Origin of the sequence: Acetobacterium wieringae, assembly GCF_026646375.1 — a bacterium.
In the GTDB taxonomy this organism is placed as follows: domain Bacteria; phylum Bacillota; class Clostridia; order Eubacteriales; family Eubacteriaceae; genus Acetobacterium; species Acetobacterium wieringae_A.
Genome location: NZ_JAIPPU010000016.1, coordinates 1 through 115,343, shown reverse-complemented (window position 1 = coordinate 115,343; position 115,343 = coordinate 1). Strand labels below are relative to the sequence as shown.

The 115,343-nt window shown below is 42.7% G+C and carries 93 protein-coding genes, 1 other RNA gene and 2 pseudogenes (1 of these 96 running past the window's edge); 35 read left to right on the top strand and 61 right to left on the bottom strand.

Annotation, left to right across the window (positions count from 1 at the left end):
• Both Q7P33_RS14375 and Q7P33_RS14370 read right to left on the bottom strand, forming a co-directional pair.
• Nucleotides 1-159, bottom strand: partial view of a hypothetical protein gene (locus Q7P33_RS14375; RefSeq protein ID WP_303871364.1) — the 5' portion only. The gene continues 72 nt to the left of window position 1, outside the view; only the first 159 of its 231 coding nucleotides appear in the window; it begins with the start codon at nt 157-159; its stop codon lies off the left edge, out of view.
• A gap of 48 nt (nt 160-207) precedes the next feature.
• Entirely contained in the window at nt 208-396 is a 189-nt protein-coding gene (locus tag Q7P33_RS14370) for a helix-turn-helix domain-containing protein (RefSeq protein WP_303871362.1), read from the bottom strand.
• A gap of 163 nt (nt 397-559) precedes the next feature.
• Between Q7P33_RS14370 and Q7P33_RS14365 the strand changes: the two genes are divergently transcribed.
• The 3 genes and pseudogenes from Q7P33_RS14365 to Q7P33_RS14355 form a co-directional block, all read left to right on the top strand.
• Nucleotides 560-985, top strand: coding sequence for a helix-turn-helix transcriptional regulator (locus Q7P33_RS14365; protein ID WP_303871360.1), 426 nt, complete (start codon nt 560-562; stop codon nt 983-985).
• Between the two features lie 32 nt (nt 986-1,017).
• On the top strand, nt 1,018-4,113 hold the full coding sequence (locus Q7P33_RS14360; protein WP_303871358.1) for an AAA domain-containing protein: 3,096 nt from the start codon (nt 1,018-1,020) through the stop codon (nt 4,111-4,113).
• Nucleotides 4,114-4,874: 761 nt separating this feature from the next.
• Nucleotides 4,875-5,912 (top strand): annotated as a pseudogene (locus Q7P33_RS14355) (recombinase family protein); the annotation flags it as partial.
• 437 nt (nt 5,913-6,349) lie between these two features.
• On the opposite strand, the gene ssrA reads toward Q7P33_RS14355, so the two are convergent.
• The 12 genes from ssrA to Q7P33_RS14295 form a co-directional block, all read right to left on the bottom strand.
• Nucleotides 6,350-6,748, bottom strand: a transfer-messenger RNA (tmRNA) gene (gene ssrA / locus Q7P33_RS14350).
• An 11-nt stretch (nt 6,749-6,759) separates the two neighbouring features.
• A complete protein-coding gene (gene smpB / locus Q7P33_RS14345; RefSeq protein WP_303871356.1) occupies nt 6,760-7,218 on the bottom strand; it encodes an SsrA-binding protein SmpB in 459 nt (152 codons plus the stop codon).
• A 53-nt stretch (nt 7,219-7,271) separates the two neighbouring features.
• Nucleotides 7,272-9,404: a ribonuclease R gene (gene rnr, locus Q7P33_RS14340; protein WP_303871354.1), complete on the bottom strand. Its 2,133-nt coding sequence runs from the start codon at nt 9,402-9,404 to the stop codon at nt 7,272-7,274.
• 14 nt (nt 9,405-9,418) lie between these two features.
• On the bottom strand, nt 9,419-12,064 hold the full coding sequence (gene mutS / locus Q7P33_RS14335; protein WP_303871368.1) for a DNA mismatch repair protein MutS: 2,646 nt from the start codon (nt 12,062-12,064) through the stop codon (nt 9,419-9,421).
• A complete protein-coding gene (gene miaB / locus Q7P33_RS14330) occupies nt 12,018-13,436 on the bottom strand; it encodes a tRNA (N6-isopentenyl adenosine(37)-C2)-methylthiotransferase MiaB (protein WP_303871353.1) in 1,419 nt (472 codons plus the stop codon). Before miaB ends, mutS begins: the two co-directional genes overlap by 47 nt.
• A gap of 61 nt (nt 13,437-13,497) precedes the next feature.
• On the bottom strand, nt 13,498-14,691 hold the full coding sequence (locus tag Q7P33_RS14325) for a cation diffusion facilitator family transporter (protein WP_303871352.1): 1,194 nt from the start codon (nt 14,689-14,691) through the stop codon (nt 13,498-13,500).
• A 190-nt stretch (nt 14,692-14,881) separates the two neighbouring features.
• Nucleotides 14,882-16,375, bottom strand: coding sequence for an NAD(P)H-hydrate dehydratase (locus Q7P33_RS14320; RefSeq protein ID WP_303871351.1), 1,494 nt, complete (start codon nt 16,373-16,375; stop codon nt 14,882-14,884).
• 132 nt (nt 16,376-16,507) lie between these two features.
• Nucleotides 16,508-17,191, bottom strand: a complete 684-nt coding sequence (locus Q7P33_RS14315; protein ID WP_303871350.1) for a peptidoglycan-binding protein — start codon at nt 17,189-17,191, stop codon at nt 16,508-16,510.
• Complete coding sequence (locus tag Q7P33_RS14310; protein ID WP_303871349.1) at nt 17,184-17,921, bottom strand: YebC/PmpR family DNA-binding transcriptional regulator; 738 nt, start codon at nt 17,919-17,921, stop codon at nt 17,184-17,186. Before Q7P33_RS14310 ends, Q7P33_RS14315 begins: the two co-directional genes overlap by 8 nt.
• A gap of 82 nt (nt 17,922-18,003) precedes the next feature.
• Nucleotides 18,004-18,807: a GTP pyrophosphokinase family protein gene (locus tag Q7P33_RS14305; protein WP_303871348.1), complete on the bottom strand. Its 804-nt coding sequence runs from the start codon at nt 18,805-18,807 to the stop codon at nt 18,004-18,006.
• 5 nt (nt 18,808-18,812) lie between these two features.
• Nucleotides 18,813-19,748, bottom strand: a complete 936-nt coding sequence (locus tag Q7P33_RS14300; RefSeq protein ID WP_303871347.1) for a TIGR01212 family radical SAM protein — start codon at nt 19,746-19,748, stop codon at nt 18,813-18,815.
• Between the two features lie 72 nt (nt 19,749-19,820).
• The gene (locus Q7P33_RS14295; RefSeq protein ID WP_303871346.1) at nt 19,821-20,231 is read right to left on the bottom strand and encodes a hypothetical protein; all 411 of its coding nucleotides are present in this window, start codon (nt 20,229-20,231) and stop codon (nt 19,821-19,823) included.
• 139 nt (nt 20,232-20,370) lie between these two features.
• On the opposite strand from Q7P33_RS14295, the gene Q7P33_RS14290 reads away from it, so the two are divergent.
• The 3 genes from Q7P33_RS14290 to Q7P33_RS14280 all read left to right on the top strand — a co-directional run bounded on the left by Q7P33_RS14290 (nt 20,371) and on the right by Q7P33_RS14280 (nt 23,369).
• The gene (locus Q7P33_RS14290) at nt 20,371-21,153 is read left to right on the top strand and encodes a PP2C family protein-serine/threonine phosphatase (RefSeq protein WP_303871344.1); all 783 of its coding nucleotides are present in this window, start codon (nt 20,371-20,373) and stop codon (nt 21,151-21,153) included.
• A 93-nt stretch (nt 21,154-21,246) separates the two neighbouring features.
• Nucleotides 21,247-22,383 carry a glycosyltransferase gene (locus Q7P33_RS14285; protein ID WP_303871343.1) on the top strand — a complete coding sequence of 379 codons (1,137 nt, stop codon included), beginning with the start codon at nt 21,247-21,249 and terminating at the stop codon, nt 22,381-22,383.
• Nucleotides 22,384-22,523: 140 nt separating this feature from the next.
• Complete coding sequence (locus tag Q7P33_RS14280) at nt 22,524-23,369, top strand: DegV family protein (RefSeq protein WP_303871341.1); 846 nt, start codon at nt 22,524-22,526, stop codon at nt 23,367-23,369.
• 82 nt (nt 23,370-23,451) lie between these two features.
• Here the strand turns inward: Q7P33_RS14280 and Q7P33_RS14275 are convergent, their stop codons facing one another.
• Together Q7P33_RS14275 and leuS are read right to left on the bottom strand one after the other, a co-directional pair.
• Nucleotides 23,452-23,916: an RNase H family protein gene (locus tag Q7P33_RS14275; protein ID WP_303871339.1), complete on the bottom strand. Its 465-nt coding sequence runs from the start codon at nt 23,914-23,916 to the stop codon at nt 23,452-23,454.
• 5 nt (nt 23,917-23,921) lie between these two features.
• Nucleotides 23,922-26,333, bottom strand: a complete 2,412-nt coding sequence (gene leuS / locus Q7P33_RS14270; RefSeq protein WP_303871337.1) for a leucine--tRNA ligase — start codon at nt 26,331-26,333, stop codon at nt 23,922-23,924.
• 299 nt (nt 26,334-26,632) lie between these two features.
• On the opposite strand from leuS, the gene Q7P33_RS14265 reads away from it, so the two are divergent.
• Together Q7P33_RS14265 and Q7P33_RS14260 are read left to right on the top strand one after the other, a co-directional pair.
• Complete coding sequence (locus tag Q7P33_RS14265; protein ID WP_303871336.1) at nt 26,633-27,751, top strand: alanine/ornithine racemase family PLP-dependent enzyme; 1,119 nt, start codon at nt 26,633-26,635, stop codon at nt 27,749-27,751.
• A gap of 32 nt (nt 27,752-27,783) precedes the next feature.
• Nucleotides 27,784-28,902 (top strand): Ldh family oxidoreductase, encoded by a 1,119-nt coding sequence (locus tag Q7P33_RS14260; RefSeq protein ID WP_303871334.1) that lies wholly within the window; start codon nt 27,784-27,786, stop codon nt 28,900-28,902.
• A 71-nt stretch (nt 28,903-28,973) separates the two neighbouring features.
• Here the strand turns inward: Q7P33_RS14260 and rbr are convergent, their stop codons facing one another.
• The 3 genes from rbr to Q7P33_RS14245 form a co-directional block, all read right to left on the bottom strand.
• Nucleotides 28,974-29,570: a rubrerythrin gene (gene rbr, locus Q7P33_RS14255; RefSeq protein WP_303871332.1), complete on the bottom strand. Its 597-nt coding sequence runs from the start codon at nt 29,568-29,570 to the stop codon at nt 28,974-28,976.
• 73 nt (nt 29,571-29,643) lie between these two features.
• On the bottom strand, nt 29,644-31,425 hold the full coding sequence (locus Q7P33_RS14250; RefSeq protein WP_303871331.1) for a hypothetical protein: 1,782 nt from the start codon (nt 31,423-31,425) through the stop codon (nt 29,644-29,646).
• Nucleotides 31,426-31,434: 9 nt separating this feature from the next.
• The gene (locus Q7P33_RS14245; protein WP_303871330.1) at nt 31,435-32,088 is read right to left on the bottom strand and encodes an HAD hydrolase-like protein; all 654 of its coding nucleotides are present in this window, start codon (nt 32,086-32,088) and stop codon (nt 31,435-31,437) included.
• Between the two features lie 236 nt (nt 32,089-32,324).
• Between Q7P33_RS14245 and Q7P33_RS14240 the strand changes: the two genes are divergently transcribed.
• Both Q7P33_RS14240 and Q7P33_RS14235 read left to right on the top strand, forming a co-directional pair.
• Nucleotides 32,325-32,882, top strand: a complete 558-nt coding sequence (locus Q7P33_RS14240; RefSeq protein WP_250935702.1) for a LemA family protein — start codon at nt 32,325-32,327, stop codon at nt 32,880-32,882.
• Nucleotides 32,883-32,976: 94 nt separating this feature from the next.
• Nucleotides 32,977-34,902 carry a DUF2207 domain-containing protein gene (locus Q7P33_RS14235; protein ID WP_303871328.1) on the top strand — a complete coding sequence of 642 codons (1,926 nt, stop codon included), beginning with the start codon at nt 32,977-32,979 and terminating at the stop codon, nt 34,900-34,902.
• An 85-nt stretch (nt 34,903-34,987) separates the two neighbouring features.
• Here Q7P33_RS14235 and Q7P33_RS14230 read toward each other — a convergent pair whose 3' ends face one another.
• From Q7P33_RS14230 to Q7P33_RS14220, 3 genes are all read right to left on the bottom strand, one after another.
• Nucleotides 34,988-35,920 (bottom strand): sugar-binding transcriptional regulator, encoded by a 933-nt coding sequence (locus Q7P33_RS14230; protein WP_303871326.1) that lies wholly within the window; start codon nt 35,918-35,920, stop codon nt 34,988-34,990.
• A gap of 114 nt (nt 35,921-36,034) precedes the next feature.
• Nucleotides 36,035-36,895 carry a sensor histidine kinase gene (locus Q7P33_RS14225; RefSeq protein ID WP_303871324.1) on the bottom strand — a complete coding sequence of 287 codons (861 nt, stop codon included), beginning with the start codon at nt 36,893-36,895 and terminating at the stop codon, nt 36,035-36,037.
• A complete protein-coding gene (locus Q7P33_RS14220) occupies nt 36,892-37,605 on the bottom strand; it encodes a LytTR family DNA-binding domain-containing protein (RefSeq protein WP_303871322.1) in 714 nt (237 codons plus the stop codon). Before Q7P33_RS14220 ends, Q7P33_RS14225 begins: the two co-directional genes overlap by 4 nt.
• Before the next feature lie 275 nt (nt 37,606-37,880).
• Between Q7P33_RS14220 and Q7P33_RS14215 the strand changes: the two genes are divergently transcribed.
• Nucleotides 37,881-38,879 carry a dihydroxyacetone kinase subunit DhaK gene (locus Q7P33_RS14215; RefSeq protein WP_303871320.1) on the top strand — a complete coding sequence of 333 codons (999 nt, stop codon included), beginning with the start codon at nt 37,881-37,883 and terminating at the stop codon, nt 38,877-38,879.
• Nucleotides 38,880-39,135: 256 nt separating this feature from the next.
• On the opposite strand, the gene Q7P33_RS14210 is transcribed toward Q7P33_RS14215, so the two are convergent.
• Both Q7P33_RS14210 and Q7P33_RS14205 read right to left on the bottom strand, forming a co-directional pair.
• Complete coding sequence (locus Q7P33_RS14210; protein ID WP_303871319.1) at nt 39,136-39,300, bottom strand: hypothetical protein; 165 nt, start codon at nt 39,298-39,300, stop codon at nt 39,136-39,138.
• A 79-nt stretch (nt 39,301-39,379) separates the two neighbouring features.
• On the bottom strand, nt 39,380-39,715 hold the full coding sequence (locus Q7P33_RS14205; protein ID WP_303871318.1) for a hypothetical protein: 336 nt from the start codon (nt 39,713-39,715) through the stop codon (nt 39,380-39,382).
• Between the two features lie 401 nt (nt 39,716-40,116).
• On the opposite strand from Q7P33_RS14205, the pseudogene Q7P33_RS14200 reads away from it, so the two are divergent.
• Nucleotides 40,117-41,240, top strand: a pseudogene (locus Q7P33_RS14200) (IS256 family transposase).
• 169 nt (nt 41,241-41,409) lie between these two features.
• Here the strand turns inward: Q7P33_RS14200 and Q7P33_RS14195 are convergent.
• Together Q7P33_RS14195 and Q7P33_RS14190 are read right to left on the bottom strand one after the other, a co-directional pair.
• Entirely contained in the window at nt 41,410-42,177 is a 768-nt protein-coding gene (locus tag Q7P33_RS14195; RefSeq protein ID WP_303871316.1) for a DeoR/GlpR family DNA-binding transcription regulator, read from the bottom strand.
• 166 nt (nt 42,178-42,343) lie between these two features.
• The gene (locus Q7P33_RS14190; RefSeq protein WP_303871314.1) at nt 42,344-43,276 is read right to left on the bottom strand and encodes a sugar-binding transcriptional regulator; all 933 of its coding nucleotides are present in this window, start codon (nt 43,274-43,276) and stop codon (nt 42,344-42,346) included.
• A gap of 207 nt (nt 43,277-43,483) precedes the next feature.
• On the opposite strand from Q7P33_RS14190, the gene Q7P33_RS14185 reads away from it, so the two are divergent.
• Genes Q7P33_RS14185 through lsrF form a run of 4 tightly spaced genes read left to right on the top strand, consistent with a single transcriptional unit; the run spans nt 43,484 to nt 46,379 of the window.
• A complete protein-coding gene (locus tag Q7P33_RS14185; RefSeq protein WP_303871312.1) occupies nt 43,484-44,110 on the top strand; it encodes a dihydroxyacetone kinase subunit L in 627 nt (208 codons plus the stop codon).
• 26 nt (nt 44,111-44,136) lie between these two features.
• A complete protein-coding gene (locus tag Q7P33_RS14180) occupies nt 44,137-44,457 on the top strand; it encodes a VOC family protein (protein ID WP_303871310.1) in 321 nt (106 codons plus the stop codon).
• Nucleotides 44,458-44,499: 42 nt separating this feature from the next.
• A complete protein-coding gene (locus Q7P33_RS14175) occupies nt 44,500-45,498 on the top strand; it encodes a dihydroxyacetone kinase subunit DhaK (protein WP_303871308.1) in 999 nt (332 codons plus the stop codon).
• Nucleotides 45,499-45,500: 2 nt separating this feature from the next.
• The gene (gene lsrF, locus Q7P33_RS14170; protein WP_303871307.1) at nt 45,501-46,379 is read left to right on the top strand and encodes a 3-hydroxy-5-phosphonooxypentane-2,4-dione thiolase; all 879 of its coding nucleotides are present in this window, start codon (nt 45,501-45,503) and stop codon (nt 46,377-46,379) included.
• Nucleotides 46,380-46,439: 60 nt separating this feature from the next.
• Here lsrF and lepA read toward each other — a convergent pair whose 3' ends face one another.
• Entirely contained in the window at nt 46,440-48,245 is a 1,806-nt protein-coding gene (gene lepA, locus Q7P33_RS14165; protein ID WP_303871305.1) for a translation elongation factor 4, read from the bottom strand.
• A 177-nt stretch (nt 48,246-48,422) separates the two neighbouring features.
• On the opposite strand from lepA, the gene rpsT reads away from it, so the two are divergent.
• Both rpsT and Q7P33_RS18065 read left to right on the top strand, forming a co-directional pair.
• Nucleotides 48,423-48,689, top strand: a complete 267-nt coding sequence (gene rpsT / locus Q7P33_RS14160) for a 30S ribosomal protein S20 (protein WP_303871303.1) — start codon at nt 48,423-48,425, stop codon at nt 48,687-48,689.
• Between the two features lie 119 nt (nt 48,690-48,808).
• Nucleotides 48,809-49,027: a neprosin family prolyl endopeptidase gene (locus Q7P33_RS18065; RefSeq protein ID WP_369693316.1), complete on the top strand. Its 219-nt coding sequence runs from the start codon at nt 48,809-48,811 to the stop codon at nt 49,025-49,027.
• Here Q7P33_RS18065 and holA read toward each other — a convergent pair.
• The gene (holA, locus tag Q7P33_RS14155) at nt 48,933-49,949 is read right to left on the bottom strand and encodes a DNA polymerase III subunit delta (protein ID WP_303871301.1); all 1,017 of its coding nucleotides are present in this window, start codon (nt 49,947-49,949) and stop codon (nt 48,933-48,935) included. The genes Q7P33_RS18065 and holA overlap by 95 nt on opposite strands.
• 57 nt (nt 49,950-50,006) lie before the next feature.
• Nucleotides 50,007-52,427 carry a DNA internalization-related competence protein ComEC/Rec2 gene (locus Q7P33_RS14150; protein WP_303871300.1) on the bottom strand — a complete coding sequence of 807 codons (2,421 nt, stop codon included), beginning with the start codon at nt 52,425-52,427 and terminating at the stop codon, nt 50,007-50,009.
• A gap of 171 nt (nt 52,428-52,598) precedes the next feature.
• On the opposite strand from Q7P33_RS14150, the gene Q7P33_RS14145 reads away from it, so the two are divergent.
• The 4 genes from Q7P33_RS14145 to Q7P33_RS14130 all read left to right on the top strand — a co-directional run bounded on the left by Q7P33_RS14145 (nt 52,599) and on the right by Q7P33_RS14130 (nt 56,563).
• A complete protein-coding gene (locus Q7P33_RS14145) occupies nt 52,599-53,555 on the top strand; it encodes an alpha/beta fold hydrolase (RefSeq protein WP_303871299.1) in 957 nt (318 codons plus the stop codon).
• 16 nt (nt 53,556-53,571) lie between these two features.
• A complete protein-coding gene (locus Q7P33_RS14140; RefSeq protein ID WP_303871298.1) occupies nt 53,572-55,194 on the top strand; it encodes a putative manganese-dependent inorganic diphosphatase in 1,623 nt (540 codons plus the stop codon).
• Between the two features lie 70 nt (nt 55,195-55,264).
• Complete coding sequence (locus Q7P33_RS14135; protein WP_303871296.1) at nt 55,265-56,053, top strand: hypothetical protein; 789 nt, start codon at nt 55,265-55,267, stop codon at nt 56,051-56,053.
• A gap of 129 nt (nt 56,054-56,182) precedes the next feature.
• The gene (locus tag Q7P33_RS14130; protein ID WP_026394608.1) at nt 56,183-56,563 is read left to right on the top strand and encodes a helix-turn-helix domain-containing protein; all 381 of its coding nucleotides are present in this window, start codon (nt 56,183-56,185) and stop codon (nt 56,561-56,563) included.
• 171 nt (nt 56,564-56,734) lie between these two features.
• Here Q7P33_RS14130 and Q7P33_RS14125 read toward each other — a convergent pair whose 3' ends face one another.
• A complete protein-coding gene (locus tag Q7P33_RS14125; protein WP_303871294.1) occupies nt 56,735-57,364 on the bottom strand; it encodes a redox-sensing transcriptional repressor Rex in 630 nt (209 codons plus the stop codon).
• A 148-nt stretch (nt 57,365-57,512) separates the two neighbouring features.
• Here Q7P33_RS14125 and Q7P33_RS14120 point away from each other — a divergent pair, with 148 nt between their 5' ends.
• Together Q7P33_RS14120 and Q7P33_RS14115 are read left to right on the top strand one after the other, a co-directional pair.
• Nucleotides 57,513-59,441 carry an ABC-F family ATP-binding cassette domain-containing protein gene (locus Q7P33_RS14120; protein ID WP_303871292.1) on the top strand — a complete coding sequence of 643 codons (1,929 nt, stop codon included), beginning with the start codon at nt 57,513-57,515 and terminating at the stop codon, nt 59,439-59,441.
• Nucleotides 59,442-59,482: 41 nt separating this feature from the next.
• Complete coding sequence (locus Q7P33_RS14115; protein WP_303871291.1) at nt 59,483-59,716, top strand: hypothetical protein; 234 nt, start codon at nt 59,483-59,485, stop codon at nt 59,714-59,716.
• 103 nt (nt 59,717-59,819) lie between these two features.
• Here the strand turns inward: Q7P33_RS14115 and groL are convergent, their stop codons facing one another.
• From groL to Q7P33_RS14035, 16 genes are all read right to left on the bottom strand, one after another.
• Nucleotides 59,820-61,451, bottom strand: a complete 1,632-nt coding sequence (gene groL, locus Q7P33_RS14110; protein ID WP_303871290.1) for a chaperonin GroEL — start codon at nt 61,449-61,451, stop codon at nt 59,820-59,822.
• 30 nt (nt 61,452-61,481) lie between these two features.
• Nucleotides 61,482-61,766, bottom strand: coding sequence for a co-chaperone GroES (groES, locus tag Q7P33_RS14105; protein ID WP_070372072.1), 285 nt, complete (start codon nt 61,764-61,766; stop codon nt 61,482-61,484).
• Nucleotides 61,767-62,001: 235 nt separating this feature from the next.
• On the bottom strand, nt 62,002-63,015 hold the full coding sequence (gene tsaD / locus Q7P33_RS14100; protein ID WP_303871289.1) for a tRNA (adenosine(37)-N6)-threonylcarbamoyltransferase complex transferase subunit TsaD: 1,014 nt from the start codon (nt 63,013-63,015) through the stop codon (nt 62,002-62,004).
• A gap of 32 nt (nt 63,016-63,047) precedes the next feature.
• Nucleotides 63,048-63,740, bottom strand: a complete 693-nt coding sequence (locus Q7P33_RS14095) for a TIGR01906 family membrane protein (RefSeq protein ID WP_303871288.1) — start codon at nt 63,738-63,740, stop codon at nt 63,048-63,050.
• Complete coding sequence (gene rimI / locus Q7P33_RS14090) at nt 63,733-64,176, bottom strand: ribosomal protein S18-alanine N-acetyltransferase (protein ID WP_303871286.1); 444 nt, start codon at nt 64,174-64,176, stop codon at nt 63,733-63,735. Before rimI ends, Q7P33_RS14095 begins: the two co-directional genes overlap by 8 nt.
• Nucleotides 64,173-64,859 carry a tRNA (adenosine(37)-N6)-threonylcarbamoyltransferase complex dimerization subunit type 1 TsaB gene (tsaB, locus tag Q7P33_RS14085; RefSeq protein WP_303871285.1) on the bottom strand — a complete coding sequence of 229 codons (687 nt, stop codon included), beginning with the start codon at nt 64,857-64,859 and terminating at the stop codon, nt 64,173-64,175. Before tsaB ends, rimI begins: the two co-directional genes overlap by 4 nt.
• A 110-nt stretch (nt 64,860-64,969) precedes the next feature.
• A complete protein-coding gene (locus Q7P33_RS14080; RefSeq protein ID WP_303871283.1) occupies nt 64,970-67,573 on the bottom strand; it encodes a glycoside hydrolase family 3 C-terminal domain-containing protein in 2,604 nt (867 codons plus the stop codon).
• A gap of 271 nt (nt 67,574-67,844) precedes the next feature.
• Entirely contained in the window at nt 67,845-68,660 is an 816-nt protein-coding gene (proC, locus tag Q7P33_RS14075; RefSeq protein ID WP_303871280.1) for a pyrroline-5-carboxylate reductase, read from the bottom strand.
• A 274-nt stretch (nt 68,661-68,934) separates the two neighbouring features.
• Entirely contained in the window at nt 68,935-70,191 is a 1,257-nt protein-coding gene (purD, locus tag Q7P33_RS14070; protein WP_303871279.1) for a phosphoribosylamine--glycine ligase, read from the bottom strand.
• A gap of 221 nt (nt 70,192-70,412) precedes the next feature.
• A complete protein-coding gene (purH, locus tag Q7P33_RS14065; RefSeq protein ID WP_303871278.1) occupies nt 70,413-71,942 on the bottom strand; it encodes a bifunctional phosphoribosylaminoimidazolecarboxamide formyltransferase/IMP cyclohydrolase in 1,530 nt (509 codons plus the stop codon).
• A gap of 46 nt (nt 71,943-71,988) precedes the next feature.
• Entirely contained in the window at nt 71,989-72,627 is a 639-nt protein-coding gene (purN, locus tag Q7P33_RS14060; protein WP_303871276.1) for a phosphoribosylglycinamide formyltransferase, read from the bottom strand.
• A complete protein-coding gene (gene purM / locus Q7P33_RS14055; protein ID WP_303871274.1) occupies nt 72,618-73,664 on the bottom strand; it encodes a phosphoribosylformylglycinamidine cyclo-ligase in 1,047 nt (348 codons plus the stop codon). Before purM ends, purN begins: the two co-directional genes overlap by 10 nt.
• Before the next feature lie 206 nt (nt 73,665-73,870).
• On the bottom strand, nt 73,871-75,259 hold the full coding sequence (gene purF / locus Q7P33_RS14050) for an amidophosphoribosyltransferase (protein WP_303871272.1): 1,389 nt from the start codon (nt 75,257-75,259) through the stop codon (nt 73,871-73,873).
• A 69-nt stretch (nt 75,260-75,328) separates the two neighbouring features.
• Nucleotides 75,329-76,036 (bottom strand): phosphoribosylaminoimidazolesuccinocarboxamide synthase, encoded by a 708-nt coding sequence (gene purC, locus Q7P33_RS14045; protein WP_303871270.1) that lies wholly within the window; start codon nt 76,034-76,036, stop codon nt 75,329-75,331.
• Between the two features lie 50 nt (nt 76,037-76,086).
• Nucleotides 76,087-76,581, bottom strand: coding sequence for a 5-(carboxyamino)imidazole ribonucleotide mutase (purE, locus tag Q7P33_RS14040; protein WP_303871269.1), 495 nt, complete (start codon nt 76,579-76,581; stop codon nt 76,087-76,089).
• An 84-nt stretch (nt 76,582-76,665) separates the two neighbouring features.
• Entirely contained in the window at nt 76,666-80,403 is a 3,738-nt protein-coding gene (locus Q7P33_RS14035; protein WP_303871268.1) for a phosphoribosylformylglycinamidine synthase, read from the bottom strand.
• Nucleotides 80,404-80,638: 235 nt separating this feature from the next.
• On the opposite strand from Q7P33_RS14035, the gene Q7P33_RS14030 reads away from it, so the two are divergent.
• Both Q7P33_RS14030 and Q7P33_RS14025 read left to right on the top strand, forming a co-directional pair.
• Complete coding sequence (locus tag Q7P33_RS14030) at nt 80,639-81,337, top strand: MBL fold metallo-hydrolase (RefSeq protein WP_303871267.1); 699 nt, start codon at nt 80,639-80,641, stop codon at nt 81,335-81,337.
• 37 nt (nt 81,338-81,374) lie between these two features.
• Complete coding sequence (locus tag Q7P33_RS14025) at nt 81,375-83,510, top strand: diguanylate cyclase domain-containing protein (RefSeq protein WP_303871266.1); 2,136 nt, start codon at nt 81,375-81,377, stop codon at nt 83,508-83,510.
• Nucleotides 83,511-83,568: 58 nt separating this feature from the next.
• On the opposite strand, the gene Q7P33_RS14020 is transcribed toward Q7P33_RS14025, so the two are convergent.
• Nucleotides 83,569-84,162, bottom strand: coding sequence for a protein-L-isoaspartate(D-aspartate) O-methyltransferase (locus tag Q7P33_RS14020; protein WP_303871265.1), 594 nt, complete (start codon nt 84,160-84,162; stop codon nt 83,569-83,571).
• Between the two features lie 38 nt (nt 84,163-84,200).
• Nucleotides 84,201-85,085, bottom strand: a complete 885-nt coding sequence (locus Q7P33_RS14015; RefSeq protein ID WP_303871264.1) for an EFR1 family ferrodoxin — start codon at nt 85,083-85,085, stop codon at nt 84,201-84,203.
• A 255-nt stretch (nt 85,086-85,340) separates the two neighbouring features.
• Here Q7P33_RS14015 and Q7P33_RS14010 point away from each other — a divergent pair, with 255 nt between their 5' ends.
• The 3 genes from Q7P33_RS14010 (at nt 85,341) to Q7P33_RS14000 (ending at nt 92,614) form a co-directional block, all read left to right on the top strand.
• Nucleotides 85,341-85,952, top strand: a complete 612-nt coding sequence (locus Q7P33_RS14010; RefSeq protein ID WP_303871263.1) for a diguanylate cyclase domain-containing protein — start codon at nt 85,341-85,343, stop codon at nt 85,950-85,952.
• Nucleotides 85,953-86,231: 279 nt separating this feature from the next.
• Nucleotides 86,232-89,348 (top strand): methyl-accepting chemotaxis protein, encoded by a 3,117-nt coding sequence (locus Q7P33_RS14005; protein ID WP_303871262.1) that lies wholly within the window; start codon nt 86,232-86,234, stop codon nt 89,346-89,348.
• Between the two features lie 545 nt (nt 89,349-89,893).
• Complete coding sequence (locus tag Q7P33_RS14000) at nt 89,894-92,614, top strand: methyl-accepting chemotaxis protein (RefSeq protein WP_303871261.1); 2,721 nt, start codon at nt 89,894-89,896, stop codon at nt 92,612-92,614.
• A gap of 120 nt (nt 92,615-92,734) precedes the next feature.
• Here the strand turns inward: Q7P33_RS14000 and Q7P33_RS13995 are convergent, their stop codons facing one another.
• Both Q7P33_RS13995 and Q7P33_RS13990 read right to left on the bottom strand, forming a co-directional pair.
• Nucleotides 92,735-93,988 carry an HD domain-containing phosphohydrolase gene (locus tag Q7P33_RS13995; RefSeq protein ID WP_303871260.1) on the bottom strand — a complete coding sequence of 418 codons (1,254 nt, stop codon included), beginning with the start codon at nt 93,986-93,988 and terminating at the stop codon, nt 92,735-92,737.
• Between the two features lie 175 nt (nt 93,989-94,163).
• Nucleotides 94,164-95,897: an HD domain-containing phosphohydrolase gene (locus Q7P33_RS13990; protein WP_303871258.1), complete on the bottom strand. Its 1,734-nt coding sequence runs from the start codon at nt 95,895-95,897 to the stop codon at nt 94,164-94,166.
• A 305-nt stretch (nt 95,898-96,202) separates the two neighbouring features.
• Here Q7P33_RS13990 and ltaE point away from each other — a divergent pair, with 305 nt between their 5' ends.
• From ltaE to Q7P33_RS13970, 4 genes are all read left to right on the top strand, one after another.
• On the top strand, nt 96,203-97,234 hold the full coding sequence (ltaE, locus tag Q7P33_RS13985; protein WP_303871257.1) for a low-specificity L-threonine aldolase: 1,032 nt from the start codon (nt 96,203-96,205) through the stop codon (nt 97,232-97,234).
• Between the two features lie 97 nt (nt 97,235-97,331).
• Nucleotides 97,332-98,450, top strand: coding sequence for a hypothetical protein (locus tag Q7P33_RS13980; RefSeq protein WP_303871256.1), 1,119 nt, complete (start codon nt 97,332-97,334; stop codon nt 98,448-98,450).
• A gap of 244 nt (nt 98,451-98,694) precedes the next feature.
• Complete coding sequence (locus Q7P33_RS13975) at nt 98,695-101,436, top strand: methyl-accepting chemotaxis protein (RefSeq protein ID WP_303871255.1); 2,742 nt, start codon at nt 98,695-98,697, stop codon at nt 101,434-101,436.
• Between the two features lie 71 nt (nt 101,437-101,507).
• Nucleotides 101,508-102,881 (top strand): diguanylate cyclase domain-containing protein, encoded by a 1,374-nt coding sequence (locus Q7P33_RS13970; RefSeq protein WP_303871254.1) that lies wholly within the window; start codon nt 101,508-101,510, stop codon nt 102,879-102,881.
• A 120-nt stretch (nt 102,882-103,001) separates the two neighbouring features.
• On the opposite strand, the gene Q7P33_RS13965 is transcribed toward Q7P33_RS13970, so the two are convergent.
• The 8 genes from Q7P33_RS13965 to pyrB all read right to left on the bottom strand — a co-directional run bounded on the left by Q7P33_RS13965 (nt 103,002) and on the right by pyrB (nt 109,615).
• A complete protein-coding gene (locus Q7P33_RS13965; RefSeq protein ID WP_303871253.1) occupies nt 103,002-103,523 on the bottom strand; it encodes a type 1 glutamine amidotransferase domain-containing protein in 522 nt (173 codons plus the stop codon).
• Nucleotides 103,524-103,709: 186 nt separating this feature from the next.
• Nucleotides 103,710-104,285: an orotate phosphoribosyltransferase gene (gene pyrE / locus Q7P33_RS13960; protein WP_303871252.1), complete on the bottom strand. Its 576-nt coding sequence runs from the start codon at nt 104,283-104,285 to the stop codon at nt 103,710-103,712.
• 95 nt (nt 104,286-104,380) lie between these two features.
• Nucleotides 104,381-105,286, bottom strand: a complete 906-nt coding sequence (locus Q7P33_RS13955; RefSeq protein WP_303871251.1) for a dihydroorotate dehydrogenase — start codon at nt 105,284-105,286, stop codon at nt 104,381-104,383.
• Nucleotides 105,279-105,980 carry a dihydroorotate dehydrogenase electron transfer subunit gene (locus Q7P33_RS13950; protein ID WP_303871250.1) on the bottom strand — a complete coding sequence of 234 codons (702 nt, stop codon included), beginning with the start codon at nt 105,978-105,980 and terminating at the stop codon, nt 105,279-105,281. Before Q7P33_RS13950 ends, Q7P33_RS13955 begins: the two co-directional genes overlap by 8 nt.
• The gene (gene pyrF, locus Q7P33_RS13945) at nt 105,971-106,831 is read right to left on the bottom strand and encodes an orotidine-5'-phosphate decarboxylase (protein ID WP_303871248.1); all 861 of its coding nucleotides are present in this window, start codon (nt 106,829-106,831) and stop codon (nt 105,971-105,973) included. The genes Q7P33_RS13950 and pyrF overlap by 10 nt, the downstream gene beginning before the upstream one ends.
• On the bottom strand, nt 106,803-107,978 hold the full coding sequence (locus Q7P33_RS13940; protein WP_303871247.1) for a dihydroorotase: 1,176 nt from the start codon (nt 107,976-107,978) through the stop codon (nt 106,803-106,805). Before Q7P33_RS13940 ends, pyrF begins: the two co-directional genes overlap by 29 nt.
• Nucleotides 107,979-108,257: 279 nt before the next feature.
• Entirely contained in the window at nt 108,258-108,692 is a 435-nt protein-coding gene (locus Q7P33_RS13935) for an aspartate carbamoyltransferase regulatory subunit (RefSeq protein WP_070372102.1), read from the bottom strand.
• The gene (gene pyrB / locus Q7P33_RS13930) at nt 108,689-109,615 is read right to left on the bottom strand and encodes an aspartate carbamoyltransferase (protein ID WP_303871243.1); all 927 of its coding nucleotides are present in this window, start codon (nt 109,613-109,615) and stop codon (nt 108,689-108,691) included. Before pyrB ends, Q7P33_RS13935 begins: the two co-directional genes overlap by 4 nt.
• Nucleotides 109,616-109,997: 382 nt before the next feature.
• On the opposite strand from pyrB, the gene Q7P33_RS13925 reads away from it, so the two are divergent.
• The gene (locus Q7P33_RS13925; RefSeq protein WP_303871241.1) at nt 109,998-110,891 is read left to right on the top strand and encodes a fumarylacetoacetate hydrolase family protein; all 894 of its coding nucleotides are present in this window, start codon (nt 109,998-110,000) and stop codon (nt 110,889-110,891) included.
• A 117-nt stretch (nt 110,892-111,008) separates the two neighbouring features.
• Here Q7P33_RS13925 and Q7P33_RS13920 read toward each other — a convergent pair whose 3' ends face one another.
• From Q7P33_RS13920 to rsmA, 3 genes are read right to left on the bottom strand one after another with little or no spacing between them, the layout of a single operon-like run.
• On the bottom strand, nt 111,009-111,809 hold the full coding sequence (locus Q7P33_RS13920) for a hypothetical protein (RefSeq protein ID WP_303871239.1): 801 nt from the start codon (nt 111,807-111,809) through the stop codon (nt 111,009-111,011).
• Entirely contained in the window at nt 111,806-112,852 is a 1,047-nt protein-coding gene (locus Q7P33_RS13915; protein WP_303871237.1) for an ABC transporter ATP-binding protein, read from the bottom strand. Before Q7P33_RS13915 ends, Q7P33_RS13920 begins: the two co-directional genes overlap by 4 nt.
• A 44-nt stretch (nt 112,853-112,896) precedes the next feature.
• The gene (rsmA, locus tag Q7P33_RS13910) at nt 112,897-113,763 is read right to left on the bottom strand and encodes a 16S rRNA (adenine(1518)-N(6)/adenine(1519)-N(6))-dimethyltransferase RsmA (RefSeq protein ID WP_303871236.1); all 867 of its coding nucleotides are present in this window, start codon (nt 113,761-113,763) and stop codon (nt 112,897-112,899) included.
• A gap of 332 nt (nt 113,764-114,095) precedes the next feature.
• On the opposite strand from rsmA, the gene Q7P33_RS13905 reads away from it, so the two are divergent.
• The coding region (locus tag Q7P33_RS13905) for a cache domain-containing protein (protein WP_303871234.1) at nt 114,096-115,343 on the top strand (1,248 nt) is incomplete at its 3' end.

Sequence of the window (115,343 nt, the reverse complement as noted above, 5' to 3'; positions counted from 1 at the left end):
TAATAATGGTAGCGCAAGGTCTTCTAATGTCATGTCAACATCTCTGACGATTTTCTTTTCAATTACTTTGCCAGTATGTCGGTTTATAGTAGTTTTGCCGATCGCAGCAACCGTATTGAATTCTTTATTGCTTATCTCAAATGCATTATTAAGGCTCATAAGTTTCCTCCTTTTAATTAAAATTCGCAAATATTACATATAGTGATTTTATTCTTTAAAAAAAATATTAGTATCGCATTCCGGAAATTTCTTTTTGATGATATTTATGAAGTTATAGCTTGGTAGTTTTGAATTGTTTTCGATTTTTGCATAATATGAAACGGAAATACCTAAATAATCAGCCATTTCTTTCTGTGTATAATTTAGTTTCTTTCGCAGATTAATTAATTCTTTCAATTATTCAGCTCCCCTTAAGCACTATATGTGATTAAATATATTTTATCACTATTTGTACTATTGTCAAGTGTTTTTGTCATTTTTAGTGCAAATAGTGATATTGCTCATATTAATTTTTAACCTGTTATATAATGTGTTTAATTGATTATTGCGAGGTGAGAATTTGAGTTTTAAAAATCGTTTAAAAGAATTGCGTGAAGAAAAAGGCTTAACTCAAAAGGAACTATCCAAATTAATAAGCGCATCACAAAGCAAGATTGCTATGTGGGAAACTGGTAATAGGGACCCAAATAGTGAAGATATTATTTATTTATCTAAATTATTCGAAGTTACTACTGATTATATTTTAGGTTGCAATGATGAAAAGCGGTCATTGAATGACATAAAAAACTCATTTTTTCAAAGCGCCCCATCAAATAATGAAAAAAATCTATTAAAAATATTTAGTAGATTAAAAACGGAAACTTACCAGGAAAAAGCAATTAATCAATTTAAAGGTTATGTCGATTGTCTTGTAGAAGTTGAATCCAGCACTGAAGAATTGGGAAAGGTTGTCCAATCTACTCCCTCAAAGAAAAACGTTGGCTAGAGTAAAATTCAAACATAAACAAGGGGAATAATATGGATAAAATTCAAAACTTACTTAGTTATTGGCATTCAATTGAATTCTTTTCGCCTGCTGCATACCCCAATGATAGTAAATGTTTAATTACGCAATCCACTCAATTATTACCATGGCAGGAAAGTAATCCTAACTCCCAAAACCAGGCAAGTAAATTACCCAGTGGATATACTATCTATTTGGGTCGGATTGAAGTTCAAAGTTTAATAAACGCTATGAACATTGCAACAAAGAATAAAGATGAATCCATTGAAAACGATAAAACTCCAACATATGTATGTACTATTCGTGTTAATGATGAAGGGTTTTTTACCCCAAGTACTTTTTGTCTATTGCCGTTTGTTTGGTCAGTATCAAAAATAGTAAAATCATCAAATATACGTAGCCGCTTAAATGAAGAAGAACTTGAGGCTTTGAATAAGAAGATTAACGCTTATTTAGAAGGATCAAAGCGACCATTAGACTTTAAGGATCTAAATGATTTTTTCACTAAACTCATGAAAGATCTTGGTTTGAAAATTGAAAATGACACTTTTCAAATAATAGTCAAAGAAATAAATAATACCAAGAAAAATAACGGTGATGATGAAAACAAAGAAGTCGCCACAAGTTTTTATGCTTCCGATATCAGAATGATCTCAGCCCAAGTCAAAAAAAGCGATCCGCTCTTAAATTACATACTCGGACTCAAAGTAAATAAACCACGCGTAAGTATTGATAAAGATGTTCCCGAAATGAAAAAATGGCTCAACCCTGATAAGTATCCGTTAGGAAAATGGCCTTCTAAACACAGTCCTAGTTTAATGCAGCAGTTAGCAATTAATATAGCTGTTTCTGATCATGAGAGCCCAATGTTTTCTGTCAATGGACCTCCCGGCACCGGCAAAACAACACTACTTAAAGAAGTAATAGCTTCGAATATCGTTCAAAGAGCTTGTTTACTCAGTAAATACGAGCACCCTAATGATGCTTTTCATCGAGTGAATTTTGAATCCCCGGACAACCATTATTGCAAATGTTTTTTTCGGATGGACGACAAGATTAAACCCTATGGGATTGTTGTTGCCTCGAGTAATAATGCCGCAGTTGAAAACATATCTAAAGAACTACCACTCTTAGATAGCGTATGCGAATCTCACACAAATTTATTCAACCCAAGTGATGAATCTGACTTGTATTTTTCACAAATTGCAAATACCTTGTCAGGCCCATCGCAAAAGTCTTGGGGACTTGTTTCTGCTCGTTTAGGAAAGAAAACAAATATTAATGCCTTTAAAAATGCATTTTGGTTTCAAAAAAATAGACTATCAATTACAAGCATGTTTGAAACGAATGTTCCTGACTGGAAATCCGCAACAGCTCAGTTTAATAAAAAGCTAAACGAAGTTATTTCTTATCGTAAGTATTTAAATGAACTTCAGCAACATTTGGATAGATGTAATGAAATGACACAATTATGTCAGCAAAAGTTAGGATCTAATGCAACCTTAAAGGATTATCTTGTTCAATGTTCCGCTCAAATCGAAAAACGTGATTCCTATTTAAGAAACGTACTCGCACAATTAAACGAATCAGTTACTGAATGCAATAATCTGCAATCAAAAATTAAAGAAATGGAACTCATCTCTAAGAATCAAAATATAAGTTTTCTGAAAAGAATAATTTCTAAAAAGTATGCCAAAGCCAAAGCTGCTGAGCAGTTAATGTATACTGCTGAGATCACATCGATCCGGAAAGAATATGTTGAACTTACCAATCAGGTCGATTATTTAACTGCTGAATTCTCATCAAACTCGGACACCTTAAATAAGCTTGAAGCTGATAAAGCTACCATTGAAGCAATTATAACTCAAAATAAACATATCGAGGATCAAATAAGAAAAGAATTTGGAACTACATTTACTGGCAGCGATTTTTGGAAAGATATTCAAAAAAATGAAAAGTCTCAACTCATATCACCATGGACGAACGAGCACTATGACAAGCTTCGTGAGGAATTATTTTTTTATGCTTTAATGCTTCAAAAAGCCTTTGTCCTTAATTCGAGTTGTGTCAGGCAAAACTTAACCTGTCTAAATAATACCTGGAGTAATGAACTTTCAGAGAAGAATAAATCACTATCATATTCTGAATTATTAAATACACTTCTTGTGATTGTGCCAGTTTTATCTACTACATTTGCATCTATATCTAGTTTTATGCGCCATGTTAATAAGAATGAGTTGGGCACCTTGATAATCGATGAAGCCGGGCAAGCTACTCCCTATTCTGCACTAGGCGCGCTATGGCGCACTAGAAAAGCAATAATAGTTGGAGATCCGATGCAGATTGAACCTGTTGTTACTATACCAAGAGAGTTGAAAACTCGCTTTGCTGATGAATACAATATCGATGCAGAATACCGTTCTTCTGAATTATCTGTTCAACAACTCGCCGACAACATCAATCAGTATGGAGGAAGCCGTGAATTTCTTAATGATACGATTTGGGTAGGTTGTCCTTTAGTTGTTCATCGCCGGTGTTTAGATCCCATGTTCTCGATTTCAAATCAAATTGCTTATAATAACAGAATGTTTCGTAGAACATCCGAACCAAATGGCGTAATCTTATCATTAAAAAAATCTCACTGGCTTGATGTTAAAGGTGCTGAGAACGGAAATAAAGATCATTTTGTTTATGAACAAGGGAGCGTTGTATTAAAGCTTATTGTGAAAGCATTTGAAGATCAAGGCGAAGATCCAAGTCTATATATTATAACTCCGTTTACCAGCGTTAGGCGACAGATGACAAAAATGTTGCAGGAAGAACTGCCAAAGTATTTACCTGGTATTGATAGAAAAATATTTAAGAGGTGGATTGAAAAATCATGTGGAACAATACACACGTTTCAGGGAAAAGAAACAAATGAGGTTATTATTTTGTTAGGTTGTGATGAAGATAAAGGTGCTGGAGCTGCTCATTGGGCTGGAAAAAGACCAAATATTCTTAATGTAGCATTGACCAGAGCAAAATATCACGTAATTATTGTTGGGGATAGTTGTTTGTGGAAGAAAATACCAAATTTTAGACAGGCGTATTATTTACTATCGCAATAAATATCTTTTTCAATAACTAAATATTTACGATTCGTCGCACCTGGTTAAGTGTTTTTACTCGAATTTTATTCATTGAAAGATTTAAGTATATCTGTTATAATATACTTAGTCGAAAAGGCATAAAGTAGTAAAAACTGTAAAGCAAAAAACCCCACCAGGTGCAACTGGTGGGGTTTTTTCATTAGAACAAGATCCTAATGAGGGACATAATCGCAACAATTAAACGAATAACTGAGGTGATCATGTCGATGCTGGTTTTTCTGTCAAGCATAAAGTAGCCCTCCTTTCTTAAGGAGTCTGGGACTGTAAACCCAGCTTTTAGATTATACACCATTTCGGAATAATAAAAAAGCAATCTATTTGCAATGGCTACTAAATCAAATATACTGCCATTCGGCCTTTCATTCTCGACTTAAATAAATCTGTATTAGATTGCACAACTAAAAATTTGTGCTATAATATAGCTAGATCTATGGTGCATGGATTCCAAAAAAAATCGAGAAATTGAAAACCCCCGGATGGCAGTCCGGGGGTTTTCTTTTGGTTAAAACCAAAAGGCTTTCACCAAGGACACAATAGCAGTTGCTAATTAGACAAGATCGGTTAAAAATCTCGCTGTGCCCTTAGACGACTTGTCGTCATTTTGGTGCATGGCATTTCCTCCTTTCATTAAGGAGTCCGGTAATCGAAAACCGGCAAAATCAATTATAGCTTATTGATACCCTCAACCACAACTAAAAATTAAAATCAGGAGATCTAATATGAAAGCAGCCATATATGCCCGTTATAGCAGTGATAATCAAAGAGACGAATCAATTGATGCGCAAGTAAGAGCGATCAATGAATACGCCACTAAGAGCGAAATAACAGTAGTCAGTATTTATATTGATGAAGCCCGATCCGCAACATCAGACAATCGACCTAACTTTTTAAAAATGATGAAAGATTCGGAAATGAGACTTTTTGACCTGGTGTTAGTACATAAGTTAGATCGATTCTCAAGAAATCGCTATGACAGTGCCTTTTATAAAAAGTTACTGAAAACAAATGGAGTAAGAGTTGTTTCCGTCCTGGAGCAGCTAGATGATAGTCCGGAGTCAATCATTTTAGAGTCTGTCCTTGAAGGAATGAGTGAATACTTTTCAAAAAACCTTTCAAGAGAGGTAATGAAAGGAATGAAAGAAACAGCGCTTCAGTGTCGCCACACCGGTGGCATTCCCCCACTTGGTTATGATGTCAACCCAGACAAAACTTTTTCAATTAATACATTTGAAGCAAAAGCCGTTCAGCTCATCTTTGGTATGTACGCTGCCGGCGACGGCTACTCTAAAATCATAGATGAGCTGAACAGACTTGGTTATCGTACAAAACGTGGAAACACTTTTGGAAAAAACAGTATTCACGATCTCTTAAAGAACGAAAAATATACCGGTACCTATATTTTTAATCGCACTGAAAGAAAAACCAATGGCAAAAGAAACGGTCACAGTATTAAAGATGAAACAGAAATCATTCGTATACCTGGAGGTATGCCAAAATTGATTGAAAAAGAAATGTTTGAAAAGGTTCAAAGTAAAATGATTGAAAACAGACACGGCCCAGGGAGATTCCTGGCAAAAGAAGTTTATTTATTAAGTGGATTAGTATATTGCGGAAATTGTGGTGGCAAAATGACTGGCAAAAGAAGATACGCTGGTCGCAACCGCAGCCTTTATACGACATATGAATGTTCTACACGAAAAAACAAAAGAACGTGTGATATGAAAGGCATTAATAAGGAATACTTGGAAAATTTAGTGATTGAGCAATTAGTAGAAGATATTTTTAAGCCAGAAGCAATGGAAAATCTTATTGAAAAACTTTTGTATTATTCTCAAATGCAATTAAAATCAGTCGATGAAGACGTAAAGAGTTTGAAAATAGAGCTAAACCAAATTAACGGGAAAATTAATAATATTGTCGAAGCAATATCAAATGGAATGTTCCACGAATCAATGAAAAATAAACTTGACGTTTTGGAAGTTCAGAAGTCAAATATAGAAAGTAATATCAGCCAAATTAAAAGACGATCACAGTCGATAACATACTCAGAACAAGAGATGTATGATTTTTTTATGAAAGATGCGGATATAAAAGAACGAAGCCCAGAAGATCAGCAAAAGATCATCCAGGCTTACGTTAAAAGAATTGATATTTTCGATGATTCAATTGATATCGAAAATATTGTCACTGTTGTTGGTGGAGGCGAGGGGAGTCGAACCCCTGTCCGAAAGTCCATTCACAGGAGCTTCTCCGAGTGCAGTCATTGTTTATTTTCTCATTCCTCTCCTTCTCCAATGACATAGAAAAAGAGGAACCAGCCTCTTGATCGTTAATGGTGCGAGACACTACCAGAAACGGTTCCCTGCTTCAATGAACGCCGAAACCCAAAACCACAGGTTGAGATGGGAGGCGTGCAGCATTAATTATGCTGCGAAGTCTTAGTATTAAACTTTAGAGCGAATTACGCTGCTAAAGCTAACCCGTAACTTTTTTCTGTTTTTGCGTTTATATTTATGCGCCATTTTTTACGATGATTGGCAACATCGACTCGCTACTCAAGCTTCAAAACCCCCGTCGAAACCAGTACACCCCCAAATAAATTAACTAGCCATTATGTCGCATACTTTTTTGAATCCGCCGGTCGGAATCCCGCTCGGCAATGGCATGTCGCTTATCATAAAGCTTCTTGCCTTTGGCCAAAGCCAGTTCCATTTTAACCCGACCATTCTTAAAGTACAAACTCAGTGGTACCAGAGTGTAGCCTTCCCGCTGCTTCAGACCGATAAGTTTACGAATCTGCTGTTTGTGCAGCAGTAGCTTGCGGATGCGCAGCGGGTCTTTATTGTAAATATTACCCTGCTCATAGGGATCAATATGCATCTGATAAACAAAAACCTCGCCATTGTGGATATCGGCAAAGCTTTCCTTGAGGCTGACTTTTCCGGCCCGGATCGATTTCACTTCCGTTCCTGATAAAACCAGTCCGACCTCATAGGTATCTTCAATGGTAAAATCATGACGTGCTTTTCTGTTTTTGGCCACAATTTTAATTGTATCACCCATACGCAACTCCTCTGTTTCTTCTCTAGCACCACATTATAACACAGATTCCTTAATTAGTCCATAGGTACAAAATCAATCTGCCGGGAACTGATGTCGGCCCGAACCACCTTAATGGTGATTTCCTGACCCAACCGATAAATTTTACCCCGGCGTTCACCGACATGCAGGTGCAGCTCCGGGTCGTAAATGTAATAGTCATCCTTCAGATCCTGAAGCCGAACCAGGCCTTCGATGGTATTGGGCAGTTCCACAAAAAAACCAAAGGAGGTCACACCACTGATCCGACCGACAAATTCGTCGCCGAGATGTCGGGTCATATACTCGGTCATCTTAAGTTTGGTGATCTCCCGCTCAATGTTTTCGGCCCGCCGTTCTGTCTCTGAAGCATGGCTGGCGACTGTTTCAATGTTCTTTTCCAGATAGTCCAGCGATTTTTTATTGATTTTTCCTGACATTGCCTTGGCCAGATAGCGATGGACAAAGAGATCTGGATACCGGCGGATCGGTGAGGTAAAGTGCGTGTAAAAGCTTGCACCCAGCGCATAGTGTCCAAGATTATGACCTTCATAAACAGCCTGTTGCATGGTTCTAAGCATCAGCAGGGTAATCACCCGTTCTTCATTTTTTTCGGCAATGTCTTCAACCAGTTGTTGAAAATCATGCCCAGACGGCACCTGATCATCATTTTTACCCAGTTTAAAACCATAACGATTGATAAAGGTGCGGAAGGCCGCCAGTTTTTCGGGATGGGGTTCGGGATGGTTTCGAAAAATAAAAGGTGCCTCCAGTTTGGCCACGTGTTCAGCAATGGTTTCATTACAGACCAGCATAAACTCTTCAATGATGCGGTGGGAAATCAGCCGCTCATCGATAATCACGTCTTCCGGAAAGCCTTGATGATCCAGTAAAATCTTGGCCTCGGGGAAATCAAAATTGATCGCCCCCCGGTTCAAACGACGCTTGATCCGCAGAATTTCATGGAGTTCTTCCATTAATACCAGATCACTGCGAAATGGTTTCAACTCGTCAGCTTCATCGATCCGGTCTTCAAGCAGTGCATTGACTTTTTTATAAGTCATCCGGGCTTTCGAACAAATCACCGATTTAAAGATCTCGTAATTCACGACCTGGCCATCACCATCAATTTCCATTTCACAGCTAAACGTCAAGCGATCCTTGTTCGGTACCAAACTACAGATATCATTTGAAAGCTTAAATGGCAACATCGGCACTACCCGATCGACAACATAAACACTGGTGCCCCGTTCCAATGCGGCCGCATCAATGGCACTTCCTTGCCGGACATAATGACTGACATCAGCAATGTGCACCCCCAATAAAAAGTTACCTTTCTTTGTTTTGGATAACGATACCGCATCATCAAAGTCCTTGGCATCATCGCCATCGATGGTAAAAATCTGCTGCTCCCGGAGATCCCGCCGCTTTTCCAGTTCTGTCCCAGATATCCGGTCATTTAGCTGATTGGCTTCCCGTTCCACATCATTGGAGAAATCCATCGGAATGTCATATTCTTTGATGACAGAAAGAATATCGATCCCCGGCTCATTTTCATTACCAAGAATTTCCAGAATTTCGCCTTCGGGATTTTTCCCGGAGTCCGACCATGAGACGATCTGCGTCACCACCTTGTCCCCGGAAACAGCCTTGCGGCCTCGCCGCTCGGGAACAAAAATATCTTTGCAAAGCCGATCATTATCCGGGATCACAAAACCAAAGCCCTTTCCTTTCTGGTAACGACCGACGATTTTCTGATGTCCCCGGGAAATGATTTCGACCACTTCCCCTTCCGGTCGTTTATCCCCCTGTTTCGACGTTAAGCGCACCCAAACAGTATCCATATCCAGGGCGCCATGGAGGGCCTTCTCCGGGATAAAAACATCCTCCGAGAAAATAGAGTAATCAGGAATAACAAAACCAAAGCCACGCTGGTTGCCTCGCAGCACCCCAACGATTTTAGGGGCGCCATTGCCCTTTTTATAGTTGCCATTGCCATCTTTTTCCACCTTACATTTTACTTCCAGCTCTTTTAGAACATGGGACAGCATCTGGCGGTCTTTCTTTTTGGACAAACCGATAAAATCCGATAATTGATCGAAAGTCATATTTCGATATTTTTTATCATTCATCAAACGCTTAACTATGCGTTTTAATTCTTTGGTTTTCATCTTTACTCCGATCACTAAAGTTTTTTTCGTAATTGGTCAATCACAATCATGACTTCAAGGGGGCTCATTTCATCAATGTTCATTTCCCGAAGGGTATCCAGCGCCGATGCTTCTGCATCGGTCATCGTCTGGGCGACATCAAAGAAATTTAGCTGATCCCCTTTTTCTCCCGATAAAACGGTGGGCTCTGTCACCAGCAGTCCCTGACGATAGGTATCTTCTCCAGATTCCAGATGACCAAGAATTTCCTGGGCCCGCCGGGTCACGCCCCCCGGAAAACCGGCCAGTTTAGCCACTTCAATACCATAACTCTGGTCAGCCGGGCCGGGTATGATTTTACGCAGGAAGATCACCCCATCAGGGGTATCCTTTAGCCGGATACTGAAATTCTTGATTCCCGGTTTTAAAGTCTCCAGTTCAGTCAGTTCGTGATAATGGGTGGCAAACAGGGTTTTGGCACCGATACTGTCGGGATTGTGGAGATATTCCACCACTGCCCAGGCAATGCTGATGCCGTCAAAGGTGGAAGTACCCCGACCGATTTCATCGAGAATCACCAGACTGCGCGCGCTGGCATTTTTTAGGATATTGGCCACCTCGGTCATTTCCACCATAAAGGTACTCTGACCACTGGCTAAATCGTCACTGGCTCCGACCCGGGTAAAAATCCGGTCGACAACCCCGATGCTGGCCGCATCCGCCGGAACAAAAGATCCAATCTGGGCCATCAGGGTAATGATCGCCACCTGGCGGATAAAGGTCGACTTCCCGGCCATATTGGGCCCGGTGATAATCAGCATCCGCTGATCATCCTGATTAAGCAGACAATCGTTGCCAATAAAATGGTTGGTACCAATCATATCCTCGACCACCGGATGACGGCCGTTTTTTATCATCAGCGTGCTGTCTTCCCGAATCTCCGGGCAGACAAAACGGTTTTGAAGCGCCACTGCCGCCAGCGCATAAATGGCATCGAGTTCCGCCACTTCCCGGGCTTTTTGCTGAATCCGGGGGATTTCTTTAAGCAGACCGTTACGGATTTCCTGAAACACCTGGGTTTCACAGCGCAGCAACCCTTCCTGGGCTCCGAGAATCCGACTCTCCATTTCTTTTAGCTCCGGGGTAAAATAGCGCTCGGCATTGGCCAGGGTCTGTTTACGGATATAATCCTCAGGCACCTGGTCAAAATTACTTTTGGTCACCTCAATAAAATACCCAAAAACCCGGTTATATTTCACTTTTAAATTTTTTATCCCGGTGCGCTCCCGCTCCCGGCATTCCAGGTCGCAAATCCAGTCCTGGCCCTTCTCGGCGGCTTCCCGGAACGCATCGATTTCGGGATGATAGCCGGTTTTAATCACGTGTCCGTCTTTTAGCACAAGTGGGGCCTGATCATCGATCGCCTGTTCAATCTGTTCCCAGATATCGGTAAGCAACTCTTCGGGATCAAACAGTGCTGTGAGTGGTTCTGCATCCAGCTGCACCACAAAATCCCGGATTAATGGTAGTGCCCCCAAAGATTGTTTAAGGGCCAGCAGATCTCGAGGATTAATGGTGCCAAAAGCCAGTTTGCCACAGAGCCGTTCCAGATCATAAACCCTGGTCATAATCGTTTTAAACGATGGCAGATCGGCAGCGTGATTAAAAAAAGCTGACACCCCACCCTGACGCCCAAGAATCGCATCACGATTTAAAAGCGGCGCCTCAACCCAGCGGCGCAGGGTGCGTCCACCCATAGCGGTGACGGTTTTATCCAGCACCCCCAGTAGACTGCCTTTTTTTTCAAGGGTTCGTAGGGTCTGGGTCAGCTCCAGATTGCGCCGGGTCGACAAGTCCAGTACCATATAGTCCCTACTGTTATAATAGCGGATCGTTTTAATATGGGTCAGGGCCCGTTTCTGAGTTTCGTCGAGATAAAGTAGCAACGCCCCGGCGGCGGCAATGGCATGATCACGGCGTTCCAAATCCAACGCGCCCAGAGCAAAAACCTGAAACTGATCGGTGATCCGTTTGCTACCATTTTTAACCGAGAAATATTTTTCCGGATAAAGACTGGTCAGTATTCCAAAACGGTTTTCAATCAGTGCCAACGCCTGACTATCTTTAAAGAGCGCTCCATTTAAAATCACCTCAGCCGGCAACAACCGTCCGATTTCATCCGACAGCTGAGACAACCATTGTTCCCGATTTTTCGCCATGATCTCGGTGACATAAAAATCCCCGGTGGAAACATCCAGACTGGCGATCCCCAGGGTATTGTTCTCCAGATAAAGGGCCATCAGATAATTATTTTTCTTTGATTCCAGTAATTTTCCTTCAGAGATGGTACCCGGCGAAATCACCCGGATAATTTCACGGCGGACAATCCCCTTGGCCTCTTTGGGGTCTTCAACCTGTTCACAGATCGCTACCTTATAACCTTTTTCCACCAGTCGGGTAATATAGTTCTGGGCCGCATGATGGGGCACTCCGCACATCGGGGCTCGTTCTTCCAGCCCGCAATCCCGACCAGTCAGGGCAATTTCGAGCTCCCGTGAAGCCGTCAGCGCATCGTCGAAGAACATTTCATAAAAATCACCGAGTCGAAAAAACAAAAGAGCGTCGGGAACCTCCTCATGAATTTGCAGATATTGGGTCATCATCGGGGTGAGCTGCGCCATCATTGTCCTCCTGGGTTATTTTTTCGCCATCCAGGCTAAAGGTTTTGGCCTGGGTGATCCGGACCATCAACAGTTTTCCGATATCATCAGAGTCACCGGGAAAATTAACCACTTTCCCGGAGCGGGTTCGGCCAGTCAGCCGTTCGGGGTTGTTGCGACTGGTTTCTTCCACCAGCACTTCGACCACCTGATCTTGATATGTCTGATTGATATCGTGGCTGATCTGATGCAGTAGCTCCAGGCAGCGGTTGATCCGTTCATGCTTGACCGCATCAGGTATTTGATCGGTCATAGTCGCCGCCGGAGTGCCAGTTCGAATTGAATATAAAAAGGTGAATGCGGAGTCAAACTGACACTGTTCTACAACCTTGAGAGTTTCTAAAAAATCTGCTTCTGTTTCACCGGGAAAGCCGACAATCAAGTCGGTGGTGATGGCTACCCCGGGAATTCTTTTGCGGATCGCCGCAACCCGATCGAGAATATCATCCTGCGTGTATTTGCGGTTCATCGCTTTTAATACCCGGGTGCTGCCGGATTGAATCGGAAGATGGATATAATTACAAACGGCGTCGCACTCAGCGATGGCATCAATCACCGCATCGGTGAGATCTTTGGGATGGGAAGTCATAAAACGAATCCGCTTGAGATTGTCAATGGTATTGAGTTGTCGTAACAGGTTGGCAAAGTTAACCTCATCCCCCAGATCATTGCCGTAGGAATTGACATTTTGGCCCAGTAGCGTCACCTCCACGCAACCGTCGGCCACTAGAGCGGTTACCTCGGAGAAAATACGCTCCGGCTGGCGGCTGACTTCCCGGCCCCGGGTATATGGCACAATGCAGTAGGTGCAGAAATTGTTGCAGCCATTCATAATTGTCACAAAGCCCTTAAAGGGATATTTACGGTCCACCGGCAGATCTTCGACAATCGTATCAGAATCTTCCCAGACCTCTACCAGTCGCTTTCCATTGACCATGTAGTTGTTAAGCATCTGCGGTAGCTGATGATAATTATGGGTGCCAAAAACCAGATCAACCTGGGGATATTTGGTGACAATCTGATTGACGATTTCCGGCTGCTGCATCATACAGCCACAGACAGCCAGAATTAAATCAGGATTATTTTTCTTGACGGTTTTATAGGCGCCAATATTGCCAAAGACCCGCTCGTCGGCATTTTCCCGAACCGAACAGGTATTAAGAATGACCAGACCGGCTTTATTGACATCCATTTCTTCGACGTAGCCCAAGGCTTTTAACATTCCCGAAATTTTTTCGGAGTCATTTTCATTCATCTGACATCCGAAGGTAAAAATACGAAAACTGCGGGACGTATTGTTTAAGATTCGTTGTGCAGGTATTTTCTTGCTCATGCTATTTTGTTTCTCCTAAGATCTGAAAAATTAATCGGGTATTGGTTGCACGGCTCACATTTTAAACACAAAACTCGTCCTGATTGGGGACATAGTGATTATAATCAACCGTAATCACGGCGTGATAAGCCGGATTTATTTTGTATATTTCATTGGCAATCATCATGCTCAGTTCCTCATCGCTCCACGGTGCATCATAGGGGACGACCACATCAAAAATCAGATTGGAATGGTTATATCCCCACATCACCCGAAAATCGTGGATGTGCATATCTGGCGAAAGTCCGGCAATGGTCTGCTCCACCTGCTCTTTTAGCGCCGTGGTTTTTTCATCGTCGGTAATAACCGGATCGAGATGAATAATCAGATGAATGTTTAGATCTTTAAGAAAATCCCGTTCAATTCTATCTATGACACTATGGCTGATCAGGCAGTCCAGTTCTGCCGGTACCTCACAATGCACTGAGGCATAGGTTTGGGTTTCTCCATAGCTATGAATCATCAGATCATGAAGGCCAATAATGTGTTCATAATTGCGGATTTTTTTATAAATCTGATCCACCAGTTCATTGGACGGCGCTGTGCCCAGAAGCGGGCTGATGGTTTCACGAACCAGATTAATACCGCTGACAATGATAAAAATGGCAACCACCACCCCCATATAACCGTCGAGGTCAAAACCGGTCAAATAGGTGATGACGGTTGCTACCAGTACAGCCGAGGTTGCCAGAATATCGTTACGACTGTCAGTCGCAGTCGCCATTAGTGTTAGCGAGTTGATCGTCTTACCGATTTTTCGATAAAATAAACATTGCCACAATTTGATCAAAATCGCAATGATTAAAACCACCACTGTAATCATGTTAAACTGGGGCAGTTCCGGATGTAAAATTTTATCAAAGGAACTCTCAATCAGTTGCAACCCTAAAAAAAGTATGATAAAGGAAACCACCAAACCAGAGATGTATTCTATCCGCTGATGCCCAAAAGGATGGTCGGCATCGGCCGGTTTGCCAGACAGTTTAAAACCCAGCAGCGTCACCAGTGACGAGCCTGAATCAGACAGATTGTTGACCGCATCAGCTGTGATCGAAATGCTGTTAAACACCAGACCAACAGTTATTTTAATGAAAAATAGCAATAGATTTGAAGCAATCCCCATGATACTGGCCAATTTTCCGTAGTTTTCACGAACTCGGGAATTTCCGGTATTCTCATAATTTTTGATCAGCTTTCTTACTAATGTATTTGTCACAACGCTATCCCTTTCCTGATTGATTCACTCCAGTTACCCGAAATGCAATTGTTACGATGCCACTGCTTTCCTGGCAAAGTTTTAAAAGTCGTTAAAAACGGCCACAAACTTTATTCGATTATTATAACTCAAAATCTTCAAATCACCAAACAAAGAGAAAAATCCCGGTTATTCCGGGATTTTAAACAACTTATTTTAAAACATACTTTAAGGATTCAATAATGCTATGTGCCGTTAGGGTACTCTGGCCGAAGTGATCGGCATAATAATCCCCAGCTTTGCCGTGATAAAAAACCCCGGCTCGGGCAGCTTCAAAAAGATTAACGTTTTGTCCGGCAATTCCGGCAATCATCCCGGCCAGAACATCGCCACTACCGCCCGTGGCCATTCCCGGATTTCCTGTGGAATTAAACCAGATTTCGCCATTGGTTCCAAACACCATCGTCCGATATCCTTTTAATACCACCACGACCTGATATTCCATCGCAAATTTCTGACCATAACCAATGGGATCTTTTAAAATATCTTCCCGCGGCACATCAATCAGCTTAGAAAACTCCGCAAAATGCGGGGTAATAACAACCGGGGTTTTGGATTCTTTTAAAGAATCCACCACCACCGCCAGATGATGGATACCATCGGCGTCAATCACCACCGGGAGACTGCCTTCCAATAAATGCTCCAGAATAAAGCTGTAGTTCTTGGCCCGGCCAATCCCCGGTCCGATCAAAATTACCTTTTTTCGATCATGCTTAATGTCATCCGAGGTAATATTACAGTCATACGTTTTAATCAGGGCTTCAGCCGGGGCTCGGGCCACCACTGAAATATAAATATCCTGGGGCACATAGCAGGTCACCAGGCCACCGCCGCTTTTCAAGGCCCCTTCGATTGAAAGGATTCCAGCCCCACTCATCCCTTTAGAACCAGCAATTACAACTACAGAGCCATAATCATATTTATGAGTATTTTTTTTTCTTTTCTGAGGAAATTTAAGATCACTTTCCTGCGTGTAGTATTTTTCATTGGGAATGCTATCTTCATCAATCCCGATATCAATCAAAATGGTATCACCCGTATAATCAGGCCCATCATTTAACAGACATCCTGTTTTATAATTCTGGATCACAATGGTCTTATCGGCAAAAATCCCATTACCAATGGTCAAACCAATATCGCCTCTGAGACCTGACGGAATATCGATCGCAATTTTTTTTCGGTCAAACTCATTAACCAGGTCAAAAATGCGATTGTAAATAGCCGGAATTTCTTTATCCATCAGGCCAGTCCCAAAGATGGCATCGACCACATGGGTAGCCCGCTTCATAATCAGACTCAGATCTTCCAAATCAGCGTCATCCAGTAGGGTGCGGATAGGAATATTTTTATCTTTCAGTCGTTTCAGGCAGATCTGACTGTCTTCGGACAATTTTGTTGGATCTGCGGTTAAAAATAGATGGACGGTATAACCATCCTCAATCAATGACTGGCCGATGACCAGTCCATCACCACCATTGTTACCCGGTCCGCACAAAATAATAATCTGAGCCTCTTTCTCAAGATCCTCCTTGATAACTTCGGCGCAAGCACGCCCCGCACGTTCCATCAATTCAACGCTGGGTGTTCCGGCAGCTACGGCATGGCGATCCATAACCGCCATTTCTTTAGGTGTGACAACTTTCATTTTCTTCCTCTTTTCCCATCTATGAAAAATAATCCTATGTGTATTGTCATTATATCAAATAGATGGTTTTTGTAAACCTTCAAACGAACAAAGCCGCCACTTCTGACGGCTTTATGATGATCCTATTAAATTTTATCTTAATGCATCCAGTGCTTTGATGGTTTTAGCATCAATTTTTCCAGTTTCGGTAAGCCCATTAGCTTTTTGGAAAGCTTTCACCGCCGCCTCAGTAGCGTCATCAAAAGTTCCCGTGGCTGACTCGGCGGCCAGATATTTCTGGGCGACTAAAATTTGCTGGTAAGTTTGCAGTACTTTTCCACTGTCACCTTTTTCAAATTTAACGTCTTCGGCAACCAATGAGATAATGGTAGAGCGATCAAGCTTTCCGGTTTGCTCCAGCCCCTTCATCGCCTGATAGGTTTTAATAGCCGTCTGAACCTCTTCTGTGAGTTCACTGGAGGGTTGGCTGATCAAAAAACCCAATGAATATAAAATCTGCTGATATTCAAGAATCTCTTCGTTTTTATCACCCAATGAGTATTCGGTTATCACAATTGTAGTCCCATCATCGGTTTTGAGCTCAGTGGTCTTATCCGTTGTATCTGTTTCTCCGTTATTGATGGTCAGCATTTTGGGTTCCATCCCGACGGCAATGGAATAAACATCTGAAATTCCTTTTTCAGTCATTGTTAACTGATCCGCTGCCGAATAGACATCCTCAATCACAAAAGATGAGGTTAAAAAAATCAGAAAAATGGTTATCACGATATAAAGAACAACATCTTTAAAACGTTTGAACGGGGTATTTTTATTCATCTTCCTCACCTGTCCAGTTGTGCCAAACTGCCTGAACATCTTCGTTATCATCAAACATATCGATCATTTTTAACATTTTTTTAATTTCTGTAGCATCAGTGAGTTCGACTTCGGTGGATGGAACCATTGCAATCTCAGCTGAAGCCAATTCGTAGCCTTCCTGTTTCAGGGCATCACATACTTGGCCAAAATCCACCGGCTCGGTGCTGATTTCATAGCCTTCTTCAGCGGTTTCAATATCTTCAGCACCCGCATCGAGGGCCAGCATCATCAGCGCCTCTTCATCCAGACCATCGGCCTTTTCAATCATGATCTGGCCTTTTTTGGTAAACAGGAAGCCCACACACCCACTGGTACCGAGATTCCCACCATTTTTATCAAAGGCATGACGAACATCGCCAGCGGTTCGGTTTTTGTTGTCAGTCAAGGTTTCAACAATCACCGCCACACCGCCAGGACCGTAACCTTCGTAGATAATTTCTTCATAGACACTACCCTGTAATTCACCAGCGCCTTTTTTGATCGCCCGGTCAATGTTGTCATTGGGCATATTTGCAGCCTTCGCTTTTGCAATGGCTTCTTTTAATTTTGCATTCATATCCGGATCACTGCCACCCTCACGGGATGCCACCGCAATATATTTTGCTAACTTGGTAAAAATTTGACCACGTTTCGCATCTGCTTTTCCTTTTTTGTGTTTAATAGTCGACCATTTTGAATGTCCAGACATCGACAACCTCCTCGTTTATATATGTTTTACAAAGTGTTATTATAACATACTGTTCTTTTTTAACAAGCATGTTTTTTGATTCTTAAACCTCAGACTCGATCTTATTGACTTCCGATTCCAATTCTTTTCGTAATAAGATCAGTTGAATAATATCCTCCTGAGCAAACAGGTCATCAAATATTTTTTCATAGTGGGATGCCTTATCGCCATGATTGAGTTTGTATAAATGCCCGATATTGTCAAGAATGCTGGTAACCAAACTGGATTTAAGACCAAACAGACGCTGGGCACTTTGGATCTCCTCACGGATCGATGACATTTCCCGATCAACATCATTGACCGCATTAGCCGCATTAATTAGCCGCATTTTAATGGCTTCGGGGATGTTTTCCTTGTATTTATAGTTTAAGGAATGTTCAATGATCGACCAGAAGTTCATCGCCAGGGTGCGAATCTGGATTTCCACCAAGATCGACTGTTTACCGGACACACAAAAAACCGGGTAACGAATGATCAGATGATAGCTTTTATAGCCACTTGGTTTGGCTTCGCTCAGATAATCCTTTACCTTGACAACTTCCATATCACAATTGGTCCGTTTCCGGATCAGCTCGACAACCTCGTAAATATCTTCTTCAAACTGGCACATAATCCGAATGCCGGCGATATCCTGAATGGTTTCTTCCAGGGCTTCAATATCTACCCCATAATTATGTATTTTTTCCAGAATACTGGCAACACTCTTAACCCGGCCGTAAACCGACTCAATCGGTGAATATTCGCCAATTTTCTCGTATTGCTCTTTTAAACTTGTGAATTTTAAAACGATCTCATCCACTGCCTGATGATAAGGGATGAGAAATTCTTGCCAATATTTTGTTCCCAAGGACTTTACCTCTTTTTATTGATCCCAGAGAATTTTCGTCCCTGGTAATTGTTTTCCTGCTTCATGTGAGCATCAAGCTCATCTTTAATTTTCCACCAACTGGTATTCCAGTTGGTAATAACAGAGTCCTCTTTTGGCACCCGGCCAATTAGCCGTTGCACCACAATTTGGGGATCGAGATACTCCAAAAACAAAATTCCCCGGGTGATATAGTCATCCTTCGAGAGAAGTGTCAGCTTTTTTTGATGGTACCATTGTTCCAGTAGCGTGTCTTTTTCAATGTATAAGCTATGACACTTGACAAAATCCGTTTTCTTGCGGGACAAAAGCTTCGCACCATTGATCACATCAGCTTCGCTATCCCAGGGAAGATCCAAAATCATATGGGTACAGGTTAACAGACCCGCTGCTTTAATCCGATCGATGGCCTGTTCGTAATCAGCCAGTGTATGGCCCCGTTTAATGATTTTCAGGGTTTCTTCATTGACACTTTGTAATCCCAACTCGATCGTTACCTCAACGCCTTGTTCGGTTTTAACTGTTTCCAGAAAGCTAAGCTGCTCGTCGGTAATGCAATCCGGCCGGGTTGAAACCGAAATCTCCACCACATCCGGACGAAGCGCTTCGATCATCCATTTTTTAAAGTCAGAGAATTCACAATAGGTGTTTGAAAAGCTCTGAAAGTAGGCAATGAACTTTTTGGCGTGATAGCGTTTGCCAATATAGGCAATGTTTTTTTTCAGCTGTTCACTGACGGACAGTTGATCAGACAGGGTTTCGTTGCCCCCACCCTTGGCACCACAATACACACAGCCACCGCTCCCCCGGGTACCGTCACGGTTGGGGCATGTCACCGGAATATTGATCGGTATCTTGTAAACTTTTTCGCCATAGCGTTCTTTAAGCCAAATCGAATAGGTATTATATCGATAGTCTGTCATGGGTTTTATTTATTTCCTCATAAGATTAAACAGACGAACCGTTTTATTACTAATCAGGTTCGTCTGAAACGTTTATATTAATTTAGTGACACATTCTGGCAGTTCTTCTTTTTCGCAGCTTAAGCTGAGAACGAATTTTATATCATGTTTTTCTGTAAGTTCTTGAATTTTTTGAACGATTTTACAAATGTCCTCTGATGACTGATAATCAATCAATCGTAAGGTGTTATCAATAAAAATAATTTTCACATCATAATTCTCTGCAATAACCCCGCTAATGAAGCCAAAAAGCTGATCTGTTCCTACGATGCCAAACTCCTCCAGGTTTGTGAATCTGATTTTAGTATCTACTTTTACTCGATATTTGTCTCTGTCATTAAGAAAAATGATATCCCCTTCACAGGTCTCCAGCGCAGTGTTTGCCATGTCAATCATTTTTTTTGTTTTGCCGCTTCCTTTTGAACCGTATACAAATTCAATCATTTTAGACACCTCATTTCATATTGATAACTTCATTATAAGGGTAAGTATCAATAATTTCAATCATTTTTAAAGAAATCAGCATAACATTTCAAAATAATGTGCTATAATAAAAAAAATTGAACCTTATGGAGGTCACCGTTTGAATACCTCAGATCACTATGAATCGCTTGTGTCACTTTTTGATAAACAATTACAATTTGCTCAAAACCTACAAAAGAAGATTATTCCGTCCCCAGGCTCATTTGTGTCCGATCACTATCATTTTTATAGTTATTTGAAACCCTTTCGCAAAGTCGGCGGAGATTTCTATGATTTTCATTTTATGGATGATGGCAAGATCAGTCTTTTAATCGCCGATGCCACCGGTCACGGTATCGATGCGGCAATGATTACCAGCATGATCAAACTCAGCTATTCCTATTCCATGAAAGACAATCGCATCAACCAGTCTCCCAGCCTGGTTTTAAAGCAGATCGAGTCCGATATCAGTCAGCAAATGGACAACACCTTTTTTACCGCCATCGCTCTGGTTTTAGATCCCAGCGAAGAAGCTTTATTTTTTGCCAACGCCGGACATCCCGATGCTGTGCTTTTAAAAGCCAATCACAAGATCGAGCTGCTTAAACCCAACCTGCCGATGCTGGGATTACAGCAATTTATGAAAACCATGCACTATTTTGATATGCGTCTTCATTTTTCTCGAAACGATAAACTATTGCTCTTTACCGACGGTCTCGTCGATGCCAAAAACCCGGAGCGGGAAGAATTCTCGATGGACCGGATCATCTCAGTGGTCAAGCAAAACCCAGATCTACCGATCAACCTCCTGGGCGGCCATATCATTGATGCCTGTGCCAAATTTAAACAGGGTCAACTCCCGTCCGATGATGTCTGCATTTTAGGAATCGAGGTCGATGACTAGTTTTCTAATGGAAATCTAATCCTTTCTGACTAAACTAACGATATACGTTATTTGGAGATTTTCGCCAAAAATCTCATGAAAGGACGGATTACCATGTTAGAACCTAAACGAATATTAATTTTAACCTGCTCCCACGGGTCGGGCCATAAAATGGTAGCCCAAACCCTTAAAGAAAGTTTTGAAGCCCGGGGGCATCTTGTCTCGGTTGAGGATCTGTTTGATAAAACCAATCCTACTCTCAACCGGATGATCGAAAAATCCTATCTGCTTTCCTATTCGATTGGCAGCAGCTTTTATGAACGGGTTTATTATGATGTCGAAGAATATGCGCATAATAAACTGATGTATAACCTCTGGAATTTTACCAGCAAAGCCTTATTAAAAATGGTTGATGCATTTAAACCGGACTGCATTATCAACACTTATGGCTATACCATCTCTGCAATTCTTAAAAAGGATAATTACCCCCATATCAAGCTTTTTACCGTGGTCACTGACTTTTGCATTCCTAAACCCTGGATTCATCAGGAAACCGATCGTTATTATGTTGCCTGCGAAAACGTTGAAGAGACGCTGATCTGTGAGGGCATTCCCCGGGAAAGAATTATAAAAACCGGGATTCCCATCCGGGACGCTTTCTATGCCCGGGAAAACCGTCAGGCCATCCTAAAAAAATATAATCTCGACCCCCATAAAAAAATCCTGATCATTTTTGCCGGAACCTATGGGGTACTGAAAAACATCAAAGAAATTTGTCAACGAACTGATCGGATGAATAATCTCCAGACCATTGTCATTTGCGGCAAAAATCAACATCTCCAACGGGAACTTGAAATGGAAAGCCTTCAAAATACACGGATCTTCGGTTTTGTTCCGGATATTCATGAATTCTATACGGTTGGTGATCTGATGGTCACCAAACCGGGCGGTATCACCCTGAGTGAGGTGGTTACCAAAAAAATTCCGGTGATTCTTTATAACCCTACCCCTGGTCAAGAAGGCGAAAACGCCCTTTGGTTTAAACGGCAGGGAGCCGCAGTTGTTGCCAATAATTTTAACGAACTGATCCTTGCCATTGATGCACTCAAGGAAAACGAAATCAAGCGTTTTTCAATAAAAAACAGTCTGGGTAAAATTTACTATGGTCAGGCGGCCAACCTGATCACTCAGGATGTTCTAACCCAGTTAACACTCACAGGCAGTGTTCCCTATCTGACAGAATCCATTTAAACTAACGAAAGCTCTTTTTAAGCATATTCGTTTACCATTGGCTTGTTTACTGACAGCTGAATGTGAACTTTAGCTGTTTCACTGATCAGCATCGTAAAGATAAATCTCAAAAGATAAATGATTGAAAAGAGGAATTAAATGTGAAACCACGAATAATCAGTGATAGCTCATGTGATTTGCCTAAAGATTTTCTGGAAAAGGACGGGATTGATTTTTCGCTGGTTCCTTTAAAAATTATCGTTGGCAATCACGAATTCATCGATGATGAAACCCTCAACCCCAAGGAGCTGATTGCCGCAATGAAGGCTGAAAAAACAGCAACCTCTTCGTCATGCCCCTCCCCCGAGGATTTTGCGGCTGAACTGCGAAAAAATAAGGAAAGTTATGTGATTACAATGACTTCTGGATTAAGCGGCACCTACAACAGTGCCCGGGTTGCTAAAAATATGGTTCTTGAAGAAGATGATTCCCTGAAAATCAGCCTCTTTGATACCCACGCCACCTCTCCGGTAATGATTTTAATGGTGATGAAACTCCGGGATCTGATCAAAAGTGGCGACATGGATTTTGACACCATTAGTGAAAAATTATCCCTTTATCTGGAGACCCTGAATCTACGGTTTTTACTTCAAGATCTTTCTAATTTGGTCAAGAGCGGCCGTATGAATCGGGTGGCAGGTGCCGTAGCTTCCGCACTCTCAATCATGCCGATTTTCAGATCTGATGACAAAGGCGAAATTCAGCTCGTCACAAAAGCCCGAGGCATCAAAAAAGCGCTGTCTGGTCTTGCCAGCATGGTTGAAGAAAAGATCAAGACCCAACCGCAGTTTCCGGTGGTCATTACCCATTGTAATAATCTCAGCCAAGCCGAAATTCTTAAGGATCTGCTGGAAAAACGCTTTGATCTCAAAGAAATTTACATCTTTCCAATGCACGGCTTAACCACCTACTATTCCAACGATAAAGGCCTGTTGATGGCTTTTTAATAAACGCTAAAAAACCGCATAAATAAAGGACTTAAACCAGATTTTGGTTTAAGTCCTTTTCGTTTGAGCTAAATTATTAGCATTATTCCGTCAACTGGTACTCATCCATGGCCTGGTTTACGAGTAAATCAGCCCGGTTGTTATATGGGTTATCAGCATGGCCTTTAACTTTGTGAAAAATCACTTTGTGACGGTTGACCAGCTGATCCAATTCGATCCAGATTTCCCGGTTTTTTAATGCTCCGGCTTTACCCCGGGTCCAGTTTTTGGCTTTCCAAGCGCCAATCCAGTTCTGCAGATAGGCATTGACAACATAGGCCGAGTCACTGTAGATATGAACCTCACAAGACTCCTTTAATAGTTTCAGGCCTTCAATCACCGCCAACAATTCCATCTGATTGTTGGTGGTGTTTTCATAAGCCCGGCGATATTCTTTGGTCACGTTCTTTTCGGGATAAATCAGCACACCGCCAATGGCACCTAGATTCTCACCTTCTTTGCCATTACCCCGACATCCACCATCGGTATAGAGATGAATCACTTTCATCGTTGCTATTTTACCACAATGTTGAAAATTTTTCCAGGAACGTAAATCTCTTTAACGAAAGTCTTACCCTGGGTATAAGCCTGGATGTTTTCCTGAGCCAGAGCAATCGCCTTGGCCGCCTCTTTATCGGCTGCCACTGGAATGGTAATTGTGCCCCGAACCTTGCCATTGATCTGGACAGCCATTTCAATGACATCATCTACAGTTTTGGCTTCATCATATTGAGGCCAGGCAGCATCATCAAGGGTTCCCCCCATGGCCATATTCTGCCAGATTTCGGATGTGATATGGGGCGCTACCGGGTAAAGCAATTGCAGAAAGGTCTTAAAGGCGTCCCGGGTAATTGAACCTTCCCGGTTGAATTCATTAAGTAAGGTCATCAACGCCGCAATGGCAGTGTTGTATTTCATTTCTTCATAGTCATCGCTGACTTTTTTAATGGTTTTATGAATGGATGATTCCAATGCCTGGCCATAGCCCGCTTCATCAGTGACAATCTCCTGAAGCTTCCAAACCCGATCGAGGAAGCGGCGGCAGCCTTTCGCACCGTTATCAGACCAGGGCGCCGCTTTTTCATAATCCCCAATAAACATAATATAGGTTCTTAGAGTATCGGCCCCAAATTCCTCAATGATGACATTGGGGTTGACCACATTGCCCTTGGATTTGGACATTTTTTCTCCATCGTTGCCAAGAATCAGCCCCTGAGCTGTTCGTTTGGCATAGGGTTCCCGCACCGGTACACAGCCAATGTCAAACAAAAACTGATGCCAGAAGCGTGAATAGAGTAGATGTCTGGTGACGTGTTCCATCCCGCCGTTATACCAGTCTACTGGCATCCAGTATTTCAATTTTTCCGGCGAAGCAAAGGCTTGATCATTTTTGTTATCAAAATAACGTAGGAAATACCAACTGGAGCCAGCCCACTGGGGCATGGTATCTGTTTCCCGTTCAGCCGCTCCACCACATTGAGGACAAGTGGTCTGATACCACTCCGGAATATTGGCCAGTGGTGACTTACCGGTATCGGTGGGAGTATAGCTTTCCACCATCGGCAATTCAAGCGGTAATTGATCTTCGGGCACCGGTACCATCCCACATTTGGGACAATGAATAATCGGAATCGGTTCGCCCCAATAACGCTGACGGTTAAAAGCCCAGTCCTTCATTTTGTAATTGATGGTACGTTTACCCAATTTCTCATGCTCCAGGAAGTCGATGGTTTTCTGGATCGCCTCCTTAACTTCCAACCCGTTTAAAAAGCCGGAGTTGACCATTTCGCCGGAATCGGTATTAGTGTATGCGGCTTCGCTGACGTCGCCGCCCTTGATGACTTCAATAATCGGCAGCTTAAATTTTCTGGCAAAATCCCAGTCTCTTGTATCATGGCCAGGTACGGCCATGATTGCACCGGTACCGTAGCCCATCATGACATAGTCGGCGATAAAAATTGGAATCTCAGTGTTGGTCACCGGATTGATCGCCTGGATGCCCAAAATCCGTACCCCGGTTTTATCCTTAGCCAGCTGTACCCGCTCAAATTCAGTTTTGCGTTTGGCCTGTTCCTGATAATCGACCAGTTCATCCACATTTGTTATTGCTTCAGACAGTTCGTTTATCAGTGGATGTTCAGGTGCAATAACCATAAAGGTGGCACCAAACAGGGTATCTGGCCGGGTGGTAAAAACCCGCAGCGCTTTGTCATAACCGGCGATGGTAAAATCAACTTCGGCACCCACTGATTTGCCAATCCAGTTTTCCTGTTCGAGGCGGATCCGCGGCAGATAATTAACGTCATCCAAACCTTTTAGCAATTCTTCAGCATAGTTTCTGATTTTTAAAAACCAGACGTCTTTTTCCAGTTGTACTACTTCGCTGCCGCAGCGATCACATTTACCATCCCGGAAATCTTCATTGGCCAGCACCACCTTACAACCATTGCAGAAATTGACATAGGTTCGATCCCTGAAAGCCAGGCCATGTTTAAATAGCTGTAAAAAGATCCATTGGGTCCATTTATAATACTTCGGATCAGTGGTATCAATCTCTTTATCCCAGTCAAAGGCATAACCGATCCGCTTTAACTGATTGGTAAAAACGGCAATGTTTTCATCAGTAACTTCCCGGGGATGACGCCCGGTTTGGATGGCATAGTTTTCAGTCGGTAAGCCAAAGGCATCCCAGCCAATTGGAAAGAGGACGTTAAAACCTTCCATCCGTCGTTTTCGGGCAATCACTTCCAGGGATGTGTAGGCACGTACGTGTCCAACGTGAAGCCCGACACCAGAGGGATAGGGAAATTCAACCAGTCCGTAAAATTTTTCCTTATCTGAGTTTTCTTCCATCCGAAAGGTTTCATTTTCTTCCCAATGCTTCTGCCAGCGCTCTTCTATTCTTTTATGTTCGTATGTTGACATATTTCCTCCGTTTGCTCGCCTGCCTGTTTCTCCCTGCTTAAATCAGAACAACAGTAAGCTTTTATTATTTTTGACAACCCATTCAACAGCCAAATAAACCATCTATTAAAAGGAACAAATCCTTTTTTAATCCGCCGCTGCGAAAAAAAAATCCGCTCCCCCGAAAAGGGACGAACTTTTTCCGGTCTCCTAATGATCTTCAACCTTCATTATAAATAAGGGCGGAACCGCTGTCAATCATTTGTGCTTTTTTTTCGCTTATGATATACTGAACACCAGAATACTGCAAAGGAGCATTTATGTATCCCTTACTTAAAATCAATAAGAAAAAAATAGTTGAAAATACGCAAGCCGTTATCCAGCGCACCACTAAATTAGGTGTCGCTGTCACTGCTGTCACCAAATGTACCGGCGGCAACCTGGAAATTGCCCAGGCTTTTCTGGACGGAGGCGCTACTACAATCGGTGATTCCCGGATAAAAAACCTAAAAAATCTGGCCCCACTCCCCTGTGAAAAATGGCTGATCCGGGTGCCGATGCCCAGTGAAGTTAATCATGCCGTCGCCTACGCGACGCTATCTTTAAACAGCGAAATAACAACTATCCGGCTGTTAAACCAGGCAGCCCGTGCGCAAGGCAAAATCCATGGCGTTCTCTACATGCTTGATCTTGGTGATTTACGAGAAGGTCTATTTATCGGAGACGGAAACCCTGCTAAGCCAGAAATGAACGACTTAATCACAACCGCTTTTGCGAAGCTGGATCAGGATATCGAAGAAATTGCTGCGATGAAAAATATCAAGCTCCGTGGCATTGCCACCAATGCAACCTGCGTCGGTGCCACCATCCCTACTCCCCAAACCTTTGGGGCTTTTTTTAAGGTTAAATCCCGGATCGAAGATAAATATCAGCTTCCCTGTGAGATCATCTCCGGCGGGAATTCCAGCGCCTATTATCTGGTCGATAATCAAACGCTTCCTGGTGAAATCAACAACCTGCGTCTGGGTGATGTGATCCTCTTTGGCCGGGAGTCGGCCTATTATCACTGCTATGATTACCTTCATCAGGATGCCTTCATTCTGGATGTGGAGATTCTTGAGCTTCAGGATAAACCCACCTACCCTGTCGGTGAAATCGGACGCAATGCCTTCGGCGAAATCCCCGCTTTTGAGGATAAAGGAATCCGTCGCCGAGCCATCTGCGGTCTGGGCCGCCAGGACACCGATACTGACCATATTTTTCCCCTCTTGCCGGAATTGACGATTGAAGGTTCCAGCTCCGATCATCTGGTTATCGACGTCACTGATGCCAAAACCACCTATCAGGTCGGCGACATCATCAGCCTGCGCTGCGACTACGTCGGAGCGCTTCACGCCGCTACCTCTTCTTATGTTGATAAAATTGTTATCACTCAATAAATATATTGCAAATTAGACAAGGAGAATTATTAATGAAAGACGAAACCACCTACCGCATCCCCTTCGACATTCTGGAAGCATTCATGACCGACGCCTTAAAAGGGATCGGCGTACCTGAAGACGACGCCAAGATCTGTGCCGACATCCTGATTACCTCCGATAAACGGGGAATTGACTCTCATGGCATCGGCCGTTTAAAACCAATCTATTACGACCGGATCAAGCAAGGCATTCAAAATCCAGTGACAGAATTTGAAGTCATCAAAGAAACGTTTACCACCGCTGTCATTGATGGTCACGATGGCATGGGCCATGTCATTGCTAAAAAAGCCATGCAGATGGCGATTGATAAAGCCAAGGTCTACGGCATGGGAATGACTGTCGTCCGGAACTCCACCCATTATGGTTTTGCCGGCTACTATCCGCTAATGGCCATCGAAAATAATATGATCGGGATGACCGGCACCAATGCCCGCCCATCGATTGCACCAACCTTTGGAGTTGAAAACATGCTGGGCACCAACCCGATTACTGTAGGGGTACCCAGTGATGAGCCCTTCCCGTTTGTACTGGACTGTGCCACCTCGGTTTCCCAGCGGGGCAAAATTGAAGTTTATGACCGCGAAAACAAAGATCTCCCGGATGGCTGGGTTATCGACCGTCAAGGACGCAGCCGCACCGATACCAAACAGATCCTGATTGATTTAGTCAAAGGTGAGGCGGCTCTGACGCCGTTGGGCGGCATCGGCGAAGACACCGGCGGTTATAAGGGTTATGGTTATGCCACCTTCGTGGAAATCCTTTCGGCGGCTCTACAGAGCGGCTCGTTCTTGAAAGGCCTACTCGGTTTTGACGCTAACGGCAAGGCGCAACCCTATCATCTTGGCCATTTCTTTATTGCAATAAACATTGAAAATTTTACCGAACCGGAATCCTTTAAAAAAATTACTGGCGATATCTTAAGAGACCTGCGGGCCTCAGAAAAAATGCCCGGTCAGGAACGGATCTATACCGCCGGTGAAAAGGAATATGAAGCATGGCTCGATCGCAAAGACAAAGGCACCCCGGTAAATGAAGCACTGATTAAAGACATTTTGGATATTAAAGCCGAACTGGGACTGGAACAATACCACTTCCCATTTGAAAAATAACAAAAGCTTTTTAAAGAAACCAAAAAGAAACGGATTTGACCCCGTTTCTTTTTGGTTTTACGATTATATTTTTAATATGTTTCGACAAACAATTCAAAATAGGCTTGAGCATGTTTGCAGGCTGGACAAAGATCAGGCGCTTCGGCACCTTCATAAATATAGCCACAATTACCGCATTTCCATTTGACATCACTGAAGCGTTTAAAGGTACGACCCAGCTCAATATTGGCTGCCAGTTTCAGATAACGGGTTTCATGGGCTTTTTCAGCTACACAAACCTGGAGCCAGGTTTCAGCTATTTCATCAAAGCCTTCCTGCTTGGCGATTTCCGCAAATTTCGGATAAAGTTCATTCCATTCCTCATTTTCACCGGAAGCTGCATGCAATAAATTGTTTTTGGTATCCCCCAGAGCTACCGGAAAAGTAGCACTCACCGGAATTTCAACCGCATTGCCTAATGTGTATTCATTGGCCGCAATGTGTTTGTAGAACAACTCACCATGTTCTTTTTCATTGTTGGCTGTTTCTGTGAAGATCTCGCTGATCTGAACATAACCTTCTTTTTTTGCGATGGATGCAAAATACGTATAACGCATTCTTGCCTGCGATTCACCAACAAAAGATGTCATTAAATTAACTAACGTCTGTGTTCCTTGTAATTTACCCATTTTTTCCTCCCTTATAATGATTATAAACTTACTCTAATTATATACCAGATTTTGTAAAAATAAAACATCTAAATTATTCCGATTTATTTAGTTTATCAATAAATTGAATCAGTGCCTGGGCAGCCTGGAACGGTCCATTCTGTTCATAGTTGGGAATCCCCAGCTGGGTTCGGATCATCCCGATTTGCACACCGGTTTCCTGCATTTTTTTAAATGTTTTCTTGGCAATTTTTTCATGCTCTTCTTTTAACTGCACCGCCCCAAAGGGGTTGGCAAAGTAGGTTGTCGTAATCCCCACTTCTCCAGTGGTACCCTTGGCCATCCGTTTGCCCTCAGAAAAGACTGCATAGGCCTGATCCAGATCGTCAAACAGTTCGATTGGAGGCGTGGTCTCACTGATTTCTTCATAGTTGTTAATGTAAAAAACAAAGTCCACCCGGGTGGATTTCGAAATTTCTTCATAGGACATCTGCGGCACAATAACACGGGCATTAACAATGTTGGGATTCATAAAGATACTACGATCCATGGTACTGTAGGCGTACCCCGGCTGTAGGTCATCGAGTCGCACAAAGGCGCCTATTTCGGTGCCTATGGCCATCAGCTCACCTTCTTTACTAAAGTGAAGGGAACCCATATCATCGATCAGAATATCAAAGTCACATGCTAATTCTTTCGGGAGCTTGTTGATGGCTTCCAGCGTTTCTGATTTACCGGCCCCACTATCACCAATCAGCATGATGTTGGCCGATTTCTGCCCGCCAACCCGAATCTTGGCAAAGGCACCATGAACCGGCATTGCTTTTTTCTCAATTTGAATGATATTATGGAGTGTCAACATCATTTTTTTCATATAACCAAAGTAATCAATCTCAGCAGTGTCAGGCAAGAGCCCATAATATACATCATCTTCTTTGGCGACAAAGCCCAATTTTTCATCATCCTCAAAAAGCGCTCCGTCCAACCCAAAAAATACCACCGCATCTGGTTTTTGTTTAGTAAATTCTTCTGGAGTAGCCATTTCAAACAGATTAAACAAGCCTGCTCCGAGAGCTAAGAATTCTTTTTGAACATAAACAATCGACAATAAGCGGCCGACCTTTACCGGGATGGCGAACCATTCATCGCAATCCAGGTAGAATTTTTGCAGAATTCGTTTATCCTTTACCGGAAAAATCCCATCACGCTTACTGGATTGCGTATAAAAAATCACCGGTGGCTCAAAAATCGCCTCCCAGACAAAGGGGACATTATACAATGAATCATTTTTGCTCTTAACTCCCCGGTCAAACTCAAATTTGTCTGTTAGAAAAGCTACCTGAGCACCACTGGGCAACTGCCGATAAATACTGACGCTTTTTCCGGTAACATTGAAGTGGATATTGCGATAAAGATCCAGCACCATTTTTTTGAAGGCGTCATTGTTGGATGCCAGAGAATAAGCTTTGGATCGTTTGGTATTTTCATCCGGGCTATACGCATCGGTTTTAATCATAAAACGTTGAATACTGCGCCAGTAGTTGTAAAATCCTTCCAAAAATCCCAAAAATAGCTGGGAATATTCTTCATATGTAAATTGGATATCAAAATATCCGGAATGGATAATCTCATCAAGCGAATTAATATTCAGCAGATAAACAAAATCAATGAAGGCTGTTTTATTAAACTCGCCCTTGTCATTTTTAAAGGGCTCCAGTGTTTGCAACAGATAGGACTTTTTTACAGTCAGTTCATCGATAAATGTCGTTACCAATTTTTTAAACAAAGTAGACTTGATAATCTGGCCAAAATTGGTGAATTTGAGATCGCCCTTTATTAAAGCTGTCCGTTCCAAGTTAAGATTTTTTGATTCCATGATTTCCTCCTAGATATTTACTATCTCCAATAGTTCGATAATACTGCTAGCCAGATGCGTGGCTCCAGCCTGTCGTAGTTCCTCGTCACTGCCGCATCCGTAAGTCACACCGACTGAATCAATTCCGACCTCTCTGGCACCAATAATATCGAAATGACGATCGCCGACCATTAATGCATTGGCGAAATCAGTAACCCCATTATCCTCCAACAGACTGGTAATAATTTCTTTTTTATTGCTACGGGTGCCGTCATTGTACGTGCCGTAAACCCGACTGACTGAAATGTCAAGCTTCAAGCTCTCAACAATTTTCCGGGCGTTGGTTTCGTTTTTGGTTGTTGCCACACCTAAAAAAAGACCTTTTTGATGAAGTGTCTGAATGGTTTCTTTGACGCCGTGATAAAGCTGTGCCTGATACATCTGTCCGTTCCCAACATATTCTTCCAGATAAAAATCGTAGCCGATTCTTGCTTCTGCCAGCGAAAAACCATAAACTTCCTGCAAAGTCTTCAGCATCGGCGGGCCAATTAATGGCTCAATATTGGAAATTTCCGGATTGGGAACATTCATTTTTTTTAAGGCGTACTCCATTGAACGACGGATTGTATCTTTTGAATCGATAAGCGTGCCATCAAGATCGAACAGTATATGCGAATAGTTCATTTTTTCTCCTTGTATACTTCTTAATCACCTATCCAAAGTTTTTGTTAATATTAATTATAATATAGAAGCGATTATCCAACAAGGCAAAAATCTACTCTTAACTGGATTAATTGGTTTAGGACCAGTAATATTTCTCGCTTTTTTAAAAACTGAAAGTAACCCTTAATTATATTGTGACCCTTATTGTGACGTGATATAATAATATCAGTAAAATTGTTTAAGGAGGATTATAAAAAATGATTGCTATTCCAATTATTCTCGGTCTTATTGTGATCATCGGCCTATGGCTTATTTTATCACGAAATAGCTTTGTCAGTATTAAAAACCAGGTAGAAGAAGCCTTTTCCACCATGGATGTTTATCTTAAAAAGAGATATGATCTGATTCCCAATCTGGTCGAAACAGTTAAAGGTTATGCCACCCATGAGTCAGAAACTTTTACCAAGGTAACAGCAGCCCGAACGGCCGCCATGAATTCAACCAGCATCGACGAAAAAATTGCCAATGAAAATGCGTTATCCGGCTCCCTGAAAAGCCTTTTCGCAGTGGCTGAAGCTTATCCCCAGTTGCAGGCAAACAGCAATTTTCTGGATTTACAACAACAGTTAAAAATGCTGGAAGATGAAATTGCCAACTCACGAAAATACTATAATGCCGTTGTCCGCACCATGAACACCAAGGTTGAATCCTTCCCCAGTAATCTGGTGGCCAGTATCTTTGGATTCAAAAAGCAACCCTTCTTTGAAGTTGGGTCTGCTTCCGAACGGGAAAACGTCCAGGTTAAATTTAACTGATTTCGATCTGAGTCATCGGGATATCTATTTATATAACAAAAATAGACGGCGCTGTTACAGTGCCGTCTATACAAATATTTGGGAGGTAAACCATGTGAAAAAGCAACGCAAACCAATCATTCTTACACTTCTTGGCTTTCTTCTTTTAGGAATTCTTTTTCCCGGAAGCACCTTTGCCCAGGAATATTTTGATATCAACCAATATGATGTTACCATGAACGTTTTGGAAAACCATGCCTATCAGGTTCAGGAAAACATCACTGTCACCTTTACAGAGCCCCGCCACGGTATCTATCGCTATATTCCTTATAGCGGAACATTCTATCGGGAGATAAACGGACAGCCGGTAGAAACATCCTACAATGCCCGGCTAACGGATGTTACTGTGGATAATTTTAATTATGAGACCTCCACTGAAAATGGCAATGTCGTGATTCAAATTGGGGATGCCGACAAATATGTCAACGGTACCCAAACGTATCCGATTTCCTATGTCTGGAATCCCGGCGATGATAAAATTGACAGTATGGATGATGTGTACTTTAACATTATTCCCCAGAATTGGGATACCAGCATTGAAAACGCTCATTTCAAAATCATCATGCCAAAGCCCTTTGATCCAACTCAAGTAGAATTTATCTCCGGCGGCTACGGCAGCACCATCACCGATGCCGTTGATTTTACCGTCACCGGGAACACCATCGAAGGCACTTTAAACCGGCCCCTTTCCAATTATCAAGGTGTCACCCTTAAAATCAATCTGCCAAACGGATATTTTGTCGGCGCATTTACAGGCGATGAGTTCATCCCTATTATGTATATTGTTTTTGGCCTGTCCCTGCTTGGCGGTGCCTTGATCTGGCTATTCACAGGCCGGGATAAAAAGCCAGTCGAAACCGTAGAATTCTATCCACCACAGAATTTTACCCCCTCCCAAATTGGTTTTATTATTGATGGTACCCTGGATAAACCAGAGGTTATGTCTCTGCTTATGTATTGGGCCGATAAGGGTTACATGACCATTGAACAGGTTGACAAGAAAAAGTTCATCTTCCATAAGGTTAAAAATCTGCCTGATAACGCTGAAGATTTTGAGCATACCTTGTTCAATAATATTTTTGATCAAAAAGACAGTTTTTCAACCGTCAGTGTTCCAGCCAGTTTTTACGACACCATCGTGGCCACTAAAGAACAGATTAAAAGCTATTTTGAGCTCCCTGATCATCAAATCTTTACTCCGGCTTCAAAAATCGGGCTGGCGGTCATCAGTATTTTTATGACACTACCGCTTTTAGCTTATGTCATTAACGGCGCCTATAAACTGGGCATGCTGACCTCTTTTTTTGAAGGTCTGATTTTTGTCGGAATCGTCTCCTGTTTTGCTGCTGCTCCCACGATTGTTGGCGCTAATATTATCACCTCTGCCCTGCGCAATCGCAAGGGCGTAGCCCGAAAAAAAACAGTGGGTCGCCTGATCCTAGGAATTGTAATCCTTTTTGTAGCGGTACTTCTGTTACTCGTTGTTAATTTTCTGTTGGAATACAATACGCTTCTTCCGGCACTGTTAGCATTAGGCGCTACCTTTGGCACCAGCTTTTTTCAGATTATCGCTACCCAGCGGACGGAAATTGGTCGATTATGGTTGGGACAGGTACTCGGCTTTAAGAACTTTATTGAGAAAGCCGAAAAAGACCGAATTCTGGCCCTGGTCAATGAAAACCCCCAGTATTTTTTTAATATTTTACCCTACGCCTATGTATTGGGGGTAACCGATAAATGGGCCAAAAATTTTGAGTCGATTGCCATTGAGCAGCCCAACTGGTATTATGGGACTACATACGGCAATAATTTTACCTCAGTATTATTCGTATCAAGTTTAATGCGAAGCATGAACACGATCACATCCGATATTATTGTTCCGCCCAACTCTGGATCCGGAGGATTTGGCAGTGGCGGCTTCTCCGGAGGCGGTGGTTTCTCCGGTGGCGGTGGCGGTGGCGGTGGCGGTGGTAGCTGGTAAGCCCCTTTCCGATATCAAATACCACCAATATAATATCATGCTTTAAAAAAGCCGGAGCATATCAAAGTGCTCCGGCTTTTTTGTACTAAACGTTTTTGGGCTCATCCATTTGTTTGATTACGTCACTTGCCACTGCTTCAGTGATCACCAAGTGCTTAACGTATCCTGTTTTCAATCCACTGATTACTGAAAAAACATTGGCTTCCTGGGGTACAAAACCAATCACATCGCGTACTCGGGCCAATAAATCAAGCGGTATCTGGATCGCATAATCGTCATCACTCTGAATCTGTTCCCCCTGGAGATTAAAAAAATACGAAAGCAAACAACCCATCGCTTTTTCATCAACCAGTTTTTTTCCAAAGCGCATTGCCGACCCATGATCCGGTACGGAAGGATAGCTTCCCAAGGTTATAAACGCCGTCGTAAGTCGTCTCCAATAGTCCTCGACTTGTTTAAACGCTTCCGACTCCATCGCTTCCAGTTGTTCCTCTACCGTAGCAGGGATTGCCGGACAACTAAGATACTCCCCGTGATAGCCGGTTTTATCGGCAAGTTCTTTGACCAGTTCGTCAGGATGATATCCTTGTTGCGGTGCTGTTATGGCGCCAATTAATGGGCAAATTATTCCAACACTGACCCCTCCCTGTTTTTGCTGGGGTAAAACAGAAATTACTTTGTTGGTATTATAACCCCAACCCAGCCCCAACAGCTTCGCTTTGGGTAAGAATTCCAGTAAAACTTCAGCACCCGTCTGATAAAGATCCTCCGGGAGCGAGACCACGTGACAGCTTTTCAGATTAAAACGATCACACAACTCATTGCCGAGTCCTTTAATCGTGCGATAGTAGGACAAGACATCAATTTTTACAATGCCTGCTTTTCTGGCTTTATTCAGCAGGTAGCTGACCGCAGGTCGGGATATCGCCAGTTCGTTGGCAATCTCCGACTGGGTTTTATTCTGCTCATAATACAATTGAGCGACATGGATTAAACGGGACAATTCTTTTTCTTTCAACAAACCACCTCAACCTAATGCTTTAAATGCTTGTATAATATATCGCATCCACTCGCTTTTGTCAATTTTACAAACACCATATTTCACTGTTTGTATGGTTTTGATCAGAGTGCACTAATCCAGTGGAATTAGAATTGTGCATTTAAATCGGTCATCAAGAATTTGATAAACCATGTTCCCTCCGTAACTTTTCAACACATGTTTAACATTGGAAATCCCGTATCCATAATGATCTGCATCATTCCGTTTGCTACTTACAATATTGTTTCCTGATTTTTGAATCGTTTTTTCATCAACTGTGTTTTCGATGTCAATCAATAAGCTCTCCCGCTTATAATACATATTAAACTTGATTATTTTCTCCTGATTCAGTCGTGTATCTCGCATACACCCCTCAATGGCATTGTCAAGGAGATTTCCCAGAATGATGGACAAATCAATGCTGTTAATTTTCAGTTTTTCCGGAATGGCGATGTAGTGCAGAAAATTAATTTGATGATCAGTAGCAACCTTAATCTTATAATTCAGTAACGCATCCACCACATGATTTCCTGATCGATTAAGATCAGCAGAATTTTGGAGTCGTTCGTAAAATTGCCGCAAATAATCTTCAATTTCATCACTGGCATGATTTTTGATCAAATACTCCATCGTGATCAGATGGTTATTCATATCGTGCCACAATCCGCGTACTTCGTGGTTCTTTTCGAGCATTTCTTTGTAATGCTTCTGTTGTAGTTCCAATTGAGCATTGGCATTTTTATATTGATTGATTTTTTCCGATTCGTGCCCAAGAACATTTAAGATCACAAAAACAACGACGTTAATGTAAATCAAAGCCCCCAGAGAAACAATTCCCAACAGATGCCTGTTATCAGCATGAACATCAATAAAATAAAGATTCAAACCGATAATGAAACTGATTAACGGAATACTAAAGAGCATCATATTCCGAATGATTAATGAAGCTTTCATTCCATCAATCCTGCCATATACCTGGTAAAAGCATCATATACTTTCTGATTTCGTTTGGAACTAATCGGAATCATTATGCCATTTTTCAAAATGGCAGTTTTAGTTTTGATGCTCTTGACATTCTTCAGATGTATAATATAAGATCGATGGCACAAGACAAATCGCAACGAATCCAATTCTTTTTCCAGTGCTGAAATCGTATAATAATATTCATACTCAGAATCAAAGGTTGTTACTTTGATCTTTCGTCCGAGACTCTCAAAATATAGAATCTCATCACATTTTATAAATACGCGTTCGTTATTTATTTCGATTTCATGAAAATTATTCTTTGACTGCCTGATGTCATGCTCGAGTTTCTTCAAAATCTGAAACACCTTTTCTTCCGGCAACGGCTTTAATAAAAAATCACTGGCATTAACCGAATAGCCTTGGATGGCATATTCAATTAATGAGGTCGTTATAATGATCCGCACCGTCGCATTGGTTTTTCTGATTTCATTAGCAACATCTATACCATCCTCGTTATCCAGCCGCATATCAAGAAAAATAATGTCAAATTTTATGCCCGCACGATTTGCTTCAACGAGTTCAAAGCCATGCTCAAATGTGGTCAAACAATACTCTGTTTCAAATGGATACCGTCCAATTAAGTCTACCAGAATTTTTTTATGTTGTTCCTCATCTTCACAAACCGCAATTTTCAGCATTTTTTCACCTTTTTCTATCCATAGTCTTATATTAATTAATTAATATATTATATCTTATAACTGTCCGGGTTACAATCTTTTACGTTCATTTAAACCATAGTTTTGATTTTGGTGACATCAAATTTAGTTTTCATGACATCGATATTGTTTTAATCAACAATATTTGCTAATATTTTATCAATCAAAAATTGTTTAGATTTTAGCATATCCCAGTATATTATAACACTATCAATCTCAAGAAAACTCAATCCAAACGCTAAAAAAGGAACCCTGTCATGAATCTGAAAAAATTTATCAATAAACCGGAGAATATCACCTCAGAATTACTGGAAGGTCTGGCTCTTGCCAATCCCTTTCTGCTTGAGGTCAAGCCCAACAATCTTGTAGTCAGCAAGGCCCTTAAAATAGCCAATCGTGTTACCATTGTAGCCTTGGGAGGATCGGGTAATGAGCCGGCTTTGGAAGGTTTTGTTGGTGATGGGATGATTGATGTTGCTGTTGTTGGTGATGTTTTCGCAGCGCCGGGGTATAAGGCTGTCCTCGAGGCCCTTCAGCTTGCCGACAAGGGTAAAGGAATTCTTTTAGTTGTATTAAATCATGCTGCCGACATGCTGGTCGGAACCCGTACCATGGAAGAAGCTTATAGAGCTGGTTTGAAGGTATCGATGGTTGTCACCCGTGAAGACGTAGCCTATGCTCCCCGCTGTGATGCCGACAGACGCCGTGGTCTGGTGGGCTGTGTGCCTCTTTATAAAATTGTCGGTGCTGCCGCTGCTCAGGGAAAAGCGCTCCATGAGATCACTGCTATCGCGCAGGATTTTGCCGATAATATGGCAACCATTGCAGTGGCCAATAAAACTGCGACCCATCCGCAAAACGGCTCTGCTTTTGCAATACTCGGCACCGATGAAATGGAAATTGGGATGGGCCAACATGGCGAAGGTGGCGGTGGTCGTCACAAAATGAAAACAGCCGATGAAACGGCCATCCTGATGACAGATTTGCTGATTGATGATTTAAGACTTCGAGCTGGTGAAGAAATCATGGTCATTGTTAATGGCACGGGTGCCACCACCGTTATGGAAATGTTGATTATTTTCAGATGTGTACACAAGTATTTGAGTGCAAAGGGTATCCGGATCGTGGCTAATTGGGTTGAAGAAGTGCTGACTGTTCAGGAACAAGCAGGCTTTCAATTATTTTTTGCCCGCATGAATGACCAGTATCTCGAATATTGGAATGCGCCGGCACGAACGCCATATCTCGTGCGATAATCGGTTTTTTCACTACTATATCTGGCCAACATATCACTGCGATTGTGCCAAACTTGTTCGTAAATATAGTTGCAGTAGTATCTCCACTTTCAGCAAATCGGTGACTTAATCAAAATTAGCCCCTGCAAATTATCTGTATTTGCAGGGGCTATGATTTCATATAACTCTTTTTTACACACCTTGAATCGTTTCGATCCAATTAGTAGTAAGACCAATCATAAACATCCTGTCATGGTGCAGTTATTTATCAGTATGATTAACCCAAGTAGTTCCAGTTCATTGAACGCTTAATAGCTTCCTGCCATCCATCGTATACTTTGTTGCGTTTCTCAGCAACGATTTCCGGGGTAAAGCTTGCTTCAATCGTCAGGGCGGCATCAAAATCCACTTCATTCCATAACCCAACGTAAAGTCCAGCCATTTCTGCCGCACCTAACTGGTTGCCTCTACAAAGAATGGACGGTCTACCTGAACATCCATCATATCCACCATCATTTGCGCTAATAGGTTATTTTGGAAGCCCCGCCGTCAATAGCGGTTTTTTTCCAGTAACAGCCCCATTCATCTGTAAAACTGCCGTCTTCAAAACTCTTGGTATGAACCGAAACCCCGGACCGAAGCGAAATGTAGTACATATCAATCCCCAGTTTTTTGACCATCTCAATCGGCATCTGTACTTCAGTCCATCGCCCTATCCTGGAGTTATCCAGCAGATATGCCATATCCAACACTTTTTTCATATCTCGATACACATCAATCGTCAGCACCATATCAACTGGTGCCCGATCCGGTTCCTGGTGATTGGCTGCTGCCATCACTCTTTCTCGTGAATTCATGATTCCCTCTCTTTCTACACATAAATAGATCGCAGTTTTCGTAGATATTCTCGTGGCCTCGAGCATATTTCGTAATTTTTTTCTTGTTTACTGTATATTTTCACCACAATATAACGCGATTGTTTCTTCTCGTCAATATAAATGATAATTTTATATTCACTTTATATTAACTTATTATAATTTTATGATAACATAATGCACACTTTTTAATTTTTTATATTTTATTATCTTTTTACAGCCGATTTATTGTTTTTATTTACGAAATTATCACTATTTATTATTTGACCATCGATAACGTATAATATATTTCGCAAAAGTAAATAATGAAAAATAGACATGGTCTATAGCCATTTGGTAGAATAAAGTCACCACAACCAAATATAAACCAGGAGGCTAAAACCATGTCTGAGAATATTATACAACTGAACCAGGAAATTATCCATAATGAATTGCGTGATCTGGTGAGAAACAGCGTCGAAGAAACGCTCAATGCCATGCTGGATCAGGAAGCAGATGTCCTGATCAATGCCGATAAGTATGAAAGAAGTGAAGGACGAAAAGGCCATCGTTCCGGTCATTATAACCGGAATTTTCATACAACAGCAGGCGAAGTGACCTTGAAAGTGCCAAAACTCAAGGGAATTCCCTTTGAAACGGCAATCATTGAGCGCTACCGACGCCGGGAATGCTCAGTGGAGGAAGCGCTGATTGAAATGTATCTCGCTGGTGTTTCAGTCCGTCGTGTGGAAGATATTACCGAAGCCCTGTGGGGAACAAAGGTATCCCCGGGAACTATCCCTATGTTTATGTCGATGGGATTTATCTGAAACGCAGCTGGGGTGGTGAAATTCAGAACGTTGCTGTACTGATTGCCATCGGTGTTAACGAAGATGGTTGTCGCGAGATCGTTGGCGCCGCTGAAGGCATGAAGGAAGATCATGACAGCTGGCATGAGTTCTTTGTCTGGCTGAAAAGCCGGGGTCTCAAAGGGGTTCAACTGATCATTGGTGACAAAAATCTTGGAATGCTTAATGCCATTCCCGAAGTTTTTCCAGACGCCCGGTATCAGCGTTGTACCGTCCATTTCTACCGAAATATCTTTTCAGTCACACCGCGCAATAAAATGAAGACCGTATCGATGATGCTTAAAGCCATTCACGCCCAGGAATGCCGGGTTTCCGCTCAGGAAAAAGCAAAGCAAGTGGCCCAAAAACTCCGGGAAATGAAGTTGTCTGCAGCGGCCAAAAAACTCGAAGATGGTATTGATGCAACCCTCACTTATATGGGTTTTCCATCTCAGCACTGGACACGAATTCGAACAAACAATACCATTGAACGGCTGAATTGGGAAATAAAACGGCGAACTAAAGCCATTGGCGCTTTTCCGGATGGCCAAAGTGCGTTAATGCTTGTTTGTGCCAGACTACGCCATGTTGCCGGCACTGAATGGGGTGTCAAAAGCTACATGAACATGGATCATCTGAAAGAAATGGTTCTTCAGGAAAATGATTCAATTGTTGGGTGATTTTTATTTCCCAAATGGCTGTTTCTATTTTTGCGAAAAATTATTGACACTACCTGACCATCGTTTCTCTGTAATCATTTCGGTAAACAAAAAAACGCATCTTCATTACCGATGCGTCCCAATATATTTATTCAATATCATAATTTATGCTATTATCTTCAGATTATTTTCAAATTATTTCGATATTATTACTCCTGCAGTATTCCCGATAAATTTCCGGAGTTTTATCATCAAGAATAAAGCCGTCAAAAACATTTAAATCAACCATTTTTGTCAGCGCAACCTTATCAAACTTCGAATAGTCTGCTAAGAGATAACATTTACTACTAATTTCATAAATAGTTTGATTGATTTCTACCTCTTCAAACGCCCCATGGGTAATCCCCTTGTCAATCGATACTGCCATAACGCCCATAAAGGCTTTGTCAATATTAAATGTTTTCAGGAACTCATTCGCCTCTTTCCCATAAAAGGCACCAGAAAAACTACGTAGTTTTCCTCCCGGCATATAGACTGTTATTCCAGAAATAGCCGACGCTTTTAATGCCACATTCAATGAAAGCGTTATCAAATTGACATCCTGAATATCTTCAATATAGTCAAGAATCAGCTCGACTGTGCTTCCGGCATTAAGCGCAATGGTATCACCATTATCTATAGACTTTGCCGCTTTTTGAGCAATTAACCGCTTCTCTTCGATATTCTGGGTCCTTTTTTTGTAAATATCCATTTCCGACGTCGTCTGATAGTTTATTTTTTCTTTTCTAAACGCCCCGCCATAAGATAATGTAATCCCATATTCCTCGGCCAGATATTTTAAATCCCTACGTATTGTCGCCTCGCCCACACCATATTTCTCCGAAAGACTGGCAACTTTAACCGAACCTTTGCTCATAATTGTATTTAAAATTTCTTTTCTACGATCTATATGCAACATCTCAGTTTCTCCTCATATGTGTTCTTTTTTATAGTTCTAAACTAATGTTTATTTTGATCATTGAGAACACATCTCTCAAAATTTATCTGAAATCAAATCCGAAAATTGATCTCTATTCTAGATTGTAACTACAAATCCTCATTATTGCAAGACTAACATAACGAAATCAACCATATCTATTGCTTTGATTTTTATCGATCACGTCCTTGGCAGTTTGCTCAGCAATCACCAGATGTCTGATATAGCCGGTTCGCAAACAGCTAATAACCGCACTAGTGTTGGACTCTGGCGGAACAATGCCAATAACATGTTTGACCCGAGCCAAAAGCCGTAAGGGAATCTGGATGGCGTAATCATCATCACCTTCAATCCGTTCGCCCTGCAAATTAAAGAAGTATGACAGCAGACTCCCGACCGCTTTCTCTTGCGTCAGTTTCTTGCCAAACCGCAGCGCTGTTCCATGATCCGGTACCAGGGGAAAACTGCCCAAGGTAATAATAGCGGTATCGGTTTTTCGCCACCGCTCAAGAATAGTATGATAATTCGTGGTATTCATAAACAATTCCTGATCTTGTTCAGTAGTGGGAAAGGCCGGGCTAATCAGGTATTCCACCTGAAACCCGGTCTTTCGGGACAAGTCAGTAGCCAATTCATTAGGGTGATAACCCCGATGCGGAACCGTTGCTGTTCCAATCAGCGGACAGACAATGCCTTGAGCGGTCTCTCCAATATTTGTCTGCTGCAAAGCCTCTATTACTTTATTGATGTTATAACCCCATCCCAAACCCAATACCCTGGCATTGTCAAGATACTTCAGTACAACCTTTGACGCCGCTTGGTGAAAATCTTCACCCGATTCCATCACATGACAACTTTTCAAATTGAATTGCTGACACATCGCCTGACTCAAGCCCATGTTAGAATGTTCATAGGACAAAATATCAATCTTAACAATACCTTCTTTTCTGGCCTTGGTTAATAAATTACTCACTGATGGTCGGGAAACATTCATGATCCGGGCGATTTCTGCCTGAGTTTTATTCTCTTCATAGTATAACTTTGAAATTTGGATCAGTCGTAATAACTCTTTCTCTTTCATCTCGTCGCTCCACTTTCTTTACAAATGTCAGTTTTGATATTGTTTAATATATAACAATAGCTATCATATGTCAATATATTTCGGTTTTATATTACTTATTAAATAATTATCTACATTTAGAGTTGACATATGCTATTTTTATTTGACTTCCCTACTGACACTTGTTATACTGATGACAAAGATGTAAACGATTGTGGAGGTGAACAAATGCCACTTGAACCATTAAAAATCAAATCGATGCTCATTACTGCAGCTCAGGAAATCACCGATCATGTTGACATCCTCACTGATCTGGACTGTGCTCTGGGCGATGGAGATCATGGTACGACTATGAAAAAGCTGACCCATGTGATGTTTGACCAGATTGAACCCTGGAATGAAACCACCAACCTGAAAGACGGCCTAAAATCCCTCACGGATGCCTTGGAAGATGTCAGCGGCGGTTCCGCCGGGCCATTGTTTTCAGCTTTTGTCTATGGCATGGCAGAAGCTGCCGATACTGATGCGCCAACTACCGATGTTTTTGTCAAGCAGATTCTACTTGGTGCCTATGACGAATTCTTTGCTACTTCCAAAGCTGAGGTTGGCGATAAAACGATGATGGATGCCATTTATCCGGCTACTGAGGTAATCCGCAATGCTACCGCTGATATGAAGACTACACTGGAAAAAGCAGCCATAGCCGCCCGAAGCGGTTCTGATAACACCGCCGGAATGCTGGCCAAATATGGACGCGCCCGCTATATCGGCGACCGCTGTTTAGGTCATAAAGATCCCGGCTCAGTCACCTTCGCCTATTTCTATGAGGGACTGGCAAAAGGATATTTAGTATAAAATTCATTACCTGAAGGGAGAAAAAAATGTACGAAATCATGCACGTCGGGGTTCCCGTTAAGGAACCGGTTTTAGAGGAGTTTTATGCCGAGGGTTTAAAGGTTCACATCTCCGGACCGGATAACAATCCTTTCAGATTTGAGTATCTGAGATTTGAAGAGGGTACTCCGTTTCATCCGGATGTGGTTAATTTTACCCACATCGCCTATAAGGTACCCAACATCGATGCCTTTATCAAAGATCACCAGGCGATTGTGCTAAATGAACGGATGACGGTTGATGACCATCTGGATATTGCTTTTGTCAAAGTTAACGGTACCGTTCTTGAACTGATGGAAATGAACTAACTACTCTCACGCATCAAATTTTTATAAATAAGGAGAGAAACCATGACGATGAAAAAATTTATTAACAGTCCGGATAATATTACGGCAGAATTATTAGAGGGCCTGGCCCTGGCAAACCCCAGCATCCTTGAAGTAACTGACCACAATCTGATCATCAACAAGGGGCTAGCCACTGCCGACCGAGTTACCATTGTCACCATCGGGGGTGCCGGTCATGAACCAGCACTGGAAGGCTTTGTTGGCGAAGGGATGATCGATATCTCAGTCGTTGGGGATATTTTTGCGGCCCCTGGTTACAAAGCCGTGGTGGAAGCACTGAAACTGGCTGACAAGGGCAAAGGCGTACTGTTGGTGGTCTTAAACCATGCCGGTGATATGTTAGCCGGTGACCGAACCATGAAAGAGGTCGAAAAACTGGGACTAAATGTTATCAAAGTAGTCACCCAGGAAGACATTGCCAATGCCCCCCGCTCTGACGCCGCCAACCGTCGTGGCCTGGTCGGTTGTGTACCGCTTTATAAGATCTGTGGCGCTGCTGCCGCTCAGGGCAAATCGCTGACTGAAGTGGCGGCTCTGGCCCAGGATTTTGCCGACAATATGGCAACCATTGCGGTGGCCTGCAAAACAGCTACCCATCCTCAAAATGGCGCATCCTTCGCCGATCTCGGTGAGGATGAAATGGAAGTCGGGATGGGTCAGCATGGTGAAGGTGGCGGCGGTCGCCAGAAAATGGCTAGCGCGGATGAAACCGCGGTGATCATGGCCGATGCCCTCCTTAACGATCTCGATCTGAAGGCCGGTGAAGAGGTCATGGTAATCGTAAACGGCACTGGGGCGACCACCATCATGGAAATGCTTTTGGTTTTCCGACGAGTTCACAAATACCTCAGCGAAAAAGGTATTAAGATTGTGGCCAGCTGGGTTGAAGAGGTTTTGACGGTTCAGGAACAGGCCGGCTTCCAGCTTTTCTTTGCCCGGATGGATCCGGAAAAACTTGCCTTTTGGGAAGCTCCGGCTAAAACCCCATATTTGAGTCGATAATTATGGCAGATCAGGATTCAATTAAAAAGGCCAAAGATTTTGGTTTTGACCACCCCATGGAAAAACGAAGTTTTCACGTCAAAGGGATGGACGATGTGGACTGGGGCATGAAAACCCGGCTGTCAAAAATTTTTGATCCCGGCAGCGGTCACACTGTCATGCTGGCCTTTGATCATGGCTATATCATGGGCCCCACCCAGGGATTGGAGCGAATGGATCTGACCATCCCCCCTCTCCAGGACTATGCCGATGTGCTGATGGCCACCCGGGGAGCCCTGCGCACCTGTATCCGGCCCGATCATAACAAGGCAATTGCCCTGCGCTGTTCCGCTGGTAGTTCGGTTTTAAAAGAGGATATGAGCAAAGAAATCATCGGCGTCAATGTCGAAGATGCGATTCGCATGAATGCCACCTGTATGGCGATTCAGGCCTTTATCGGCTCGGAACACGAATGTCAGAGCATTGAAAACATCATCAGAACTGTCGATGCCGGCAACCGTTACGGCATTCCGACTCTGGGTGTTGTGGCGGTGGGTAAAGAGATGGAACGCACCACCAAATATTTCTCCCTGGCCACCCGGATGCTGGCAGAATTCGGAGTGCAGATTGTCAAGGTCTACTACTGCGACAACTTCGAAGAAGTGACTGCTGCCTGTCCGGTTCCGATTGTTATCGCCGGCGGCAAAAAGGTTCCCGAGCAGGAAGCTCTGGAAATCACCTACCAAGCCCTTCAAAAAGGCGCTGCTGGGGTGGATATGGGCCGAAACGTCTTCCAGGCCGACAACCCGGTGGCAATGATTCAAAGCATCCGCAAGGTTGTTCACGAAAAGTTCACTGGCGCCGAAGCCTTTGAATTCTATCGTGATCTTTCTTCCCATTAATCCATTTAAAAAAGCTGTATTGTCTGAGTTCTTCAGCCAATACAGCTTTTTATCATTAAATCAGGAATCCAGTTTAAGAACCGCCATAAAGGCTTCCTGGGGCACTTCCACATTACCAACCTGACGCATCCGTTTCTTACCTTCTTTTTGTTTTTCCAGCAGTTTTCGTTTTCGACTGATATCGCCGCCATAACACTTGGCCAAAACATCTTTACGCATCGCCCGAATCGTTTCCCGGGCCACTACCTTAGTCCCAATGGCCGCCTGTACCGGAATTTCGAACATTTGTCGGGGGATTTCTTCTTTTAATTTTTTGGCAATTCCCCGTCCCCGGTTCGCCGCCTTATCCCGATGGACAATAAAGGACAGGGCATCCACCAGTTCGCCATTCAACAGAATATCTAGTTTAACCAGATCGGAGGGGCGATATTCCTTAATATCATAATCAAAAGAGGCATAACCCCGGGTTCGGGATTTCAGGGCATCAAAGAAATCATAGATAATTTCATTCAGGGGCAGTTCATATTTCAGGATCACCCGGTTTTCTTCAACATAATCCATGGTCAGATATACACCCCGACGTTCCTGACACAATTCCATAATCGCCCCCAGATATTCAGAAGGCACCATGATATCAGCATTGACAATCGGTTCTTCCATGGTTTTAATCTCAACCGGGTTGGGTAGATTGGTGGGATTATCAACCCATAGTTCAGTGCCGTCGGTTTTGATGACCTTGTAAATAACACTGGGCGCTGTTGTCACCAGATCCAGATTGAATTCCCGTTCCAGTCGTTCCTGGATAATTTCCATATGCAGTAACCCAAGGAATCCGCAGCGGAAGCCAAACCCAAGAGCCATTGAAGTTTCGGCTTCATAAAGCAGGGAGGCATCGTTGAGCTGCAGCTTGGCCAGGGCTTCTTTTAAATCTTCATAACGGGAGCCGTCGGCCGGATAAATTCCACAGAAAACCATGGAGGTCACTTTTTTGTAGCCCGGCAAGGGTTCCTTTGCTCGATTAGTGGTTTCGGTGATGGTATCCCCTACCCGGGTATCCCGGACATTCTTAATCCCGGCGTTGACGTAGCCAACATCACCGGCACAGAGTTCCTCCATTGGAATCAGCCCTTTACCAAAGACCCCAACCTCATTAACTTCAAAACTTTTACCAACAGCCATCATATCAATTTTCATGCCTTTACGGATTTTTCCCTGAACGACCCGAACCGAGGCAATAACCCCCAGATACTGATCATAGTAGGAGTCAAAAATCAGCGCTTGTAAGGGGGCATCCACATCACCATCAGGTGGCGGCACTTTTTTGACAATCGCCTCCAGCACATCCCGGATGTTGAGCCCGGCTTTGGCCGAAATCAGCGGCGCATCCTGAGCTTCAATGCCAATCACATGCTCAATCTCGTCCTTGACCCGCTGCGGGTCAGCACTGAGCAGGTCGATCTTATTGATAACCGGGATGACCTCCAGATTATTCTCCATGGCCAGATAAACATTGGCAATGGTTTGGGCTTCAATGCCCTGGGAACCGTCGACAATCAGCAATGCCCCTTCACAGGCAGCCAGACTACGGGACACCTCGTAGGTGAAATCGACGTGACCCGGGGTATCAATCAGATTTAAAATATACTCTTCGCCATCATCAGCAGTATACAGCAGCCGAACCGCCTGCAGCTTGATGGTGATGCCCCGTTCCCGTTCAATATCCATATTATCCAGAAACTGTTCTTCCATATCCCGTTTACTCATCAACCCGGTATCTTCAATCAGCCGATCTGCCAGGGTTGATTTACCATGATCAATATGGGCAATAATCGAAAAATTTCGGGTATGTTTTTGTTTGTTTGTCAATTTTCTGTCCTCAACTTTCAAATCTATATCAATGGTTGAAATGTGCTTTAAATCCCTCGTATTATACCTAGATCAATATTCTATCAAGAAATATTTTTTTTGTCACGTTTTTTCTTGATAAGTCGCTGCAAATGTGTTAGAATTGCTATGTTATAAATAAATGAGGGGGGTGAACCCATGGCTAACATTAAATCGGCTATGAAACGAGCTAAAACAAATGAAATCAGTCGTCTGCGAAATAAGATGGTAAAAACTAATCTTAAGACTTCTGTAAAGAAATTTGATCTTGCAGTTACTGAAGGTAACGTCGAAGCAGCGCAGGAAGCTTTTCGTTTAGCGACAAAGAAAATTGATATGGCTGTTACAAAAGGTGTTTTACATAAAAACACTGCAGCGCGTAAAAAAAGTACTTTGGCTAGAATCTTAAACAAGATGACTGCTTAATTACCTCATTTATATATTCCCAAAACCCGTGTCTCTAGGGTCTATCCAAAGATGTACTTACTCAGGTACATCTTTTTTTGCGTGTATGTAGTCGCCAATCTCAAGCTTGCTTGCAATTGATGACAACTCTACAAACCAACGATGAAGCGGAGCGCAATCGTGGTTTATTTATTCAAAACTCGAGCACTTCGCACCAACACCATAAAAATGTATCGGAATGTATCGGTACGAAATGTTCGGGATTTATCCAATCTTCATTAAAAATAATTCCAGGGCAAAATTTTGATCAATTTCCCCCAGTTTCATCTGAGCATCAAGATCAGCTCCAAGTAACATAATTTCCCATAAATTGTCGATCGGATAATGCTTACCTGTCTTTAGCAACTTGTTGACGATAAATGGGGCTAGCTTCATTTCTGATGCCACTGTTTTAGACGGTAGTCCCCGGGCGCTGTAAATTTTAACCATCAGTAACATCCGAATTTGCCGAAGCAATAGGCTAAAAACCCCAAAAGGAGATTCTCCTTCCAGATAAAAGTGATTCAGCATCAGCAGGGCTTGATCTTTTTGCCCGCTGACGGCGTAGTCAATCAATTTGAAAATCCCCTCTTCAATCGACTGCGGTAAGATCAGCAGGATATCTTCTTTGGTAATCTCATTACGATCTCCGGCGTAGTCAATCAGACTGTTGAGTTCATTGTCGACCATCTCCATGGTTTTTTTCTCATTCATCAAATACATCGACCGCTGAATAAACAGCTCCAATTCACTGCGATTGATTTTCTTATTGGCATTTTTAACCCGTCGGGTAATCCATGCCTGCAGATCGATAACATCCAGTTTTTCAAACACAACGAGGGTGCCTGTCTTAATCAGACTTTTATACAGTTTTTTACGTTTGTCCGGTTGCTCCCAGTAGATTATTAAAAGCGTCGACGGACAGGGTTTTTCGAGGTAGGCAGCGATCCGATCCAAATCCTTTTTGTCAGAAATCTTCTCCAATTGAGCTTCCTCCCGGACAATCACCATCCGCTTATTGCTCATCATCGGCAGGGTTTCACAAGTGGCCAGTAATTCTGTTACATCGAGATTTTTATCACTATAGGTGGTCAAATTCAAAGGTTCCAGACCCTTAGCCAATTCTGTACCGATCAGTGTTTTTTCCATCATATGGCCAATATACTGTTCCGGACCGGTAAACAGATAGACTGGGCTAAGTTCATTATTTTTTAAGCTTTTATTGAGTTCTTTGTAATTCACATTATCTCTCCATTAATTTAGGTTGCGTTTAGTATTTTTTAAGTCGTTCGACACTTTTTAATCAGCATAGCTTTTAATGCGAATGAATTCACCATTGCTGGTAATTTCCACAGCTCCTTTTTGATCGGTTCGCAGTGCCGTGATGGCTTCTTCCTCCAGACGATCCATTACTTCCTCGTTGGGATGATGAAAAGAATTATTGGCACCCACTGAAATCACTGCAGTTTCCGGCTCTGTCGCCTGTAAAAAAGCCTTTGAAGAAGAGGTTTTACTGCCATGATGAGGAATTTTGATCACTTGAAAATCCCGTTCATTGCTTTGGGCCTGCAATTCGGCAATCAACTGTTTTTCGACCTCAGTTTCGATATCTCCGCATAATAATATATTAAAGTTTTGATAAGAAACAGCCATCACCAGCGATGCATTATTCTGATCTTCATCCGCCACCGTACGGATCGAACCGTCTGGATTATACACCTTAATGGTTACGCCGTCACGCCCTTCAACCACCGAACCCTTTTTTAATAAGGATACTGGAACCAGCTGCTGATTGAGGAGTTCTTCGTTATTGGTCTGAACGCTCATAAAGAGATTCTCGACCGGATAACCGTCAAAGATCAGTTCTTCAACCCCCTGACAATGATCGACATGGTTATGTGTTAAAAAGATAGCATCCAGTTCCTGGATGTTTTTAGCATAAAGAACCGGGTAGAGCACCTGATCGGCGACCCGACTGGTTCGTTCAAAAAGATAGCCACCCCCATCAACCAGATAATTCTGACCACCTGGGGTTTCGATTAAAATGCTGTCGCCCTGACCCACATCCAAAACTGTAACAATCAGATTTCTGGGCAACAGCGGAGCCGCTGCCACAATCAGCACCAACACCAGTGCGAAACTGATTACCGTATTTCGAACATAGGGTTGCCGGAGATAAAAATAACCGGAAAATAGAAAGACCAGCAACAATACGAGTGCCATTTCAGCCAGGGATAATCCGCCCCGACTGATTCTCACAAAATCGACGGCATTTCCCAGATCATTAATTCCTTTGAGTACCACCACGATGGATTCTCCTAAAAATTCGATCGACAGTGATATGATGGGAGCTAACCCGGGAACAATCGCAACGATCGCCAAAAAAACCATTCCCGCCAACAAAAACACACCAATCAGCGGTACCACCAGCAGATTGGATAAGAAACTCATCAGCGTAAAGCTCTTAAAGTGATAAAGTAAAATCGGCAGGGTTCCCACCGTGGCGCAAAAAGTCAGCACCAGACCTTGAATCACCGCTCCCGCCTTAATTTTTTGGTGCACCCTTTTTTTATTTTTGTGTTTTTCATAGGCATACAGCAACGGGAGATAAAAAAGAATAATCCCCAACATTGCACCCATGGAAAGTTGAAAACCGGCCTGAAACAGCTGGGCAGGCCAGATAAAAAGAATTATTATTCCCGCCAAACACAACTGATTCAGGGCATCCCGCTCTCGGTGCAGTCCCTGGCCGCCAGTGACGCAAAGAAGCATGATGGCAGCCCGGATCACCGGTGCTACAAATCCGGTAAGGGCAACATAAAAAATCAAAGCAGGGACTAAAAATAAAACCCAGTACTGCTTTTTAATTTTCAACACGATCAGCAGGTAAGAAAGCATCAAGAATACATAACCCACATGGAGTCCGGAAACCGATAAAACATGGGTCACTCCAGCGTCCTGAAAGCTCTGGACCAGTTCCTCATTGATATTTTTCTCACCAAAAACAACGCCCATGAGCAAATCTGCCACATCATCAGAAAAATTGAGTTCCATCTGGTGTTCCAGGTGATGTTTAATACCTAGGATCCGATCATACAGACGCACTTGCTGACCAACTTGGCGGATATTATCCGGTTTAACCGTCATCAATCCCTCAATTGACTGAGCTTTAAGATAAAGCCCATAATCAAATCCGCCGGGGTTTCTTTGACCTGAAGGTTGAGACAATTTTCCCGTCATTAACACCAGATCCCCAGGAGCCAGATCAAGTTGCGGCTCTTCGTCGGTCGTTAAGGACACCTGCTCCCCTGCGGTTTCTTCATCACTTTGATAGTAGACGGTTGCTCTGATCCCAGCACTCTTGTCAAAACGATTGTTTTCATCTTCAGCATTTACTATTTCACGAGCTGTCAGACTGATCGTTAACCGATTATTGGTACGAATCGGATAATCATTAACGACACCGATCAGAGAAACCTCCTGTTCATAAAAACTGTCTAGAACATCCGTCTCCGGGAAGGCTAGGGAACCCAAAATTACTCCAAATCCGAACAAACCAAGAACAAATGCCACCTGGCTTATTTTGGTGTCTTTAAGCAAAAACGGCATTATTGACAGCAGCGCAGCTGTACCAAGCAACAACCACACTGGCCAGTGGTAAAAAACCCCAATAATGCCCAAACTCAGGGTAATAATGCCCCATAATAACGGTCGTTTCATTGATCCTGGTTGAGATGTCTATTCTTGCTCAATACCGTTAATCTCATTTTCATTACCCCTCATCCCACGATATTACCTCAATTATACACTGATTACCGCTTTTTTAGTACGGGAAACCTGTTTTTTTTAAGATATTTTGTTATAATGTGACAATAGCTATAAGAAGTTCACATGAAAGAAGGAACACAAATGATTGCTTTAACAACCAATGGTTTTTATACATCCGATGAGGTCAAGCTGACCTCCTACGAAACCCCCTGCCCCACAAAACCAAAGGGTATTGTTCAGATTGTTCACGGCATGGCAGAACATGCACAACGCTATCATGAATTGATGGATTTTTTATATCAAAACCACTACCTGGCGGTGACCCACGATCAAAGAGGCCATGGTCAAACCGGCAAAGACGCTGGAAACCTGGGCTTTTTTTCCAGTGGTAACGGCTGGGAGCGGGTTGTTTCCGATGTCAAAGAACTTTCTGGAGCGCTTAAAGAAGTTTATCCTGAGCTGCCGCTGTTTATCGCGGGGCATAGCATGGGGTCAGTTGTTGCCCGTACAACCATCATTGATTATTCAGAATTATATGAAGGGGCAATCATCATTGGCACGACTGTCGGTATCAACAACTTTATGCGCAAAGCCGCCAGCATCATTGCCCGTCGGGAGATCCGCAAAAATGGTGAAACCGCCCCCTCCATACTATTATCCAAGCTATCCTTTGGAAACTATAACAAAAAGTTTAAACCCAACCGAACTGAATATGATTGGATCTCCCTGAGCAAGTCCAATGTCGATGCCTATTTAAGCGACGCTCTCTGCGGTTTTACCTGCAGTGCCGGGTTTTACCGGGATTTGTTTTATGGTCTTGATTACACCACCAAAACGTCGAATCTCAAAAAAATCCCCAACGAATTTCCCTTGCTTTTTTTAGCTGGCCGGGATGACCCCGTTGGTGGTATGGGCAAAGAAGTTACGCAACTAACCCAGCAGTTAAAAAAAATCGGCGTCTCAAACGTCGAATCAATTCTCTATCCGCTGATGCGACATGAAATTCTAAATGAAGATAAACGAAAATTAGTCTATGAAGACATCCTGCGATTTTTAAATACGCATTCACTATCTAAATAAGTAAGGAGATCCACCGATGACCCCAAAAATATATGTCTTCGGACACCGCAATCCGGATACCGATTCCATCTGTTCGGCCATTGCCTATGCTCATTTAAAACAAACCCTGGGACAAACTCTAGTCTTTCCCGCCCGATTAGGCCCCGTTAATAAGGAGACCCAGTTTGTTCTCGATACCTTTGACGTCGGTTTACCCGAATTGATCAAAGATGTCAAACCCCAGGTTTCAGACCTGGTGCTGACTGATTTTTCGATGGCTTATGAAAAGGACTCGGTTTCTAAAACGATGGGCCAGATTATTGATCACCCTGGCCGCTCCCTGCCGGTAATCAGCGATGAAGAACAGCTCATTGGGATGGTTTCCCTGTCGGATATTATCCCCGCTTACACCGATGCTTTTTCAAAATCGCTGCTGCGGGACAGCGAAACCCCTCTGGATAATATTATTGATTTACTTGAAGCCCAGGTTTATGGCTCAATCAAATCTGAACTGGTACGGGGCGATGTTTATACCATTACCGAAATCGAGGACGGTCAAACCTTAAGCAGCCAGGACATTTTGGTTACCGTTTCGCAGGAAATCTATCTTAACCGAGCCTTTGCCACTGGTGCTGGAATTATCATTGTTTCCAACGCATCTCCCGATGTTGTTTTTGATATCCCTGAAAATTACCTGGGGGCCGTTTTGATTGTAGCCTTTGGTCCCTTCGAAGTCATCCGGTTGCTCTGTCAAGGAATTCCGATTAAAAAATATTACCAGAAACTCCATCTGGAATATTTTATGACTTACGAAACCATCGATGATGTCAAAAAAAACATGCTAACCTCAGATCATGAGCGTTTCCCCGTGGTGGATGTGGATGGAAGGGTTCTTTCAACTATTTCCCGCAGCAACCTGATTGATTTCAGCCGAAAAAAAGTGATTCTGGTCGACCACAACGAACGCAACCAGTCGATCGTTGGAGTCGAAGAAGCTGAGATCATTGAAGTGATTGACCATCATCGGGTAGCTGAAATCCAAACTGCTACACCGCTGTACCTGCGCATCGAGCCGGTTGGCTGTACCGCCACCATTGTCGCCAAAATGTACCATGAGTATCAGGTTGACATCCCCAAAGACATGGCCGGACTGATGCTTAGTGCCATCATCTCGGATACACTGCTTTTTAATTCTCCCACCTGCACTGAAGATGACCGGCTTATTGCCCGGGAATTAGGGAAAATTCTGAATCTTGATGTTAAGAGTTACGGCGAAAAAATGCTAGTAGCTGGCAGTAATTTAAAAGAAATGCATCCCTTAGAAATTATCTCCACCGATCGGAAGCTATTCACCATGGGCGCCTATAAAATTGGGGTTTCACAAATCAATACGGGGGATTTCCGGGGTATCTTTGACAAACTGGATGGGGTTCTGCTGGAAATGAATAGATTATGTGCCGAAGAAAGCCTGGATCTGGCTATTTTAATGGTTACCGACATTATATTGGGAGGCTCCGAACTGATCATCGCCGGAGAAGCTAAAAACCTCGCCCAGCTGGCTTTTGGTTTTCAACCCGGTGAATTCAGCAAATACATGAATGGTGTTTTTTCCCGAAAAAAACAGATTGTTCCGCCGCTGATGAACGCCTCCTCTTTCTAAGAAAAAAATCCAGATATTGGTGAAAATGATGCAAAATAATGAATCCAAAAATTATATCGGGCTTCGACTGGTGATTATCTTTCTGGTCTCAGGTTTTTTATCGCTTATTTTGACTGGCTGCGTTGAAAAAGAACTGATCAACGATCCTGCAACTGGTTCAGTTTTTCCGGCAGATCTTTCTGGCACCCTGATCGATGGTCAGTATTCTGCAAGCACAAAATATTATGACACCCGAGGTTATGCCCAACAATTGAATATTTTAATTAAAAACGGCTTAATTACTCGAGTAACCTTAAACGAGTTCGACAAAAACAAGTCTGATCGCCTATCTGTCGAGGGCTCTGACAAAACCTGGCCCAATCTGGCAGTGGCAAATTTAAGCGCTCTCTATCTCCGTCTTTACAATGAGTTATTGATGTCTCAGAATCCTGATGAAACTGACGCTATATCCGGTGCAACACAAACATCCGAAAGATTTATCGGTTTGTCCAAGGCAATTCTGGATCTGGCCAGCAAAGGTGATCATGGACCAATAAAAATTGATACCTTCGATACTTATTCAATCACCAGCAACCCAGATCACGATGGCTATCAGGGATTTCTTCAAGCAACCTTTAACGGGTCAACACTCGTCTCTTTGAGTTATGATGAAATTATAACCGAAGACGGAAAATCAAAACGTAAATCAACTGATCCTCCTGGTAATACAGACTTTAATGCATTATTTGACACAATAACGAAGACTGCACTTAGCAGTCAATCCTTGGAAAATCCGTTCCCAGCCAATGAAGCATCTCCAGAAAAAGTCAAATATGGCGAATGTCTACGACTCCTAAAAGAAGCAAGAGCGCCTTTTTGATGCTTTATCAATTTAAGATTTATTCCTTTAATTCAACCGTAAATCTTGACAAATGTTAAAGACGTGGTATAATTACCCTATAGGCAGTGCATTTATGCCAACAAATCTAAACTGAAAGAAGGTGAAAAAATGGAAAACAATACTTTTGGCAGCCGATTAAAGGCGTTGCGGATTTCAAAACGATTGACACAGGAGAATTTTGCCAATCTTTTCTATCTCAATAAAAGCTCCATCTCCAAATATGAAAAAGATAAAAACTTACCTGAAAACCAATTACTGATAAAAATTGCAGATTTCTTTGAAGTTTCTGTGGACTATTTATTATGTAGAACCGATCAGCCAAAGCTTTTACCAAGCAACCCAAAACCGATGACATGTGAAGAATTTTTGAAATCTTACGTTTTTTCCAACGAAGAAGTGGATTCTTTTTCTTCGTACTTCTCTTTCCCAGAAAGCTACAAGCAAGAGGTTCTGGATTTTATTAATTTCAAGAGCTCCAGTGGGAAGTAAATTAAAAACTACGAAAATCATGTTTAAATAACTTGTTATAAAATAAAAGAAACACAAAAGAAGTGTTTCTTTTTTAATTCCCCGATATATCGCAGCAATGTAATCTTTTTTGATCAAAATATAAAGAGCCTGATTAAAAAACCAAACTCTTGCCAGATTCTACAACTAATTTTACTCACCCAGTAGATAGGTTAAAGTAAACAAACTATCTGTAATATTTACATTCTCAACCACCACATCACTGGGAACATCCAAATCCAACGGACTAAAATTCAGGATGCCTTTGACACCCAGTTCTGTAATCTGGGTAGCAACTTGTTGACCGACTTCCCGGGGCACACACAAAATGGCGATGTCAATTTCATTGGCTTTGACAAACTCTTCAAGTTCGTCCATATGTTTTACAACCACACTGCCAACAACTGTGCCTACTGTTAAGGGATCAACATCAAAGACACCTTTTAAAATCACACCTTCCCGCTTAAATCGTTCGTAGTTTGCAATGGCATGACCCATATTCCCACCACCAATGATAATACAATTATATTCACTATCAAGACCCAAAATTTCCTTGATAGCTTCCTTCAATTCTCCCACATTGTAGCCGTACCCCTGTTGTCCATACCCCCCGAAAGAATTCAAATCCTGTCGAATTTGAGAAGCTGTCAGGCCCATCAGACTTGCTAATTCCCGGGATGATATTTTTTCGATATCATTGAGTTGTAAATCACTTAAATATTGATAATATTTCGGTAACCGTTTTACGACGGTCATTGATACTTTTTTTGAGAAGCGATGCATGATTACTTCTCCTTTCTTTCGGATAGTCTATTAATTATATCAATATGAACCAATTACGTCAAATTATTCATTTTAATTTACCGTTTTTTTTGATAGAATAGTAAAAGTGAACCTCAACAACTGAACAAAAACGAAAACAGGTGAAATAATGTTAGTCAATATCGAAAACTTGCACTTTAGTTATGGCATTCATGAAATATTTAATAATCTTAATCTATCCATTAATGAAAAAAAACAAATTGGTCTGGTTGGCCGCAATGGTACCGGAAAATCGACGCTGCTCAAGCTGATTACTGGCGAACTGATCCCTGATACCGGTCGAATCAGCAAAAAAAACGGGCTGACCATCAGCTATTTATCTCAGGAGTCCACGATTGCAGAGAATACAACCCTGCTCGAAATGCTTACCGATGTATTTAAACCCCTGATTGACATGGAAAAGCGAATCAAACAAATTGGCGATGCCATTGCCGACAGCACCGGAACTGATCAGGAAAAACTGATGCAGGAGTTTGGAGAATTGCAAGAAAGATTTGCCGAACACCATGGCTATGAATACCCCAGCCGAATTCGCGGTGTCATCAATGGCCTCGGTTTTAAACCCGAAGATCAGACTAAAGCGTTCTCGATGCTTAGTGGCGGTGAAAAAACCCGTGCTACTCTGGGCCAGATCCTGCTTCAGGAACCGGAACTGCTGTTATTGGATGAGCCCACCAACTACCTCGATATCGATGCCCTGCAATGGTTAGAACAATATCTGAAGAATTACTCCGGTACTTTTGTCATTGTATCCCATGACCGCTATTTTATCGATAAAGTCTGTACTTCAATTATGGAAGTAACTCAGAAAAATATCAAAGAGTATCAAGGCAATTATACCCAGTATGCGCTTAAAAAGCGGCAAGACATGATGGAACAGAATCATCAGTACCAACAACAACTCAAAGAAATCAAACACCAACAGGAAGTCATCGATCGATTCCGTGCTTATAATTCCATTAAAAGCTCAAAAAGGGCTGCAAGCCGGGAAAAAGCATTGAGTAAGATTGAGCTGCTCGACAAGGTTGAAACGGTACACAACAGCCATTTCAACTTTGTCCCCCGGGTTAAAAGCGGTAATGATGTATTGTCAGTAACCGGGATAAAAAAATCCTTTGGCGATCGCCTGCTTTTTCAGAATATGAATTTTGAAATTCATCGGGGTGATAAAGTAGGCATTGTTGGACCCAACGGCGCTGGTAAAACCACACTCTTTCGCATTTTGCAGAAAAAGCTAGCCGCCGATAGCGGTGAAATCCGCCTGGGTCAGAAAGTCCATATCGGTTATTTCGATCAGGAACATCAGGCCCTTAAGCAATTTTACCATGAAAATCTGCTAGAAGCTCTGTGGGATGTGGATTCGAAACTAACGGAAGGCGAACTGCGGAACATCCTTGCAGCCTTTTTATTTGTTGGTGATGAGGTCTTCAAACCGATTAACACACTATCCGGCGGAGAAAAAGCCCGGTTGCTGCTGGCCCGACTGATGATTTCCCAGTCTAACTTCCTACTAATGGATGAACCGACTAATCATATTGATATGGACACTAAAGAAATTCTCGAAAATGCCTTGAGCCAATATGAGGGTACCTTGCTGTTTATCTCCCATGACCGGTATTTTTTAAACCGCATCTCAACCCAGATCTATCAGTTCTCAACTGATGGGATGGAAATCCATCTGGGCAACTATGATGATTATTTAAAACAAAAGGCGGATGCATCCGCCAGGGCAGCTGTTCAAGCCGAAGAGAATAAAACAATTGTAACTAAGACACAGCAGCGAACAGATCGCAAAAAGCAAAAAGAAGAAGAAGCTCGTATTCGACTCTTGAAAAAGCAGGTTAAGGAAATTGAAGAAGCCATACTGGTCACTGAACAAAAAATCGAATCAATTGAAACTGCCATGTGTGCTCCGGATTTCTATGATGACCTGACTTTTGCAGCTGAGACCAATCTGTCATATGAAGCATTCAAACAGCAATTATCTGAATTAACTGATTCCTGGGAAGTCGCCTTACTGGCTCTGGAAACCGAGTAATGATCATTTCATTAAGCACTAATAAATAATTGGAGGAAGAAATGGAACTGACAAATAATGAAAAAAAGGTATTGAATACCCTATTCAAAGATGTTAAAGGAACCACCCGCAACACGATGCTGGTTGCTCTTTATGCAGCTAAACCAATCGATGACGAGTCCCCTGATGCGCAAGCCCTGATCACTTTGATCAACGGCCTCATTATCAAACTGGCAGAGTTGGAACAACCGGAAATGGAAGTTCTATTCGCCGGTATCCCCTACAATGTAGACTGAAACCGCAATCACAAAAGGCAGCCTCATAAGAGACTGCCTTTTTGATTGCTTAAATTTAATATTTTTAATTTATCTACTGATATCTACTGATGCAGCCTGCAGCTTACATCATTGGCATTCCGCCCATACCGCCTGGCATTCCGCCCATGCCGGCATCTTCGCTTGGAAGATCAGCAACCGCTACTTCAGTTGTTAAAAACATTGCTGAAACACTGGCGGCATTTTGAATCGCCGAACGGGTAACCTTGGTTGGGTCAATGATGCCCGCTTTGAACATATCAACAAATTCGCCTTTAGATGCATCATAGCCAACACCAACTGCTTTGCCTACCATTTGCGAAACGATTACCGAGCCTTCAAGACCGGCATTTTCGGCAATTTGTCGCATTGGCTCTTCAATCGCCCGACGGATGATACCAGCGCCGGTTTTTTCGTCGCCTTCCAGAGTCTCAATTAATGCATCAACCTTTGGAATCGCATTGATATAAGCGGTACCACCACCGGATACAACGCCTTCTTCAACCGCTGCGCGAGTCGCATTTAAAGCATCTTCGATACGGTATTTGATTTCTTTCAGTTCAGTTTCGGTAGCCGCACCAACCTGGATAACTGCTACGCCGCCGGATAATTTAGCCAAACGTTCCTGTAGTTTTTCTTTATCATATTCAGAAGAAGTTTCTGGAATCTGAGCTTTGATCTGACGGATTCGTTCTTCAACAGCCTCTTTGTTTCCGCTTCCTTCAACAATAATGGTATCTTCTTTATCAACTTTTACCTGACGGGCACGTCCTAATTGTTCGATGGTTGTTGTTTTCAATTCTAAGCCTAATTCGTCAGAGATCACTTCTCCGCCAGTTAATGCGGCAATATCAGCCAGCATCGCTTTACGGCGATCGCCAAAGCCTGGGGCTTTTACTGCGACACAGTTAAAGGTTCCCCGTAATTTATTAACAACCAATGTTGCCAATGCTTCGCCTTCAACATCTTCAGCAATAATTAACAGCTTGCTGCCAGTTTGAACAATTTGTTCCAAAACAGGTAGAATTTCCTGGATGTTGGAGATTTTTTTGTCAGTGATTAAGATGTAGGGATTATCCAGGATGGCAACCATTTTTTCGGTGTCAGTGACCATGTAAGCGGATAAGTAACCACGGTCAAATTGCATCCCTTCAGTAAACTCTAACTCGGTACCCATGCCTTTGCCTTCTTCAACAGTGATAACGCCGTCATCACCGACTTTATCCATTGCTTCAGAAATCAGTTTTCCAATTTCAGCATCAGCAGCTGAAATGGATGCAACCTGGGCGATTGCTTCTTTGCTTTCGATTTTTTTACTATTTGCTTTTAATTCTTCAACTACCGTCGCTACTGCTTTTTCTATCCCTTTTTTCAGTACCATTGGGTTTGCACCGGCAACAACGTTGCGGTTACCTTCACGAACAATTGCCTGAGCCAATAAGGTTGCTGTGGTTGTACCATCCCCTGCGACGTCATTTGTTTTGGTCGCAACTTCCTTAACCAACTGAGCACCCATGTTTTCAAAAGCATCTTCCAGCTCAATTTCTTTGGCAATGGTTACCCCATCATTGGTGATGGTTGGTGAACCGTATGATTTAGCTAAAATAACATTTCTTCCTTTAGGACCTAATGTCACCTTAACGGTATTTGCTAATTTATCTACACCAGTAATTAATGATGCTCTGGCGTCTTCACGAAATTTAATCTCTTTAGCCATATTATTTTCCTCCTGTTTTTCTAATTTTTATTATTCTACGATTGCTAAAATATCAGCCTGACGGATGATTAAAAACTCTTCATCGCCAATTTTTACTTCGTTGCCGGAATATTTAGAATAGATAACTTCATCATCTACCTTGACATCCAATGGCACTTTTTTACCATCGATAATTTCGCCAGTTCCAACTGCAACGACTTTACCCTGCTGTGGCTTTTCCTGGGCAGATCCTGGTAAAACAATTCCGCCGACAGTTTTTACTTCTTCAGCTTTAACTTTAATTACTACTTTGTCACCTAAAGGTCTTAAACTCATTTTTTCCTCCATTTGATTATATTGGGTACACTGTACCTTTTAGTTCATTTATTAGCACTCATTCATCCCGAGTGCTAATAGTATTTTAAATGATTTGCAGGTTGATTGCAAGTTTTTTTTCCCTTTTCGTTCATCTTAATTTTTTTTAAGATTGTTTTAATTTTTAAAGAGGGTACATTTCTCTTTATATAAACGTGCTTACCCTTTTTCTTGCGACGATATTTTCAGACGACTGTCATTGCCGGGTTCCAATTTTTAAACCCGGGATGCTGTTGAGACTCAGGTCACTCTCTTCCCCATTAATATAATTATAGTATGCCATCGAACCGATCATGGCGGCGTTATCGGTACAGAGAATGGGATCAGGATAGTATAGTGTCATACCCGCATCGGCAGCAGACTGTCCCATCATTTTTCGCAACAGTGAATTACAAGATACTCCGCCAGCCATACAGATAGTCTTCATCCCTATACTGCTGGCACAGGCAATAGTTTTGCTAACCAGCACTTCAATAACGGCCATCTGAAATGATGCCGCTACGTCATCGGGATTAACCGCTTCATTTTTCATTTTCTTGCCGTTGAGGTAATTAAGCACTGCGGATTTTAAACCACTAAAACTAAAATTATACTTAGTTTTATCCAGCATCACCCTGGGGAAAGCGATCGCCTCCGGGTTACCATTCTTGGCCGCTGCATCAATGGCCGGACCACCGGGATAACCCAATCCTAAAACCCGGGAAATTTTATCAAAAGCTTCTCCTGCAGCATCATCGATGGTTCGCCCCAGCACCTTAAAAGTCTGGTAATCTTCGACCAGTACCAGATGACTGTGCCCACCGGATACCACCAATGTCAAAAATGGCGGCGCAAGTTCGGGAAACTGTAAGAAATTTGCGGCAATATGACCTTCAATATGATTCACGCCAATCAGCGGTTTCCCGAGACTATAAGCTATTGCTTTGGCTGTAGAGAGGCCAATCAACAGTGCCCCCACCAGACCGGGACCGTTGGTCACGGCAATGGCGTCCATTTCTGCCAGAGAAAGCTGGCTTTCTGCCAGGGCTTCGTCAATGATGTAGGGTAGTTTTGTAACGTGATTTCGGGAGGCAATCTCTGGTACCACACCTCCATATTTCTGATGAATATCAATCTGGGAATAAATCCGGTTAGTTAATATGTTTCGGCCATCTTCGACAATGGCCACAGATGTTTCGTCACAAGATGTCTCAATACTAAGAATTTTCATGTTTACCTCGATTAAAATTACTTGTTATTTTTTTAATATGTTTTCTTTTTCAAAACCAGTCCCGCTCCCAAGGTGGTGAGTCCCAGGGGCACCAAAATATAGATGACCATTCGGCTGATCATGGCGAAAAAGAATGGTTCGGGGACAATCCATATCAGTCGGTCAGTAGTGGGATCCATGATCCATAAGTCGTTAGCAAAAAATAACTGATGAAAGAGGATAAAGGTGTTATTGAAATTAAAAATAAAACACGCCCCAATAATCACTAATGCCACCATAAACGTGGCTGATCCATAGAACAAAGCCTTGATGATGGCCTGACGATCGTATTTTAACAGCACCAGAAAGGCGATCAGCGCGAGAATCAGAGCGGCGTCCCGAAGGCCGAGAAAGAATAGCAATAGCTTTCTGACATCGTCCATATGGGTGATTTCTTTATCATTAAAAATCGAAACGCTATCAACCACATTTTTGGCACTTCCGATCGCTAAACGGGCCTGAATGTCAAAATCCTGCCGGTCGCCCTTAAGATAGCTGATTATTTCATCCACCACCAGTTCCATATCGGGGGGATAAATACCAGTGTTTTCAGTAACCTGATTTTTTTCCATTTGATCCATATAAAACGCTTTGTCAAACACCGCTGCTTCAATGCCACTAATAAAAATAATAACCGGAAATACTATTCCCAGCAACACTGCAACTATTTTAATGGTTTTATTCAAGTCCGTACCTCCACATGATGATTGCGTCCATTCCCGTGCCATAGTAATCTTTGCGTCGTCCTTCCCGGGTGAATAAGTTTTTCAGATAAAAATTGATAGCCGGCTGATTATCCCCTCGTACTTCCAGGGTCATTGCCACACAGCCTTTTTCCAGTGCCAGGGCCAACATCGCATTGATAATATTTTGCCCTACCCCGTTCTGGCGATAGGCTTCCACGACTGCGATATTAGTAATGTGCGCTTCATCAATCACCTGCCAGAAACCGCCAAAGCCTACAATTTCCCCATCCGCTTCGGCAACAATATAATTGGAAAGAATGTTTTGTGTTTCCGCCTGATAGGAATCCTCGGTCCAATTATGAGAAAAGCAGGCCTGATCCACCTTAAAAACACCGGGGACATCCCGGGACTCCATCAGTCGATAATGGATCTTCATTTTTTATGCTCTTCGGCGTAGGAAGGCCGGATATAAAAGGGTTCAATTTCCCGGTAATGGCTGGTCTCACCGTTTAAGGCCCGTTTAAGAACCAGGGCAGCAGCTGACGAGGCCCGGTTCATATTAAGATAATTGGGGACGATCCGGGCAGTCGGGATCGCATCTTGCAGGACTTGCGAAAAACGAGGCAAGCCGTCGCCTAAAAAATAGATGGTCTCATCTCGTCCTTGTAAAAAAGCTATGAGATCATCGATTTCCATCACTGCATCCGCCAGATCCTGAACCGGTTGTTCGTCTTCAAAATGAATAACGCCAGTATAGGTTTGGTTACGCTGCGCATCGAGAACTGGGCAGATCAGACCATCCGCAAAGGGAATATTCATCGCCAGGCTTTCCATGGTGGATACTCCGACCACCGGTTTATTCAGGGCCTGGGCAAATCCCTTGATGGTCGCCATGCCAATGCGCAACCCGGTAAACGAACCAGGACCAGAAACAATGCCAAAGACATCAATATCCTGAATGGAAAGACCCCCATCACTGAGCAAATGATCAATGGCAATCATCAGTTTTTCGGAGTGTTTTTTTTGATGATTGATAATCATTTCGCCGACTAATTTTTCTTCATTTAATATGGCAACCGAAGCCACAATGGTGGATGTATCAATGGTGAGTGTATTCATGTTTTGCTTTCCTTCTTAATTATTATTGGCTGAGTCATTTCCCCAGCCTGACAAAGAGAAGGTACCGATTACGGATTAAAACAAATCGGTACGCTTTCTCATTAATCATCTTACTTTTTTTTTAGCTTTGCCAGTGCTTTGAGATCCCGATCGATATTATTAAGCTTTTCGTCGGAGAAAAAGTCATCAGGCAATAATTTCTGGGCCTTATCAAAACAGATTCCCATTTTAATGGCCATTTGCAGGTAATCACTTTCAAAGGTTTCGTCGCCAAAATAATTTCTGAGAATCTTCATGACATCCTCGTCCTCGACCAGATCCCGAACTTTGGAATGAATACAGAGGTATTCTTCCTCGTTACCACCGAAAAGACTTTTGAAAAAGCCTTTTTTCTTCTCGGTACAATTGATCAATTTTTCGAAGGTGATTCCCTCCAGGGACTGATCTGAATTGACCAGTTCAATAATCTTATCAATACACTCTTCGGTGAAGATTCCATTGGAAAACTCAACCAGCTTACGCAACGGGGTATTGGCCAGCATCGTCATAAAGAAGTCATCTTCTCTGGTCTGGTCATCCCCCATAATCTCTTCAAACCCCGAAAGCAACAGTTTTAAGATGGTCTGTCCCCGCTCGGTTTTTTCAAAATCGCTAAGATAGGATAACGGGTTGATCGGATGGATCAGATCTTTAGTAATTTGAACCGGATAGATAATTGGCAAATCCCGGCTGGATGAGCCAATATAGATCTGATGCGTTCCTGATTCATGCTCCCAGGCTTTAGTGGTAGGATTGTAATAACAGAAATCTCTGAGTTCCAACTCAAAATTAACCTCAGCTGATCGCCCTGCCGGGATGAAGACTTTTTTAAAGTCGCGAAGCTCTCGCAGTGGCCGCAGGATAGTAGTATCGGATTTACCGGTGTATAGCTGAATAATCTCTTTGCCATTTATTACGCCAGTATTGGTAATACGACATCTTACGGTAACCTTTTTATCAGCGTTAAGTGTTAACGTTGGTTCATCAATTGCTTCATAATTAAAATTGGTGTAACTGAGCCCAAATCCAAAGGGAAAGCGAACTTTCTTTTTCGTAAAGTCGTAATAGCGATATCCCACAAAAATACTTTCGCCGTAAACCACCTCATCATGAATTCCCGGAAAATTGATATAAGCTGGGGTATCTTCCAACCGCATTGGAATGGTTTCTGCCAATTTACCACAGAAGTTATTTTCGCCAAATAAAAGCTTGGCGATGGCATCGCCGCCCGCCTGACCACCTAAAAACATCTCAACAATGGCCTTGGGCTGGTGTTCCCAGCTCATGTCCACAACACCACCATTTTGAACAATTACCACAGTCTTGGGTTGTACCTTGCAGATCTTACGAATCAGGGCAATCTGTTTTTGGGGCAGATGCAAATGGGTTCGGTCATAACCTTCCGATTCATCATGATCCGGCAACCCCACAAATAACAAAGCCATTTCGGAATTTTTCGCCACCTCCACAGCCTGCTCGTCCAGATGGATCTGCTCCACCACCTCATCATGGATATAACCTTGATGGGGGAACAGCTGAATTTCGTCGCCCACTAGTTTTTTAATCCGTTCATAAGGTGAATCGATATGGAAGGGATTTATCTTTGAACTGCCGCTGCCCTGATAGCGAGGATCAAAAGCCATGCTACCGATAATCGCCAGCTTCTTGATTTTACGCTTATCAATGGGGAGAATATGATCTTCATTTTTAAGCAGTACCATACTTTCAACCGCTGCAAGTTGGGCGATTTTATGATGCCCCTTTGGTTCAATTTCCAAATTAGTCGAATAATTGCGTCGGTTTTCCCTTGCCTGAAAGGCAAAACGAATCAGCCGTTCAACCATTTCATTGAGAATGGTGACTTTCAGTTTTCCTTCTTTGATCCGGTCAAATATCTTCTGATTATTGACACCGCCATTGCCGGGCATTTCCAGATCCATTCCCGCCAATACCCCTCGAACCCGATCGTAAACAGCGCCCCAATCGGACATGACAATCCCATCAAAACCCCACTCATTGCGGAGCAGTTGAGTCAGAAAATAATTGCTCTGAGAGACAAATGTGCCGTTGATGCTGTTATAAGAACACATCACTGCCATCGGTTTTCCTTCTTGAATGGCAATCTCAAAGGGTTTTAAATAGATTTCACGCAGCGCCCGGATATCAATCTTTTCATCCACGGTCATACGCCGGGTTTCCTGATTGTTGGCCAGATAATGCTTGACCGTCGTTCCCACGCCATGGTCTTTAGCACCCAAAATAAAACTTTTTCCCAATCGGCCTGACAGCAGCGGGTCTTCTGAAAAGTATTCAAAATTACGACCGCATAGGGGTGATCGCTTGACATTGATTCCGGGTCCTAAAATCAGATCGATCCCCATACTACGGGCCTCCAGGGCAATGGTTCGACCCATAAATTCAAGCAACCCTTCGTCCCAGGAACAGGCCGAAAGTACCGCCGGTGGAAAACAGGTGGCCGGTTTACCCTGAGGAATCCCCAACGCACCTTCATTTTCAATCACCCGCATCCCATGTGGGCCGTCAGCCATTGATACCGGCTCGATGCCGTATTTGGAATATCCCACGGTTTCCCAATCGGTTCGACCCGAACAGAGGGACACCATTTCTTCAAGACTCATATTTCGCCGTATTTTTTTAATTAATCCTTCATCCATGATAAATCATCTCCTTAATGGATTAACCAAACTTCGCAATAACCTTTGATTTTTCCAAGATTTGAGTTCATCGCTAAGCTACCGTACCGACTAATTGTTTATCTGTTGTTCGCCGCTGAATCGGACAGGCGATGCCGTATCCGCTTCGATGCGTAGGGTCTGACTCCTAGATCACAACATGATGTAACAATTGTCGGTACTGCGTTATCGTTTTTTAACAATCGAATCTCACAACACTGTCAAAGGTTTACTTTTTTATGTTATTTGTACATTAATCTTGTTTCTTACTCATTGCCAATGATTTTCTGGCACAGGCGTCAACGGCTGAAATGACTGCATCTCTGAAGCCTTTGGCTTCCAGCACCCGGACAGCTTCGATAGTAGTTCCCCCTGGGGTACAGATCTGATCTTTCAGTTTTCCGGGGTGTTCGCCGGATTCGAGAACCAGTTTGGCGGCGCCGTAAACTGCCTGAGCTGACAGACGGTATGCCTGGTCACGGGGAAAACCATGGAGTACTCCACCATCGGCCATGGCCTCAATCAGCAGCATCGTATATGCCGGTGCTGAGCTGGCGATTCCGGGCACTACTTCCATCAGCTTTTCACTAATAATTTCTGCTTTACCGAAGCTTTCAAAAATCATGATAACATCCGCGATATCTTCCGGTGTCATCTGACCATCCGGACACAGAGTCGAATCGGATTCTCCGACAAATGCTGGCGTACTGGGCTGGGTTCTGATTACTTTAATTTCTCTGCCTAAAAACCCCTTAATATCTTCAAAACCAACACCCACCGCAATCGAGACGATAATCACTGAAGGCTTAATACTCCCGGCAATTTCCTCCATTACCTTGCCATATAAAAAAGGTTTGACCGCCAAAACCAGATAGTCAGCCTGGGCAGCTACGGCTACATTGGATTCCTGAACATTAACCCCAAATTCTGCCGCTACCTGAGCTCTTGCCACTTCTGAAGGATCATAACAATGAATATTTTCCGGAAGGAATAATTCCCCCTTCACTAAACCACCAATCATAGCTTTTGCCATGTTTCCGCAACCGATAAAACCAATATTACTTTTCACTTTAACTCCTCAGTCTTATGCTAATCAGCTGTTTCTGACTTGCACCGATCAATGAATTTCTTCAATAGATTCTCATGGACGGATCAGTCATTACGATGCTGATTGATTTTTAGTGCCAAGATTCTTAAATTTTTTATACCCTCTATTTTAGACTTTAATTCAACCCAGTGCAAACCTAAAATGGAAAAACCCACTAATTCTTAAAATTAATGGGTTGGTCTTATCCATCGATGAGTCTTTATGCTTAAGTTCCACATTCTAGCTTTAATTTTGGTTAATTAAATTTGGCAATATCGGTACGGTATTGGGCACCATCAAAGTGAATTTTTCCGATATTGGCGTAGACTGTTTTTCTGGCAACTTCACGGGTTTCGCCCAGCGCAGTAATACAGAGAACCCGGCCGCCGTTGGTTTGTAGTTCACCATTGACAAGCTTGGTTCCGGCGTGAAAAACGACACAGTCTTTCACATCTTGAATGCCAGTGATGACCTTGCCTTTTTCGTAAGAACCGGGGTAGCCGCCGGAGGCGATAACCACGCAAACAGCTTCTTTATTACTCCATTTGATCTCACAGTCAGCCAGCCTGCCATCGATGACGGCCTCCATGATGTCAACCAGATCCGATTCCATCCGCATCAATACGCTCTGGGCTTCAGGATCGCCAAAGCGAACATTGAATTCCAGAACCTTTGGGACACCATTTTCAATCATTAAGCCAATAAACAAAATACCTTTGAAGTCCATGCCGTCGGCAATAAAACCACTAATAATCGGATCCAGGATTTCGGCTTTGATTCGCTTATTCAGGGTCTCATCGGCAAACAGCACATTGGGGGAATAGGTTCCCATCCCACCGGTATTCAACCCCTCATCATTGTCATAGGCTCGTTTGTAGTCCTGCGCACTTTCCATCGGGACAATCGTTTTGCCATCGACAAAACAAAGCATCGAAGCTTCCTGTCCGGTTAAGAATTCTTCGATAACGACCTTATCACCAGCTTCACCGAATTCCCGTTTTTTCATGATCATTTCCATTCCTACCCGGGCATCAGCTTCATTTTCGGGGATCAGTACCCCTTTACCAGCGGCCAGACCATCCGCCTTGATCACCATTGGATAGCCATAAACACCCAGATCTTTGATAATTTCATCATAATCGGTATATTCTTTATAGGCTGCAGTGGGAATATTATGACGGAATAAAAATTCCTTGGTAAAAGCTTTGCTGCCCTCAAACTGGGCGCAGTGTTTATTGGGACCAAAAACTTTTAATCCTTCCGCTTCAAAGGCATCAACCATCCCCATCACCAGAGGGACTTCAGGCCCGATAACAGTAAGATCAATCTGATGTTCTTTGGCAAAGGCCAAACAGCCGGAAATATCTTCCACCGACAAATCCACACATTGGGCCAATTCTGCCATTCCGCCGTTACCTGGGGCTGCATATATTTTTTCTACCCGGGGACTTTGGGCAAGCTTCCATGTCAACACATGTTCGCGACCACCGGATCCAATCATTAATATCTTCATCTGTCTCTCCTCGTTTTGCTTTTTGTTTTCCAAATCTTTAAAAAGAACTTAAAACGGGCGATCACGGATCGCCCCTACTCAATCAATCAAACCCCGTTTTGCCAAGAAAATTGTTCGAATTCAAGGCGGAGACGGTTTTGGCCAACGGAAGCGTATCAATAATACGTGACCGAGGCCTAAACCATCTCCAGTGCAGAAGTCGGGCAATTATCGACGCGAAACTAGTGTTTAAAGTGGCGCATACCTGTAAATACCATCGCAATCCCCGCCTCATCACAGGCTTTGATTGAATCCGCATCTTTTCCGGCCCCACCGGGTTGGATGATGGCGGTAATACCTGCGGCGGCGGCGGCTTTGACGCTGTCGTCAAAGGGGAAGAAGGCATCGGATGCCATCACTGCTCCTTTAACGTTTTCGCCGGCCTGACGAATGGCGTTTTCCAGGGCACCAACCCGATTGACCTGACCCGGTCCATTGGCAATCAGACATTTGTTTTTAGTCAGACTGATAGCGTTGGATTTGGTGTTCTTAACCGCTTTCCAGGCAAACAGTAATTCGGCCATTTCGGCTTCGCTGGGCTGGCGTTTGGTGACGACTTTTAACTCATCATACAACCTGGTATCCCGTTCCTGAACCAATAGACCACCCATCACTTTTTTTACTTCATAGCTGGGTTCGTTGTGCGTGATGTCAGCCAGCTCCAATAACCTCAGATTCGGTTTCGCTGCCAGAACCGCCAATGCTTCCGGTGTAAATCCGGGTGCAACGATGACTTCCAGGAAGGTTTCCACCATTTCTTTGGCGGCGGCATCATCGATTAAGCGATTCGAAGCAATAATACCACCAAAAATGGAAACCGGATCACTGTCATGGGCTTTTTTATAAGCCACCGCAATTTTTTCGTCACTGGCAATGCCACAGGGATTAGCATGCTTAACCGCGACAATGGTGGGTTCATCCCCATATTCCTTGAGGATTTCCAGGGCCCCGTTGGTGTCATTGATATTATTGTAGGAAAGTTCTTTGCCCTGGAGTTGTTTGGCGGCGGTGAGGGCACCTTTAACTGGAATCACTTCGCCATAGAAAGCGGCTTTTTGATGTGGATTTTCACCATAGCGAAGATCCTGAACCTTCTCAAAGGTCATTGTGATGGTGTCTTTTAAGACTTCCCCGTCGATCCGTTTTCTTAAATAGTCAGCAATCATCGTGTCATAGTTGGCGGTCGTTTCAAACACTTTTAAGGCCAGGTTATAGCGGGTTTCATAGTTCGTTTGGCCGTTTGCTTCCAGCTCAGCCAAAACCACGGGATAGTCTTCCGGATCAACAACCACGGTCACATCATTGAAGTTTTTAGCTGCCGATCGCAGCATCGTTGGTCCGCCGATATCGATGTTTTCGACCGCATCGGAGAAAGCAACTCCTTCTTTTAAGATGGTGTTTTTAAATGGATAGAGGTTGATGACCAACAAGTCGATGGGGGTAATCTCAAGCTCCGCCATCTGTTTCTGGTGATCAGGATTGTTGCGGATGCCCAGAATCCCACCGTGAATTTTAGGATGCAGGGTTTTGACTCGTCCGTCTAGGCATTCCGGAAAGTCGGTCACTTCAGAGACGCCGGTAATTGTCAATCCAGCTTCTCTCAGGGCTTTGGCGGTTCCCCCGGTAGACAGGATTTCCCAGCCCATTTCGGCCAGTTTTTTTGCAAATTCAACAATCCCACGTTTATCCGATACGCTTAACAATGCTCTCATTCTATTCCTCCAAATTTTTAACTCTAACAAGTTCCCTATGTTTTATTTACTTTGATACTGCTTTATTTCTGACTACTCGGCCTTCCACTGATAATTGGTCAAGACAAAATGCCTTCACCGCCTGTGGTAAAAGCTCGTGTTCTATTTTAAGAACTTTCTGCTGGATCGTTTCTGGGGTGTCGCCATCGGCGACAGTAACGGTTTCTTGCAGAATCACCGGGCCGCCATCAGCCACTTCGTTAACAAAATGAACCGTTGCCCCGGTTACCTTGACACCATAATCGATGACGGCCTGATGAACATGCATCCCGTAAAAACCAGGCCCGCAAAAAGATGGAATCAGGGCGGGATGAATGTTGATAATAGCATTGGGATAAGCTTCCACAAAGGCCGGGGTAATAATTTTCATATATCCGGCCAGCACCACCAAGTCGACTTCATACCCTCTTAGGATTTCAACAATTTTTTGATCAAAGGCTTCATTGCTGGGATAGCCTTTGGGATTGATGGCTACTGACGGAATCCCGGCGGCTTCGCCCCGTTCCAGACCAAAGGCATGACGGTTATTTGAAATTACCACCACTATTTCACCATATTTGTGATGAATAGTGTCAATCAGAGACTGAAAATTTGTCCCGCCGCCGGAAACCAGCACCCCGATTTTTTTTAAAGCTTTTACAGACATAGCTCGATTTTTTCCTCTCCTTTAACAATGGAGCCAAGAATAACTGGTTTTTCGCCTTTAGCTGTTAAACCGGATACAAAGGCTTCAACCTGGTCAGCTGGCAGAACGGCCACCAGACCAATCCCCATATTAAAGGTGGCATACATACTTTCAGAGGGAATTCTACCAGCTTCTTGAATAAATTTAAAAATTGGCAGGGTTTCAATCACACTGGTATCGATCTTGGCGCAAAGTCCATCAGGAATCATCCGGGGAATATTCTCATAAAAACCGCCGCCGGTAATATGGCTCATGCCCTTGATTTTACAAGGTTTGATCAAATCGGCCAAGGCTTTTACATAAATACGTGTCGGTGTCAGCAGGGCTTCGCCAAGACTCATGCCCAGATCGTCCACATAGGTATTGACATCCAGCGACAGATCTTTGAATAAGACCTTTCGTACCAGTGAAAAACCATTACTGTGGACTCCGGAGGATGGCAGTCCCACCAGCACATCACCTTCAACTATATTTACACCAGTAACAATATCATCTTTTTCGACGATCCCCACTGCAAAACCAGCTAAATCATACTCTTCCAATCCATACATGTCAGGCATTTCTGCCGTTTCGCCACCGATTAAGGCCATATTTCCCTGAATACAGCCTTCGGCAATCCCTTTAACGATCGTCGCAATTTTTTCCGGATAGTTTTTGCCACAGGCTATGTAGTCCAGAAAAAACATAGGTTGGGCACCCTGACACAGGATATCATTAACACACATCGCTACACAGTCGATGCCAATGGTATCATGGCGATCCATCATAAAAGCCAGCCGTAGTTTAGTACCAACGCCATCCGTTCCGGAAACCAGGACTGGTTTTTGATAACCTTCGGGTAGTTCGAACAACCCACCAAATCCGCCCAGGTGCGAAAGAACCCGAGCGTTAAAAGTCCTTTGGACATCGGCTTTCATCAATTTAACCGATTCGTAACCCGCTTCCACGTCCACTCCGGCTTGTCGATAGGCATCTGTTTTTATCTGATTTTCTGACATGTTTCCTCCATCTATTTTTTAGTTCCAAGTAATTGTGCAATAAAAATACATCAAACATTGGTTGCTTGTAGTTGGTGACTGCCCACAACCTTGAAAAAATCCACATTCTGGATTTTTCTGGTGTTTCATGCAAAGCTGGACTAAAAGATCGCAGCAGTATTGCGATTACCATTTTTTAGTTAAGCAAGTTTAGTTTCACTTATAATTTAGTCGTTAGCATTTAAAACTGGTACTTCCATCGGGTATTCCCCGTCAAAGCAGGCACGGCAGAAGGTTGTTTTACCGCCAACTGATTCCGTTAAGCCATCCAGTGAAATGTAGGCCAGCGAATCGGCACCAAGAATTTCTCTGATTTCTTCGACGGTTTTCTTGGCACCAATCAGGTATTTTCGCCGGGGGGTATCAATCCCAAAATGGCAGGTGTGCGCTACTGGTGGGCTGGTGACCCGGAAATGAACCTCAGTTGCACCGGCCTGTCTTAAAATTTCAACCAAACGTTTTGAGGTGGTTCCCCGAACAATGGAATCATCAATAATAATGACTCGTTTACCTTTAATGGTTTCTTTTAAGGGGTTCAGCTTTATCCGTACCCCTTCTTCTCTCAACTTCTGATTGGGCTGAATAAAGGTTCGGCCAATGTATTTGTTTTTAATCAAGCCAACACCATAAGGAATTCCTGAAGCTTCAGCATAACCGATGGCCGCACCAATTCCTGAATCCGGTACCCCAATGACAACATCGGCTTCAACCGGTGACTCTTTGGCGAGAATTTCACCAGCTTTATGACGCGCCGCATAAACTGAGGTTTCATCCATCACCGAATCCGGACGAGCAAAATAAATTAGTTCAAAAATACAGGCTTTCTTTTTTACCCAATTGTTTTGACCATAACTGGTTAATCCGCTTTCGTCAATGACGACAATTTCGCCAGGCTCAACATCACGAACCAGTTCGGCCCCGATCGCATCCAAGGCACAGCTTTCCGATGTCAAAAAATAATCTTCATCTTTCTTACCAATACAAAGTGGCCGCAAACCATAGGGATCACGAACGCCTACCAGTTTATCACCAACCGTGATCACCAGGGCATAGGCCCCCTTGATGATTTCAACCATTCGCTGAATTGCTTCAATCATCCCGTGTCGCAGACCTCTGGCTAAAATGTTGACCATTACCTCGGTATCAATAGTCGTCTGAAAAACAACGCCAGAGTCTTCCAGCATGTTCCGTAAAGCACTATCATTGATGAGATTTCCATTATGTGCCAAAGCTATTTGGCCCATACTGTGATTAACCGTTAACGGTTGAGCATTCGTGACCCCATCTTCGCCAGACGTGGAATAACGAACGTGACCGATTCCGATATTGCCTTTAAGCTGTTTTAATACGTTGCCTTTAAAAGCATCACAGACCAGGCCAGTTTCTTTGTGAGTCAAAATCTTTCCATCTTTGTTAACTGATATACCAGCGCTTTCCTGACCGCGGTGCTGAAGCGCATAAAGTCCATAATAGATATAGGAAGAACAATTATTCTCTTTCGATTTGAGGTAGGCCCCCATTATTCCACATTCATCGCGAAACTTGTCATTTATCATTGGTGTGTGTATCCTCCAGGTATTTGATTTAATTTTCCCGCACTTGCTTTTTTATGACATCAGTATTTTTTATGCCTGAACTCGTTTGAGCATTTCTTCATAAGCCTCTTCGATATGGCCAAGGTTTCTACGGAAGCGATCTTTGTCCAATTTTTCATTGGTTTTTACATCCCAAAAACGACAGGTGTCCGGTGAGATTTCATCGGCCAGAACAATTTGACCGTCATTGGTTTTACCAAACTCAATTTTAAAATCTACCAGGTTAATCCCTCTTTCCAGAAAATACGTTTTTAAGATCTCATTGATTTTAAACGTCATCTCACGAATCACTTCAATTTCTTCAGCAGTGGCCAATTTCATGGCGATAGCATGATAATCGTTGATGACCGGATCACCAAAATCATCATTTTTATAGCAAAATTCGAAAATCGGCGAGTCCAGCTTCAAACCTTCTTCCAAACCAAGACGTTTACAAATTGAACCGGCGGCGGTGTTGCGGATAATCACTTCCAATGGGAAAATAGTCACCGCTTTGACCAATTGTTCATTTTCAGAGAGTACTTTAACAAAATGAGTGGGGATGCCTTTTTCTTCCAACATTGTAAAGATAACGCCGGTCATTTTATTATTGATGACGCCTTTACCGCCAATGCTACCTTTGATCTCACCATTAAAAGCAGTCGCATCGTCTTTGTACTCAATAATAAATTCGTTGGGGTCGTCGGTTTTAAATACTTTCTTGGCTTTGCCTTCATACAGCTGTTCTAATTTTTCCATCTTAATCTCCTTAAAATTTGATTTGAATCGATAATGTGTTTATAAATAGTTTATAAGATTTCCTGAACCTTTTCATTTTTAGCGATAACTTCGTCGTTTAACTGAATTTTGAAGGCCTTCATTTTTTCACGAATCTCCGGGTACTTAATTGACAGCATTTGGGCTGCTAAAATCCCGGCGTTTTCGGCACCATTGACTGCCACCGTGGCAACCGGCACACCGGATGGCATCTGAACGATCGACAACAGCGAATCCAATCCGCCTTGAAAAGAGGTTTGAATCGGAATGCCAATAACCGGAAGCGGCGTGATCCCAGCGATGACACCTGGCAGGTGGGCAGCTTTCCCGGCGGCAGCAATAAAAACTTCAATCCCCCGGTCTTCGGCAGTGGTGGCATAGTCAAATATTTTGTGGGGATTACGGTGGGCTGAGATAACCTGTACATCATATTCAATGCCAAATTTTTCCAGTGCAATCAGACATTTTTTGACGATGTCAAAATCGGAATCACTTCCCATGATAACAGCAACTTTTGGTGTACTCATTTTTAAATCTCCTTCGGTGTTTGCTTCTTTATTTTCTAACACTAGTTTTGTTATTTATACTTAATTTAAAATACTAACTACAATTTATTTAAAATAATTAACGCCGGCTTTAAAGATCTGTTGATCCATATTGCCGGGAATATTTTTGTAGAGATTCTTCCCGATCCGTTCGGAGTGACCCATTTTTCCAAGTACCCGGCCATCCAGGCTGGTGATGCCTTCAACCGCATAAACGGAACCGTTGGGATTGAAGCGGCCATCAAGGGTGGCGGCACCCTCAAAATCGACATATTGGGTAGCAATCTGACCGTTTTCGACGAGAGTTTTCAGTACCGCATCACTGGCCACAAAACGACCTTCACCATGAGACATAGGCATACGGTGGATATCCCCGACCTTGGTATTGGCAAGCCAAGGCGATAGATTGGAACTAATTCGTGTCATTGGAATGGTGGACACATGCCGGCCAATGGTGTTAAAGGTTAATGTCGGCATTTCTTCTGTAATTCCACAGATTTCGCCGTTGGGCACCAGTCCCAGTTTTATCAACGCCTGGAAGCCATTGCAGATCCCCAATACCAATCCATCCCGGTTATTGAGCAAATCCATCACGGCATCCATCATCTTTGGATTTCTAAAAACTGAGGCAATAAATTTACCAGAGCCGTTCGGTTGATCCCCAGCACTAAACCCACCAGGAATCATTATGATCTGAGACGCTCTGATCTGTGCAGCCATTTTGTCTATGGAGTGAGTTATATCCTGTGCTGACTGATTTTTAAAAATGGTGATGACAGGTTTTGCGCCAGCGTTTTCAAAAGCCTTGGCGGAATCATATTCACAGTTGGTACCTGGGAAAACAGGAATAAACACTTGGGGTTTGGTATGCTTATCTTTGCAGTAAACAGTCGGCACCGTATTAAAGCTTAACGTTTCTACTGTCCCAACGGTTTCCGCTTTTTCTGGATAAACTGACCGCAAAGGCGCTTCCCATACTTCGATCAATTCATTAATTGTGATGGCATCATTGCCATACACAATTTTATTACTATCCGTGGTTTTGCCAATGGGAATTGATCCCTCCAGGATTTCAAAACTTTCGATCAAGATACCGCCATAAAGTGGTTTAAACAAAAAGTCAGGATCGATCCGATCATTGATGTTAACCCCGATGCCGTTACCAAAGGCCATTTTTGCCACTGCTTCGGCCAAACCACCACAACCAATGGTTTTGGCACTTAATATTCTGCCTTCCCGATTCGCCTTAATAACAACATCAAATACAGCTTTCACTGCAATTAAGTCCGGTACTCCATTTTTATCTAATGGTAAACTAAACAATTGTAACAATGACTCACTGGACTTGAGTTCGCTGGTAATCACTGATTCCACGTGAGCTGTCGCCACTGCAAAAGAAATCAGGGTTGGTGGGACGGCCAGTTCGCCAAAACTACCTGACATACTATCCTTGCCACCAATAGCTGGCGTTCCCATAGCAGTCTGAACCTGATGGGCCCCTAAGAGCGCTGCAAAAGGTCGTCCCCATTTAACTGGTTCTTTCCCCAATCGTTCAAAATATTCCTGAAAACTGAGGCGGGCCTTTTTATAATCACCGCCAATGGCAACCAGTTTGGACAGGGATTCAAGTACTCCCATCATCCCGCCTAAAAAAGGACTGGTTTTAGCGATGGTCGGATTGTAACCAAAGGTCATCATGCTGCAGGTGGTGGTGTCGCCGTGAATCATTGGAATCTTTGCGACCATTCCGTCCATTGGTGACAAGGCGTTTTTGCCGCCATAGGGCATCGCCACGGTACCAGCGCCAATGGTTGAGTCAAACATTTCCACCATTCCTCGCTGACTGGCCACATTCAAATCTTTTAGCGTATCTTTCAGCTGATTGATAAAATCAAATTGTTCATCTTGGTTGGGGTCATCATCGACTGTTTTTGCAGTAGTTGGCGACTCAACAGCCACATCAATAAATTGCGGTGCACCGTTGGTTTCAAGAAAAGCCCGGGAAATATTCAGTATTTCTGCACCCCGCCATTTCATGATCAAACGACCCGAATCGGTAACAACGGCAACTGGAGTAATCTCCAGGTTTTCAGCGTTCCCCATGGAAATAAAGGTATCCACATCTTTGGGATCGACCACTACCGCCATACGTTCCTGGGATTCGGAAATAGCCAATTCAGTGCCGTCCAATCCTTCATATTTTTTGGGCACCTTATCCAGATCGATTTCCAGACTATCTGCCAGCTCGCCAATGGCCACCGATACTCCGCCAGCACCAAAGTCGTTACAGCGTTTAATAAGATTCGCCAGTTCTTTACTTCTGAATAAACGTTGAATTTTTCTTTCTTCAACGGGATTTCCTTTTTGAACTTCAGCACCGCTTTCAAGAATCGATTCTTCAGTATGTGCTTTAGATGAACCGGTCGCACCACCGCAACCATCCCGACCAGTCCGACCACCAACGAGCAACACCACATCGCCAGGAGTTGGGCGTTCCCGGATAACATTTTCTTTGGGTGCCGCAGCAATCACTGCCCCGACTTCCATCCGCTTGGCCAGAAAACCGGGATCATAAACTTCCGTTACCTGACCAGTTGCCAGACCGATCTGATTTCCATATGAACTGTACCCATGTGCCGCTTCTGTCGAAATTTTACGTTGCGGCAGTTTGCCTGGCAAGGTGTCTTCAATGGCCGCCCGGGGATCCCAGGCACCAGTTACCCGCATTGCCTGATAAACATAACTTCGACCAGACAGCGGATCCCGGATAGCCCCGCCCAGACAAGTCGCAGCTCCCCCAAACGGTTCGATTTCGGTAGGATGGTTATGGGTTTCATTTTTAAACATCAGTAGCCATTCTTCGTCGACCCCATCATGATCGACAACCATGTTGATGCTGCAGGCATTGATTTCTTCCGATTCGTCCAAATCTGGAATGCGTCCCGCTTTTTTGAGCGCTTTGGTACCAATAACCGCCAGATCCATCAGACTCATTGGTCGTTCAGAATTTTCTCCGTATAGATCCGTTCTTGCCTGACAGTAATCATCATGGGCCCGCTTCATCGCCTGTGAAATAGGATCATCCCCGAGGAACTGTACCTGCTTGATCTGAGTTAAAAAGGTCGTATGACGACAATGATCCGACCAATAGGTATCAATTACCCTTAATTCCGTAATGGTCGGATTCCGCTGTTCTTCTTTATTAAAATAATTCTGGACAAATATAATGTCTTCAGTTGTCATGGCAAATCCATGATCTAAACGAAACGCCTCTAATTGATCACCATTTAGCGTGATAAAACGATCCAGCGGTTTGATATCATTCGGCTCGCGAACCTCATCAACCAGGGTAATAAAAGGTTCTAAAGTGGCTTCCTGAGAATCCACTGGATTAATCATGTAGTGCTTAATACTCTCAAATTCATTTTGAGTTAATTCCCCTGTGAGTACAACAATTTTTGCGACCTTAACTAAAGCCCGTTCACCGGATACGATCTGAATGCACTGAATCGCGGAATCGGCATGCTGATCGTATTGCCCGGGTAGATACGAAATTCCAAATATTTTTTCATCAACTCTCGTTTCAAGATAGTCTTCAAATACCTGATCAACATTGGGTTCGGATAAAATAGTGCTAATAATCTGATCAAACAACTCATCTGCCACGTCTTGGACATCATATCGATATACTATACGCATGGATTCAAGCTTTTGAATCTTTAGAATACGCTGAAAGGTATGTGTCAACGACTTGGCTTCTACTTCAAATTCGTCTTTTTTTTCTACAAAAATTCGTTTTATCACAATTTTTCCACCTTTTTTAATGATAAACTTATTTTACTATTTCCGAACAATAATATCAATAGAATTTAAAACGTTCGGATTATTTTTTTATTTTCCCGAAAATTTTTCAAGTTTATCCGTTTATTTTCAAATTTTTAATCGATTCCGGTATAATTTGAAGTATAATTTCATTATATTTGGGTAATATAGTACTAACCAACTACTCGATATAAAAAAGATCCAAGAGAGGTAGCATATGAAAATTTTCCATTTGCATCATAGCGGCTTTTTAATTCAATTAGCAGATAAAACACTGATCTTTGATTGTTTTACCCATATCCCAACCAGTCTGCTCCGCAAGGGACTTCCTCATTATTTTTTTGTGTCTCATGGTCACGGCGACCACTACACCGCTGATATTTTTTCAACCGAACGGGTTTATCACCCGACTTATATATTAAGTGATGATATTCCCAAAGCCTCTACCCATAAAACCCATACTATTGGCCCCTATCAGCATATGTCGCTGGGTGGGATGGACATCAAAACTTTTGGTTCCACTGATCAAGGTATCTCATTTTATATTGCTACCAATTCCCATCGGATTTTCCACGCCGGGGATCTCAATTGGTGGGACTGGGATACTAACGAAAAACCGCATATCGATCCGGTACAGGAAGAAAAGGACTATAAAGCTGAACTGGAAAAAATGAAGAATCTGCCCATGGAATTTGCCTTCGTTCCCGTCGATCCGCGACTGGGGGACTCCTTCTACAAAGCGGGCGAATATTTTATCGAAACATTTCATCCCAAGGTACTGATTCCCATGCATTTTCGTGATGATTTTGAAATTATCACGCGTTTCAAAGACAAAATTGGGAACACAAAGACGATAATTCCTGAATTTAAAGAACGGAACGTCAAAATCAAAAACACCTGGTCACCTGGCGTCTGAATTATCGAATCTTCTTACTTGCTAAAGGAGTATTGCTATGAACAATCTATTTTCGCTCAGTAAACAAAGTCGTCAACTCCTTGACTTATTTTGTACCATCAGTACAGAATTTCTTTGCATTACTGATGAACGAGGGACTATTTTACAAACAAATCAGGTTTGGGAAACTAAGCTGGGATACCTGAATCCAGATCTTTGTGATAAAAACCTCATTGACCTTGTTCATCCCAATGATGTGCCCAACTTGATTCTTGGCCTAAAAAAATTGACTGGCGAAAAGGAATCGCTGACGCTTACCACTCGTCTACACTCGAATTTCGACTCCTATCTTTTTGTAACCTGGCAGTTTAAATGGGTTGATGAGCTTATCTTTTGTTGTGGTAAAGATTTGACAGAACTCTATCAGGCAAAAAAAGATGCGGATAGCGCCAATTTTTCAAAAAATCAATTGATGTCAATTTTATCAAATGAACTTAAGGAACCTCTAGAAAGTCAGTTCCTGTTTTTTCAGCTAATGAGCAAAACCAATTCCTGGTCAGATCAGAAAACCTGTCTGGAGAATATTCATCTTTCCGCTTCACTTCTTAGAAATCTGATTGATGGGCTTCTGGCGACTGATAACAAGCAAGGTCATGATGTGATTGCTTTTGATTTTCACACGACCGTCGAAGATGCAATCATTCCTTTGATATCCAGTGCCAAGCGGCATAACATTACCATTGAATTGTCTATTCATTCCAAAACTCCAGCGGCTGTCGTTGGTGATCCTCAACGGCTCAAACAAATCATTTCCTATTTAATACTTAACGCCATAAAATGCTTGGAACAAGGCAAGATTTCCCTTGAAGTTACCCCGGAAAATACCGACAAATCTGTTTTTAAGATTTATTTTGTTATTAAGACGTCTGGAATTTCGCCCTTACAAAATGACTTTGCAGATCCTTTTTTATTTACAGAAGCCTCCAATATCACAATAGCAAATAATCTCAGTTTTGGCCTGGAACTTGTGAAAACGCTGGTTGAAACCATGAACGGCAAATTTTCTGCCGCCTGGGACAATGAAAACAACTATGAGTTTTCATTTCATGTTCTCTTGCTCAGAGATGATTCTCAGGCACTCAAGAACGGACGAAGTGCGTCCCAACATATATTGCCGATGTATAATAAGAACCTCCGTCTTAAAGATGACGAACTAACCGCATTAGAGCAAATCGTAAATGATCAGACACTATTATCCAGTTCCGGCGTTCTTCAACAGAGACCAAAACTCCTGGTGGTTGATGATTCAACAGAAAATACCCAATTACTTGCTGAGGCTTTAGTAGAAAAATATGATGTCACTGTTGCCAACAGCGGAAAAGCTGCCTTAACTATGGCCACGCAGAAACCGTTACCCGACTTAATACTCCTGGATCTCAGTATGCCCGAAATGAATGGTTTTGAAGTCAGTAAACAGATTCAACTGGAAGAAAGTACGATGAGTATTCCGATTATTTTTTTAACAACCCTGAGTGACAAAGAAAACAAAGCCTACGGCGCCCAAACAGGTGCTGTGGATTTTATTTCCAAACCCTTCGATCTGTCAAGTGTCGAGCAAAAAATAAAATACCAGCTAGCTCTCAAGCACTATCGGGAAATTCTCAGTAACACTGCCGATATCGACGCTTTAACCCAAATTTCCAACCGTCGCCGTTTCCAAGAAACGCTAGCTATCGAAATTCGCAAAGCCAGACGAAATAAAACCCCACTTTCGTTAATCAGAATTGATATTGATTGTTTTAAATTATATAATCAAACTTATGGACACGCTGAAGGGGATGCTTGTCTCCAGGAAGTTGCCGGGACAATCGAAAAAACATTAAAACGTGCCGGTGATCTGGCCGCCCGCTGGGAAGGTGAGGAATTCATCTGCCTGCTACCGGACACTAATTTAAAGGGAGCCGCCCATGTGGCTGAAATCATCAGAAAGACAGTAGTAAATATGAAAATCCCTCATCAAACCTCACCCATTGCTAAATTCATCACTTTATCACTGGGCGTCGCTACCGGTGTTCATTTAGATAAAAGCGCTTCCGATAGTTCCTTAACGACCCTTTTAGCTCGATCGGAAACGGCTTTAACCAGGGCCAAAAAAGCCGGTCGCAACCAGATTTTTATATTCCGTAACGACTAATACTAAAACCCCTATTCTCCTTAAAAAGATCCAGGGGTTTTAAAATCATTTTATTAAACTACTGCTTTATTCTCCAGCCATACTTCCCTTTCATTTCTACAAAACGCACCAGATCAACGGTCTGCTGCTGAAGCTGCCCATCATCATCTTTGCATATAAGCTTTAACTCCTGCAATTCCCGCGGTCCCACTGGGATAATCATTCTTCCACCTCTGGCCAATTGATCAACGAGTTCCCCAGGAATTCTCTCTGCAGCAGCCGTGACGATAATTCGATTGAAGGGGGCAAATTCAGCCCATCCTTCGCTGCCATCGCCAATTTTATAAACAATGTTTTTGAAACCCAGATTATTTAGTCTCTTTCGGGCCGTTTCCAATAATTCCGGAATCCGTTCAATTGTATAGACCGTTTTCGAAAACTTGGCCAGAAGTGCTGTTTGGTAACCTGAACCAGTTCCAATTTCCAACACGCAACTGTTTTTCTCAGGGGCGAGAATTCGAGTCATTTCAAGCACCAGAGATGGTTGAGAAATCGTTTGCTCATAACCTATTGATAAGGGTCGATCCAGATCTGCAAATGCTTTCATCTCATTATCAATAAAATAAGAACGATCGAGATGCATAAAAAAATCACTGAGTTCCTGAAAATCCATCTTTATTTCTCACTTTCAATTCATTACCAAAAAAACCTTTATAATTGAAAACAATTACTTTCAATCAGATAGTCCCGCACACCCCGAAGCGACGAATGCTTGGTAGCGCTACTGATCCGAGGATACACCGACAAATGATTCATGCGGTCTTCAACTTTGCTCAAGTCGAAGCCTTCTGAAAGCACCACAAATTTTCCTATTCCTGGTACAATGGCTTTTTGAGGGCAACCATAAATACAACGCATACAGATGACGCACTCATTACCAAAATGGTGTCTCCCTTCACTAATTTTAATATTTTCCTGAGGACACAATTTTTCACACCATCCGCATTCGATACATTTCTCGTTGACCTTAAGTCTCCGACCAAAAATCCTTCCACCTATCGTCTCAAGATATCCCAGTTTTGAAGCGATTCGATCAATTCCATAGGGCTGCGTCCGATGCCGTTCTCCTGCCAAAATTTCGTTCACCACCTTTTCAACAATCACTGGCGTTGCGTGAAGAACCATGGCACAGAGGCTTTCGTCGTAGCCAATCAAAAAATTAGATGGCATAACCATCATTTTTTCATATATTACATCATAACCTTTTTTTTCCAGATGACGAATTGTCGCCTCTCGACTCGCAGTATTGGGCGAGATATCACCTCCACCAGAAACAGAAATCACTACCGCCGGCCGATTCCTAGCTTGCGGAATTTTTTTTAACCACTCCAAAATGGGTTTTGGTGCATTAAATGCATATACTGGAAATAATAGCACCAAAACATCTCCGAACACAACTGGCTCTATCAAACCGCTTAGCTCAGTGCGTTGAACCGCGATGGCTCTTTTTTTAAACGAATGTTCAAACGCATCAGCAACGCGTGCTGTTCCTCCAGTACCTGTAAAATACACCAGATTTGCGTTATTAAAAGCCATTTTTCCTCCCTTACTGTACAGTTGTCAATTGTTTTTAACTTGAATATCGCTTAATCTGTACATATTATTTTCATTACCCATCAGCCGTTATTTCAATAAATCAAATGAGCATAATTGTTATGACCGTCTTTGTCAATTTGCAAGTCTTTATTCTACCATATTTTACCCTTTATTATTAATTATAAACACCTCCATCTGCGCTTGATTTTAATTAAAAAGCTTTACATACCGCCTGAATCAAGTATAAAATATTAATTGATCGATATTTATTATGATCGGAAAGGAATTCTTAAGATGAGTAAATTTTGCGTTCCCCCAGATGACACTTTTACAGCTGTAAACGTTTTTTGTCGATGCAGCTGCGTTGCGGATATCCTGAACCCGATTGGCAATCGTCAAGAATTTGATTCAATGCTCGTTGAGGCCATCAATAAAGCAAAAACTACGGTGCGTTATCTATCAATCCTTCTGATCAAAATCAATAATTTAGCGAAGTCTCCCAATTGCGATGACCAATTGCCTAGTGCTGACTGTCATCGCCGAATTGCAACAATCCTACAAAAAACCTTGAAACGTTCTGGTGATCTGGTCACACTATGGGATGATTATACGCTTGCCTGTATACTCTCTGATACGGATCCAGCCGGGGCAGCAGAAATGGCTGAAAAATTCAGACGAAAAATCTTAAACACTGCTTTTTCTCACACAACCACTCCACTGATCACAAACTGTACTGTTTCTATTGGTGTGGTTACTACGATTCTCACTGATGATATTTCCAGCGACACACTAATCGAAAAAGTGACTCAGGCCTTGTTGGCTGCCGAAGCAATGGGCCAAAATCAAATCGTAATCAATATAAATTAAAATCAATTCACAATCTAGTTTACTTTATATTGTGACTTATTTTCTATTTGGAAGCACAGTAACATTAACACGTCAAAGCCGACCTCACTATGATAATTTATTGTTATTAAATAGTAGAAATTCGCCCTAAAAAGTTATATAATAGTAACACTTCATCTATTTATGATGCCAGTATGTATTTGTACCGTATCTACAAACATGCTGGCTTTAATCATTGCAGCATTGTTCGAAGCAATGGTTACAGTATAAACTACAAAACAATGTTCGAAAGGGGTTATTATGAATGAAAATCAAGAACCACAGCTGGATCAGGAAACGACGCCCAAGCCCGATTCAACTCAACAAACTGCTGTAAATACAGTTGATCATGCTCAAGATATGGCACTTCGCAAATTCCGAATCTCAACCAAATTACTGTTTTTTACAGTTGCACTAATTGCCTTAGCGGTGTTTTCTTTAGGAATTATTACGGTTAATCTGGGGGCTGCTGCGTTAACCGAACAAGCCAATGCCGATGCTCAAAAGTACACTACTGAAGGCGCTTCACACGTAGGTGCCATCATTAATGGAAACTTATCCACTCTTAGCGAAGTAGCTTCGCGGGCTCGTGTAACTAATATGGACTGGCAATCACAAGCTGATGCCATTGCCAGTGATATCGAGCGATTGGGCTATCAGGATATTGCTATAATGAACTTAAACGGTCATGCCAAATATATCAAAGATGGTGGTGAATTTGATTCCTGGGGAGAATTCTGGTATGAAGACGGATTTAATGGCGAACTCTCCATTTCTGATGTTGCCATCAGTAAAGTCACCCAAAAACCAGTGGTGTTTGATGTAGCACCAATAAAAAATAACGACCAGGTCGTCGGCTTACTGATCGGCCGAAGAGATCCCACCTTTTTAAAGGATACCACCAATGCCATGGGCGACGGTGATCGTCAATTCGGTTTTGTCGTCAATCAGAACGGAGCAATAATGGCTCATCCCGATGACCAAATCATTCTGGATCAAGTTAACGTTTTTGAAGATATTGAAAACGATGGCATTTGGAAGAGTCTTGGTTTATCGTTAAAGGAATTAGGAACCCAAAACACCGGGATGTTTACTTATACATTAGAAGGAGCGACAAAAATTGGCACCACTGCACCGATTCCTGGTACAAACTGGACCCTGATCATAGCCCAATATGAAGATGATGTGTTGGGGCCAATCAATAACCTCCGCAATCTGATTATGTTAATTTCAATTTTTATCCTCTTGATTGGCGGAGTTGCCGCCTATATAATGGCTCAAAAATTGTCGAAACCGATCGTAAAACTCAAGGAGATTGCCGATCAGGTAGCTGTGGGCAAAGTGGATGTAAACATTGAAATCGCCACCCATGACGAGATTGGTGATTTGATGCGATCTTTTGAAACCATGATTCAAAACAACAAAGCTCTTTCCAAAGCGGCTCAGCAGATGTCACAGGGTGATTTTGACGTTGCAATCATCCCCCGTTCTGATGATGATGTAATCTCGTATTCCATGGTTGCTGTTTTAACAGAAATGAACAGAATCCACGATGCTATTGTAAAATTTGGGAATGCTGCTTTAGCTGGACAACTCAACTACCGGGGAAATACCAATGAATATTCCGGGGCCTACAAAGACATGATTATTTCTCTAAACAATGTGATCAACACCTTTGTCAAACCCCTCAAGGTCGCCAATAAAGCCATTGAACGGATTGGCAACGGCGTGATTCCTCCTAAAATCACAACTGAATATAAAGGTGATTTTAATGATCTGAAAAACAATATTAACGCCTGTATCGATGGTCTCGGCGCTTTAACCGAAACCGGTGCGGTTCTTCACCGACTTTTTATCAATGATTTTTCTGCCAAAATGGAAGGAACCTATTTAGGGGTTTTTGGAGATTTAGCAACCTCAGTCAATGAAATTCACTGGAAACTGAATTACATTCATGCCATTGTCAATAATGTCTCTAATGGTAATATGAGCGATTACGATGAGTTGGTAACCATCGGTAAGCGATGCGAAGAGGATGAGTTTATTCCCAGCCTGATTCAAATGATTGACAATATCCACTCACTGGTCAGTGAAGCTGATGAAATGACCCGTCTGGCTGTTGAAGGCGACCTTGATCATCGTGGTAATCCTGCTAAATTCAAAGGTGAGTATGCCAAAGTTATCACCGGATTTAATCAAACCTTGGATGCTGTCATTGAGCCGATCCAAGCAGCTTCAGCTACATTGGACGAGCTGGCCAAAGGTAATCTGAATGCATATATGGATGGTGATTACAAAGGTCAGCACGGTAAAATAAAAGAGGATATGAACCGTACCATTGATTTCCTCAAAAAATATGTTGACGAAATCACAATCATCCTTCAACGCATTGGAGAGGGAGACCTCAGCCAGGAAATAAAAACCTACTATCATGGCGATTTTGTCGCCATTAAACTGGCTATTAATGAAATCACCACCCATTTAAGTGAAGTCATGAAAGAAATTGATGACGCCGCCGGACAAGTCGAAGCCGGTGCCATTCAAATCTCTGACGGTGGCCAAGCCTTGTCGCAAGGCACGACCGAACAAGCTAGTGCCATCCAGGAACTTACCGCTTCCATTGAAGAAGTGGCTGCTGAAACAAAGCGTAATGCACAAAATGCGAATGAAGCTAATGAACGGGCCATTGAAGTAAGAACAAATGCAGAAGTAGGGAATTCGCAAATGCTAAAAATGGTCACTGCCATGGTAGAAATCAACGAATCGTCAAGTAATATTTCAAAGATCATCAAGGTAATAGATGACATCGCCTTCCAAACCAATATACTCGCCCTTAACGCCGCAGTCGAAGCCGCTCGGGCTGGACAACATGGCAAAGGCTTTGCCGTCGTTGCTGAGGAAGTGCGTACACTGGCAGCACGTAGTGCCGAAGCCGCCAAGGAAACTACGGGTCTCATTGAAGGCTCGATTGATAAGGTTGCAGTTGGTACCAAGATTGCGGATGAAACCGCTGAAAGCCTGGTTGAAATTCTTAATGAAATTGAAAAAGTAACCGGATTGGTAGGTAATATCGCCCGGGCCTCCAACGATCAGGCTTCAGAAATTGCACAAATCACCAAAGGCATTGAACAAGTTTCAAATGTCGTACAAACCAACTCAGCTACTGCTGAAGAAAGCGCTGCCTCCAGCCAGGAGCTTTCCGGCCAGGCTGAGGTTCTTAAACAGATGATGCGTACGTTCAGACTCAAGAACCAAAACATCAACCCTGTCGAAAAAACAACACCGATTAACAAAAATGGATCTTCCGTTCCCTTTATCGAGCCATCCCGGCCTGAACCATGGATCACTTTGGATGATTCAGAAAGTGATAAGTACTGACATATAACCAGCCATTACAATAAACTTTATGCACTAAGTAATTACCCTGAAGACAGTCGAGTCCGATTGTCTTCAGGATTTTTTTGAATACTCATGCATTCTTTCTTTTTACGATTTTTAAATAAGTGATAATATCTATTCATTATCGTTCAGAATATAACAACAAACACCAGTCTTCTTTCTATTTCTGCTAACATTATTGACATTTGATTAAAATTTTGATCGAGTTATATTATAATTGGAGCACTTTTTGGAAAATAATACGCTTTTATGTTATTTTTTTGTTTCATTTTACAAGATTATCCCTTATAATTTACAGGGAATTAAATATGTAGTTTTATTAATATGAGTGATTAACTATTCATTCAGTTAGGTGGTGTTCCAGAAAGAAAATGCCGCATCAATTCGTCCCTTCACCAGGATAGCAATTCTTTCTTTCGAAACGATAAGCTAATCTCAAAAGACAATTTTTTTTGACATCAATACCGGTGAGTAAGGACACCGTCCGCAATTTGCCCCTCAGATTAAAATAACGGAGGTCTAATTTGAATTGGTTTAAAAATTTAAAAATTAAAACGAAACTGCTGTCATCTTTTATTCTTATTGCTCTGCTTGTTGGCGTTGTTGGTTTCATTGGAATCTTGAATACCTGGTCGCTGCAAGAGTCCGATCAGGAGTTATATGAAAACATGACGGTTCCCATCTCCCAAGTTGGTCAAATATCAACCACCTTTCAGAAGATGCGTGTGGACCTGCGAGACATGATTCTGGCTAATGATCCTGCCCTGATTCAATCAATTGAAAAAAGCATTACTGAAGAACAACAGAAAATTGATGTCTTAGCTGGCGATTACCAGAAGTCGATTCAAACCGATGAAATGCAGCAAGCCTTTGATAGCTTTGAGTCGGCTCGGACAGAGTACAACAAACACCTTGACGCAGTGAAGACCCAGGCTGCTCTAAACCAGGACACTGAAGCGTTCAACTTAATGAGTCCTGATAGTGCTGCCGGAAAAGCTACAACCGCCCTGCAAACAGCAATCGATAATCTTTCTGATTTAAAACTTGCCGATGGTTTGACCAAATCTGAAGATAATTTCGGCCAGGCTGCTGCTGCAACAACAACAATGACCATTATCATGATTATCAGTATGATTCTAGCGGTCGCTTTGGGCCTATTATTAACATCCCAAATCTGTCGACCACTACGCAAAGCTAACCAGATGATTCAGGAAATGAGTAAAGGTCACCTAAGCAACCGACTCAATATCGATACCACCGACGAGGTCGGCGAAATGGCAAATACCATGGACAAAATGGCTGATTCTCTCCAGTTTCTGGTCATTGGTACAATGAACCGCATTTCTGAAGGTGATGTTTCCATGAATGTCGAAATCACCGATCCCCAGGATGAAATCGGACCCGCTCTCAAAAAAACCATCGAAACCATCCGAGCCCTGATCTCCGAAGCAAATGCACTGTCTCATGCAGCCGTGGAAGGACGTCTGGACACCCGGGGCCATGCTGATGCATTCAGCGGTGGTTTTCGGGAAATCGTTGCTGGTGTGAATAGTACTCTGGATGCCGTTGTCGGCCCCCTTAACGTCGCAGCCGAATACATTGAACGAATTGGCAAGGGTGAAATTCCACCTAAAATTACTGATGAATATTATGGCGACTTCCGGGAAATTAAAAATAATCTTAATGCCTGCCTGGATGGATTAGGCGCCTTATCAGTGGCTGATCACACGTTGAAACTGATGAATAAAAACGATTTAACTCAAGCCATCGAAGGCGATTTTGATGGTATTTTCGGTGAAATTGCCCGATCCATTAACGGGGTTCATGCTCAGCTGGGGCGGATTGTCAGCGTTTCTACCAATATCTGTAACGGTGATCTAAGTGATCTGGGTTTTCTCCGCAGTATTGGCAAACGTAGTGAAAATGACCGCCTGGTCCCAGCGCTGTTGGGTATGACCGAAACGATTATGATGCTGGTTGAAGAAACCAGAAACATGGCTCAAACTGCCATTTCCGGAGATCTCGACAACCGTGGCGACGTAACCAAGTTTCAGGGTGAATATGCCACCGTCATTGAAGGATTCAACCAAACCCTGGATGCGATCATTGATCCGATTCAAGCTGCTTCGGCCACTCTCAATGAACTGGCTGAGGGAAATCTTAGAATTACCATGGACGGGGATTTCAAAGGTCAACATGGGAAAATCAAACATGATATGAACCGGACCATTGAATTTCTGAGGGCCTACGTGGAAGAAATCACGCACACCCTGGAAGAAATGAGTCAGGGAAATTTTGACCTGGAGATTACCAACCTCTATTGCGGCGATTTTCTGGCAATCAAAAAAGCCCTCAATCAAATTGCTGCCAGCTTAAGCACTACCCTCTTCGATATCAATGTCGCTGCCAGTCAGGTGGATATCGGTGCTCAACAAATTTCTGATAGTGGCCAGGCATTATCACATGGAACTACCGAACAGGCCAGCTCGATTCAGGAATTGACAGCATCCATTGAAGAAGTCGCAGCTGAAACAAAGCGCAACGCCAAAAATGCCAATGAAGCGAATGAACTGGCCATCAATGTTCGTTCCAATGCCGAGGTTGGCAATACTCAAATGGTTAAAATGGTCGCTGCAATGAGCGAGATCAACGACTCCTCACACAATATTTCTAAAATCATTAAAGTAATTGATGACATTGCGTTTCAGACCAATATTTTGGCGCTTAACGCCGCTGTGGAAGCTGCCCGAGCTGGTCAGCATGGCAAAGGTTTTGCCGTCGTTGCTGAAGAAGTCCGTACTCTAGCTGCCCGCAGTGCTGAAGCTGCCAAGGAAACCACCGGACTGATTGAAGGTTCCATTGATAAGGTAGAAGTCGGCACAAAAATCGCTGATGAAACCGCAGTGGGGCTTGCCGAAATTCTCAACCAGATTGAAAAAGTTACCAATCTGGTTGGTCGAATTGCCCAGGCTTCCAATGACCAGGCTTCAGAGATCGCTCAGATCAATCAAGGCATAGAAGCCGTTTCTCAGGTAGTTCAAACGAATTCGGCTACAGCCGAACAAAGCGCTGCTGCTAGTGAAGAACTGTCCGGACAAGCCGAAATGCTCAAACAAATGGTTGATGCCTTTAAACTCAAGAGCACAAAAAATCAGCCTGCCAGACCAGTTTCCGATTATTCAGAGTCAATGGCTCTTCCTCAATCAGATATAAGCCTTGAGGATCTGGATTTTGACAAATATTAAACGTTTTAAAAAACCCAGTCTGAACAGAACTGTTCAGGCTGGGTTTTTTATTGCGAAACTTTATTAATCTATTTCTTTGCACTTCCATATTTTCCGCCAAAAACTCAAACCGAATAGCTTTTATGATGTCAATAGTTTGGCAAAGTCATTATATCGTATTCTTGCCTTTTTTTGGGCCCTGATCCGGGCTTTGTTCACATCGTGATAATTCGAAATCAAAATTTCTACAATGTGTGGATCGATTTTATGATCCGCCACCATTTCCCTTAGAACCTCGATCGCTTTTTCTTTCTCCATTCCCTTCCGGTAAGGTCTATTCTCAGATACAGCGGTAAAAATATCTGCCACCGCCATGATTCGGGCTCCGAGCGAAAGTTCCGAAGCCATCTTTTTAAACGGATAACCGGTTCCGTCCAGCCGTTCATGATGCATCGAGGCAAATTCATTTATTTCTTCAAAGCCAGCAATCTGAAACAACAACACGTAGGTATGATAGGTATGCTCTTTCATCACTGCAAATTCGGCTTGGGTGAGACCTGCCGGTTTCTCCAGGATTTCAGTTGAAACTGTCAGTTTGCCGATATCATGGATATAGCCAGCGGCCTGAATTTTCTTACAAGTCAGTTCATCACATTTTAAATGTTGTGCCAACCGTTTGGCTACTGCTGAAACCCCTTCGCTGTGAACTGCAGTAAAGTTGCTCCGGAAATCAATGACCCGGGCAAAAAGTTTGGTAATGCCAATTAATTCGTCAATATCCAGTCGCTGATCCTTGAACTTTATTTTTTTATAATATCGCCGACCATTGGAAATAGACTCCAGATCATACCAAAAAAACTCTTTTTCTTTTAACCGTTCAAAAGCTTTGATGTACTCAGGGTTAAATTTTCGTCCCGAGGCACTTACTATTTTTTCGAAAATCCGATCTTTTTGATTGATCATTTTATCGTCCCGGAAGATGAGGGTGGCAATCCGGTCAGCCAAATGAATGAGATGACTTTCCGACATGACCGTTTCCCCAAAAAATCTGAGACCTTCTCCATCGTTCCAATCCACGTGATGAAATTTGATGATTCTGGCGATATCTTTAAATTCTCGGTAATCCTTCAGAAGCAACCAACCAATTCGGGCATGCTGATGGGGATTAATGGCTTCAAACTTCAACACATTGATTCGCTCTTGCATACTTAAACCACCAATATCATGCAGAACAGCGGCGACACAAACTTCATTCAGCTTCTTTTCATCAAAGTTCAACTCTTCCCCCAGGTTGTTGGTAATATAGGCGACGAGACGTTGATGATGATTCAGTTCCGGGCTTACCATATCCGAAGCTCTTGATAATTGGAGAGTTAACTCTAATAAAGAGACCATCTTTTTTCCTTTCCACATAAGACATGTGTTACATATAATTATTTTGTTATAATACCATGCTTTTGTTAGCATTGTAACACAATCGCATAGCACTTTTCTACTTAGATCTTTTTTATAATTTAGAACTTAAATGAAAAAGACCATCGCAAAGTTTGACTTTGCTGATGATCGATTTTTATAATGTATTTGCCACCCGATTCACAAAAAGTGATACAATCTGTGGATCAAACTGGGTTCCAGCATAACTCTGAAGCTCTTGCAGCGCTTCACTTTTGGTTTTTGCTTTTTTATAGGTACGTTCAGATAGTATCGTATCATAAGACGCTCCAACTGCCATAATTCTTGAAAAAATCGGAATCTCTTCACCTACCAGGCCTTTGGGATATCCTTTTCCATCCCATCGTTCATGATGGCACAAAATTGCAGTAGCGATTCCACCCATTTCCGGAGCTGAATTGATAATATGATAGCCTGTTTCTGGATGATTTCTTATTACCTTCCATTCCTCTGGGGTTAATTCTCCCTTTTTTTCAAGAATTTCTTTATCAATTGTTACTTTGCCGATGTCATGAAGCAGACCTGTCCACCGAAGCCGTTCTAATTCGATTTCTTTCATATTCATTTCTTTAGCAATGCGCATACAATAATAACAAACCCGCTCCGCATGAATTTTTTCAACTTCACTTTTTTCATATAAAGTATACATAATCGATTGAATGGTATTTTGTCGAACTTCCGCTTTCATTTTTAGTTTATTTTTATACATCATACTTTCAGCTTTTTTAAACACTTCAGTAAATGGTTCTGTCTTTGAATGCTTAGTTGCCCACCCAAATGATATCGAAAGAATCCCCTGGTCAACTACACAAGACGCCACTTCGCCGATCAATTTGTTCATCCGGTTTTTTACAATTTCTTCATCGGTATTAGGGAGTAGCATAACAAATTCATCGCCACCCCATCGTACGACCACATCGGTGGAACGACAACTATGGGTCAAAACCTGCCCGGCTGCTATCAATAATGAATCACCGGCCAGATGTCCAAATGCATCATTGGTCATTTTTAATCCGTTTACATCCCCCATAATAATTGAGAGTGGATATTGCGAACCATCCTCAAATCTTTCCCGGACTTCTTCATAATAACGGCGATTATATAATCCTGTTAACTGATCATGAAAGCTCAAGTATTCTATTTTGGCATTTTGAGCCTTACGTTCGGATACATCTCTGAAAATTAAAACTACTCCGGTTGTGTTACCCTCGCTGTCTTTAACCGGGGTGGCACTATCTTCAATATACACCTTTATTCCATTACGACTGGTAATAACAGCGTGATTTGTTAATTCATAAGGCTTATCTGTTCTTATCACTTCATCCACAGGATTTAATACATAGTATTCAGGATTTTCATGGGCCAGATTAAATACTTCATTAAATATTTTGCCGCGGGCCTCCATAAAGCTCCATCCGGTTAAGTCTTCAGCAACCGTGTTAAGCATGGTTACCCTTTTGTCTAGGTCAACCACGATAATACCATCTCCAACGCTTTTTAGAATACGATCAAGGTTTTTGTGGGTATATTCCAGGCGGGTGGTCAAAAGATATATTACAATCGCAACGAATAAAAAAATACACCCCCGTAATATGGGCGCTGGTAGTAAGTATCCATTGCTTAAATAATCGAGGATGATATGAAAAATGCCCAATAATATCGCCAAATGAATAACATAACGTCTAAACCAGAGTCCCACCATAATAATTGCAACATAAAAAAGATGTGTGTAAACCACATCAATACCCCTATAGTAGTTAAAATAAACCGCAACGAAGATAATCGTAACTAAACAAAGACTGACAAGAACCAACCGTATCTGACTATTGATGGTAATTTGAATCTTCTCCAAAACTATTCCCCCATACTTTCACATATGGGCAAATTATAACACGACAATGATTTATTTCAACTATTTTTTATCGTAATTAGCCATTATTTTACTGTATATTTATGCGAATTAAAAATCGCTCGCATTTTAATCTTATTTATTGGCAAATTTTTATATTTCCATAATTGTATCAGTTGTTTCGTAACAAGACCTGGATAAATACTTTTCGGTCTTTTCTGATCAATAACTTATTTGTCGATTAGAACTTTTCGCGCTATAATAAAGAAACTAAAATAATTCTTGAAACAACCAAAGGAGTTTTAATTATGTTGATCGACTTAAGAAGTGATACTGTAACCCAACCAACCCTAACCATGCGAACCGCTATGGCCAATGCCATCGTAGGTGATGATGTCTACGGGGATGACCCAACGGTCAACCAGTTAGAAAAGCTAGCTGCTGAGCTTTTAGGCAAGGAAGCGGCACTGTTTGTACCCTCCGGTACTTTTGGCAATCAACTGGCGATCATGACCCACACTGCAAGAGGAAATGAAGTCCTGGTCGGTGATGATTGCCATATCCTGATGCATGAGGTCGGCGCCGCTGCTGTCCTTTCAGGCGTTCAGATCAGAACCTTTCCGGTTTTGGAGGATGGCATCAATGTTGAAAAACTGACGCAGATGCTCCGGGGCGAAGATATTCACTTCCCGGATACCGGGCTGATCTGTATGGAAAATGCCCAGTCATCGGGAAAAACTGTTCCTTTGGCCAATATGGAAGCGGTTTATACTCTGGCACAATCCCAAAACATCCCGGTACACATTGACGGTGCCCGAATATTTAATGCCGCTCTTGCATTAGGGGTTGATGCCAAAGCAATTGCTGCCCAAGGAGATTCAGTGAACGTCTGTCTGTCCAAAGGCCTGTGTGCGCCGGTGGGGTCGTTGCTACTGGGAACCGAAGCATTTATAAAAAAAGCCCGCAAAAACAGAAAACTAATGGGCGGTGGCCTCCGTCAGGCTGGAATCCTGGCCGCCGCCGGAATCATCAGTCTAACAGAAATGATCTCCCGGCTGGAAGAAGACCACCGAAACGCCCGCTATCTGGCAACCCGGCTGGAAGAGATCGATTCCTGCTCGGTTCTCAGAAACCGTTTGGATATCAACATGGTCTTTTTTACCCTTCCAGAATCGGTGATTACTGAATCTGCACTTATTGAAGGCCTCCTAAAAAAGAATATTAAAATCAGTGGAACAGAAAATGGAGAGTACCGTTTTGTCACCAATCATGGTATCAACTCTGATGACATCGACTGGGTCATCGAAAGTATGAAGACCCTCATTTCCCATTATTCCTGATTTTTAACCCTTATTTTCATAGACTCATGCATCAAAAATCCTTTTATAGTTTGGCTTGACGTGGTATACTAAACTCACTACAAATGGAGGATTCTTTATGACAACCACATTCTACGGTAACCAGGGTGTTGTGAACAGCATCATACTCGATATGGAAACCGATTTTGAGAAACAATTGAGATTTTTAAACACTATTAAATTTACTGATGACTTTAAGCCAGAATGGCTACCGGATATTGTCAAAATTACATTTATAATCGAACCGTCACTGGGACAGTTTGGCCAACCTAATCTGATCATTATAGCCGAAGAAAAAAGTTTACAACGGCATGTTATTTTTGTTGAATCAAAAATTTCTGCCTATGATGATGCATCAGAAAAATTAAATATAAAACTTTTTCCCAATAAATACAAAGACATTGGTGACAAGCTAAATATCCGACTGGCTCTGATGTACCGATTGGCCAAAGCTTATCACTATCAAAAAGATGGTGGATTTATTGAAGATGTGGATGAAGCCTACAAGCTCTATCACGATGTCCCTAAGGTGCTAAAAAAACCCGTCATGATCAAACTCTGTATTGATAAGTTCGGATACAATCCGGATTTTTTATTTGTTGCTTTGACAAATGATCCGGTTGATATCCAGCCCTTTAAAAATGCCAACTTTCTGCCCCCCATCGGTGTCAGCGGTTGGCGGGCAGAAAAACAATCCTTTGGCTTAATTTCTTTTGCGATGCTTGAAGAACAAAATCTGGTTGATCCCAAAAGCGGATATTATGCCCTGTCAAAAAATAATGTCTTACATCTTCCTGCTGAAACCGGCTCCAGTAATAATGACCCTACCATTCGAACCATTGTTTTGGATCAGTGGCACCCGGATTTGAAATTGAATCTGGAGGAGTTTTTAGTATCTCTGGGAGATCGACTCACCACCAGCAAGGTTATCACCTTTAATGGTTCTTACAGCATCAAAGCTGAAGACGGACGAACCCTGGTAAAACTTTTTGCTGATAAAGAGAAAATGTATATTACTCTGCGAAACGATAATATTCCCATCGCTTTCAAAGATAAACCCCGGATTAAAATAGGGGTTGGTCTCAATGCTAAGTCCTTTGTATTAATTTATTCAGGCACTGATGACCTTACTGGAGATCATTATAATCAATTAGCTATGGATCTCATTGAAATCATCGTAGATTTTGTAGAACAATAAAACGCCCTAATAGTATTACACCGTTTCGCAAATCCAAAAGTGCAATTAAAAAGCAATTGTTTGCAACATCGTCCTGATCGGACGAAAACAACAATTGCTTTTTTCTATTGATTGAGCTATATTTGACAGAATAATTATTTTGACGTAAAAGAAACCTGCCTGTATAATTAATCGTACCCACTCCACTCGAGTGAAACGACCTATTTAAAATCCAAACTCCCGAACATAAAGGAGAAGAATTCTGATGAACAACAAAACATCTCAACTGAAAAAAACTGATTCCATACGTTTTAAATTGCTGATTATCCCTCTTATCTGCGTTTTTCTGGGTATTTTTGCAATTGCTGTTATTTCCTCGTATTTGATCCGGAACAGTCTGTTGGATCAATTGAAAGACCATGGTTTTACTACTTCCCAACGCTTTGTGACTCAGCTGGAAAACAACGCCAATGCTATTAAAGCTCTAGCTGACACAACGACAGGGGTGACATCCGATCAAAACGATAAGATTAAGAGCGACTTTAGCTATCAAGCCCAGATTGATAAAATGGCTAATGATGAAAACATTGTCTATATCGCCATTATTGACAAAAATGTCATCGACATCGCTGACAATATCAAGGAAGACATCGGTAACGATTATTCTGATGATGAAACGATGAAGGCTGCCGCTCAGGAAGGAATCGCCTCAGCATCAGAATACTACTATGAATTAAAGGATGTAACCGTTTATGATGTTCTCTACCCGCTAACAATTAATGGTGAACTGGTTGGAGCCATTGATATTGGTTATTCCATGGAAGATGTTTATGCCACTGTAGCCAATAATATCCTGTTCATTGTCGGGATAGGCTTGTTGATATTTTTAATTTTGGCCTTGATTCTCTATCGAATTTCTCTATCAATTACCAGGCCCATCTCTAACGTCAATCTGATGATTCAGGAAATGAATCAGGGTTATCTGGGAACCCGTCTGAACATGAAAGCAACCAATGAAATTGGTGAAATGGCCGTTGCACTTGACAGTTTTGCAGATAACCTTCAATTGGTTTTGATCAAAACGTTGAATCAGATTGCCGCCGGCGATCTGTCTGCTGAAATTCAAACCCAAGGAATTCGGGATGAAATAACGCCGGCACTCAAACAGACCATCGAAAACATTCGTCACCTGATTACCGAGGCAAATCGACTCTCAACCGCAGCGGTGGACGGACGCTTGGAAACCCGGGGTAATGCCGGGAACTTTCAGGGCGGTTTTAGAGAAATCGTGCAGGGTGTCAACAATACTCTGAATGCCGTCATTCTCCCTCTCAATGTGGCAGCTGATTATATTCAACGCATTGGAAATGGTGAAATACCGCCGAAAATTACGGATTCTTACCAAGGTGACTTTAATACCATCAAAAACAATATCAATTCCTGTATCGATGGACTTGGAGCACTGGACGAAGGCAATCGGGTTTTGGCCCGTATCGGCGTCAACGATTTTTCTCAAACGATAAATAGCGATTGCTGTGGCATTTTTGCCGAAATATCCCACTCGATCAATCGGATCAATACAAAAATGATTCATATTGTCGATATTATCAATCGCATCGCCAAAGGTGATATGATTGATCTCGATGACTTGAAAACCACCGGCAAACGTAGTGACAGCGATCAATTGATACCCAGTCTAGTTGGAATGATTGAAAATATCGTAGCTCTCGTTGACGAAACTCAATCAATGACTCAAATTGCCGTAGAAGGTGATCTCGATCATCGAGGGAACGCTTCTAAATTCCCCGGCGAGTACGCTCGGGTCATCGAGGGCTTTAACAATACCCTTGATGTGGTTATTGATCCAATCCGAGCCGCTTCATCGACCCTCAATCAATTGGCTCGAGGGAACTTAACTGTCACGATGGATGGTAATTTTAAAGGACAGCACGGAAAAATCAAAGACGATATGAACCGTACTATCAGCTTCCTCAAACAATATGTTGACGAGATTACGACTGTACTGGAAAAAATTGGTCAAGGCGATTTGACTCAGGAAATAACGAATCACTATCTTGGCGATTTCATTGCCATTAAGAATGCCATCAACAACATTACTGCCCGTCTTAGCACCGTGATGGGAGAGATTATTGAAGCCGCCAGCCAAGTGGATTCTGGCTCTCGCCAGATTTCGGATGGTGGTCAACAATTATCCCGTGGCACCACAGAACAGGCCAGTTCTATCCAGGAGCTCAGCGCTTCAATTGAAGAAGTGACCGAAAAAACAAAACGTAATGCCATAAGCGCCAACGAAGCCAGTGATCGGGCGATTGAGGTTCGCAGCAATGCTCAGGTAGGCAATGAACAGATGAAAAAAATGGTCTCCTCGATGGCTGATATCAACGAATCGTCCCATAATATTTCCAAAGTTATCAAAGTCATTGATGACATCGCCTTCCAAACGAATATTCTGGCTTTAAATGCCGCAGTTGAAGCTGCCCGGGCTGGTCAGCACGGTAAAGGCTTTGCCGTCGTCGCCGAGGAGGTTCGCACTCTGGCTGCTCGAAGCGCCGAAGCTGCCAAAGAAACTACGTCACTGATTGAAGGCTCCATCACGAAGGTGGAAGCAGGAACTCTAATTGCTGATAAAACCGCTGATGGTTTAACTGAAATTCTTAATCAGATTGAAAAGGTAGCCAGTCTGGTCGAAAGCATTGCCCGAGCCTCGAATGATCAGGCTTCTGAAATCGCCCAGATCACCATGGGTCTGGATCAGGTTTCGCAAGTCGTTCAGACAAACTCTGCCACCGCCGAAGAAAGTGCGGCCGCCAGTCAGGAACTGTCCAGCCAGTCAGAAATGCTTAAAGAAATGATGATGGCTTTTAAACTGAAGAAGCTTTCACCCACTCTTAGCAACGCTTTTCCAAACATGGACACGATTAAACCAGAATTTGTTGCCCCAGAACCGTCAATTATTCTAGATGACCATGAGCCAGATAAATATTAATTTTTTTATCCACCTTTAAACAATGCATGTTATAATTAAACAAATTTACTTATCGATTGGAATCATTGCCCATGGAAGAATTTTTCGCCACCAATACCTCGCAACAAATTCTCAACCGCATTTTTTCCCTGAATCTTGGCCTTTTATGCATCCTCCATACGGATGGACGTATTGAAAAAGTCAATTATACCTGGGAAAAAACCTTTGGCTACAGTGCGGCAGAATTACTCGATACCAACATCATTGATTATGCGCATCCCGATGACCGGGATGCAACGACTTTTGTTTTTTCAGAATTATTGCAAACGAACCACCGGCTCACCTTTTCGAATCGTTTCCGATCTAAAGATGGTAACTACCGATACGTCGACTGGGAATTTAATTGCCACGATAACTACGCCTATGTAGCTGGAACTGACATCACCCACATAAAGCTCTCTGCTGCCGGTCTGAAAGAACTTCGTGGACAGCTCGATAAGCACCAGCTTCAAAACAAACTGGAAGACCTTTGTCCGATTCGTCAGAAAATCCTGGTGGTTGATGACTCACCCCTTAACACCAAAATAATGGAAAGTGCACTGATTGAAGATTACGATGTCCTGATATCTCACAGTGGTAAAGAAGCCCTATCTATTTGCAATTCCAACGATCCCCCGGATCTTATCCTGTTGGATATTGTTATGCCTGAAATTGACGGCTATGAAATCTGCCGACGACTTAGTAAGAGTACAAAAACGAAAGATATACCGGTGATCTTTCTTACCTCTCTCACTGCTGCCAGAGATATTGAGTTCGGCTTAACTCTGGGTGCCATCGATTATATTACTAAACCCTTCAGCATCCCGATAATCAAAGCCAAAATCAAAAACCATCTGGCTGTAAAATACTATCAGGACACCCTAAAAATCAATACGGATGTTGATCAATTGACCCAGATCGCCAACCGCCGACGTTTCGATGATACCATGACCCTGGAAATTAAAAAAGCCAAACGAACGGGCACCATTTTATCTGTGCTTCTGCTTGACATTGATCATTTTAAATATTATAACGATACCTATGGTCATCTGGAAGGGGATGCTTGCTTGAGAAAGGTTGCTGCTACTCTATCGGTTACGCTTAAGCGCCCAAAAGATCTGGCAGCCCGCTGGGGTGGCGAAGAATTTGCTTGTTTGCTCCCCAACACCAATACTCACGGAGCTCAAAACGTTGCCGAATCGCTACGCAGCGCCATTCTGAATTTGAACATTCCTCATGGGTCCTCTCCTGTCAATGATATGGTTACTGTATCTGTCGGGGTTGTTTCTTCTAATCCAATGGATGAAAACTCCTTTGACAACCTGTTACGCCGTGCTGATGAAGCTCTTTATCAGGCCAAAGAAACCGGAAGAAACCGGATAGCAGTCTGGCACGAGGACATTGAAGCCATGAGCCCGTATCTTTAATCACTGTCTGCAGTTTATGCTCGCTGCGGTCCGTTTTTTACAAAAAATACCGACATCTGTCCACTGCAACTTATCTTGGTAAGTGGTGGACAAATGTCGGTTATTTTTTTACAGGTCTGATCAATCCTGAGCTTTTAATACGTTGATATAATCAATCATATATTCTGGCAGATCTGGGGGCCGACGACTGGAGACAATGTGGCCGTCAATAATCGAAGGCGTGTCATGCCAGATGGCTCCGGCATTGGTCATGTCATCTTTAATCCCCGGGGTACTGGTGACGTTTTTCCCTTTGAGGATACCGGCCGAGATCAACACCCAACCGGCATGGCAGATTTGGCCAATGATCCGTTTTCGCTCATCAAGGTTGCGAATCATCTCCAGCACCACCGGAAAACGACGGATTGCATCGGGTGCCCAACCGCCGGGAACCAGAATCCCATCATAATCGTCAGGATTGATGTCAGTATAGGCCAGGTCGGATACACAGGGCACACCGTATTTACCGATGTACTTTTTGTTAGCGATCTCCCCTACAACATGAACGGTAACCCCTTCTTCCCGCAGACGCAGTACTGGGTACCATAATTCAAGATCTTCAAAATCATTACTGATTAATGCGATAATCTTTTTGTTTTTCATCTTGTTTCCTCCTGTTTTTTAATTGTAAACTAACTATACGGTACCTCAGTTTTTCATCTAAGTTCGGTACCGACCAATTGTTAATCTGTTGTATCAATTGTTGGTACTACGACTGTTTATTTCTCACTTACTTCGAATAAAGTTATCGGTACCAAAATTAACATATTGCAAAGCATTTTTTCAATGCTAGGCATTCCCTCTGGAACCAGGCTTAACCAGGGCGACTTGGCCTCCTTTGCAAACGGGACAGTCGTCGGGATCCCAGGCGGTGATTTCCAGTTTGATGGCGGAGTAGATGGGCATGTTGATTTCAACCCCGGCTGCCCGGCGGTCAGCGATGCAGGCCACGCCGAGAACCACCGCTCCTAGGTCTTCGAGAACTTTCTTGGTTTCAATGGTGGATTTTCCGGTGGTAACGACGTCTTCAGTAATGATCACCCGCTCGCCCGGTTTGATTTCAAAGCCACGGCGCAGTTCCATCAGGCCATCTTTACGCTCGGTAAAAATCGACTCTTTACCCAATTGTCGACCGATTTCGTAGGATACGATGACACCGCCCATGGCTGGGCCAACCACTTTGTCGATTTCCAGCGCTTTGAGCTGTTCAACAACCGGTGCCAGAACCTTGGCAGCCGCCTCTGGAAAGCGCAGCACCTTGGCGCACTGAACATATTGATCGCTGTGTTTACCGGATGACAGTAAAAAATGTCCTTCCAGAAATGCATCGGTTTCTTTTAATATTTCTAAAACTTCCTGACTCATATTATTCCTCATTTCCTATTGTAATTTCAATTCACATCGGTTAATTTATTTTGATAAAATCTATTGTTCGTTATTTATACCCAGGCTATTGCGTATTAAACAATTCCCCTGACTTCGCCGATATTGGCCAGTCCTTCGTTAATGCAATAGGCTTCTAAGCCAGCAATGATCTCAAGTGGTGCCATCGGGTTATTGAAGTTAATGGTACCGATTTGAATACAGGTAGCCCCGGCCATAATGAATTCCAGAGCATCTTTCCAGTCGCTGATCCCTCCCATGGCCATCACCGGGATCTTTACCGCCTGACAGACCTGATGGGCCATCCGTAGGGCAATGGGTTTCACCGCAGGGCCGGAAAGGCCGGCATAAAGGTTGTCAAAAACAACTGCTTTTTTTCTGTAATCAATGGCCATTCCCTGCAATGTATTGATCAGTGAAATGCCCTGGGCCCCCGCATCCTCGCAGGCCCGGGCAATATCGGCGACTGCTTCACCATTGGGTGACAATTTGACCATAATCGGATGTCGGGAAATTTCCACAACTTTTCTGGTAATCTCGCCAGCTGTTTCAGCCTTGATCCCATAGGCCATTCCCCCGGCTTTAACATTGGGACAGGAAATATTGAGCTCAATCAACTGGGCATCAATGGCGTTGAGTTTTTCAATCGCAGTGAGATATGATTCTTCATCTTTGCCACCGACGTTAACAATTGTGACGGTATCGATCTCTTTAAGATGGGGCCATTCATTTTCGATAAAAGCATCGATTCCTGGATTTTCCAGGCCGATACTGTTCATCAGCCCGGCTGGTGTTTCCCAGAGCCGCATCCCGGTATTTCCCGATTTAGGTTCTAAGGTCAGTCCTTTTGAACAGAGACCGCCAAGTTTGGCCAGATCATAAAAGGCTTCATACTCCCGACCGAAACCAAAGGTTCCGGAAGCCGGGATGACCGGGTTTTTAAAGTGGATGTCATTAAATTTGGTTTCCAGATAATTAGACATTAAAGACCTCCTCCCGGACAAATACCGGGCCGTCCTTGCAGACCTTTTTGTTCCCGGAACGGGTTTCACAGGTGCACCCCAGACAGGCGCCGATTCCACAGGCCATATGGGCTTCCAGCGAGACGTAGACGGTATTTTCTGCCGGTACAGCATTCGCCACTGCTGCCATCATCAATTCCGGCCCACAGGTTACCACGGTTTCGCCGGGTAAAACGGAAAGTTTGTGGGTGATAATCCCGCCGACATCAAGCACAACTTCATCGGCCAGCGAAGCAAATGCCTCAATTCCGTAGGCGATATCCCGAAAGCCCAGATAAACCCGACACTTCCCGATGGGGTTTTGATCCCGATAGTGTCGCAGTAGATAATAAAGCGGTGCTGTTCCAATTCCACCACCTACGATACAAAGGTCGCCAATGATTTCCGGAAAACCATTGCCGTAAGGACCCTGGATGGTCACCTCATCATCAGCCTGCAGTTTCGCTAAGATTTCTGTTCCTTTCCCCACCACTTGATATAAAAAAGTGAGTTGACCCGATTCATAATCGTGAACACTGATCGGCCGGGACAATAGCGGATCCTTGTCCCAGGCGCGTAGCATAAAGAATTGACCCGGCTTGACGACACCGGTAAATGCCACGGTCATTTTAAAAACCCCCGCTGAAACAAGGGTATTGCTTAGAATTACAGCCATTTAAGAATATCCTCCTGCATTGCCAAGGTGGCGTTCCGGATATGCTCAGCAAAGCCCTCATCTTCACAACCAGCTTTTTGATGACCAGTGATCAGTCCCCGGGATGAGTTAACCACTGCACACCGGGATTTTTTGAGAATATTGGCTATGTCTTCGCCCGTTCCGCCCTGGGCGCCGTAGCCCGGTACCAAGAAGAAGGTATGGGGACACCGGGCTCGAATCGCCTCGAATTCATCTGGTCGGGTCAGTCCAACTACTGAACCAATCGCTGAAAAACCGTTTTCTCCTATGAAAGCACTTCCCCAGGCTTCAATTTTATCGCCCATGATTTCATAGATGGTATCTTCACTAACTTTCAGGTTCTGAAGATCCACTGCCGACGGGTTCGATGTTCGTTGCAGGATAAAAATACCCTTGCAATTTTCCTTAATATACTGATAGTAAGGTGATACCGCATCTTCGCCCATATACGCATTAACAGTCATAATATCGACTTCGAAGTCACCCGTGAAGTGACCTTTGGCATACTGATCACCGGTGGACGAAATATCGCCCCGCTTGACATCACCAATCACGACAATGCCCTTGCTTCTTGCATATTTAACCGTTTCGCTATAAGCTTTCATGCCATCCAATCCCAGTGACTCATAACAGGCAATTTGTACCTTATAGGCAGCTGCCAGATCCTCGGTAGCATCAATAACTCTCTTATTGAATTCAGTTATTTTCTCACCATCGGAGCAGTCCTTACTGAGCAGGTATTTTGGCAAAAATTTTACGGTAGTATCCAAACCTACACAAATTGGTCCTTTTTTTATAGCTTCATGATAGAGCCGGTCCATTATCATCATATTTAATTTCTCCCTTCACCATAGTTATCATTACTTTTCCTTTTAGAGTCTCGCCACCAAAGGGATTATTCTTACTTTTTGAAACGAATTCTTTGGGATTAATTTTCCCTTCCCAGTTCAAATCCACCAGAACCAGATCTGCCGGATATCGTTCTTTGATGAGTCCTGCCTTAATGCCGAGGCGCTTAGCCGGAGCATAACTGAGCATCTCGCTGAGCTTCTCCAGGCTAATGCCATTTTGTTCAAAAACCGTGAAATACATCGCAAAAGCCATTTCAAAGTTATTGATTCCCGGAGCCCCTTTTTGTTTGTCCGCTTCGGAATGGGGAGCATGATCCGTACCGCACATATCAATGATGCCAGCTTTGATTCCTTCGATTAAAGCCCGGCGGTCGGGATAGGTTCGGAACGGCGGATTGACCTTATAGTCCATCGCCGAGGCAAAGATATGATGAGGGGTCACTTCGCAGGTAATATCAAGGCCCTTTTCCTTAGCTTCTTCAATCAGCTCCAAGGTATCTTTTTTGCTAATGTGACAAACATGCAGATGTCCGCCGATTTCTTCTAATAGCTTAACATCGCGTCGCACCAGTTCAGTTTCTGGCTGACAATGGGTTAGCAGAATAAAATCATGTTCTGTTGAAGCCTTAAGCCCTGACACCATCATGTCCGGATTCACAATCGAAACACCATCGTTGGAAAACACATTCGTCAGGGGTCGCAAAGATTGGACATCAACAAGATCCGTATCATTAAACGCTTTAGACAGTGCCGCCACCTGAATCAGGTTACAAAGGTGCAAATCCTTGGCCTTATCCAGATTGGCTTTGACAAGTGCTGCCTCATCCATGCAGGGCTTGGTATTCGCCATCGCTATCAAAGTCGTAAAGCCACCTTTTAGTGCAGCCTGCATACCGGTTTCCATGGTTTCTTTGTATTCATAGCCAGGATCCCGCAAATGACAGTGCATATCAATAAATCCCGGCATCAACAAATAACCCTGACCATCGATTTCCTGATCATATTCTGACTTAACATTCCCTTTTTCTTTATATACTTTTTTTATTTTTCCGTCTTCAATCAATACCTTGCCAAACCGTCTTCCTTCGGCATCAACCATTTCAACGTTCTTGATTAAGGTTTTCATCGTTCCTCCTTTTGACATTTCTGTTTCCAGTGATTGTAATGGTTTCATGAGTTCTTCCAAATTGCTAACTTAGATTTAGTACCGACAATTGTTACATCATGTTGTACGCATCGGAGCGAACAGGTTTATAAACCTGTCCGATTTTCGCGAAGGCAACGAGCCAATCACAAGTTGGCTTGTAGTTGGCGACTGCCCGCGACCAATGCGAAAGGAGCGCAGCGGATTTCGCATGGCGTGACGAACAACAGATTAACCATTGGTCAATACGACACAGCTAACCTACTCTTCATCAATAAAAGTGGTGTAGGCATCGCAATACTCACAACGGTATTGCTTTTTCTCTTCATTAACCAGAAAAAATTTAATATCCTTCACATCCTCATATTGGGTAATACAGCGGGGATTTTTACAAGTCATAATGCCATTAACTACTGTTGGTAGAGTCAAGCTTATTTTTTTATACAACTCACCATTCTTGACAAAGTTAATGGTCACATTGGGATCGATCAGACCAAGCACGGTCATATCAATCTGCAAATCGGTCTCTATTTTAATTAAATCTTTCTGTTTCATTTTTTTACTGGGAATGTTCTTAAGTAACACCACCACATCGTCAATATCATTGAGATGAAGTTCCTTGTAAATTTCAAAACCATGTCCCGCTTCAATGTGGTCGATGATAATACCCTTTTTCAGTTTCGATACGTTGATCATTTTCTATCCTCCACTCCCAGAAGTTTGGCAATCAGAGCCATCCGTACATACATCCCATATTTTGCCTGAGCAAAATAAACCGCCCGGGGATCTTCATCCACCTCTGTAGCGATTTCGTTGACCCGGGGCAAGGGGTGCATGACAATCATATCCGCTTTAGCGCCTTTCATTTTCCTTTTATCCAGAATATAGTAGTTTTTCAATCGCAGATACTCTTCCTCACTGACAAACCGCTCCCGTTGAACCCGGGACATGTAAAGAATATCCAATTCACCAATGACCTCATCCAGACTTGTCGTTTCCTTATAGGTTTGCGGATCCAGTTGATTGAGAATATGAGCCGGCATTTTCAATTCAGTGGGCGATATAAATACAAACCGGATGCCCTGATAACGGTTCAGGGTCTTTACCAGCGAATGGATGGTTCGTCCAAAAAGCAAATCGCCGCAAACCCCAACCACATGGTTATTACAACCGCCCTTAAATTTCCTGATTGTCAGTAGATCAGTCAATGTTTGGGTAGGATGTTCATGGCCGCCGTCACCGGCGTTAATAATTGGCATTTCGTTGGCAAACTTTGAGACCAGTCGGGCCGTTCCCTCCCGGGGATGCCTGATCACAGCGATATCTGAATAGCATTCGATGGTCCTTATCGTATCACCCAGACTTTCTCCCTTGGACACCGAGGAGTTATTGGGATCATCAAACCCGATGATTTCTCCCCCTAAACGCAGCATGGCAGCTTCAAAACTGAACCGTGTCCGTGTGGAAGGCTCATAAAAAAGGCTGGCCAATAATTTTCCCTTACAAACCAAAGAATAACCCTCAGGGTCTGCAATAATATTATCAGCCAGCTGCATAATCGATTCAATTTCATTTAGTTGAAAGTCTCCAGGCTCGATTAAATGTCTTCCTTTTAACATAATGTTCCTCCTATCATAAACACAATTATGGGCAAAAAACAAGCCGCTTTATAAAATAGCGGCATACTTTCTAACAGGCATCTTCCCTCATTAAATGTATCGTTCCTTTTGCACCTTTAAGCCTCGCTTACTAAAGCTCGCATACTTAATTATGATAATCATAATTTAATTAGACCTAATTGTCAATGAACTTTGATTAAAAGAAACCGTTATCTTAAGATAAATTTGAGCTTAGGAGTCGACGGAATCCTATTGAATGATTTGACTGGAATTTCGAAGCAGATAATGGTATGATAGTAATATAAATAATTGCTAAAATGACACCTGCATTAAGATCAATTTGCAATTTTAAATAACTCATACAATTAAGGGAGGGATTTTTATGTATTTCGTAACTTATCAATATAACGCATTTAGCGAAGGTGGCATTTTGACCGCCGATGAAACTAAGGTCTTACCCATAACAACCATCGCTAAACTCATGGGGCTCAAATTTCCCGAACGTCTGATCGACTTTATACCGCTGGCAACCAACGAGCTACTTGCTGACATCAAACAAGTCATGGCCGAACATCAGAACCTGGGCATCAATCTCAGCCTGGTCAAGCTGTTGGCTCCAATTCCCAAACCGCCAAGAAATATTTTCTGTTTGGGAAAAAACTATGCGGATCACGCCAAAGAAATCAGGAATATTCCTACCATGGGAGACGTGCCGGAAAATCCGATCTATTTTTCCAAACTGCCGACCTCAGTCACCGGACCGGATACGGTAATTCTTTCCCATGCCAAGGCTACCAAACAGATCGACTACGAAGTGGAACTGGCCATAGTAATTGGTAAAGAAGGCGCCGATATTTCCAAAGAAGACGCTGAAAATTATATTTTCGGCTACACCATTGCCAACGATATCACCGCCCGAGATCTTCAAAAAAAGCACTCTCAATGGTATAAGGGTAAGTCACTGGATACCTTCTGTCCCTTAGGTCCCCGAATTCTGCACAAAAACGATTTAAGAATTCCTTTTGACCTGGACATCACCTGTCGAGTCAATGGCGAAGTTCGACAGCACTCAAAAACTGGTCGGATGATTTTTGATATTCCATCCATTATCAGTGATCTATCGCAGGGGATGACCCTATTACCAGGAGATATTATTCTCACCGGAACTCCTGCCGGGGTAGGCTTTGCTCTCGATCCACCGCAATTCCTAAAACATGGGGATCAGATCGAAGCAGAAATCGAAAAAATCGGCATCCTTCGAAATACCATCGAATAATCAAAAAGCCAGGATTGTCTTGGGATCTTACCAAAGACAATCCTGGCTTTTTTAAAGCTACAATGTTACGGTTTAGTTTGGCAACGCTAAAACCAATCTGCGTCACTAAATGAGCATTTAAACGGGCAAACGTTTCAGGGTGAACACGCCAACAGCCGCCGCAAACAATAATCCAATAAAGACAGCAAAACCACCACTGATTAAACTGATACTACTTTGCCCTGTAACAATGGCAAGACCATCAAAGGCATTATACAGGGAGAATTTACCTAAAAAGGCCGTTCTTTCAGATAACTTACTGAGGGTATTTAGAATAAAGAAACTGACTGGAATCAGAGCTCCAAAAAAAAGTGCCGGCTTTGTACTGTTGAACAAACAGGAAAAGAAAAAACAAAACATCCCGATGGTCATTGTCATCAGACAAGCCCCTATATTCAGTTTTAAAAACACTTTAACATCAAGCATTCCCGGGAAAAAATGTTCACTCATGCCGTACCCAACCATAAAGAGAATCGTAAACAAAACCCCAATCGACGCCAGTAGATAAATTCCCTGGGTGACAATGATTTTGATACGACTATTGGGGGTGCATAGCAGGCTGGTAAATGAGCCTTCATATACCCACTTGGCCACGAGCCGATTGGCCAGAATGATGCAATAAACCATGGGAAAGAGGTAAATCAAAAATCCGTAAAAGAGACTGGCAATAAATCCGGTCAGTCCACTGTCAATGGTGCCAAAGCCTAGCGCGTTAACCAGTTTCGTCGGCAGGATCGACATCATATCAACCATTGCACCAATCCCATTAGGATCATAGATATAAATAATAACCGCCAGATAAATAGACATCAGCGCTGCAAAAACCATCAACAGAAAGGTGTTATTTTTAATATTCTTCAGAAACAATGGAATACTCATGCTTTTTTCACCTCTCTGACTGTTTCTTCCTGTTCAGGCAGTATATTGTTCTTTTTTGCTTTTTGAGTCATCATTCTCGGTTTTTTTTCGCTTTTTTTTGCTTTTTCATCATTTTTCCGGATATTTTTCAGTTCTTCTTTTATCTCGATATGATCTATTTCTTTTCGATAATGCTGCTGGAAAATCTCTTCTAATGACTGATTTTTTGAATTAAACACCAATACCTTCTCATGGGACAAAACCTTCATCAGCACATCAATCCGATCTCCGGGCGAAAAAATTTCATAGTCGCTCTGTGAAAACTGCTGATAGCCAAAACCATATTTTTTTATCTGCTCCAGATTTGGCGGAGCCGCGAATTTTACCAGATAAGCTTTGGTTTCTTCGGCCCGAAGGCTGACAATATCCTTATTTTCCACCAAGCGACCTTCTCTGAGAACTCCGACCCGATCACAGGTTCTTTCCACTTCTTCAAATTTATGTGTCGACAACAAAACTGTTTTGCCTCGCCGCTTTTCTTCCAGAATAAGGTCTAAAAAGCGGGACTGCATCAGGGGATCCAGTCCACTGGTGGGTTCATCCAATACCAGGGTTTGAGGATCATGCATCAATGCAGTGACAATGGACAGTCTTTTTTTCATAGCACTTGACATATTTTCGATTTTTCCCCGGGTTTCCACCTCAAATCGCTCCAGCAGCATGTCTCTGAGTCTGGTATTTTTCTGACCAAAAATTCCACGCATCTGAGTAATAAAGTTCAGATATTCTTTCACACGCATATTTTCAAAAAGAGCGACATCTTCGGGCACATATCCGGTATTTTTTTGAATCGCTGATGCTCTGGAAAAGCAATTTAATCCATCGATGGTGGCGCTGCCACGTCCGGCCCGGATCAATCCCATCAGCATCCGGATGGTGGTTGTTTTACCGGCATCGTCAGGACCCACATATCCAAAAACCTCACCTTTTTCAACATTAAAATTTAAATTGAAGATCCCTCTCGTGCTTGAATATTTAAGGGTTACATCCTTTAATTCAATCATTTTTTTCTCCTTAAAACCTTATTCGTTCTTAATACCGGATTCACTTAATTTTTCAACCGGCTGTTCAATTCATTGGCAATTCGACCAAAATCTGATCCGGTGAGGGTTTCACCACGAATTCCTGGTGCGATGTGACAAGCCGCCAGAGCCTCCAGTAAAACAGCTTTGTCAAATGGGGTATTCATGGTCAGCCCATTGATCAAGGTTTTTCGTCGATTCAGAAAACTGGCTTTGACGACGGATAAAAACAATTCCTTGTTTTCTAGCTCTATTTTAGGAACTGTCAGTTTTTTAAGGGTGACTACAATCGAGTCAACCTTAGGTTTAGGGATAAATACATGCGCCGGCACCTCAAAATCAATGGAAATGTCTGCATAAAACTGTGCCACGATACTCAGTGATCCATAAGCTTTGGTGCCCGGAACTCCACACAGACGCTCGCCCACCTCTTTTTGAATTAAAAAAGTCATCCGTTCAATAGGCAGATCGGATTCCAGAAAACCCATAATAATAGGCGTTGTGATATAATAAGGTAGGTTTGCCACAACCTTAAGCGGCATTGTGTCAAGTTGATCTCCCAGAATCTCCCAAACATTGATTTTTAGGATGTCACCCTGAACAATCTCAACATTATCACAATCATTCAGGGTCTCATGGAGCACTGGTATCAGTTTTTTATCTATTTCAACCGTAATTACTTTGGCGGCATGATCACTGAGGGCCTGGGTCATTGTTCCAATTCCCGGGCCGATTTCCAGCACCAGATCTCTTTTGCCCACGTCTCCGGCCTTTACAATCTTTTGGACAATATTTTCGTCGATTAAAAAATTTTGTCCAAATCGCTTGTTAAAGTGGAGATCATATTTTTTCAACAGTGCTTCGATGACCCGTGGTGATGTTAATTTTTCCATTCATTTCCTTCCATTATACAACTATTTACACTTTACGTTAGATTTCATAATATTCCATTTATAACTTAACTATTATACACTTTATTTAATCCCGCGGGAAGACTTTATCACTAATTCGCCAATTAAAGATCCAGACTTTTACATTATTTAGTATTATTCTAGAATTGGTATCTTTTTCCGAGTTCCTATCATATTACCATATTTTCCAGTCTGGTGTAATAATCTCTTGTAACCTGAAAGATAGCAGTATATAATGCTTATCAGAGAATCATTCTAATTATTGTTTAAGTAAAACCTTAAATTGCTGGAGCAACGTCCTGGCCTGGGAGAAAATGATGTTTAAAAAGAACACCCTTCATTCAAAAATAAACCTATTCATTCTCGGTATTATTCTTTTAATTGTCACCATTGGCTGTTTCGTTGCCATAAATATCTTTTTTTCTATTTACGAAAGTGAAATGACAAGAATGGTCACAACTGGAATTACTGAGTTTGAAGAACTTATCATTCAAGAAAACAAGAACTGGCTTCTCTCCTTCTCAGACGAATTGGCTGACCCTGAAAATCATTTACTCATTAAAAACGATCTGGCTTCAATCCAGGCACTTCATCAATATATTGGACATGCAAATAATGATGCGCTCGAGTTTGTCACGATAACCTACCTGGACGGCAGTAGCCACGAAGAAGTTTTTGCTGATCAGAGTATTCTAAACTTGGCTTCCCAAAACACCGTTTCATCGGCCACGAATCCGTATTTCTGGATTGATGGAAATGCCCAGCTGGGACTGCATCTATTCAGCCGCTACCCACTTTTCGGATCAGACCAGAGCCCTGCCGGGACACTGTTGATGGGGATAAATCTGGCTGATCAAAAAAGTGTGGACTATATGAAAAATACCGCCGCTCTGGAAGCAACGGTATTTGCTGGCAATACCCGGATTGCCACCACAATTGTCAAGAATAATGAAAACCAGATCGGCACAACTCTGGATCCGGCCATCGCCGATATGGTTCTGGATCAGAAAATTGACTATACCGGAAAAGCCGAAGTCCTGGGAGACCCTTATCTGGTTGCCTATTCTCCGGTTTTAAACCCCCGTGATGACGTCGTTGGGGTTCTGTTTGTTGGCAAATCTATGGTTTCCATTTACACAATCCGGAACCAGATTATTCTCTATATCGCAATTTTAGGCTTTCTCTTGCTGCTATTCTTTTATATCGTCTCTAATCACTGGTTGAGAATCAATATTACCCATCCCATCCGTTGGGTTGCAGATGCCATGAAAATGATCTCCCAGGGTCAATACAAGGTGCTTGAAAACATGCCAAAGGCCAAATATGAAGAAATTGAGATGCTTCAAACTACCATGTATGACATGGTCAACGAATTGGTTACCGGCAAAAAGAACTTGGAAACAGCAGCCTATATTGATTCCATCACGGGTTTACCAAATCGGGTTTCGCTGTATAAAAAGTACCAGAACAATCCCCTTATTGATAATAGCAATACCTTAAAGCAGGTATATTATATTGATGTTGATAATTTAAAATATATCAACAATTTATTTGGTCACAAT

What these genes read in the sequence shown, in the direction of transcription:
- Q7P33_RS14360 (WP_303871358.1), top strand. Translation starts at nt 1,018, where the DNA reads ATGGATAAAATTCAAAACTTACTTAGTTATTGGCATTCAATTGAATTC.
- smpB (WP_303871356.1), bottom strand. Translation starts at nt 7,218, where the DNA reads ATGGGTGATACAATTAAAATTGTGGCCAAAAACAGAAAAGCACGTCAT.
- rnr (WP_303871354.1), bottom strand. Translation starts at nt 9,404, where the DNA reads ATGAAAACCAAAGAATTAAAACGCATAGTTAAGCGTTTGATGAATGAT.
- mutS (WP_303871368.1), bottom strand. Translation starts at nt 12,064, where the DNA reads ATGGCGCAGCTCACCCCGATGATGACCCAATATCTGCAAATTCATGAG.
- miaB (WP_303871353.1), bottom strand. Translation starts at nt 13,436, where the DNA reads ATGAGCAAGAAAATACCTGCACAACGAATCTTAAACAATACGTCCCGC.
- Q7P33_RS14320 (WP_303871351.1), bottom strand. Translation starts at nt 16,375, where the DNA reads ATGAAAGTTGTCACACCTAAAGAAATGGCGGTTATGGATCGCCATGCC.
- Q7P33_RS14315 (WP_303871350.1), bottom strand. Translation starts at nt 17,191, where the DNA reads ATGAATAAAAATACCCCGTTCAAACGTTTTAAAGATGTTGTTCTTTAT.
- Q7P33_RS14310 (WP_303871349.1), bottom strand. Translation starts at nt 17,921, where the DNA reads ATGTCTGGACATTCAAAATGGTCGACTATTAAACACAAAAAAGGAAAA.
- Q7P33_RS14300 (WP_303871347.1), bottom strand. Translation starts at nt 19,748, where the DNA reads ATGACAGACTATCGATATAATACCTATTCGATTTGGCTTAAAGAACGC.
- Q7P33_RS14295 (WP_303871346.1), bottom strand. Translation starts at nt 20,231, where the DNA reads ATGATTGAATTTGTATACGGTTCAAAAGGAAGCGGCAAAACAAAAAAA.
- Q7P33_RS14285 (WP_303871343.1), top strand. Translation starts at nt 21,247, where the DNA reads ATGTTAGAACCTAAACGAATATTAATTTTAACCTGCTCCCACGGGTCG.
- Q7P33_RS14275 (WP_303871339.1), bottom strand. Translation starts at nt 23,916, where the DNA reads ATGAAAGTGATTCATCTCTATACCGATGGTGGATGTCGGGGTAATGGC.
- leuS (WP_303871337.1), bottom strand. Translation starts at nt 26,333, where the DNA reads ATGTCAACATACGAACATAAAAGAATAGAAGAGCGCTGGCAGAAGCAT.
- Q7P33_RS14265 (WP_303871336.1), top strand. Translation starts at nt 26,633, where the DNA reads ATGTATCCCTTACTTAAAATCAATAAGAAAAAAATAGTTGAAAATACG.
- Q7P33_RS14260 (WP_303871334.1), top strand. Translation starts at nt 27,784, where the DNA reads ATGAAAGACGAAACCACCTACCGCATCCCCTTCGACATTCTGGAAGCA.
- rbr (WP_303871332.1), bottom strand. Translation starts at nt 29,570, where the DNA reads ATGGGTAAATTACAAGGAACACAGACGTTAGTTAATTTAATGACATCT.
- Q7P33_RS14250 (WP_303871331.1), bottom strand. Translation starts at nt 31,425, where the DNA reads ATGGAATCAAAAAATCTTAACTTGGAACGGACAGCTTTAATAAAGGGC.
- Q7P33_RS14245 (WP_303871330.1), bottom strand. Translation starts at nt 32,088, where the DNA reads ATGAACTATTCGCATATACTGTTCGATCTTGATGGCACGCTTATCGAT.
- Q7P33_RS14240 (WP_250935702.1), top strand. Translation starts at nt 32,325, where the DNA reads ATGATTGCTATTCCAATTATTCTCGGTCTTATTGTGATCATCGGCCTA.
- Q7P33_RS14225 (WP_303871324.1), bottom strand. Translation starts at nt 36,895, where the DNA reads ATGAAAGCTTCATTAATCATTCGGAATATGATGCTCTTTAGTATTCCG.
- Q7P33_RS14220 (WP_303871322.1), bottom strand. Translation starts at nt 37,605, where the DNA reads ATGCTGAAAATTGCGGTTTGTGAAGATGAGGAACAACATAAAAAAATT.
- Q7P33_RS14215 (WP_303871320.1), top strand. Translation starts at nt 37,881, where the DNA reads ATGAATCTGAAAAAATTTATCAATAAACCGGAGAATATCACCTCAGAA.
- Q7P33_RS14210 (WP_303871319.1), bottom strand. Translation starts at nt 39,300, where the DNA reads ATGGCTGGACTTTACGTTGGGTTATGGAATGAAGTGGATTTTGATGCC.
- Q7P33_RS14205 (WP_303871318.1), bottom strand. Translation starts at nt 39,715, where the DNA reads ATGAATTCACGAGAAAGAGTGATGGCAGCAGCCAATCACCAGGAACCG.
- Q7P33_RS14195 (WP_303871316.1), bottom strand. Translation starts at nt 42,177, where the DNA reads ATGTTGCATATAGATCGTAGAAAAGAAATTTTAAATACAATTATGAGC.
- Q7P33_RS14190 (WP_303871314.1), bottom strand. Translation starts at nt 43,276, where the DNA reads ATGAAAGAGAAAGAGTTATTACGACTGATCCAAATTTCAAAGTTATAC.
- Q7P33_RS14185 (WP_303871312.1), top strand. Translation starts at nt 43,484, where the DNA reads ATGCCACTTGAACCATTAAAAATCAAATCGATGCTCATTACTGCAGCT.
- Q7P33_RS14180 (WP_303871310.1), top strand. Translation starts at nt 44,137, where the DNA reads ATGTACGAAATCATGCACGTCGGGGTTCCCGTTAAGGAACCGGTTTTA.
- Q7P33_RS14175 (WP_303871308.1), top strand. Translation starts at nt 44,500, where the DNA reads ATGACGATGAAAAAATTTATTAACAGTCCGGATAATATTACGGCAGAA.
- lsrF (WP_303871307.1), top strand. Translation starts at nt 45,501, where the DNA reads ATGGCAGATCAGGATTCAATTAAAAAGGCCAAAGATTTTGGTTTTGAC.
- rpsT (WP_303871303.1), top strand. Translation starts at nt 48,423, where the DNA reads ATGGCTAACATTAAATCGGCTATGAAACGAGCTAAAACAAATGAAATC.
- Q7P33_RS18065 (WP_369693316.1), top strand. Translation starts at nt 48,809, where the DNA reads ATGACAACTCTACAAACCAACGATGAAGCGGAGCGCAATCGTGGTTTA.
- Q7P33_RS14150 (WP_303871300.1), bottom strand. Translation starts at nt 52,427, where the DNA reads ATGAAACGACCGTTATTATGGGGCATTATTACCCTGAGTTTGGGCATT.
- Q7P33_RS14145 (WP_303871299.1), top strand. Translation starts at nt 52,599, where the DNA reads ATGAAAGAAGGAACACAAATGATTGCTTTAACAACCAATGGTTTTTAT.
- Q7P33_RS14140 (WP_303871298.1), top strand. Translation starts at nt 53,572, where the DNA reads ATGACCCCAAAAATATATGTCTTCGGACACCGCAATCCGGATACCGAT.
- Q7P33_RS14130 (WP_026394608.1), top strand. Translation starts at nt 56,183, where the DNA reads ATGGAAAACAATACTTTTGGCAGCCGATTAAAGGCGTTGCGGATTTCA.
- Q7P33_RS14125 (WP_303871294.1), bottom strand. Translation starts at nt 57,364, where the DNA reads ATGCATCGCTTCTCAAAAAAAGTATCAATGACCGTCGTAAAACGGTTA.
- Q7P33_RS14120 (WP_303871292.1), top strand. Translation starts at nt 57,513, where the DNA reads ATGTTAGTCAATATCGAAAACTTGCACTTTAGTTATGGCATTCATGAA.
- Q7P33_RS14115 (WP_303871291.1), top strand. Translation starts at nt 59,483, where the DNA reads ATGGAACTGACAAATAATGAAAAAAAGGTATTGAATACCCTATTCAAA.
- groL (WP_303871290.1), bottom strand. Translation starts at nt 61,451, where the DNA reads ATGGCTAAAGAGATTAAATTTCGTGAAGACGCCAGAGCATCATTAATT.
- groES (WP_070372072.1), bottom strand. Translation starts at nt 61,766, where the DNA reads ATGAGTTTAAGACCTTTAGGTGACAAAGTAGTAATTAAAGTTAAAGCT.
- tsaD (WP_303871289.1), bottom strand. Translation starts at nt 63,015, where the DNA reads ATGAAAATTCTTAGTATTGAGACATCTTGTGACGAAACATCTGTGGCC.
- rimI (WP_303871286.1), bottom strand. Translation starts at nt 64,176, where the DNA reads ATGAAGATCCATTATCGACTGATGGAGTCCCGGGATGTCCCCGGTGTT.
- tsaB (WP_303871285.1), bottom strand. Translation starts at nt 64,859, where the DNA reads ATGAATACACTCACCATTGATACATCCACCATTGTGGCTTCGGTTGCC.
- Q7P33_RS14080 (WP_303871283.1), bottom strand. Translation starts at nt 67,573, where the DNA reads ATGGATGAAGGATTAATTAAAAAAATACGGCGAAATATGAGTCTTGAA.
- purD (WP_303871279.1), bottom strand. Translation starts at nt 70,191, where the DNA reads ATGAAGATATTAATGATTGGATCCGGTGGTCGCGAACATGTGTTGACA.
- purH (WP_303871278.1), bottom strand. Translation starts at nt 71,942, where the DNA reads ATGAGAGCATTGTTAAGCGTATCGGATAAACGTGGGATTGTTGAATTT.
- purN (WP_303871276.1), bottom strand. Translation starts at nt 72,627, where the DNA reads ATGTCTGTAAAAGCTTTAAAAAAAATCGGGGTGCTGGTTTCCGGCGGC.
- purM (WP_303871274.1), bottom strand. Translation starts at nt 73,664, where the DNA reads ATGTCAGAAAATCAGATAAAAACAGATGCCTATCGACAAGCCGGAGTG.
- purF (WP_303871272.1), bottom strand. Translation starts at nt 75,259, where the DNA reads ATGATAAATGACAAGTTTCGCGATGAATGTGGAATAATGGGGGCCTAC.
- purC (WP_303871270.1), bottom strand. Translation starts at nt 76,036, where the DNA reads ATGGAAAAATTAGAACAGCTGTATGAAGGCAAAGCCAAGAAAGTATTT.
- purE (WP_303871269.1), bottom strand. Translation starts at nt 76,581, where the DNA reads ATGAGTACACCAAAAGTTGCTGTTATCATGGGAAGTGATTCCGATTTT.
- Q7P33_RS14030 (WP_303871267.1), top strand. Translation starts at nt 80,639, where the DNA reads ATGAAAATTTTCCATTTGCATCATAGCGGCTTTTTAATTCAATTAGCA.
- Q7P33_RS14025 (WP_303871266.1), top strand. Translation starts at nt 81,375, where the DNA reads ATGAACAATCTATTTTCGCTCAGTAAACAAAGTCGTCAACTCCTTGAC.
- Q7P33_RS14020 (WP_303871265.1), bottom strand. Translation starts at nt 84,162, where the DNA reads ATGGATTTTCAGGAACTCAGTGATTTTTTTATGCATCTCGATCGTTCT.
- Q7P33_RS14015 (WP_303871264.1), bottom strand. Translation starts at nt 85,085, where the DNA reads ATGGCTTTTAATAACGCAAATCTGGTGTATTTTACAGGTACTGGAGGA.
- Q7P33_RS14005 (WP_303871262.1), top strand. Translation starts at nt 86,232, where the DNA reads ATGAATGAAAATCAAGAACCACAGCTGGATCAGGAAACGACGCCCAAG.
- Q7P33_RS13995 (WP_303871260.1), bottom strand. Translation starts at nt 93,988, where the DNA reads ATGGTCTCTTTATTAGAGTTAACTCTCCAATTATCAAGAGCTTCGGAT.
- ltaE (WP_303871257.1), top strand. Translation starts at nt 96,203, where the DNA reads ATGTTGATCGACTTAAGAAGTGATACTGTAACCCAACCAACCCTAACC.
- Q7P33_RS13980 (WP_303871256.1), top strand. Translation starts at nt 97,332, where the DNA reads ATGACAACCACATTCTACGGTAACCAGGGTGTTGTGAACAGCATCATA.
- Q7P33_RS13975 (WP_303871255.1), top strand. Translation starts at nt 98,695, where the DNA reads ATGAACAACAAAACATCTCAACTGAAAAAAACTGATTCCATACGTTTT.
- Q7P33_RS13970 (WP_303871254.1), top strand. Translation starts at nt 101,508, where the DNA reads ATGGAAGAATTTTTCGCCACCAATACCTCGCAACAAATTCTCAACCGC.
- Q7P33_RS13965 (WP_303871253.1), bottom strand. Translation starts at nt 103,523, where the DNA reads ATGAAAAACAAAAAGATTATCGCATTAATCAGTAATGATTTTGAAGAT.
- pyrE (WP_303871252.1), bottom strand. Translation starts at nt 104,285, where the DNA reads ATGAGTCAGGAAGTTTTAGAAATATTAAAAGAAACCGATGCATTTCTG.
- Q7P33_RS13955 (WP_303871251.1), bottom strand. Translation starts at nt 105,286, where the DNA reads ATGTCTAATTATCTGGAAACCAAATTTAATGACATCCACTTTAAAAAC.
- Q7P33_RS13950 (WP_303871250.1), bottom strand. Translation starts at nt 105,980, where the DNA reads ATGGCTGTAATTCTAAGCAATACCCTTGTTTCAGCGGGGGTTTTTAAA.
- pyrF (WP_303871248.1), bottom strand. Translation starts at nt 106,831, where the DNA reads ATGATGATAATGGACCGGCTCTATCATGAAGCTATAAAAAAAGGACCA.
- Q7P33_RS13940 (WP_303871247.1), bottom strand. Translation starts at nt 107,978, where the DNA reads ATGAAAACCTTAATCAAGAACGTTGAAATGGTTGATGCCGAAGGAAGA.
- Q7P33_RS13935 (WP_070372102.1), bottom strand. Translation starts at nt 108,692, where the DNA reads ATGATCAACGTATCGAAACTGAAAAAGGGTATTATCATCGACCACATT.
- pyrB (WP_303871243.1), bottom strand. Translation starts at nt 109,615, where the DNA reads ATGTTAAAAGGAAGACATTTAATCGAGCCTGGAGACTTTCAACTAAAT.
- Q7P33_RS13925 (WP_303871241.1), top strand. Translation starts at nt 109,998, where the DNA reads ATGTATTTCGTAACTTATCAATATAACGCATTTAGCGAAGGTGGCATT.
- Q7P33_RS13920 (WP_303871239.1), bottom strand. Translation starts at nt 111,809, where the DNA reads ATGAGTATTCCATTGTTTCTGAAGAATATTAAAAATAACACCTTTCTG.
- Q7P33_RS13915 (WP_303871237.1), bottom strand. Translation starts at nt 112,852, where the DNA reads ATGATTGAATTAAAGGATGTAACCCTTAAATATTCAAGCACGAGAGGG.
- rsmA (WP_303871236.1), bottom strand. Translation starts at nt 113,763, where the DNA reads ATGGAAAAATTAACATCACCACGGGTCATCGAAGCACTGTTGAAAAAA.